Raw genomic sequence first — 111,054 nt, 5'->3', positions numbered from 1 at the left:
CTCGTCGGCGGCTTCAACACCGAGTACAGCTCGATCAAGTTCGCGATGTTCATGCTGGCCGAGTACGTCAACATGGTCACCGTCTCCGCCGTCTCGGTCACCCTCTTCCTGGGCGGCTGGCGGGCTCCCTACCCGATCTCCACGTTCTGGGAGGGCGCGAACCACGGCTGGTGGCCGATGCTCTGGTTCGTCATCAAGGTCCAACTGCTGTTGTTCTTCTTCATCTGGCTGCGCGGCACGCTTCCCCGTGTCCGCTACGACCAGCTGATGAAGCTCGGCTGGAAGGTCCTCATCCCCGTCTCGGTGGTCTGGCTGATGCTGGTCGCGACCGTGCGGGCGCTGCGGAACGAGAACTACGACTTCCAGCAGATCGTGCTCTACGTCGGCGGCGCGGTCATCGCCGTCCTGCTGCTCTCCTTCGTCTTCGACATCTTCCGAGGCAAGAAGGAGAAGGAGGCGGAGGCCCAGGCGGCGAAGGAAGCGCCCGCGGCCTTCGACCCGATGGCGGGCGGGTTCCCCGTACCGCCGCTGCCGGGACAGGAGTTGCCGCCGGTGCCGCGCAGGCGTCCGCGCCGGGAGCGCGAGCTGATTGTCAGTGGTGGACCCGATACTCAGGGTGACGGACCTCGTGACGGAAAGGAGGCTGACGGTGTCTGAGGGATCCGAGAACAAGTTCCAGAATCCGGTTGCCGGCTTCGGCGTGACCTTCAAGGCCATGTTCAAGAAGCGGCTGACCGAGCAGTACCCGGAGGAGCAGAAGGTCACGGCGCCGCGCTTCCACGGCCGGCACCAGCTCAACCGGCACCCGGACGGCCTCGAGAAGTGCATCGGGTGCGAGCTGTGCGCCTGGGCCTGTCCGGCGGACGCGATCTATGTGGAGGGCGCGGACAACACCGAGGAGGAGCGCTACTCCCCGGGCGAGAGGTACGGCCGCGTCTACCAGATCAACTACGCCCGCTGCATTCTCTGCGGGCTGTGCATCGAGGCCTGCCCGACCCGGGCGCTGACGATGACGAACGACTTCGAGCTGGCCGACAGCTCCCGCGAGGCGCTGATCTACACCAAGGAGCAGCTCCTCGCCGGACTCGAGGAGGGCATGGTCGACTCGCCCCACTCGATCTTCCCCGGCACGGACGAGCAGGACTACTACCGGGGTCTGGTCACCGAGGCCGCTCCCGGCACGGTCCAGCAGGTCGCCCTCTCCAAGCAGGAGAAGCCGCAGGAAGGCGCCTCCACCTTCGGTGACGGGGAACCGGCTTCGGGGAAGGTGGCCGGATCATGAACGCCCTCGCCGCCACCACCACCTCGACGGGTGAGGCCGTCCAGTTCTGGGTGCTCGGCACCGTCGCCGTGATCGGCGCCCTGTGCACGATCCTGATGCGGCGGGCCGTGCACAGTGCACTCTGCCTCGCCGGGACCATGATCGTCCTGGCGGTCTTCTACCTCGCCAACGGCGCCTACTTCCTCGGTGTCGTGCAGATCGTCGTCTACACGGGCGCGATCATGATGCTGTTCCTCTTCGTCGTCATGCTGGTAGGCGTCACCGCCGCCGATTCGCTCAAGGAGACGCTGAAGGGCCAGCGCTGGCTCGCCGCGGCCTGCGGACTCGGCTTCGGCATCCTGCTGATCGCCGGCATCGGCAACGCCTCGCTGAAGAACTTCAACGGACTCGGCGCGGCCAACAGCGTCCACGGCGGCAACGTCGAGGGACTCGCCGCCCTGATCTTCACCAAGTACGTCTTCGCCTTCGAGATCACCGGCGCGCTGCTGATCACCGCGACCGTCGGCGCGATGGTGCTCACCCACCGGGAGCGCACCGAGCGGGCCAAGACGCAGCGGGAGCTGTCGGAAGAGCGGGTCCGCGAGGGCAAGCACCTGCCCCCGCTGCCGGCTCCGGGTGTCTACGCCCGGCACAACGCCGTGGACATCGCCGGTCTGCTCCCGGACGGCACGCCGTCCGAGCTCACGGTCATGCAGACGCTGCGGCAGCGCGGCCAGATCCGCGACGTGTCGGACGAGGCGCTGGCGGACCTCAAGGCGCTGGAGCGGCGCTCGGAGGACCGGCTCGGCCGTGACCACGACGAGCACGAAGAGGAGGTCGCGAAGTGAATCCCGTCAATTACCTGTATCTCGCAGCGCTGTTGTTCACCATCGGCGCGGCCGGGGTGCTGATCCGGCGGAACGCGATCGTCGTCTTCATGTGCGTCGAGCTGATGCTCAACGCCTGCAACCTCGCGTTCGTCGCCTTCTCCCGTATGCACGGCAACCTCGACGGCCAGATCATCGCGTTCTTCACGATGGTCGTCGCCGCCGCGGAGGTCGTGGTCGGGCTCGCGATCATCGTGTCGCTGTTCCGTTCCCGTCACTCGGCCTCGGTCGACGACGCCAGCCTGATGAAGCTGTAAGGGGCCGCCGGCATGGAGAACCTGATTGGGCTGCTCATCGCGGCGCCACTGCTCGGAGCGGCGGTCCTGCTGTGCGGCGGGCGGCGGCTCGACCGCACGGGCCACTGGATCGGCACCGTGCTCGCCGGTGCGTCGTTCGTGCTGGGCGTGGTGCTGTTCACGAACATGCTGGGCAAGGGCGCCGATGAACGCACCCTGAACAGCACGCTGTTCACCTGGATCCCGGTCGAAAGCTTCCAGGCGGACGTCGCCTTCCAGCTCGACCAGCTGTCGATGACCTTCGTCCTGCTGATCAGCGGCGTCGGCACACTGATCCACATCTACTCCATCGGGTACATGGAGCACGACGAGCGGCGCCGCCGCTTCTTCGGCTATCTGAACCTGTTCCTCGCGGCCATGCTGCTGCTGGTCCTCGCCGACAACTACCTGCTGCTGTACGTCGGATGGGAGGGCGTCGGCCTCGCCTCGTACCTCCTCATCGGCTTCTGGCAGCACAAGCCCAGTGCGGCGACCGCGGCGAAGAAGGCCTTCCTCGTCAACCGCGTCGGCGACATGGGCCTGTCGATCGCGATCATGCTGATGTTCACCACCTTCGGGACCTTCGCCTTCGGGCCGGTCCTGGAGGCGACGGGTGAGACGAGCGAGGGCAAGCTGACGGCCATCGGCCTGATGCTGCTGCTGGCTGCCTGCGGCAAGTCCGCCCAGGTGCCGCTGCAGTCCTGGCTCGGGGACGCGATGGAGGGCCCGACCCCGGTCTCGGCCCTCATCCACGCGGCGACCATGGTGACCGCGGGTGTGTATCTGATCGTCCGCTCCGGCGCGATCTTCAACGCCGCACCCGACGCCCAGCTGGCCGTCGTGATCGTCGGCGCGGTCACGCTCCTGTTCGGTGCGATCGTCGGTTGCGCCAAGGACGACATCAAGAAGGCCCTCGCCGGCTCGACGATGTCGCAGATCGGCTACATGATCCTCGCGGCCGGTCTCGGCCCGATCGGATACGCCTTCGCGATCATGCACCTGGTGACGCACGGCTTCTTCAAGGCCGGTCTGTTCCTCGGCGCCGGTTCGGTCATGCACGGCATGAACGACGAGGTCGACATGCGCAAGTACGGCGGCCTGCGGAAGTACATGCCGGTCACCTTCGTCACCTTCGGGCTCGGCTATCTCGCGATCATCGGGATGCCGCCGTTCTCCGGGTTCTTCTCCAAGGACAAGATCATCGAGGCCGCCTTCGCGTACGACGACGGCATCCGCGGCTGGATCTTCGGCGGAATCGCCCTGCTGGGCGCCGGTATCACCGCGTTCTACATGACGCGCGTGATGATCATGACCTTCTTCGGTGAGAAGCGCTGGCAGCCCACAGAGTCCGACAGCGACTCCGCCGCGGGGTCGGGCCACGAGCCGCATCCGCACGAGTCGCCCAGGTCGATGACCATCCCGATGATCGTGCTCGCCTTCGGGTCGGTCTTCGCCGGCGGGTTCTTCAGCATCGGCGACCGCTTCGTGAACTGGCTGGCTCCGGTCACCGAGTTCGAGCATCCGCACCCGGTGATCAGCGTGCCGGCGATCACGGCCTGCACCATCGCCATGCTGCTGATCGGCGTGGCCATCGCCTGGGCCATGTACGGACGCAAGCCGGTGCCGGTGGTTGCTCCGCGGGCCTCGCTGCTCACCCGGGCCGCCCGCCGCGACCTGTACCAGGACGACATCAACCATGTGGTCCTGGTCCGCGGCGGCGAACACCTCACCCGCTCCCTGGTCTACGTCGACCACACTCTGGTCGACGGCGTGGTGAACGGCACGGCCGCCTCGGTCGGCGGGCTCTCGGGCCGGCTGCGCAAACTGCAGAACGGCTACGCCCGCTCGTACGCCGTCTCGATGTTCGGAGGTACGGCGGTGCTGATCGCCGCGACCCTGCTGATGAGGGCGGTGTAACTGCTATGTCTTTCCCGCTCCTTACGGTGACGGCGGCACTTCCGGCAGTCGGTGCGATCGCCACCGCCGCGGTGCCCGCCGCGCGGCGGACCGCAGCGAAATGGCTGGCGCTGCTGTTCTCGCTCGCCACACTCGTACTCGCCGCGATCGTGCTCGTACGGTTCGAGCCCGGCGGTGACCGCTACCAGCTCACCGAGTCGCACGCCTGGATCAAGGACTTCGGCGTCCGGTACGAACTGGGCGTCGACGGCATCGGGGTGGCGCTGATCGCGCTGACCGCGCTGCTCATCCCGTTCGTCATCGGCGCCGGATGGAACGACGCCGAGCCCCAGGAGACCGGCAGCAAGCGCTGGCGGCCCACCCAGGGATTCTTCGCGCTGATCCTCATGGTCGAGGCGATGGTGATCCTCTCCTTCGAGGCCACCGACGTCTTCCTCTTCTACATCCTGTTCGAAGCCATGCTCATCCCGATGTACTTCCTCATCGGCGGCTTCGGCGACCGGGCCCACGCGGGCGGGGACGAGGCGGCGGCGACCCAGCGGTCGTACGCGGCCGTGAAGTTCCTCCTCTACAACCTGGTCGGCGGACTGATCATGCTGGCCGCGGTCATCGGTCTCTACGTCGTCGCGGGGAGCTTCTCGCTCTCCGAGATCGCGGAGGCCCGGGCCAGCGGTCAGCTGGAGATGGCGACCAACACCGAGCGGTGGCTGTTCCTCGGCTTCTTCTTCGCCTTCGCGATCAAGGCGCCGCTGTGGCCGCTGCACACCTGGCTGCCCAACGCGATGGGGGAGGCGACCGCTCCGGTCGCCGTGCTGATCACCGCGGTCGTCGACAAGGTCGGCACCTTCGCGATGCTCCGCTTCTGCCTCCAGCTCTTCCCCGAGGCCTCCAAGTGGGCCACGCCGGTGATCCTGGTGCTGGCGCTGATCAGCATCGTCTACGGCGCCCTGCTCGCGGTCGGCCAGCGCGACATCAAGCGACTGGTCGCCTACGCCTCGATCTCGCACTTCGGCTTCATCGTCCTGGGCATCTTCGCGATGACCTCCCAGGGCCAGTCGGGCGCGACGCTCTACATGGTCAACCACGGGATCTCGACCGCCGCGCTGATGCTGGTGGCCGGCTTCCTGATCACCCGCCGCGGCTCGCGGCTCATCGCGGACTACGGCGGAGTGCAGAAGGTCGCGCCGGTGCTCGCCGGCACCTTCCTGATCGGCGGCCTCGCGACCCTCTCGCTGCCCGGACTGGCTCCGTTCGTCAGTGAGTTCCTGGTCCTGGTCGGCACCTTCGCGCGCTATCCCGTGGCCGGCATCATCGCCACCTTCGGCATCGTGCTCGCCGCGCTCTACACCCTCGTCCTCTACCAGCGGACGATGACCGGGCCGGTGAAGGCCGAGGTGCGGAGCATGCCCGACCTCAAGGCCCGTGAGCTGGCGGTGGTGGCGCCGCTGATCGCGCTGCTGATCTTCCTCGGCGTCTTCCCGAAGCCGCTGACGGACATCGTGAACCCGGCGGTCGAGCACACGATGTCCGACGTCCAGGAGAAGGACCCCCAGCCCGAGGTGGAGGCGGCCAAGTGAGCGCTACAGCTGTCCACAGCCTGTGGACGACGGCGGCCGCGGCCGCACCGACGCCGCCGATCGACAAGATCCCGGCCCCTCACATCGAATACGCCCAGCTGGCACCGGTACTGATCGTCGTCGGCGCCGCCGTCCTCGGTGTGCTGGTGGAGGCGTTTGTACCGCGCAAGGCCCGGTACCACACCCAGCTGTTCCTGACCGTCGTCGCTCTCGCCGCCGCGTTCGCCGCGATCGTCGGGCTCGCCGCCGGGGGATACGGCACCACCAAGGCGCACATCGCCGCGATGGGCGCGATCGCCGTCGACGGTCCCGCGCTGTTCCTCCAGGGCACCATCCTGCTGGCGTCGATGGTCGCGGTGTTCACCTTCGCCGAGCGCCGGCTCGACCCGGAGGCGCACGGCAACCGCGTCGACTCGTTCGCAGCGCAGGCCGCATCGGTGCCCGGCAGCGACAGCGAAAAGGCCGCGGTCAAGGCCGGGTTCACCACCACCGAGGTCTTCCCGATCGCGCTGTTCGCGATCACCGGCATGCTGGTCTTCCCGGCCGCCAACGACCTGCTGACCCTCTTCATCGCACTCGAGGTCTTCTCCCTCCCGCTGTATCTGCTGTGTGCGCTCGCCCGGCGCAAGCGGCTGATGTCGCAGGAGGCCGCGGTGAAGTACTTCCTGCTGGGCGCCTTCTCCTCCGCGTTCCTGCTCTTCGGCATCGCCCTGCTCTACGGGTACGCGGGCTCCGTCTCGTACGCCCGGATCGCGGAGGTCGTCGACGGCAGCGTCCGCACCATCGACCCGGCGCTCGCCGACACCATGGGCAACGACGCGCTGCTGCTCATCGGCGTCGCGATGATCCTGACGGGCCTGCTGTTCAAGGTCGGCGCCGTCCCGTTCCACATGTGGACGCCGGACGTCTACCAGGGAGCGCCGACGCCCATCACCGGGTTCATGGCGGCGGCGACCAAGGTGGCCGCGTTCGGTGCGCTGCTGCGGCTGCTGTACGTGGTGCTGCCGGGGCTGCGCTGGGACTGGCGGCCGGTCATGTGGGCCATCGCCATCGTCACCATGCTGGGCGGCGCGATCGTGGCCATCACCCAGACCGACATCAAGCGGCTGCTGGCGTACTCCTCGATCGCGCACGCCGGCTTCATCCTGGCCGGTGTCATCGCGACGACGCCCGACGGCATCTCGTCGGTCCTGTTCTACCTGGCGGCCTATTCCTTCGTGACGATCGGCGCGTTCGCGGTGGTCACGCTGGTGCGGGACGCCGGCGGCGAGGCGACACACCTGTCCAAATGGGCGGGTCTGGGCCGTCGTTCACCACTCGTCGCGGCCGTGTTCGCCGTCTTCCTGCTGGCCTTCGCCGGCATTCCGCTGACGTCCGGCTTCTCGGGCAAGTTCGCGGTCTTCAAGGCGGCGGCGGAGGGCGGCGCGGGTGCGCTGGTCGTGGTCGGTGTGATCTCGTCCGCGATCGCCGCGTTCTTCTACATCCGGGTCATCGTGCTGATGTTCTTCAGCGAGCCGAAGGCGGACGGCCCGACGGTGGCCGTGCCGTCGGTGCTGACGACGACGGCGATCGCCGTCGGTGTCGCGGTGACGGTGGTGCTGGGTGTGGCGCCGCAGTACTTCCTCGACCTGGCGAACCAGGCCGGGGTGTTCGTGCGGTAGCCGTGCGCCACATGGTCCACGAAGGGCCCGACTCCCTCGGGGGAGCCGGGCCCTTCGTCCGTGCCGTGCGGGGCACCTGTCGGCCGCGATTCGGGGCCGGGGGCCTCAGGCGCGCGCCGCGTAGGCCCGGACGTCCGCGTCCGGGTCGTGCACCGCCGTCGCCAGCGCCGCGCGGGCCTCCTCGGCGGCCGGATGACGGAGCAGGGCGAGAACCGCCGCCTTGCGGACATCCGCGGAGGCGTCGCCCAGTGCCTTGGCCAGCGCCGGAACCGCCGTACCGGAGGCCGCTGCGCCGAGCGCGGCAGCGGCTCCGGCGCGGACCTGCCAGGCAGGGTCGTCCAGCGCCCCTACGGCCGCCTCCGCCACCTCCGCGGGGCAGCCCGTCGTGCCGAGCGACTGGAAGGCGGCCGCGCGCACAAGGACATCGGCGTCGCCCAGGAGCCGGGTGAGCGGGCCGAGGACGTCGGCCGGGGGCGCCGTCACCGCCGCAAGGCCCTTCGCCACGGTGACGCGGACCTCACGGGCCGGGTCGGCGGCGGCCGTCGTCAGCTCCCGGACGGCGTCCACGGAGACGAGCGCACGGACCGTCTCCACCCGGACGCCGAGGTCGGGATCGTCCAGGCCCGGGGCGAACAGGGCCGTGCTCCCCAGCCGCAGGGCGCGCAGCAGGTCGAGCGCCGCGGCCCGTACCACCGGGTCGGCCGAGGAGACGGCCGCGACCAGCGGGGTGCGCAGCGCCGGCTCCGGCGGCAGCGTCTCGACCAGTTCACGCAGCGACTCCGCGGCCACCGCCCGCACGCCCGGGTCGGCGTCCGCGAGCGCGGAGGCGAGCGCCGTGCCCGTGCCGTCGGGGGCGGTCTCCGTGAGTGTGGCCACCGCCGCCCGCCGTACCGCCGGATCCGGGTCCGCCAAGTAGGGGGCCAGAGCCGCCAGTTCGGGCTGATCGTCGGCGAGCGCCACGAGCTCCAGGATGCGCGGCGAGTCGGTCGCCGCGCGCTCCGGGGTGCTGGTGCTGGTGGGGGCGGCGATGCGCGAGCCGGTCGGGGCGGCCTCACGCGGTCCCGCCGTCGCCACCTGCTCCGGCGAGACCTCCCCGATATGGCGGGAGGCACCGCCGACCGGAGTGAACTCCTCGACCGGTACCAGATACGGCTCCACCGGCCGCGCCGTGAACTCCATCGCTCCCGACGGCGACTTGCGCAGATCCAGATGGTGCAGCCAGCCGCTGTCGTCGCGCTGCGGATGGTCCGTGCGCTCGTGGTAGAGACCCCAGCGGGACTCCGTACGGGCGAGCGAGGAGCGGGCCGCCATCTCCGCGCAGTCCCGGATGAAGCTCACCTCGGCGCAGCGCATCAGCTCGTGCGGCGTCGTGGCGCCCATCTCCGCGATCTCGCCGCGCATCCTCTCGAAGTGGTCCACGGCGAGTGACAGTCGGGCGCCGGACTTGGGCGGCGCGACATAGTCGTTCACGAACCGGCGGAGCTTGTACTCGACCTGCGGCTGCGGCGGGCCGTCGGGATTCCGCAGCGGTCCGTAGGCCAGTTCGTGGGCCTCCGCCAGCTGGTCCGCCGGGAGTTCACCGGTGTACGCCCGGTACTGGGCCGCGTCCTCACCGGCCAGATCACCGAAGACGAACGCCCCGATCATGTAGTTGTGCGGCACGCACGCCAGATCGCCGGCCGCGTACAGCCGGGGCACGGTGGTGCGCGCATGGTCGTCGACCCGCACCCCCGACGCCGAGTGGCCGCCGCACAGGCCGATCTCGGAGATGTGCATCTCGATGTCGTGGGTGCGGTAGTCGTGGCCACGGTTCGCGTGGAAGGTGCCCCGGGTCGGGCGTTCGGTGGTGTGGAGGATGGACTCCAGCGCGGCGACCGACTCCTCGGGCAGATGGCTGAGCTTGAGATAGACCGGCCCGCGGTCGGAGGCGAGTTCGGCGGCGAACTCCGCCATCATCCGGCCCGACCAGTAGTCGGAGTCCACGAACCGCTCGCCGTGCCGGTTCACCTGGTAGCCGCCGAAGGGATTGGCGACATAGGCGCAGGCCGGGCCGTTGTAGTCCTTGATCAGCGGGTTGATCTGGAAGCACTCGATGCCGGTGAGCTCGGCGCCCGCGTGGTAGGCCATGGCATAGCCGTCACCGGCATTGGTCGGGTTCTCGTACGTGCCGTACAGATAGCCGCTCGCGGGCAGACCGAGGCGGCCGGCGGCGCCGGTCGCGAGAATGACCGCACCCGCGCGGACCGTGACGAACTGCCCGGTGCGGGTGTTGAAGCCGGCCGCGCCCACCGCCCGGCCCTCCGCGGTCAGCACCCGGACCGGCATCACCCGGTTCTCGATGCGGATGCGCTCGCGCATCTCACGGCGGCGCAGCCTGCGGTACAGGACCTTCTTGACGTCCTTGCCCTCGGGCATCGGCAGGACGTACGAGCCGGAGCGGTGGACCTGGCGCACCGCGTACTCGCCGTGCTCGTCCTTCTCGAACTTCACGCCGTACGACTCCAGCCGCTGCACCATGGCGAAGCCGCGGGTGGCCGTCTGGCGGACGGTGGACTGGTCGACGATGCCGTCGTTGGCGCGGGTGATCTCGGCGACGTAGTCGTCGGGTTCGGCACGGCCGGGGATGACGGCGTTGTTGACGCCGTCCATGCCCATGGCGAGGGCCCCGGAGTGGCGGACGTGCGCCTTCTCCAGCAGGAGCACGTTGCTGCCGTGCTCGGCCGCGGTGAGGGCGGCCATCGTGCCGGCCGTGCCGCCGCCGATGACGAGGACGTCGCAGGAGAGCTCCTCGGCGTCGGTGAGAGCGGGGATCTGCACGGTCGTGCCTTTCACTGGGATCCGGTGCTGCCGAGGGACGCGAGGACCTCGCGGCGCAGTGCCACGGTCGCCGGGTCGCTGTGCGCTTCGCGCTCGCGGGGACGCGGTACGTCCAGGACGCGGCCGGTGCCGAGGAGCGCGAGCCGGTCACCGAGGAACACGGCCTCGTCCACGTCGTGGGTGACGAAGACGACGGTCGCGCCGGTGTGCCGCAGCACGTCGACCAGCAACTGCTGCATCCCGGCCCGGGTCTGGGCGTCCAGCGCGCCGAACGGCTCGTCCATCAGCACCGCCCGGGGCTCGCCGGCGAGCGCGCGGGCGAGCTGCACCCGCTGGCGCTGCCCGCCCGAGATCCGGTGCGGGAAGGTGGGTCCGTACCCGGCGAGGCCGACGCGCTCCAGCCACGCGTCGGCGGTCCTGCGGCGTGCGGCGCGGGCGACGCCCTGGATGGCGAGGGGCAGTTCGACGTTGGCGCGCACCGTACGCCAGGGCAGCAGCGCGTCGTCCTGGAAGACCAGCGCACGCTCGGCGCGAGGGGTGGTGATGGGCACGCCGTCCTGCGCCACCTCGCCGCCGAGCGGCGGGAGCAGCCCGGCCAGGGTGCGCAGCAGCGTCGACTTGCCACAGCCGGACGGCCCGACGACGGTGAGGATCTCACCGGGCGCCACATCGAGGTCGACGCCGTCGAGCACGGCGGTGCCGTCCCGGCCGAGCGCGACGGAGCGGAGCGTGAGCCGGGCTCCTGGATGTGCGACAGGGGCCGGGGCGAGGGCGGTTTCGGGGGGTGTGGTCACGGTGCGACGCCTCCTCGGAGGGAGTCCGGCCGCGCCGCCCGTCGCAGCGCGGGAGTGCGGGTCCGGGGGCGGGCGACGGTGTCGCCGGCGGGCCGGGGCAGCCAGCGCGTCAGACGGCGGCCCAGCACCTCCACGGCGGTCGAGGTGAGCCAGCCCAGCAGGCCGATGGTCGCCATGCCGACGAAGACCCCCGGGTAGTCCACGACCGTGTAGTCCTGCCAGGTCCGGTAACCCACCCCGTACTCGCCGGAGATCATCTCCGCCGAGATCACACAGATCCACGAGACGCCGATGCCGACCGACAGCCCGCCGAGGATCCCCGGCAGTGCGCCCGGCAGCACGACCGAGCCCAGCACACGGGCGCGGCCGCCGCCCATCGTGAGGACGGCTTCCTCCCAGACCGGGGTCAGGGCGCGTACGGCGTGCCGGGTCGAGACCATCACCGGGAAGAAGGCCGCGGTGAAGGTGATGAAGACGATCCCCTGCTCGTTGCTCGGGAAGAGCAGGATCGCCACGGGCACGAGCGCGATCGCCGGTATGGGGCGCAGGACTTCGAGGACCGGGCCGAGCAGATCCGCGGCGATCCGTGAGCGGGCGACGGCCGTGCCGACCGCCACGCCCGCGACCGCCGCCAGCACGAAACCGGTGACGATGCGGGTGAGGCTGTCGGTCAGGTCCTGCCAGTACGTCCCGTTGCCGATCCGGTCCCCGAAGGCGCGCGCGACATCCGTGACGGTGGGGAACTGCTCGAACCGCAGCCACAGATTGACGTCGTACGCCGTGAGCAGCTGCCACAGACCGAGCGCGCCGGCCAGGGACAGGGCCCGCACGAGGTGCCGCGAGGTCATGACGCCTGCTTCAGGGCGTCGGCGTACGGCAGCGTCCGCGCCCCGGGGTGGCCGGCGATGTACACCGACGCCGCCGACGGGGTGACGAAGGGCAGCAGCCGGGGGCCGTCCGCCACCCAGACCGCCTTGTCCGCGAACCAGAGAGTGCCGGTCGTCGCGTCGGGGACGTACGCGGCCCGGACCGCGCCGGTGTCCGCGGCGATGTGGCGCAGCAGTTGGTCGGGGGTGGCGAAGGACCGCGTGGTGCCGCTCCTGAGCCACACCTCGCTGCGTGCGGGCGCGGCTGTCGTGGCGAGTGCCTGCGCGTACCGGGTGCCCAGTGCCCGCTTGACGTACCGGTCGTCGACGAAGGCGTCCACGTCCACATCACCGACCAGCCTGGCCGACTTCAGTACCGGAACGTCCTTCTTCAGGGCCGCGACCAGGGCGGGCTTGATGGTCGGGTCGAACGTCGCGATGCCGTTCGCACCGTTGTAGAGGTAGACGACCTCGGGCGGCAGACCGGTGGCCTTCGCGACCGATTCGGCCGCCGCGACGGGCTGCTCGCGCAGATACTCGGTGGCCTTGTCCTGCGCGCGCAGGAAGTCCTCCAGCACGGAGGGCCGCTTCTTCGCGAACTCCTCGCGCGCGGTGACCCCGTGGAAGGTCGGCAGATTCAGTTCGGCGCCGTCGTAGAGGGCCTTCGCCCGGCCCTGGAAGGCGAGCAGCCCCGGCCAGGCCACGAACTGCGAGAGTGCGTCCGCGCTGCCTGCCTGAAGAGCCGACGCGCCCACCGCGGGCTGCTGGTTGAGCTTGTGGATGTCCTTCTCCGCGTCGATGTCCGCCCGCTGGAGCGCCCGGACGAGCGTGCCGTCGGCCGCGGACCCCACCGAGGTGGACACCTTCTTGCCGCGCAGGTCCGCGAGCGACGACAGCCGTGAACCGGGCTCCGTGACGATGGTGTTGAGGCCGCCGCGCAGGTTGTAGCCGGTGACGGAGACGAGCCGGGTCGGCCGGTTGAGCTGTTTGCCGCGGGCCGCGTTGATCAGCAGCGGGAAGTCGCCCATCGAGCCGATGTCGATCTTCCCCGCGGTCATCTGGGCGGTGATCGGCGCGCCGGTGGCGTAGTCCTGCCACTTCACCCTGTAGGTGATGCCGTCCCGGGCGCCGCGCGCCTTCAGCTCCTGCTCGAAGTAGCCCAGCGAGCGCAGCAGGGTGCCGGCGGTGACGGTGTTGATGGTCTTGGACTGGTAGCCGACGGTCACGGTGACCGTTCCGGAGTCGCCGGCGTTCGCGTCGCCGCCGCACCCGGTGGCGAGCGGGACGACGAGGGCGGCGGCGAGGGCGGCGGGAAGTGCGGTGCGTGGGAGAAGTGCTGTGCGTGTCATGGGAGTTCGGACCTCTCGACCGTGCCGGCTCACCGGAGCAGATAGGGCATGTTGACCGTGACCGCGTCGGTGGGGCAGCGGGCCGCGCACGGGCCGCAGTACCAGCACTCGTCCACGTGCATGAAGGCCTTGCCGCTGTCCGGGTTGATGGCGAGGGAGTCGAGCGGGCACATGTCGACGCAGAGCGTGCAGCCGTCGATGCACTTGGACTCGTCGATGGTCACGGGCACGTCGGCGCGCTGGGGTGCCAGAGGCATGGCTGTCTCCAGGAAACGGGGTACGGAGGGTGGGAGTGCGGGTCAGAGGGCGCGGTGGAGCAGCCCGCTCATGGCGATGCGGTCGCCGCGGAAGCGGATGAACTCCAGGTCCACGGGCCGGCCGTCGGCGAGATGGGTGAGCCGCTCCAGCATCAGCACGGCGGAGCCGCGCGGCGCTTCGAGCACGGCGGCGGAGTGCGCGTCGGCGTTGACGGCCTCCAGGGTGATCTCGGCGGTGCCGAGCGGCTGTCCGGCCAGGGATTCGAGGAGCCGGAACACATCGGTGTGCTCCAGGTCGCAGCCGAGCAGCCCGGTCCCGAGGTCCATCGGGACGTAGGTGAGGTCGAGCGAGAGGGGCAGGCCGTTCAGCCGGCGCAGCCGCTCGATGCAGAGGACGTCGCTGTGTTCACCGAGTCCGAGCCGCCGCGCCACGGGTGCGGGCGCGGTGACGGGGCCGACCGTACGGACTTCGTTGGTGACGTCGCCGTGTTCGTGCAGGGTCTCGGCGAGACCCTGCAACCGGTCCAGGCCGTGCGAGTACTTCTCGGACACCACGACGGTGCCGACGCCCGGCTGCCGTTCGATCAGTCCTTCCGTACGCAGCAGGTCGAGTGCCTGCCGGACGGTGTTGCGCGATACGCGGTACTCCTCGCCGATCGCCCCCTCCAGCGGCAGGGCGCCGCCGGGGAAGCCGCCTGTGCGCACCTGGTGGCGCAACAGGTCGGCGAGCTGCCGTGCCCGGTCCGCGCGCAGCAGCCGCCGTCGTGCGGCGGCGACCGGCACGGCGTGGTCACGGATGCGTTCGGCTGGCATGCGGTGGACGATACCGACGGAGTGTCGACGGTGGTGTTGCCAGAGTGTTGCGCCATGCCCGTGACCGGGAGCACCGCGTTGAACTGCTGCTTTGTCCGGCCTCGGAGAAGATCTGCCACCGGGCGGCGCGCGGCGGGGCGGGGATGTGCCACCCCCGCCCCGCCGCTTCAGCCGGTGCCCCGCGCCCTCTCCGGCCGGGTCGTGCCGCCGGTGTCGGCCGGTGGCCCGTGCCCCGTTCGGGTCGTGCCCGCCGGTGTCGGCCGGTGCCCCGCTCAGGTCGTGCCCCGCCCGGTCAGGCCGAGGGGACGATCCGGCCGGACACCTCGCCGAGACCCACGCGTACGCCGTCCGGGCCCGGAGCCCAGGCGGTCATCGTCACCACGTCGCCGTCCTCCAGGAAGGTCCGCTTGCCCTCGGGGAGTTCGAGCGCGTCCCGGCCGTTCCAGGTCAGCTCCAGCAGCGAACCGCGCTGGCCGACCTCCGGGCCGCTGACCGTGCCGGAGCCGTAGAGGTCACCGGTGCGCAGGGAGGCGCCGTTGACCGTCATGTGCGCCAACTGCTGCGCGGCCGTCCAGTACATCGTGGCGAACGGCGGCTCCGCGATCACATGTCCGTTGACCGCCACGCTGATACGCAGGTCGAAGCCGCCCTTCTCGTCCTCGGCGGAGTCGTCGAGGTAGGGCAGCAGCTCGCGGTCGCGGGCCGGCGGATCGGTCCGCGCGGCGTCCAGGGCCTCCAGCGGTGTCACCCAGGCGGAGACGGAGGTGGCGAAGGACTTGCCGAGGAACGGGCCGAGCGGCACGTACTCCCAGGCCTGGATGTCCCTGGCAGACCAGTCGTTGAGCAGCGACAGACCGAAGACGTGGTCGCCGAAGTCGCCGAGGGCCACCGGCGTACCCATCGGGGAGGGGGTGCCGACGACGAAGCCGACCTCCGCCTCGATGTCGAGCTTCACGGACGGCCCGAAGACGGGAGCGGCGTCGGCCGGTGCCTTGCGCTGGCCCGAGGGGCGTACGACATCGGTACCGGAGACCACGACGGTGCCCGAGCGGCCGTGGTAGCCGATCGGGAGGTGCTTCCAGTTGGGGGTGAGCGCGTCCCCGTCCGGCCGGAAGATCCGGCCGACGTTGGTCGCGTGGTGCTCGCTCGCGTAGAAGTCGACGTAGTCGGCGACCTCGTAGGGCAGGTGCAGCGTGACCGCGTCCAGCGGGTGCAGCAGCGGCTCCATGTCCGCACGGTGCCCCGGCACGGTCACCCAGGCGGTGATCGCGCGCCGTACGTCGCGCCAGGCGGTACGGCCCGCCGCGAGCAGGGGGTTGAGGGTCGGCCTGGCCAGCAGGGCCGCGTAGGGCGAGCCGAGGGTGTGGGCCGCCGCACCGGCATCGAGCACATGGTCCCCGATGCGTACGCCGACCCGGCGGTGACCGGGGTCGTCCGCCGTGCTGAAGACGCCGTACGGGAGGTTGTGCGGGCCGAAGGGATCGCCCTCGGCCAGATCGAGCGGGCTCTGCTCGGACATCGGTGCCTGCCTCGCTTTCCACGGGTGTGGGTGACACGTTACGTGGACGCGTACCCGCCCCGGCAGGCCGTTCGGCCGACCTCACGCGGAAGACGTCTCTCCCAGGTCCGGTGGAAGACGATCTCCGCCCCGTCGCGGCACACCACCTCGTCCTCGACGAGGAAGCCGGCCGCGTCGCAGCTGATGTCGCAACGGCTCTCGACCGTCACGTCCCAGGCCCGGTCGGGCCGGTGGAGCCGGGCCGTCCACTCGGCGCGGACACAGGCGGAGTGCGGGTCGTGCTCCAGGATCGTGCACGTCTCCCGCGCCTCCTCGGTGAGTTCGAGGCCGTCCGGGTGGATGCGCCGGCCGCCCGGCCGGGGGTCGGTCTCCACGCGCCACTCGCCCCGGGCGACGTCCCGCACCACCAGGCGCTCCGGGCGTTCCTCGTCGAGTGTGGCGGGGGAGCTGACGCCGAGCGGCTCGTACGGGTCGGGCTCCCCGAAGGTGATCCGGTCACCCGTCGTGGGGAGCGCTTCGCGCACCGGGAGTTCGAGGAAGGAGCCCTCGGGGTCGAGGGTGAAGCCCGCCGAGTCGCCCGCGGGCCAGATCCACGGCCAGTACGCGGAGGAGACGGCGAGCCGGACGCGGTGCCCGGGCGGGAAGGAGTGGCCGGCCGTGCCGAGTTCGAACGTCACGTCCTCGGCCCGGCCCGGCGACCACGCGTCCTGTCGGCCGGCGCGGTGGGCGGTGAGGTCGACGCCGCCCCGGGCGACGAGTGTGGACGAGACGTCGGGCGCGATGTCGCACAGCCGGGCGACCGCCTGGCCGTGCGGGCCGTCCGGGCGCAGCCGCAGAACGACCCGGGCCCGGCCCAGGATCTCGACCGGCTCGTCCGTGACGGGGAAGTCGAAGCAGGCGGAGTGCGCGTCCTCCGCGCGCTGGTCGGGCGGTGGATCGGCGTCGTTCCCGGTGGGGACGGGCCGGCCCGCGTCCAGCCCGGTGTGCTGGGGCGAGTCGACGACGAGGGGTGCGCCGCCGAGCGCGTACGCGACGGTGCGGACGTGCGGTGACGGCAGGCTCGGTTCGGCGACCCAGTGACCCGAGGGGTGGGGGAGGTGCGGCGTGCTGATCCAGGCGCGGAGCAGCGGGTCTTCGGCGGGTGCCTCGCCGCCCGCGTCCTTCAGATGGCGGTCCCACCAGGCGAGGGTCTCGCCGAGGAAGCCGATCGCGGGCCCCGGGTGGTCGGCGTGGTCCGGATAGCGGTGCGGCCAGGGGCCGATCAGTGCGCGGACGCGATCGGGCGGCAGCCGCGTCGCCAGCCGCAGGACGGCGTCGCGGTAGGGGTCGTACAGCCCGCCCACGGCCAGGACGGCCGCGGTGATGCCCGCCGTGATGTCCTGGGCCTCGCCGGCGTCCTGCCGCGGCCGGTCCGTCTCGCCGGGCCGGGGCGCGAGCCAGGCGTGGGCGGGCGGCTCGACGGCCTCCAGGCGCCTGCGCCACATGCCGCGCCACTCCTCGCCGGCGAAGAGCGGATCGGGCGGGCGGCAGAGGGCGGACATCAGTGCCGCGGACCGGCTGAGCAGGCCCTCGGCGAGCACCGAACCGCCCGGGTGGTACGCACCGTTGTCGTCCGGATCGTCGGTGGCGCACACCGCCACGACGGCCTTCAGCGGTTCCGGGGCGAGGGCCGCCACACGCAGGGCCAGGGTGCCGCCGGGGCCGATCCCGAACATGCCGGCCCGGCCCGTGCACCACGGCTGCGCGGCCAGCCACCCGACCACCTCGGCGCCGTCCGCCACCGCGCCGGGATCGCCCTCGGGGCCGGGCAGACCCTCGCTGTTGCCGTGTCCGCGCACCTCCACACGGACGGACGCGTAGCCGTGGGCGGCGTACCAAGGGTGACGCTGCGCGTCACGCGCGGCGGTCGTATCGGTCAGCCTTTCCGGCGAATACTCGAGCAGGACCGGGACAGGCGCATCGGTGTACGGCCGCCACATCCGTGCGTACAGCCGAGTTCCGTCGGTCAGCGGAATCCGGACGTCCTCGTGGCTGGTTTCATACGGGGCATGCTGGTGCTGGTCCATGGCGGAGACCTCGGTGCACGGGGTGCGCCGGTCACGTCGGAACCGGTCGCAGAACCCGGCGAAAGGGCTCACCCCTGGGCGTACGTGCTGATCACGAACATACCGGCGGCAGCGGGAAGCCGCCCATGGTGATCGAAAGGCGACCGGATACGCTGACTTGAGTGAATCGAGCGACACATCGACAATCCGTGTGATCGTCAGCAGACAGGAGACCCCCTCGTGAGCGTCGTCGGGCCGTTCGGGCTGAGCGTGCGGGACCAGGCTCTTGAGGCCGATGTCCAGACCGGACTGTCGGCCGTGGAGGCGGGTCTGCTCGATGCCACCAAGAGCGAGGTGCCCTTCATCACGGAGGCCGCGCAGCATCTCGTCCGGGCCGGAGGCAAGCGGTTCCGGCCACTTCTGGTGATGCTGGCCGCCCAGTTCGGCGACCCCCACGCGCCCGGTGTGGTGCCCTCCGCCGTGGTCGTGGAGCTCACGCATCTCGCGACGCTCTACCACGACGACGTGATGGACGAGGCGGACGTACGGCGCGGTGTGGACAGCGCGAACGCCCGCTGGGGCAACTCGGTCGCCGTCCTGACCGGCGACTTCCTCTTCGCCCGGGCCAGCCACATACTGGCCGACCTGGGTCCGGAGGCCGTACGCATCCAGGCCGAGGCCTTCGAGCGACTGGTCACCGGCCAGATCCTGGAGACGGCGGGCCCGCGCGACGGCCGTGACCCCGTGGAGCACTACCTCGACGTCATCGGCGGCAAGACGGGCTCCCTGATCGCCGTCTCGGGCCGCTTCGGCGCGATGATGTCGGGTGCCGACGAGGGTGTCGTGGACATCCTGACCCAGTACGGCGAGCGGCTCGGCGTGGCGTTCCAGCTGGCCGACGACGTCCTCGACATCGCCAGCGACTCGCACGAGTCCGGCAAGACGCCGGGCACGGACCTGCGGGAGGGCATCCCGACGCTTCCCGTGCTGCATCTGCGCGCGCGGGCCGAGGCCCAGGGGCTCCCCGAGGACCTGGAGCTGGTCGCGCTGCTGGAGAGCGACCTCTCGGACGACGAGCTGCACGCCGACGCGCTGCGCCGGCTGCGTGTGCACCCCGCGCTGGAGCAGGCGCGGCGCGACACCGTGCGCTACGCGGAGGAGGCGCGGGCGATGCTCGCGCCGTTGCCCGAATGCGATGCGAAGGCGGCGCTCGTGGAGCTCTGCGACCTGGTCGTGCACCGAGCGGGCTGACGCACCCCGCCAGATCCCTCCCCACCTGCACAGACGCCCGAGCGGGCGGCGCTTCGACGCGCCCGCGGGCGATACCCGTACCTCGACGGGGAACCGGTAGACACCCGCGTGCACCGGCGGACGGGTGCCTGCGCCGCCTCCTCGCGGGTGTGACCGGCATCACAGAATTGGATTGGGTCCAATCCGAGATCCGCTCCGTACGCCAGTGCAGAAGCTGACGCACAGGGCGTTGGCATCGGTACGGGGAGACTTACTGATGAAGCGCACCAAGACCGTCCTTGTCGGTACCACCGCCGTCGCTGCCGTCGCTGCCGCCGCGGGCGTTGCCCTCGCCGTCCTGCCGGCCTTCGCGGCCGACGGCGACGGCTCCGCCCACCGCTCCGCCGGGCAGGGCGGCAGCGGTTCGGACCTGGCCGTCCAGAGCGGCTCGGGCGGCTCGGGCAGGAGCGCCTCGCTCTTCGTGGCGAGCCTCAACGGCGCCAACGAGGTTCCGGTGCAGGGAGGGCCCGCCGTCGGTGACCGCGACGGCGCGGCGCTCCAGTTCGTCGAGGTCCGGAGGGACAAAGTGTCGGTCGCGGTGAAGTTCCGCGGCACCGACAAGCCGACCGCCCTCCACATCCACCAGGGTGCGAAGGGCACGAACGGAGGCATCAAGATCGACTTCACCGGGCTGATCGGCACGGGCCGGACCAAGCCCGCCGGCTGGACGGGAGCCGTCACCGGCAGCGTCAAGGTCAAGGACAAGGCCGTGCTCGACGCGTTCAGGACGGACCCGAACGGCTTCTACGCCAATCTGCACACCGCGGCGTTCCCGGGCGGCGCCGTCCGGGGCCAGTTCCACAAGGTGACCGGGTCCTTCCCGTTCGACCGCGCCCTCGGCAACGTCCAGGCGTCCGTCGTCAAGGGCCGGCAGATCTACGAGTGCAAGAAGTCCGCCGACGGCACGCTCTCCTTCCAGCAGCGCGATGTCCGGGCCGTGCTGGGCGGGAACATCGCTCACTCCTTCATCGCTCCCAACTCCGGTACTCCGCAGTGGATCGCTCCCGACCGCAGCGCCGTCACCGGTGCACTGATCAGCAGGACGCCGAACGGCGAGGCGAACATCCCCGAGCTGGACCTCAAGGCGAGTCGGTCCGGCAAGAAGCGGGGGCTGTTCGCCCACACCCAGGAGATCTTCCGGCTGAACACCGTGGGCGGCGTCGCCCCGGCCGGCAGCTGCGACCAGGGTGCGATCGTCGGCGTCCCGTACGGCGCGGACTACGTCTTCGTCCAGAAGTAACAGGACCCGGACCGGCACAGCGGACAAGAACTTCCGCACAGCTCTTGCGTCAAGGGCTCGGCGCTTCCCCTACTGGATGGGGGAGGCGTCGCGCCTCTGCGTCATCCCAGAGCAGTACGACAAGTTGCTCCCGGGGTCTGACGCCTGAGTGCGGCCGATTTGGTCAGATTGGTAGTACCAGGCCTGACCAACCACGGAGGTAGGGCACACCATGGCACCGAACGACAGCGCACAGACCACCGAAGAGGCCAAGGACCTCGCAGTGGGCCGCCGCAAGGCCGCTCGCTACATCGTCCCGGTCGCGGTGGCCGGGGTGGCGGCGGCGACCATCGGGCTCGTCCCGGCGCTCGCTGCATCCGGTGACCCCGATCTGCCGAAGATCAGCGCGCAGGAGCTCATCGAGAAGATCGCCGCATCGGACACCCAGCAGCTGTCCGGCACCGTCAAGGTCAACACGGACCTGGGCCTCCCGGACATCGGCGGTCTCGCCGACTCCTTCGCGCCCAAGGGCGGCGACCGCGGGGACGAGCAGGGCTCGTCCGCCGCCCCAGACGGCAAGCTGATGGAGCTCGCCACCGGTTCGCACACGCTGAGGGTCGCGGCCGACGGTCCGGACCGGCAGAAGGTGTCGATCCTGGAGGACGCGGCCGAGTACAGCCTGATCCACAACGGCGACGAGGTCTGGGCCTACGACAGCGCGACCAACGAGGCGTACCACTCCAAGGACGCGGCGAAGGGCGCCGCCGAGGAGCACGGCAAGGACCAGGCGAAGCCCGAGGATCTGCCGTCCACGCCCAAGGAGTTCGCGGACGAGGCCCTCGAGGCGGCCGGCGACACCACGTCCATCACCGTCGACGGCACCGCCCAGGTGGCCGGCCGCGACGCGTACCAGCTGCTGATCAAGCCCAAGCAGAGCGGTTCCACCATCGGCTCGATCAAGGTGGCGGTGGACGCGAAGACGGGCACCCCGCTGAAGTTCACGCTCACGCCGAGCGGCGGGGGCAAGGCCGCCGTCGACGTCGGCTTCACCAAGGTCGACTTCTCCAAGCCGGCCGCGTCCACCTTCGACTTCAGCCCGCCCAAGGGCGCGAAGGTGACCGAGGCCGACGAGCTGGGCAAGGACCAGGGAGCCCCGAAGCCCGAGAAGGACCTCAAGGGCTTCGAGGAGTTCCAGGGCCTGAACGTCATCGGTGAGGGCTGGACCTCCATCGCGAAGATCGAGGGACCCGCCGGCGAGGGCTCCGCGGCCCCGAAGGAGGGTGACGTCCCGCCGGAGGCGCAGGGCTTCCTGGACGCCCTGGGCGACCCGGTGAAGGGCAAGTTCGGCTCGGGCACGGTCTTCAAGACCCGGCTCGTCAACGCCCTGATGACGGACGACGGCACCGTGTACGTCGGAGCGGTCACCAAGGACGCACTCGTGAAGGCGGCCGACGCAGGCAAGTGACCCGGGCGAGGGCATGACGCCCGATCGTGGTTGTCGCCCGCCCCGCCGTACGCTCCGTACGGTGGGGCGGAAGCCTGAGCGAGTGAACGGGGGCCGGTATGGCAGCGGTGATCGAGACGCACGGACTCACCAAGCGCTACCGCGGCGGCCAGCTCGCCGTCGACCGGCTCGACCTCGCCGTGCCCGCCGGCAGCGTCTTCGGCTTCCTCGGCCCCAACGGGTCGGGCAAGACCACCACCATCCGGATGCTGATGGGCCTCATCGAGCCCACCGCCGGCAGCGCGACCGTCCTCGGCGGCACCATGCCGCGTGCCGTACGGACGGTCCTGCCCCATGTGGGCGCGCTGATCGAGGGACCGGCGCTGTACGGGTTCCTGAGCGGCCGGGACAACCTGGTGCGGTACGACTCCGCCGACCCGAACGCCGATCCCCGCACCCGCGCGGCCCGCGTCGCCTCCGCACTGGACCGGGTGGGGCTGACCTCGGCCGCGGGAAAGAAGGCCAAGGCGTACTCCCTCGGTATGAAGCAGCGGCTCGGGCTCGCCGCCGCGCTGCTCCAGCCGCGCAAGCTCCTGGTGCTCGACGAGCCCACCAACGGCCTCGACCCGCAGGGCATGCGGGAGATCCGCGCCCTGGTCCGGGCGCTGGCCGCCGACGGCACCACGGTCTTCCTCTCCTCGCACCTCCTCGACGAGATCGAACAGGTCTGCACCCACGCGGCCGTCATGGCGCAGGGACGGCTGCTCATCCAGGGCCCGGTGGCCGACCTCGCCGCCGGGGCCAGAGGCCGCCTGGTCGTCCTCACGCCCGACACGGGCGACGCCGCCCGCCTTCTCAAGGAGCAGGGAGTCGCCGGGGTGAACGTCGAGGACGAGCGGGTGACGGGCGAGCCGCCGGGGCCCGGTGTGGACCTGGCCGAGCTCAACGCCGCCCTGGTCGGGGGCGGGGTGCGGGTACGGGGGTTCGGCGTCGAGCGCGCCTCCCTGGAGGACGCGTTCGTCGCACTGACCGGAGAGGGATTCGATGTCGCAGGCTGAGGTGATCGGGACGGGCGGGACCGGCGGTGCCGATGGCTCCGACCGCCCGGGAGCGGCTGCCGGACCGGACGCCGGACCGCGTGCGCTGTGGACCCTCGGGCTCTTCCGCTCCGAGCTGTTCACCACGCTGCGCCGCTGGCGGACGCTCGCCCTGCTGGCCGTGCTGGCCGCCGTACCGGTACTGATCGGCATCGCGGTGAAGATCGAGACCGGCGACGGGGGCTCCTCCGGCGGAGGCGGCGGAGAGGGACCCGCCTTCATCGCCCAGATCACCAACAACGGCCTGTTCCTGGTCTTCGCCGCGCTCGCCGCGACCCTGCCCGTGTTCCTCCCGATGGCGGTCGGGGTCGTCGCGGGCGACGCCATCGCGGGTGAGGCCAATGCCGGCACCCTGCGCTATCTGCTGGTCGCACCGGCGGGCCGGACCCGGCTGCTCCTCGCCAAGTACGCGACCGTCCTCACGTTCTGTCTGGTGGCCACCCTGGTGGTCGCCGCGTCCGCGCTCGCCGTCGGCGCGGTGCTCTTCCCGCTCGGTGATGTCACGACGATCTCCGGCACCACCATCTCGTTCGGGGACGGCCTGCTGCGGGCCGCCCTGATCGCGGTCGTCGTCGCGGCCTCGCTGGCCGGACTCGCGGCCCTCGGCCTGTTCGTCTCGACGCTCACGGGCAGCGGCATCGCGGCCATGGCGACCACGGTCGGCCTGCTGATCACCGTGCAGATCCTGGACACGATCCCTCAGCTGGACGCGATCCACCCGTATCTCTTCCCGCACTACTGGCTGTCGTTCTCGGACCTGCTGCGGGAGCCGCTCTACTGGGACGAGGTGCAGAAGAACCTGGGCCTTCAGGCGCTGTACGCCGTGGTGTTCGGGTCCGCTGCCTGGGCGCGCTTCACGACGAAGGACATCACGGCGTAGGCACCGCGGCCACGATTTCCGAAGCTGGGTGCATGACTCACGTCACCGCGGCGAAGAACCGCTTGGCGTCCCCGACGGCCGCTTCGTCGTTCAGGACGTCACCGGGCCGGGAGCCGTTGCCGAGGAGTACACCGCCCCGCTCCATCTTCAGATAGGCGGCGATGGTGTCGAGCGTGCCCACCAGCGGGTCGGCCGCCGCGCGGTCGGCGTCGGCGAGCGCGGTCACGCCCCACAGCGTGCGTCCCGCCATCCGGGCCCTGAAGTCCACGCCCGGCACCCGCATCCAGCCCGACCAGTGGTCGAGGTAGCGCTTGGTGGAGGTCGAGACGGTGTACCAGTACAGCGGTGAGGCGATGACCAGGTCGGTCGCCTCCAGAGTGGCGTCCAGCAGGGTGGCGCCGTGCCCGGTGGGCGCGGGATAGGCGCCGTCGTCCTCGTGCCGTGCGTCCTCGAAGTCCGGCAGTGGGAGGTCGGCCAGATGGAGCCAGCGCTGCTCGGCGCTCGCGGGAAGCTGCTCGGCCGCGAGCCGGGCCAGCGCCTCGGTGTTGCCGTCGGTGCGGCTGCTGCCCAGCAGGAACAGGAACTTCCGGGTCATCGCGTTCTCCCCCTCGTACCGCTCGTACCGCGGACAGCCGTCCGCGAACGTGACTGCATGCGTGCGCAGTATATGCACACGCATGCAGTCGGTGGGGGGTGGCGGTCTTCGGGACAGCCGGGTCAGCCGGTCAGAAGGTCAGCTTCCAGCTGTTGATGTAGCCCGTGTCCTGCGCGGCGACGTCCTGCACCCGCAGTTTCCAGGCGCCGTTGGCCGGCTCGCTCGACGCGTTCACGGTGTAGGTGGCGACGACGTTGTCCGCCGAATCGTTGCTGCTGGAGTTCTTCAGCCGGTACGCACTGCCGTCGGGGGCCACCAGGTCCACGACCAAGTCGCCGCGCCAGGTGTGCCGGATGTCGACGCCCACCGAGAGGGCGGCCGGGGCGTTGCCGGTGCGGCCGGTGACGTTGACCGTGGAGGTGACGGCCGCGCCGTTGTCCGGGATCGCCACGTCGGCGGTGTTCTCGTATGCCTCACCGGGCGGGACGGTGGTCCCCGTCGAGAGCGTCCAGACGGCATGGGCGAGTGCGTCGCTGTTGCGGTCCAGGGCGGTGTCGTTGATGTTCGCCGTGGTGTCGCACGAGGAGTGGTAGCAGCGGTCGAAGGCCTGGCCGGCCGTGCCGCCCCACTTCTGGACCTGCGCCGCGGTCTTCGTGCGCCCGGCTCCGGTGAACAGACCGCCGACCGGTATGCCCACGTTCTTGAACGAGGCGTGGTCCGAGCGGCCGTCACCCTCGGTCTCGATCTCGGTCGCGACGCCGAGGCCGGCGAAGTAGTCCTTGAGGACCTTCTCGATCGCCGGGTCGTCGTCGTAGACGAAGTAGCCCGGGTTGGGCGAGCCGATCATGTCGAAGTTGAGATAACCGGAGATCTTCGAACGCTCGGCGGCGGGAAGGTTGTTGACGTAGTACTTCGACCCGACCAGGCCCAGCTCCTCGGCGCCCCACCAGGCGAACCGCAGATGCTTCGTGGGCTGCAACTGGGCGCGGGAGACGGCGAGCGCGGTCTCCAGGACGCCTGCGGAGCCCGAGCCGTTGTCGTTGATGCCGGCACCGGAGGAGACGGAGTCGAGGTGCGCACCCGCCATCACGATCTGGTTGGCGTCGCCGCCGGGCCAGTCGGCGATGAGGTTGTACCCGGTGGCGCCGCTGGAGGTGAACTGCTGGATGGACGTGGTGAATCCGGCCGCGTCCAGCTTCGCCTTCACGAAGTCGAGGGACGCCTTGTAGCCGGCCCGGCCGTGGGCGCGGTTGCCGCCGTTGGCGGTGGCGATCGACTGGAGCTGGGTGAGGTGCGCCTTGACGTTGGCGAGCGGTATGTCGGGGGCGGCCAGTGCGGACGTCGGGGCTGCCGGCGCGGCCGGTGCCGCCGTGGCCGCGGGAGCGGCGGAGGCGAGCAGACCGGCCAGGGCTATCGCGGCGGCCGCGGCCGTGCGTCTGGGAAAGGCGGAGAACTTCATGTGGGGGCTCCGGATTCCGTACGGGGACATGACGGAACGTGCGAGACGCCCCGGAACGGCTCGTTCCAGGGCGTTGGAGCAGTGGCGCTGAACAGTAAGGAGAGCGATGCGGGCGCGTGGGCATGCGGTGGTGATGCTGCGGTACGGGTGGCGCGGTGTGCGTGCTGAGAGTTCAGCGAGACTTTGACCTACCGTCAAGGGCGGAAATCGGTCAGCCGCGTTCGTATATAGGACTTCGGTTCCGTCACGGAACGGCCAACGCCGCGGCGCCTTTCGGGCACAACTGCCGCACGGCGGGCGTCAACGGTGTGACAGGGGTTCAGGCTGTGGCCATCGCCGAGCAAGGGTGCGCCGTATGAACCTGGATCCGTTCCTGCTGCTGGACGCCGCGATCAGGTATCTGCTGCCCGTGGGGGTCGCCACGCTGTTCGCGACCGTGGCCGCGATGGCCCTCCTCGTCGGCATGTTCGCCCTGCTGACACGGCGCGCGCGCCGGCGGTACACGGCGGCGGAGGAGGAGGGCCACGGGCTCGACTTCTTCACCTGGCGGGATGGGGACTAGAGCCTGCCCGGCGCTCCCCGAACGCGGTCCTACTCCACGCAGAACTCGTTCCCCTCGGGGTCCGCCATGGTCGTCCACACGCCGATCGGCTGGTCCTGCCGGTAGAGGACGGTCGCACCGAGCCCCTCCAGCCGCGCGACCTCCGCCTCGCGCTTCTCCGGACCCATGTGCAGGTCGAGATGGAGCCGGTTCTTGACCGTCTTCCCCTCGGGCACGCGCTGGAACAGCAGTCGACGGCCGAGACCGATGTCGGTGTCCTTCTCGAACTCGTCGTCCGGATGCCGGACGGCGGTGTAATCGAGCCAGGCGTCCCGGCCGTGGGCCTGGGTGGTCGAGCCGTCCGGCAGCTGTCCGGCTTGCCGCAGGCTCTCGATCAGCGCGCTGTGGTCCTCTCGTCGGTACTCCAGCGCCGCGGCCCAGAAGTCGGCCTGCGTGTGCGGGTCGGAGCAGTCCACCACAAGTTTCCAGTGCACGGTCATGTAACCACTTATAATGGTTACATGAGCGAGGCGGCAAGAGGACTGACCCTGAGTACGCCGGATGGGCGTCCCTATCGCTTCGACCCCGGCGCGCTCTGCCTCGAGCTGCTGCCGACCGGAGGGCCGGGAAGCTATGCGCGGTGGGAGGTGCTGCACGAGCCCGCCGACCTGGTGCGCTGGGCGCAGCAGAGCCGGCTGCCCGACGGGCTGGAGCCGGTCGTGACCCCTGACGAGGTCATGGCAGCGCGGGCACTCCGCGACGCCCTGTGGCGGCTGACCGCCGGCCGGATGCGCGGCGGACCGCTGTCCCCGGCGGACCTCGCCGTGGTCAACGACGCGGCGGCGAAGGCCCCGCCGGTCCCGCGGTTCACCGAGCACGGGGGCCACGGCTGGGTCCCCGGGGCCACGGGCACTCAGTTGCTGTCCGCAGTCGCGCGCGATGTGGTGGACCTGTTCACCGGGCCCTACGCGCATCGCATCCGCGAATGCGGCGCGCACGACTGCTCCCTGCTCTTCGTCGACACGTCCCGGCCGGGCCGCCGTCGCTGGTGCGCGATGGAGAACTGCGGCAATCGCAGCAAGGTCAGGGCGCACCGCGCCCGCCACACCGAATCGGAGGGAGACGAGCGATGACGAGCGAACCGAGCCGTCACGACACGACGGGGCTCACCCAGGACGCGGGCTGGGAGATCGGCGTCTCGAAGACGCTTCCCCTGCCCGTCGCCGCGGTGTGGGACTTCATCGTGAGCCCGGAGGGCGTCGCCCTCTGGCTCGGGAAGGGCGTTGACCTGCCCACCGAGAAGGGCGAGGAGTACGCGACGGACGAGGGCGTCACGGGTGAGCTGCGCAGCTACCGCCCGGGCGACCGCGTCCGGCTGACGTACGGCACGACCACACTCCAGGTCGCGGTCTCCGCGTCGGGCTCCGGAAAGGCCGTCCTCCGCTTCCACCAGGAGCATCTTGCCGACGCGGTGGAACGGGAACGGCAGCGGGCCCACTGGAAGGCCGTGACGGCCGAGGTGGTGCAGGCCCTGGGGGTGTCCTGAGGCTCGGGGTGCGCATCAACGGGTCGCGTCCTCGACCCGCCGTCGGGGGCGTGCCGAGGAGTCGAGCCCGGAGGGCCCCCGGACCCGACGCCGGACAAGGGCCCGCCGCCCCACGTACCCGGCAGCCGCACGCAGGAGCGTCCGGGGGCTCGGGCCTTCGACCGCTTGGGAGGGGGCGTGCAGGGTCGTCCCCGCAGGGGATCGGCGGCAGGACCCGGGTGCGCAATGCAACGCGGCTGTTGGCCGCCGACCCCGAGGAGTCGAGCCCGGAGGGCCCCCGGACCCGACGCCCGACAAGGGCCCGCCGCCCCACGTACCCGGCAGCCGCACGCAGGAGCGTCCGGGGGCTCGGGCCTTCGACCGCTTGGGAGGGGGCGTGCAGGGTCGTCCCCGCAGGGGATCGGCGGCAAGACCCGGGTGATCCATGCAACGGAGCTGTTGGCCGCCGACCCCGAGGAGTCGAGCCCGGAGGGCCCCCGGACCCGACGCCCGACAAGAACCCGCCGCCCCACGACCCGGCAGCCGCACGCAGGAGCGTCCGGGGGCTCGGGCCTTCGACCGCTTGGGAGGGGGCGTGCAGGGTCGTCCCCGCAGGGGATCGGCGGCAAGACCCGGGTGCGCAATGGAACGCAGCTGTTGGCCGCCGACCCCGAGGAGTCGAGCCCGGAGGGCCGCCGGACCCGCCGCCGGACAAGAACCCGAGGCTCAAGCACCCAGGCCCGGGACCTGACGCCCGACAAGAACCCGAGGCTCAAGCACCTCAGGACGTCGGCTTCACCGGAGCCGGAGCCGGAGCCGGAGCCGGAGCGGCAGCCGCGCCCGCCGCCGAACCCACCCCCGACACCCTCAGCGCCGCCTCCCTCGACAACCTCGCCGCCTCCGCCCTCGTCCTCCTCGCCGTCCTCAACGCATCCCACGTCAAGCAGCTCAGCGCCAGCCACACCAGCCCGAAGCCCGCCCACCGCTCCGCCGGCATCGCCTCGTGGAAATACAGGATCCCCAGCAGGAACTGGAACACCGGCGCCAGGTACTGCAGCAGCCCCAGCGTCGACAGCGGAACCCGGATCGCCGCCGCGCCGAAGCACACCAGCGGCGCCGCCGTCACCACACCTGTCGCGGCCAGAAGGGCCGCGTGCCCCACCCCGTGCGAACCGAACGTCGCCGCCCCGTCCGCCCCGAGCCACAGCAGGAACCCGAGCGCCGGCAGGAACTGGATCGCGGTCTCGGCCGCGAGCGACTCCAGCCCCCCGATGTTGACCTTCTTCTTCGCCAACCCGTACGTCGCGAACGAGAACGCCAGCGTCAGCGAGATCCATGGCGGCTGTCCGTACCCGATCGCCAGCACCAGCACCGCCGCGAATCCGGTGCCGACCGCCACCCACTGCGCGGGCCGCAGCCGTTCCTTCAGCAGCAGGACGCCCATGGCGATGGTGACCAGCGGATTGATGAAGTAGCCGAGAGACGCCTCGACGACGTGGCCGGAGTTCACGGCCCAGATGTAGACGCCCCAGTTGACGGTGATGACCGCCGCGGCGACGGTGATCAGCCCGAGCTTCCGGGGGCTGCGGATCAGCTCCCGTACCCATCCCCAGCGCCTCACCACCAGCAGGGCGACGGCCACGACGGCCAGCGACCACACCATGCGGTGGGCGAGGATCTCCGCCGCGCCCGAGGGCTTCAGCAGGGGCCAGAAGAGGGGGACCAGACCCCACATCCCGTAGGCCCCGATCCCGTACAGCAGTCCTGCCCGCTGTTCACCGTCCGACGTCACTGCCCCTCCCGCCCCTGCGCGCTTCACCTCGTCGAAAGGTACGCGCCGGAGGCCGAGCCTGTCATGCCCGTATCGCCATACGGTCATGACGAATCGGGAGGCGTCCACGACCGCCCGGAACGACGCGGCAGCCACCCGGAACGACGGCGATCACCCGGTAACGACTCGGCGGCCACCCGGAACAGCGCGGCAGCCACCCGGAACGACGGCGATCACCCGTCATCGGTCGACGACTCGCCGGCCCCCGGAACGACGCGGCACCCGCCCAGCACCAGACGGCGCCCCCCGGCCCCCCCATCGCCTCAGGCCGCGGCCAGCGCCGTCCTGACCGAGTCCGCCAGCGGTGTCGTCGGCCGTCCGGCGAGACGCGCCAGGTCCCCGCTCCTCGTGGCGAGCAGCCCTCGGCCCACCGCCGCGTCGACGTCGACGAGGATCTCGGCGAACGGCGCGGGCACCCCGGCCCCGGTCAGGATCTCCAGATGCGCGGCGGCCGGTACGTCGTTGTGGACGATTGTGCGCCCGGTCTGCGCGGACAGTTCCGCCGCGTACTCCGCGAAGGACCACGCGACGTCCCCGCTCAGCTCGTACGCCTGCCCGAGGTGCCCCTCGCCGGTCAGCACCGCGGCCGCCGCGGCGGCGTAGTCGGCGCGGGCCGCCGAGGCGACCCGGCCCGTGCCGGCGCTCGCGACGACGGCGCCGTGGGCGAGGACGGGCGCGAGCTGCTCGGTGTAGTTCTCGGTGTACCAGCCGTTGCGCAGGAAGGTGTACGGCAGACCCGAGTCGAGGATCAGCTGCTCGGTGATCTTGTGCTCGGCGGCGAGCAGGAAGTCGGCGGCGGGTCCGCCGAGGACCCCGGTGTAGGCGAGTTGCGCGACGCCCGCGGTCTTCGCGGCCTCGATCACGGCGGTGTGCTGCGGTACGCGCCTGCCCACCTCGCTGCCGGAGATCAGCAGGACCCGGTCGCCCGCCCGGAAGGCTTCGGTGAGCGTCGCGGGCTCGTCGTAGTCGGCGATCCGCAGTTCCACGCCCCGGGCGGCGAGATCCGCGGCCTTCTCCTTGTCGCGGGCGACGGCGACCACCCGCGCTGCCGGGACCTTCGCCAGCAGCTCGTCGATGACGAGTCGGCCGAGGGATCCGGTGGCTCCGGTGACGACGATGCTCATGGTTGTTTCCGTTCGTAGGGTGCGTCAGGCTGCTCGCTCACCCTAGGAGGGGTACTAACCGAGGGAAAGTACCCACTTTGGAGTAAGGTACTGGCATGAACGTTAGCTGGACGCCCGATGTGAACGACAAGATGTGCCCCTCCCGCATCGTGCTGGAGCACGTCACCAGCCGCTGGGGCGTCCTCGTCCTGGCCGCGCTGCTGGAGCGTTCGTACCGCTTCAGCGAGCTGCGCCGGACCGTGGGCGGTGTCAGCGAGAAGATGCTTGCGCAGACGCTGCAGACCCTGGAACGCGACGGGTTCGTCCACCGCGACGCCAAGCCCGTCATTCCGCCGCGCGTGGACTACACGCTCACCCCGCTGGGCAGGGAGGCCGCCGAACAGGTGTGGTCGCTGGCGCGCTGGACGGAACGCCGGCTCGAAGAGGTAGAGCGGTCGCGCGCCGAGTACGACGAGGCGAAGGCCTCGCTCCAGGCGGAGCCTGCCTAACGGGCACGGGCACGGGCACAGGCACGGGCATGGGCGCCCCAGCCGTGGTGGGCACAGCCGGACAGCGGCCCCAGCACGACCCCATACGGCAGCTCCGGCGAACGGCAAGAGGGGCCAGGGCCCGGCGGCCCCGACCCCTCCGTATGCGCGAGCCGTGCGTCAGCCCCCGACCGTCCAGGTGTCGTTGCCCGCGAGCAGCGCGCCCAGATCCCCCTTGCCGTCCCGCTCGATCGCGGTGTCGAGCTGGTCCGACATCAGCGTGTCGTAGACCGGCCGTTCGACGCTGCGCAGCACACCGATGGGCGTGTGGTGCAGGGTGTCCGGGTCGGCCAGCCGGGACAGCGCGAACGCCGTGGTCGGGCTGGTGGCGTGCGCGTCGTGGACGAGGATCTGCGACTCGTTCGCGGGTGTCACCTCGACCACCGCGAGGTCCCCGGTCGCGGGATCCCGGACGACGCCCTTGGAGTTGTCGGTGCCGAAGAGGATCGGCTGCCCGTGTTCGAGGCGGATGACCGCCTCCTCCGCCTGCTGCTTGTCCTTCAGGGCCTCGAAGGCGCCGTCGTTGAAGATGTTGCAGTTCTGGTAGATCTCGACCAGCGCCGTGCCCTGGTGGTCGGCGGCCTGGCGCAGCACCTCGGTCAGGTGCTTGCGGTCGGAGTCGACGGTGCGGGCCACGAAGGAGGCCTCGGCGCCGATCGCCAGGGACACCGGGTTGAAGGGCGCGTCGAGCGAGCCCATCGGCGTCGACTTGGTGATCTTGCCGACCTCGGAGGTGGGGCTGTACTGGCCCTTGGTGAGGCCGTAGATCCGGTTGTTGAAGAGCAGGATCTTCAGGTTCACATTGCGGCGCAGGGCGTGGATCAGGTGGTTTCCGCCGATGGAGAGCGCGTCTCCGTCACCGGTGACGACCCACACGCTCAGGTCCCGCCGCGAGGACGCGAGCCCGGTGGCGATGGCGGGCGCGCGGCCGTGGATGGAGTGCATCCCGTAGGTGTTCATGTAGTACGGGAAGCGGGACGAGCAGCCGATCCCGGAGACGAAGACGATGTTCTCCTTCGCCAGGCCCAGTTCGGGCATGAAGCCCTGCACGGCGGCGAGGATCGCGTAGTCACCGCAGCCGGGGCACCAGCGCACTTCCTGATCGGACTTGAAGTCCTTCATGGACTGCTGGGCTTCGGCCTTGGGAACCAGGGAGAGAAGACCGGACACCGTCTCAGTCATTGATGGCCTCCTTGAGAGCCGTGGCCAGCTGCTCGGCCTTGAACGGCATGCCGTTGACCTGGTTGTAGCTGTGCGCGTCGACCAGATACCTCGCCCGGATCAGGGTGGCGAGTTGGCCGAGGTTCATCTCCGGTACCACTACCTTCTGGTAACGCCCCAGCACGTCCCCGAGATTCCGCGGGAACGGGTTGAGATGGCGCAGATGGGCCTGGGCGATGGGGATGCCCGCGGCCCGCAGCCGCCGTACGGCGGCGGTGATCGGTCCGTACGTCGAACCCCAGCCCAGCACCAGAGTGGTCGCGTCGTCCGGATCATCGACCTCGATGTCGGGCACCTCGATGCCGTCGATCTTGGCCTGCCGGGTGCGGACCATCAGATCGTGGTTGGCCGGGTCGTAGGAGATGTTGCCGGTGCCGTCCTGCTTCTCGATGCCGCCGATCCGGTGCTCGAGTCCGGGCGTCCCCGGAACCGCCCAGGGACGCGCGAGGGTCTGCGGATCACGCTTGTACGGCCAGAACACCTCCGTACCGTCCGCCAGCTCATGGTTCGGGCCGGTCGCGAACTGCACCCGCAGGTCGGGGAGTTCGTCGATGTCGGGGATCCGCCAGGGCTCCGAGCCGTTGGCGAGGTAGCCGTCGCTCAGCAGGAAGACGGGGGTGCGGTAGGCCAGGGCGATCCGTGCCGCGTCCAGGGCCGCGTCGAAGCAGTCCGCGGGGGTGCGGGGCGCGACGATCGGTACCGGCGCCTCGCCGTTGCGGCCGAACATGGCCTGGAGCAGGTCCGCCTGCTCGGTCTTGGTCGGCAGACCGGTCGAGGGGCCGCCGCGCTGGATGTCCACCACGAGCAGTGGCAGTTCCAGCGAGACCGCGAGACCGATCGTCTCCGACTTGAGCGCCACACCGGGGCCGGAGGTGGTGGTGACGGCGAGCGCGCCGCCGAAGGCCGCCCCCAGCGCCGCGCCGATGCCCGCGATCTCGTCCTCGGCCTGGAAGGTCCGTACACCGAAGTTCTTGTGCTTCGACAGCTCGTGCAGGATGTCGGAGGCGGGAGTGATGGGGTACGAGCCCAGATAGAGCGGCAGGTCCGCCTGCTTGCCGGCGGCGATGAGCCCGTAGGACAGGGCGAGGTTCCCGGAGATGTTGCGGTAGGTGCCGGCCGGGAAGGCGGTGCTCGCCGGGGCGACCTCGTAGGAGACGGCGAAGTCCTCGGTCGTCTCGCCGAAATTCCACCCGGCACGGAAGGCCGCGATGTTCGCCTCGGCGATCTGCGGCTTCTTGGCGAACTTGCTCCGCAGGAACTTCTCGGTGCCCTCGGTCGGACGGTTGTACATCCAGGACAGCAGGCCCAGCGCGAACATGTTCTTCGAGCGCTCGGCCTCCTTGCGGGGGAGACCGAAGTCCTTGAGCGCCTCGATGGTCAGGGTCGTCAGCGGCACGGGATGGACGTGGAAGCCGTCCAGGGAGCCGTCCTCCAGCGGGGAGGTGGCGTAGCCGACCTTGGCCATGGCGCGCTTGGCGAATTCGTCCGTGTTGACGATGATGTCGCCGCCGCGCGGCACGTCGGCGATGTTGGCCTTCAGCGCGGCCGGATTCATCGCGACCAGCACGTTCGGGGCGTCGCCGGGGGTGAGGATGTCGTGGTCGGCGAAATGGAGCTGGAAGCTGGAGACGCCGGGGAGGGTGCCGGCGGGCGCCCGGATCTCGGCGGGGAAGTTCGGCAGCGTGGAGAGGTCGTTCCCGAAGGTCGCGGTCTCCGAGGTGAACCGGTCACCCGTGAGCTGCATGCCGTCACCCGAGTCACCCGCGAAGCGGATGATGACCCGGTCCAGTCGGCGGACTTCCTTCGGCTCCGTGGGCTTCCGCTGCCCGCCGACGAGTGTCGTATCGCCCTCGTCGGCCTCATCGGCGTTCTCGGCTGGGCTACTGACCTGGCTGGTCACTGAACTGGACCTCCCTCGAGGCGGCTGCTCGGGCCCGGCCGGCCCACCGGCCGTCCCACGTGCCACCCTACGACCGTGAGGGTGGCCTTCCCTGGACCGCTCACATTTCGGACGTCCGTGTGAGACGCCGTGGTGCCCTCGTGTGCCTTCATGCGTTCGCCCCCCGAATGCTGGTGGTAAGACGCTCCCCGCTCATTGTTCGGTTCTGGGGCTGGAGCCCCGCTCAATATCTGACAGACTGTCAGACGATTATGAGTTCAAGTAGGTCAGCACCGCCAGAACACGCCGGTGATCCCCGTCGCTCGGGGACAGCCCCAGCTTCAGGAAGATGTTGCTGACGTGCTTCTCGACCGCTCCGTCACTCACCACCAGCTGCTTGGCCACCGCCGAATTCGTCCGGCCCTCGGCCATCAGACCGAGAACCTCCCGCTCACGGGGGGTGAGACCGGCCAGCACGTCCTGCTTGCGGCTGCGGCCCAGGAGCTGGGCCACGACCTCGGGATCCAGTGCCGTACCGCCACGGGCCACCCGCACCACGGCGTCCACGAACTCGCGCACTTCGGCTACCCGGTCCTTCAGCAGATAGCCCACCCCGCGGCTGCTCCCCGCCAGAAGTTCGGTGGCGTACTGCTCCTCCACGTATTGGGAGAGCACCAGCACTCCGATCCCGGGGTAGTCCTTGCGCAGCCGCACGGCCGCCCGGACGCCCTCGTCCGTGTGGGTCGGCGGCATCCGTACGTCGGCGACCACCACGTCCGGCAGCTGCTCCTGCGCGGCCAGCTCCCCGATCGTCTTGATCAACGCCTCCGCGTCGCCCACGCCGGCCACGACGTCGTGCCCGCGGTCGGTCAGCAGCCGGGTCAGGCCCTCCCGAAGCAGCACTGAATCCTCGGCGATGACGACCCGCACTCTGTCCTCCACAGCCCTGAAGCCCCCCTGTCGATCCGCTACCACCCCTGTGTTCACCAGCATCGCAGTATTGGCTCCGCACTGCGGCCAGGCTCTGGGAATAGACGGCAAACGGGGGCGGGGCGTTGAGCGGGTGGGGGTACGGGTCACGGAGGTCTCGGAGGTCTCGCGGAGGGTGAGGGGTGTGGGCCCCGGTGCGCCGGGGGTCGTACGGCGGGAGGGCGGGCTGTACGGGGGGCGTTGTCGGCGGTACGGGGCGTGTTGCCGGCGGTGCGGGGGCGGGGTGCGGCCCGCCCCCGGGTGTCAGCCGCGCCAGGGCAGCTCCGCCGTCACCGTGGTCGGGCCTCCGTGCGGCGAGTCCAGGGCCAGGATTCCGTCCACGGCGTCCAGCCGTTCGGCGAGTCCCGCGAGGCCGCTGCCCGCGCTGAGGTCCGCGCCGCCGGTGCCGTCGTCCGTGACCTGTAGCATCAGCCGGTCCTCGGACCGCCAGACGTCCACGGTCGCCCGACGGGCCCGGGCGTGCTTGCTGACGTTCTGCAGCAGCTCGGACACGGTGAAGTAGGCGATCCCCTCTATCGCCGGGGCCGGCCGGGACGCCAGGTCCACGTCGACGGCCACCGGGACGGTGCAGCGGGAGGCCACGGCCGACAGTGCCGCGTCGAGACCGCGGTCGGTCAGCACCGCCGGGTGGATGCCGCGCGCCAGATCCCGCAGCTCCTGGAGCGCCGTCTTCACCTCACCGTGCGCCTCGTCCACCATGCGGGCCGCGGCCTCCGGGTCCTCGTTCAGCTTCTCCTTGGCGAGACCCAGGTCCATGGCGAGGGCGACCAGCCGGGCCTGGGCACCGTCGTGCAGATCGCGCTCGATGCGCCGCAGGTCGGCGGCGGCGGTGTCGACGACGACGCCGCGGTCCGACTCCAGCTCGACGACCCGCGTGGCCAGGCTGGACGGCCCGAGCAGCCCGCCGATCATCAGCCGGTCGACGTACGCGAGGCCGCGGATCAGCCACGCGGTCGCCATGACGACGACCAGGCCCGCGGCGGCGGTCACGCCGATCTCGAACGAGGTGTCGAGGTAGAACTGCGTCCCGGTGCTGTCGCCGTAGAGCGAGATGCCCGGCTGGTCGAGGTACGTGGGGAAGGTCCACTGCCACAGCGGGTACAGCAGCAGGGACCATCCCGTGACCCAGAAGGTGAACGCGACGGTGAACGCGGTGATCGCCCACGGGAAGTGCACCACCGCGTAGAGCAGGTGCCGCCAGGACGTACCGCTCTTGAGGACGGCGCCGACCCACGACATCAGCCCGTTGGTGCGGGGGCGGACCGGCTCGGGGTTGTCCACGTCGAGGCGGAGCAGCGAACGGGCCCGGGTCCGCTCCAGCGCGCCGAAGGCACGGCAGCCGGCCAGGCCGGCGGCGAGGACCGGGATGCCGAGGAAGGTGACCAGCAGGCCGGCGCCGAGCGAGATCGTCACGATGGCGAAGGTGAAGAAGATGATGCTGATCGGCAGGCTCAGCATCAGGTACCCGAACTCACGCCAGGTGCGGCCCTCGAGCGGCGCACGCAGGGCCGCGGGAAGGCTGTGGTCCCGCGTGTCGTACCGGTCGTGCTGCTCCGGTCGGTAATCCGTGGCCATCGGCGTCGTCCGTTCTGGGCTGCGGGCTGTCATGAGAACAAGCCTGCTGCGACGGGAGGGCGCGCACCATGAGGGGGGTTGCCCTCTTGGGCGGGGGGTTTTCCCCACCATGGGGGTTGTGGGGGGTGGGGCTTGGGGTGGCGGGTTCTTGTTCAGCGTGGGGTGCTTGGGCGGGGCGTGCGCTTGGGCCTCGGGTTCTTGTTCGGCGTCGGGGCCCTGAGCCGGGGCCAGGCGCTTGGGCCTCGGGTTCTTGTTCGGCGTCGGGGCCCTGAGCCGGGGCCAGGCGCTTGGGGCGCGGGTTCCTGTCCGGCGGCGGGCGCTTGGGCGGGGTGTTTGGGCCTCGGGTTCTTGCGGCCGGGCGGGTGCTTGGGCGGGGCCTGGGTGCTTGGGCCTCGGGCCCTTGTCCGGCGTCGGGCCCTTGGGCCGGGCGGGTGCTTGGGCCTCGGGTTCTTGTGCGGCGTCGGGTCCGGGGGCCCTCCGGGCTCGACTCCTCGGGGTCGGCGGCATACAGCTGCGTTGTATTGATCACCCGGGTGTTGCCGCCGATCCCCTGCGGGGACGACCCTGCACGCCCCCTGCCGGGGGTCGAGGACGCGGCCGGTGGCGGTTGCGGGCACACGCGAACCCGAGCCTGTTCGGGGTGCCCGATGGGATGCGGCGCGAAGCTGCCGCTACGAGGGGGTGTGGGGCGCCGCCCCACAGGAACCTCTCTACCCGCGCCTGACCGGGGCGACCAGCCAGCGCGGCGCGAAGCTGCCGCAGCGGGGGTGAGGGGCGCAGCCCCACAGGAACCTGTCCACCACCCGCCACGGGACAGGTGCCCGGGCGGAGCCGGCAACCGGTAGGAACGGACTCGGCGCCGCGCAGCTGCCGCAGGCAAGGGGCCTGGGGGCGCAGCCACCAAGACCTCCACCCGCACCGGACACGTGAGGTCACCCGGCCGCGCGGGGAGCCGCAAACCGTCAGGGGGCGTGGGGCGCCGGCCCCACAGAAACTTTCCCCCGCACCGGTAGGCGCAGGCACCCCCTCAGTGCGGCGTGCGCGAGCGCCACGGAACTTCCACCGTGACCGTCGTCGGGCCCCCCACCGGCGACTCCAGGACGAACAGTCCGTCCACCGCCCCCAGCCGCTCCGCGAGCCCCGCCATCCCCGTACCGCCGTCCAGTCGCGCGCCGCCCTTGCCGTCGTCCGTGACCTGGATCAGCAGGCGGTCCCGCGTGCGCCAGACGTCCACCGTCACGCTCTTCGCCTGCGCGTGCTTGCTGACGTTCTGCAGCAGCTCGGACACGGTGAAGTACGCGATGCCCTCGATCGCCTCGGCCGGCCGCTCCAGGAGGTCCACCGTCACCTTCACCGGTGCCGTGCAGCGGGAGGCGACCGAGGAGAGCGCGGCGTCGAGGCCGCGGTCGGTCAGGACCGCGGGGTGGATGCCGCGGGCCAGGTCGCGCAGCTCCTGGAGGGCGAGCTTCACCTCGCCGTGTGCCTCGTCGACCATCGCCGCGGCCGCCGTCCTGTCCAGTTCGTCGCCGCTGAGCTTCTCCTTGGCGAGGCCGAGGCCCATGGCGAGGGCGACCAGCCGGGCCTGGGCGCCGTCGTGGAGGTCGCGCTCGATGCGGCGGAGGTCGGCGGCGGCGGTGTCCACGACGACCCCGCGGTCGGACTCCAACTCGGCGATCCGCTGCTCCAGTTCGTCGGACGGCGACAGCAGCCCCCGCGCCATCGCGCGGTCGGCGTTGGCGAGTCCGCGTGCGATGAAGGGCAGTACGGGCCACAGCACGAACAGGCTGACCATCATGGTGGAGAAGGTGAGAACCCCCCACGGCAGCCGGATGAAGCAGTACAGCACCGTGCGCCAGGCGACCGGGTCCTTCAGGGTCGCCCACAGGCGGGGGAACATTCCGCCACCGCGATGCATGCCTGACAACGTGCTCGGCTCGTCGATCCGTACACCGAGCAGCGCCCGCGTCCGCGCGCGCTCCGCCCTGCCGAGCCCGCGCGCCCCCATGAGACCGAGGGCGAGCAGCGGCAGGCCGATGACGGTCACCGACAACAGCACACCGTTGAAGATCAGCAACGTCACGTAGACGAATCCGACCAGCGACACCGGCAGATTGCAGAGGAGATGCGCGATCTCCTTCCAGGTGTGACTGCCGAACGCGAAATGTGCGGGTGGCGGCCGGTCATGGTCGGATGCGGTGCTGCTCACGGTCATACGGGCCAGCCTGCCGGGCCGCGCCGCCGCGCGCCATGGGGTGGATGGGTGGGATGAAGTAGGGATAACCCCACCCGATGCGCGACGCGACTTCTTACGGTCCCTTTAGCAGGCCTAGACTCCCGTGCATACAGATCGTCGATCAGATCGCCAACGACGTCAGGGAGCGAGGGGCGGACGTGCCGGAACCGACCGTGGCCGTGCTCGCGGCGGACTACTTCGAGAGCTATTCGGTCGTCGGACTGCTCGCGGTGATCGGCGTGCTGTTCGTCGCCGTGGCCTTCGGAGCGGGCCGGCTGCTGAGGCCCGTGGTGCCCACCCCGGAGAAACTGCTGACGTACGAGTGCGGCGTCGACCCCGTCGGCGAGGGCTGGGCGCACACCCAGGTCCGCTACTACGTGTACGCCTTCCTGTACGTGATCTTCGCCGTCGACTCGATCTTCCTCTTCCCCTGGGCCACGGTGTTCGCGGCGGCGGGATACGGCGCGACGACGCTCGTGGAGATGTTCATCTTCCTCGGCTTCCTGGCTGTGGGACTGCTCTACGCATGGAAGAAGGACGTCCTGACATGGACGTGACCCCGAACCTCACCTCGAATCCGGCCGCGCACTCGGACACGGAGCTGCTGCCGGAGCCCCGCCGACTGGGCGTTCTCTCCCGGCTGGCGCCCGAACCGATGAAGGTCGTCCTCAACTGGGGCCGCCGCTACAGCCTGTGGGTCTTCAACTTCGGACTCGCCTGCTGCGCGATCGAGTTCATCGCCGCGTCGATGGCCCGGCACGACTTCATCCGCCTCGGAGTGATCCCGTTCGCGCCCGGCCCGCGGCAGGCGGACCTGATGGTCGTCTCCGGCACGGTCACCGACAAGATGGCGCCCGCGGTCAAGCGGCTCTACGAGCAGATGCCGGAGCCGAAGTACGTGATCTCCTTCGGCGCCTGCTCCAACTGCGGCGGCCCGTACTGGGATTCCTACTCCGTGACCAAGGGCGTCGACCAGATCATTCCCGTCGACGTCTACGTCCCGGGCTGCCCGCCGCGGCCCGAGGCGCTGCTCCAGGGGATCCTCAAGCTCCAGGAGAAGATCGCACGGGAGTCGCTCGGCGAGCGCTACGGCACCGCCCGCCCCTCCGTGGGCGAGCTGCGCAGCCCGCTGGTGACCCCGCCGGCCGCGCCGGGAGGCGACCGGTGACCGCATACGACCGTCTCCCCGACGCCGTTACGGACATCTTCGGCGAGGAGGCCACGGCCGAGCTGGCTTACGAGCTGCTCACGGTCGACGTGCCCGCAGAGTCGTGGATCCCGTCCCTGGAGATCGCCCGTACGCAGCTGGCCTGCACCTACTTCGACTGGCTGAGCGCGGTCGACGAGCCGGGCACCGGCTTCCGGGTCTGCGCGCACGTGGTCTCCCTGGAAGGCGGCCGGGTCCGCCGGCTGCTGCTGCGGACGACGGTCTCGCACGAGGCGCCCGTACTCGCCTCCGCCGTGACCGTGTACGCGGGAGCGGCCTGGCACGAGCGCGAGACCCACGAGATGTTCGGCGTCGGTTTCACCGGCCACCCGCATCTCGTACCGCTGCTGCTGCCGGAGGAGTTCGAGGGCCATCCGCTGCGCAAGGACTTCGTCCTCGCCGCCCGGGTCGCGAAGGCCTGGCCGGGTGCGAAGGAGCCGGGGGAGTCGGAACACGGCGGCCCCAAGCGCCGCCAGATGCTCCCGCCGGGCGTGCCCGACCCCAACGAGTGGGGCCCGCTCAAGGGCCAACTCCCGCCCGCCCCGAGCCGCCCGGCCCGTACGCCCCGAGCGGCAGGCGCTGCCGGAGCCGCGGCGGCCGGAGCAACGGACCGCCCGGCCCGCCGCACCCGTACAGCGGGGGAGGGTTCGGCGAGCCAGGCGGCCGCGGAGGGCGCTCCCGCACGTCGTTCCCGCAGTGTGAGCGAGGGTTCGGCGAGCCAGGCGGGCGGCGAGGGTGCTCCCGTACGGCGTTCGCGCAGTGTGAGCGAGGGCTCGGCGAGCCAGGCGGCCGCGGGAGCGGCCACGCCCCCGGAGACGCCTCGGGACCCGGCGGCCGAGACACCCGCGCCGGAAGCAGCCGCGGCCGAGACCCCGGCGGCCGAGACATCCGCCCCCGAAGCAACTGCGGCGGAGACCCCGGCCCCCACCACCGCACCGGCGGAAGAAGCCGCTTCGGGAGAGGCCAAGCCCCGGCGCGCCGGCAGCTCCGACGCCCCGTGGCACCACGCCCGCCCGGCATTCGAAGAGCCGGACGCGGGCGCGGAAGCCGCCACAGGCTCGGGCGCGGACCCCGAACCAGCCACAGCGCCCGAGCCGAGTCCCGGCCCCGAGCCGGCCACTGCGCCCGAGCCGACAGCGCCGGAGCCGAGTCCGGGCCCCGAGCCGGCCCCGGACCGCGACACCGGCACGGGCTCGGGCACGGGCTCGGACCCCAGCTCCCGCACGGAAGCGCCGGACGACAGCACCGGCGACGACACCGCCGCCGAGCCCGATGCCGCGCCCGACGCCCAGTCCGACGGCCACGACGACACCCGTACTCCCCGCCCCCCGGACAGGCCCGAGGGCGGGCCCCATGAGACCGCCGGAGGCGACCCCGCGTGAACGACGCTCTCGACGTCGCCTTCCGGCTGCTCGTCGTCTTCGCCGTCTTCCTCGTCCTTCCCCTCGTCATCGGGCAGACCGAGCACAAGGTGATGGCCCATATGCAGGGCCGCCTCGGTCCCATGTACGCGGGCGGGTTCCACGGCTGGGCCCAGCTCGTCGCGGACGGCGTCAAGTTCGCGCAGAAGGAGGACGTGGTCCCGGCCAACGCCGACCGCCGCATCTTCCAGCTCGCTCCCGCCGTCGCCCTCCTCCCGTACCTCCTCGTACTGGTCGCCATCCCGATCGGCCCGAGCGAGGGCGCGGTCGGTGAGGTCGTCGACGCGGGCATCTTCTTCGTGCTCGCCGTGATGGGCGTCGGCGTGCTCGGCTCGCTGATGGCGGGCTGGGCGTCCGCCAACAAGTTCTCCCTTCTCGGTGGTCTGCGGACCGCGGCGCAGCTGCTGGCGTACGAACTGCCCATGCTGCTCACCGCCGCCTCCGTCGCCATGGCGGCCGGCACGGTCTCGCTGCCCGGCATCCTCAACGCCTTCGAGTGGTGGTGGCTGCCCTGGCAGATCGTGGGCGCCCTCGTCTTCTTCATCGCCGGACTGGCCGAACTCCAGCGCCCGCCCTTCGACATGCCGGTCGCCGACTCCGAGATCATCTTCGGCGCCTACACCGAGTACACCGGGCTCAGGTTCGCGCTGTTCCTGCTCGCCGAGTACGCGGGCATCGTCGTGCTCTGCGGCCTGACCACCGTCCTGTTCCTCGGGGGCTGGCACGGCCCGATGGGCGCCGACGGACTCGGCTGGGTGTGGACCCTGCTCAAGACCGGTGTGCTCGCGTTCGTCGTCATCTGGCTGCGCGTCACCTATCCCCGGATGCGCGAGGACCAGTTGCAGAAGCTCGCCTGGACGACGCTCGTCCCGCTCGCTCTCGCCCAGATCGCTCTCACCGGCATCGTGAAGGTGGTGATCCAGTAATGCCGCCGATTCCCGGATCCGGCCTCGCCAAGGGCCTGGCCGTCACGCTGCGGACGATGACCAAGAAGACGGTCACCCACCAGTACCCCGACGCGCAGCCCGAACTCCCGCCGCGCTCCCGCGGTGTGATCGGCCTGTTCGAGGAGAACTGCACGGTCTGCATGCTCTGCGCCCGTGAGTGCCCCGACTGGTGCATCTACATCGACTCCCACAAGGAGACGGTCCCGGCCGCCGCCCCCGGTGGCCGGGAGCGCAGCCGCAATGTCCTCGACCGCTTCGCGATCGACTTCTCGCTCTGCATGTACTGCGGTATCTGCATCGAGGTCTGTCCTTTCGACGCGCTGTTCTGGTCACCGGAGTTCGAGTACGCGGAGACCGACATCCGCGAACTCACCCACGAGCGGGACAAGCTCCGCGAGTGGATGTGGACGGTGCCCGCACCGCCCGCCCTCGACCCGGGTGCGGAGGAGCCGAAGGAGATCGCGGCGGCCCGCAAGGCTGCCGAGAAGCTCGCCGCGGCGCAGGAGCAGGCGCAGGAGCAGGCGCAGGAGCAGGCGCAGGAGCAGGCTCAGGCAGGGGAGCAGGCGCAGGCGGCCGACCCTGCCCCCGGCGCCCCGTCCCCGGAGCGTCCCGCATCGCCGCCCCCGGGTGAAGGAGACACGGCATGATGCTCGCCGCCGCACCCCAGGGCTTCCTCTCGCCGACAGGCGTCGAGATCGCCTTCCTGCTCGTCGGCCTCGCCACCCTCGGCGCGGCCGTCATCACGGTCACCACCAAGCAACTGGTGCACGCCGCGCTCTGGCTGGTCGTGGCGCTCGGCGGCCTGGCTGTCGAATACCTGCTGCTGACGGCCGAGTTCATCGCCTGGGTGCAGGTCCTCATCTACGTCGGTTCCGTCGTCGTCCTCCTTCTCTTCGGGCTGATGCTCACCAAGGCCCCCATCGGCCGCTCCCCGGACGCCGATTCGGGCAACCGCTACGTCGCCCTGGCCGTCGCCGGCGTCGCCGCGGCCGCCCTGGTCTGGGTGGTCGTGGACGCCTTCCGCGCCACCTGGATCAACCTGGACGGACCCGCGCAGGGCTCCACCAAGGTGTCCGGCGAGTACCTCTTCCGGCACTGGGTGCTGCCCTTCGAGGCGCTCTCCGTCCTGCTGCTCGCCGCGCTCGTCGGCGCCATCGTCCTGTCCCGCAAGGGCTCCAAGGACCCCCAGGGGGAGAGCTGATGCACCTCGCCTATCCCGCCGTGCTCGCCGTCCTCCTCTTCTGCGTCGGCCTGTACGGCGTGCTCGCCCGGCGCAACGCGATCCTGGTGCTGATGTCCGTCGAGCTGATGCTCAACGCGGTCAACCTCAATCTCGTCGCCTTCGATGTCTGGCTGCGCGACACCGTGCACGCCGGACAGGCGCTCACTCTTTTCACCATCGCCATCGCTGCCGCGGAGATCGGCATCGGCCTGGCGATCGTCCTGATGGTCTACCGCAACCGCGGATCCTCGGACGTCGACAGGCTCCGCGACACCGCCGAAGGCCACGACGGCAGTTCCGACGAACCTGACGCCACCGCTTCGGCGCAGAAGGCTGAGGCCACCGCGTGACGACCACGACCCTCGCCGTCCTCGTCCCTCTTCTCCCCTTTCTCGGCGCGGCGGCCGGACTGCTGCTCGGCCGCACTGCCCCCGGCTTCGTGCGGCCCCTGGCGGTCCTGCCCACCCTGACCGCTTTCGCGCTCGCTGTGGTGGTCGCCGTGCGCCAGGGCGGGGGCAAGGCGATCGACGCCTCGACCCAGCTCACGCCCACGGGTTCGGTCCCCATCGACCTCGCGCTGTACCTCGACGGCTTCGCGGTCCTGGTCGCCGTCCTCGTCGGCTTCGTCGCGACCTGCGTGCAGATCTACTCGACGGGTTATCTGCGCGACGACCCGCGCTACCCCTCGTACGCGGCTCTCGTCTCCCTCTTCACCTCCGCGATGCTGCTCGTCGTCTACTCCGGCGACCTGATGGTGCTCCTGGTCGGCTGGGAGATCATGGGCATCTGCTCGTACTTCCTCGTGGGCCACTACTGGGAGACGCCCGAGGCGCGCGCCGCCTCCCTCAAAGCCTTCCTGGTCACCAAGCTCGGCGATGTCCCCTTCCTGATCGGCCTGTTCGCGCTCGCCGCCGACGCCGGCACGTTCCGGATCACCGGGATCCTCGGCTCCGTCGCGGCCGGTGGCCTCGACCACCCGACACTGGTGGCGCTGCTGCTCCTCGCGGGTGTGGCGGGCAAGTCGGCGCAGTTCCCGCTGCACACCTGGCTGCCCGACGCGATGGCGGGCCCCACTCCCGTCTCCGCGCTGATCCACGCGGCAACCATGGTCGCCGCCGGTATCTACTTCGTCGCCCGTCTCCTTCCTGTCTTCGCGTCTTCCGCCGCTGCCCTCACCGTCCTGGCCGTCATGGCCGCCGTCACGATGGTCGGCTCGGGCCTCGCCGCCCTCGCCCAGGACGACATCAAGCGTGTCCTCGCCTACTCGACCATCGGCCAACTCGGCTACATGTCGGGTGCCCTGGCCGTCGGAGACCGTGGCGCGGCCGTCTTCCACCTCATGGCGCACGGTGCGTTCAAGGCGCTGCTCTTCCTCGCCGCCGGCGTGGTCATCCATGCCGCCGGCACCAACTCCCTGGCCGCCATGTCCCGGATGACGGGCCTCCCCAAGCGCATCCCCGACGCCTACTGGACGATGACCGTCGCCCTGCTGGCACTTGCCGCGATCCCTCCCTTCGCCGGCTTCTTCTCCAAGGAAGCCGTCCTCGTGGCCGCCGAGCACACCGCGCTCGGAGACTCCGGCGTCGCCCCGGTCGGCGCGGGCTGGATCGTCCTCGTCGCCGGCCTGGTGACGGCCCTGCTGACCGCCGCCTACGCGATGCGCCTGTGGCTGCTCGCCTTCCATGGACGCGGAGCCGAAGCCCCCGACCACGGCCGCGAACCCCTCTCCATGAATGCCGTGCTCTGGGTGCTGGCCGTCCCCTCCCTCGGATTCGGTCTCACGGTCGGCTACGTCGACGACTGGTTCGACGGACACAGCCTCACCCCGACCGTGACAACCGCCGTCCTCGGCACGGGAGTCGCTCTGGTCGGCGGACTGATCACCTACGCCGCCTGGCGCGCGCTGCAGTACCGCCGGGGCCCCGCCCGCCCGCCGATGGGTGCCGTCGCCGCCCACCCCGACGCGGCTCCCTCGGTCTCCGAGGCCGAGGCCGTCGCGACCCACACCCCCGCCTACGGCGACATCGCATCCGCCCCCGACCCGTCCGACCCGGGCCGTCTGCTGCTCGGCCCGCTGCACGGCGCCGCGGCCTCCGGCTTCCATCTGGACGCCGTCTACCGCGCGCTGTTCGTCCGGCCCGTCCAGGCCGCCGCCGTACTGGTGCGCTTCCTCGACCGCGAGGTCGTCGACACCTACGTCCGCGGGGCGGGCACCGGCAGCAACTGGCTGGGATGGCTCGTCCGGCGCGCCCAGACCGGCAATGTGCAGACCTATCTCGGCGCCCTGCTCGCCGGCTCGGCCGTCCTCGCCATCGCCGCCGTCGTCCTGTCCACCGTCAACGCGGGATCGTGAGCCGTGATCGATATCAGCGAGTCCGTGATGCAGTTCCTTCTCGCGTTCATCGTCGTCGCCCCGCTCGCCGGAGCGGCCGCGGCGCTGCTGCCCGCCCCGCCCGGCCTCCGCGGCACCGGGCCCGACCAGGCGGTCCTGCGCCACGGCATGACCGTCACCGGAGCCGTCCTCGTCGCCACCGTCGTGCTGGCGCTCGGCTTCGACCACGACCACCCGTCGAAGATGCAGGCCACGACGGACATCAGCTGGATCCCGGCACTCGATGTGCGGATCCACCTCGGCATCGACGGCATTTCCCTCCCCCTTGTCGTGCTGACCGCGCTGCTGACCTTCCTCTGCGCTCTCTACAGCTACTTCAAGATGCCTTCGGGCCCGTCCCCGAAAGCCTTCGTCGCGCTGCTGCTCGTCCTCGAATCCGGGACGCTCGCGACCTTCGCCGTACTCGATCTGCTGCTGTTCTTCCTGGCGTTCGAGATGGTCCTCATCCCGATGTACTTCCTCATCGCCCGCTGGGGCGGGGAGGCGCGGCAGGCCGCCGCCTGGAAATTCATCCTCTACACGCTGCTCGGCTCCGTCGTCATGCTGCTCGGCCTGCTGCTGATCGGGCTGAAGACCGGCACATTCGACATGGTGGCACTCGCCACTGACAACGGCCGTGGACTCACCTCGTCCGTGCAGGTCATCGCCGTTTTGGCGATCGGTCTCGGCCTCGCCGTGAAGACCCCGATGTGGCCGCTGCACAGCTGGCTGCCCGATGCCCACACCGCCGCCCCGACCGTCGGCTCCGTCCTGCTCGCCGGTGTCCTGCTCAAGATGGGGACGTACGGCTTCGTCCGTATCGTGCTGCCGATCGCTCCCGACGGCATGCTCACTTTCGCGCCGTACCTCGCGGCCTTCGCCGTCGCGGGCATCATCTACGGATCGCTCGCCTGCCTCGCCCTGGCCAAGGAGGGTGCCGGCGGCGACCTCAAGCGCCTGATCGCCTACTCCTCCGTCGGCCACATGGGCTTCGTCCTCCTCGGCATCGCGACGATGACCCCCACCGGCGTCAACGGCGCGCTGTTCGCGAACATCGCTCACGGCCTCATCACCGGACTGCTCTTCTTCCTGGTCGGCGCCCTCAAGGACCGCTACGGAACCGCCGACCTCGACACCCTCGCCGGCGCCACCGGAGCTGCCCTCTACGGCCGTGCTCCCCGCCTCGGCGCCCTCCTCGCCTTCGCCGCGGTCGCCTCCCTCGGCCTGCCCGGGCTCGCCGGGTTCTGGGGCGAGATGCTCGCGCTGTTCGGCGCCTTCGACCCCGCCGACGGCCTCAGCCGGCCCGCGTTCCTCACCTTCATGGCGATCGCCGCGTTCGGCACGCTGCTCACCGCCGCCTACCTCCTGGTTGTCGTCCGCCGTGTCTGCATGGGCGCGCTGCGGACCGAGGAGCAGGAGATCCGGCCCCTCGCCGACGTCCAGACGTACGAGTTCGCCGCCTGGACACCGCTCGTCGCCCTCACCGTCCTCGCGGGACTGTGGCCCGCGGTCCTCCTCGGCCTCACCGACCCGGCCGTGCAGAAGCTCCTCGCAGGAGGCAAGTCGTGACCGTGGCAGCCGACAGCGGCACCAGCCTCGTCCAGTCCGTCGACTGGCTCGCGATCGCACCGCCGACCATCGTGGCGGTCGTCGGTCTGATCGTCCTGGTGGCCGACCTGTTCACGCCGGAGAAGCGGAAGCATCTGCTCGGCTTCGTCGCGATCGCCGGTCTGGCCGCCGCACTCGTCACGCTCGTACCACTGCGCAAGGGCGACCGGGAAACCTTCTGCCTGACCACCGACACCGCGGCGTGCAGCTACACCGCGGACCACTTCACCCTGGTCATCCAGTTCCTGGTGCTCGGCGGCGCGCTGCTCACCGCCCTGCTGTCGCTCCACGAGACGCGCACCAGGCTCCCCGCGGGCGAGTTCTGGTTCCTGCTGCTGTCGTCCGCCGCCGGAGCCGCCCTGCTGCCCGCCTCCCGGGACCTCGCCACCCTCGTCGTCGCCCTCGAAGTCGCGTCGCTGCCGGCCTTCGCCCTCGTCGGCCTCCGCCGCGGCGACCGGCTCTCCAGTGAGGCGGCGCTCAAGTTCTTCCTCTCCTCGGTCACGGCGACCGCTGTCATGCTCCTGGGCGTCAGCTTCGTGTACGCCACGACGGGCACCCTTCACCTCACGCGTATCGCCACCGAGCTCGACGACGTCCCCGGACAGCTCGACACGCTGGCGCAGGCAGGGGTCGCGCTGACCCTTGTCGGCTTCGCGTTCAAGACGGCCGCCGTCCCGTTCCACTTCTGGGTCCCCGACACCTATGTGGGTGCGCCGCTGCCCATCGCCGCCTACCTCTCCGTCATCGGAAAGGCCGTCGGCTTCTCCGGCCTCATCCTGGTCACCGTCATCGCCTTCCCGGGCTATGCGGACGTCTGGGGCCCGGCGATCGCCGTCCTCGCGGCCCTCACCATGACGGCGGGCAATGTGGCCGCCCTGCGGCAGTCGCCCACGCGCGCGTGGAGCGCGGTACGTCTGCTGGCCTGGTCGTCGGTGGCCCAGGCCGGCTACCTCCTGGTGCCGATCGCTGCCGCCGCCTATTCCAGCGACGACCAGATCGGTGCGACGGTCGCGTACGCCCTGATGTACGCCGTCGTGAACCTCGGTGCCTTCGCCGTGGCCGCGCTGGTAGCCCGCAGCCGGCCCCTCAACCGCGTCGCCGACTACCGCGGTCTCTACGCCGGCCACCCGCTGGCCGCCCTCGCCATGGCCTTCTTCCTGCTCTGCCTGGCGGGCCTGCCGCCCGGCATCATCGGCCTGTTCGCCAAGGTGACCGTCTTCTCCTCGGCGGTCGACGCGGGCCTGGGGTGGCTGGCTGTCGTCATGGCCGTCAACGTCGTGATCGCCCTGTACTACTACCTGAAGTGGACCGCGGTCCTCTTCCGGGCCCCCGAGGGTGCCGTGGAAGGCGCCGCGGCAGATGGCGACGAGGCCGAACCCGTCCACAAGGGAGCCCCGGCGCCGGTCACCGTCGTCATCGTGCTGGCCGTCGTCGCCGGCATCGCTCTCTCCGGATACCCCCAGCTGATCCTGCGCTTCGCCGCGGGCACCCTGTTCTGAGGGTCACCCGAACGGCTCACTCCGAGGCCGGTAGCACAAGGGAACTAGCGTCCTTCGCCTGGCGTTGACCAGTACAGAAGGGTCCACTGGACAGTGGAGCACCACCACGCAAAGGGTCCCCTGCCGCACCGCTTGGAGGGCGTACCGTGCACCGCCGGCACAATGGGCTGAAGACCGCCGTACTCCTCGGGGGACTGTCCGCACTCATCCTCGTCATCGGCAGCTTCTTCGGCCGTACGGGCCTGCTCGTCGCTCTCCTCGTGGCGATCGGCACCAATGCGTACGCCTACTGGAACAGCGACAAGCTCGCCCTGCGGGCCATGCGGGCCCGACCGGTCAGTGAATTCGAGGCCCCGCAGCTCTACCGGATCGTCCGCGAGCTCTCCACCGCCGCCCGCCAGCCCATGCCCCGGCTCTACATCTCGCCCACACAGGCTCCCAACGCGTTCGCCACCGGCCGCAATCCGCGCAACGCCGCGGTGTGCTGCACCGAGGGCATTCTGCAGATCCTCGACGAGCGGGAGCTGCGCGGCGTCCTCGGCCACGAGCTCAGTCATGTCTACAACCGCGACATCCTGATCTCCTCCGTCGCCGGAGCGCTCGCTTCCGTGGTGATGTTCCTGGTGAACTTCGCCTGGCTGATCCCCGTCGGCCGCTCGGACGACGACGACGGCCCCGGCATCCTGGGCTTCCTGCTGATCCTGATCCTCGGGCCGCTGGCCGCCTCCATCATCCAGCTCGCCGTCAGCCGTTCCCGGGAGTACGAGGCGGACGCCTCGGGCGCCCAGATCACCGGCGATCCGCTGGCCCTGGCGAGCGCCCTGCGCAAACTCGACGCCGGTACGAAACAGCTCCCCCTGCCTCCCGAGCCGCGCCTCGAGACCGCCAGTCACATGATGATCGCGAACCCCTTCCGGCCGGGTAGGGGTCTGTCCAAGATGTTCTCCACGCACCCACCGATGGCGGAGCGCATCGCCCGACTCGAACAGATGGCAGGTCATCGCCCGTGAAGACAATCCTGAACGTCATTTGGCTCATCCTGTGCGGCTTCTGGATGTTCCTCGGATACATGGTTGCGGGCCTGGTGCTCTGCATCACCATCATCGGCATCCCGTTCGGTCTGGCCGCGTTCCGGATCGGCATCTACGCGCTCTGGCCCTTCGGTTACACCGTGATCGACCGCCGGGACGCGGGCGCCCCGTCCTTCGTCGGCAACATCCTGTGGCTGATCCTCGCCGGCTGGTGGCTGGCCCTCGGCCACATCTTCACGGGCATCGCCCTGTGCATCACGATCATCGGCATCCCACTGGGCATCGCGAACTTCAAGCTGATCCCGGTCTCCCTGGTGCCGTTCGGCAAGGAAATCGTCCCGTCGGACGAGGCGTTCGGGGTCCGCTGACGCGCAGGCGGAACACCGCCGCGAGCGCGGACTCGCATGGGCGGTGCGCCGTGCCGGGGCCTCAGCCGCGGCGTCTCATTCCGTAGACGGCAGCCCCCGCCCCCACGACGGCCGCGCCGGACAGCACCGATGAAAGGGGCAGCGCGAAGGCGAGTAGCACACAGCCGGCGAAGCCCAGAATGGCCACCACTCGCCATCGGGAACCGAGCGTCCAAGCCGAAGCGTTGGCAATTGCGTAGTACATGAGCACGGCGAACGACGAGAACCCGATGGCACCCCGCACATCGGCCGTCGCCGCCACCACCGTGACGACGGCCCCCACCGCCAACTCCGCCCGGTGGGGCACCTGGAAGCGCGGGTGCACGGCCGCCAGAGCGGTCGGCAGGTGGCCGTCCCGTGCCATGGCCAGCGTCGTTCGTGAGACGCCGAGAATCAGCGAGAGCAACGACCCGAGCGCCGCCACCGCGGCACCCACCCGCACCACCGGTACGAGCCACTGCGCGTCCGCGGCCCGCGCCGCCTCCGCGAGCGGAGCGGTGGCCCGCCCCAACTCACCCGCCCCCAGAACGGAAAGGACCGAGACCGCCACACACGTATAGACGACCAGAGCGATACCGAGCGCCAGCGGGACCGCGCGCGGGATCGTCCGCGCCGGGTCACGCACCTCCTCGCCGAGCGTGGCGATCCGGGCGTACCCCGCGAACGCGAAGAACAGCAGCCCGGCCGCCTGGAGCACACCGCCGGCCGAGACATCCGCCTCCACACCGAGGCGCCCGAAGTCGGCCGAGCCCGACGTGAGAGAGGAGACAACGACCGCCGACAGGACGGCCAGCACGACCGCGACGATCACCCGTGTCAGCAACGCCGATTTCTGAACACCGGTGTAGTTCACGGCCGTCAGGGCGACCACCGCGGCGACCGCCACCGCATGCGCCTGATCCGGCCAGGCGTACGTCCCCACCGTCAGCGCCATGGCCGCACACGAGGCCGTCTTGCCGACGATGAACGCCCAGCCCGCCAGACAGCCCCAGAACTCGCCGAGCCGCTCCCGTCCGTACACATAGGTCCCGCCCGACGCCGGGTAGCGAGCGGCCAGCCGCGCGGACGACATGGCGTTGCAGTACGCGACGGCCGCAGCGATCGCCAGTCCCACCAAGAGCCCGGAGCCGGCGGCCCGTGCCGCCGGGCCCAGCGCGGCGAAGATGCCCGCCCCGACCATCGACCCCAGACCGATCACCACGGCATCGGACAAGCCGAGCGACCGTCTCAGCTGCTGTGTCATGTGCCGCACCTTACGGATCTCTGCAACCGCGGCCCGACGACGAGACGTCTTCGAGAACATCACCGTACGAAAGGCAGGTCACGGCATGAGCATCATCGGCTGGATCATCCTCGGACTGCTCGCCGGGGCCATAGCCAAGATCCTGCTGCCGGGCCGCGACCCGGGCGGCCTGATCGGCACCACGCTCATAGGTGTCGCGGGAGCGTTCATCGGCGGCTGGATATCGGCCCGCTTCCTGGACCGGTCGATCAGCAACGAGTTCTACGACGGGCCGACCTGGGCCGCCGCGATCGGCGGATCGCTCGTGCTGCTGATCGTCTACCGGCTGCTGTTCGGCCACTCGCGCTCGCGCTGACCGCCGGCGGGCCGTTCCACGCAACCGAGGCCGCGTTCGCGCTTGACCTGCCGCGGGGCGTGCCACGCAACCGAGACCGTGTGTTCGCGCCGACCCGCCCCCGGCCGTGCCATGGAACCGAGGCCTCAGCCGGGCAGGCCCGTCTCCCGCAGGGTGATGTTCAGCCGCCCGCTGCTGATGCCCGTCGCGGGGTCGGCCGTGCCCGGGTACACCTTCGGCACCCCGTGGTACGCGAAACGAGCCGGCCCTCCGAAGACGAACAGGTCGCCGGAGACCAGCTCCACATCGCGGTAAGGGCGGCCCCGCGTCTCGGTGTTGCCGAAGCGGAACACGCAGCTGTCGCCGATGCTCAGCGACACCACCGGCGCACCGGACCGCTCCTCCTTGTCCTGGTGCATCCCCATCCGCGCCGAGCCGTCGTAGAAGTTGATGAGCGCGGTGTCAGGGGTGTACTCCACGCCCTGCGTCACGTCGCCGCCCTCTGCGCCACCCTGGCCGTACGCACCGCTCTCGCCGTACGCCGCCTGCACAGCGGTACGGCCCAGCTCGACCAGCCAGTCCGGGAACGGGGCGACCCGGGCGCCGTTCACATCGTCCGCCGTGCGGGTGTAGCGGTACGGCTGCCAATGCCAGCCGAGACACACCGTCTGCACCGACATGACGCCCCCGCCCGGCAGCGCGGTGTGCCGGAGCGGGACGGGGCCGCGCGCCCAGGACCGGCACGCCTCCACCAATTCCCGCTGGCCTTCCAGCGGCAGCCACCCCGGCACATGCACCGCGCCGGGGGCGACCACCGCCGGGTCCCTGGGGAACAGGACCGCGCCGCTCACGACGCCGGCGCGCCCTCGAGACCGAGGAGCCGCTCCTTGTGCTTCACTCCGGCGGCATAGCCGCGCAGCGCTCCGTCCGAGCCGATCACCCGGTGGCACGGCCGGACGACCAGCAGCGGATTGCGCCCGATCGCGGTACCCACCGCCCGCACGCCGACCCGCGACGTACCGACACGGGAGGCGATCTCCGCGTACGTCGCCGTTGCCCCGTACGGAATCTCCTCCAGCGCTGCCCACACCCGCCGCTGGAACTCCGTGCCGCCGTCCACGTACTCGATGTCGAAGTGGGTGAGGCTGCCGCCGAAGTACGCGGTCAGCTGCCGTCCGATCTCCTCGAAGGCGACGGGATCGTGCCGCCAGCCGTCCAGGACGACGGCGCCGCCCTTCTGACCCGGCAGGGAGAGGGAGGCGAGCGCGGTGCCGCCGTTCGCCGTGGCCGATTCCTCGCCGACCAGCAGCAGTTCGCCCAGCGGGCTGTGGATGGTCGTGTAGACCGTCGTGGCGGTCATGGCCCTGTCCTTTCCTCGCGGCATGTTCTGCGTCCTACGCCTACGAGTCTGCGCCGCCCGGACGGCCGAAGCTGGCGGGATTCGGACGTCACGCCCAGGTGCCCACCGGCTCCCGACGCCCGCCGTGGCCGCGCCCGCGGGTCCCGAACCGCCCGCCGTTCGCACGGCCCCGCCGGCCGGTCCCGAACCGCCCGCTGCCGGCGTCCCGGCCCCGCACGCACGCCCGCCCGGACGAGGCGGGGGAGGAGCGGACCGGCCGCTCCGCCCCCGGTCCGTCCGGCGAGCACCCGCGGTCAGCGGTAGTTCACGAACTGAAGGGCGAAGTCGAAGTCCTGCCCCTTCAGCAGCGCCTGCACGGCCTGCAGGTCGTCCCGGCTCTTGGAGCTGACCCGCAGCTCCTCACCCTGGACCTGAGCCTTGACGCCCTTGGGACCCTCGTCACGGATGATCTTCGCGACCTTCTTGGCGTTCTCCTGCGAGATGCCCTCCTCGATGGAGGCGAAGATCTTGTACTCCTTGCCGGACAGCTGCGGCTCGCCCGCGTCCAGCGCCTTCAGCGAGATCCCGCGCTTGACCAGCTTGGACTGGAAGACGTCGAGGATGGCCGTGACCCGCTCCTCGGAGTTCGCCTGCATGAGGATCTTCTCGCCGGACCAGGCGATCGAGGCCCCGACGTTCTTGAAGTCGTAGCGCTGAGAGATCTCCTTCGCGGCCTGGTTGAGGGCGTTGTCGACCTCCTGCCGCTCGACCTTCGAGACGATGTCGAAACTGGAGTCGGCCATGTCCTGTGGCTCCTTGTATCGGGTGCGTGGAGGAGCGGCCGGAATCCCCGAACCGCACGGGCAAGCCTAGCCACCCGCACCCGCCCCGAGCGCTGATCAATCCGGTGGCGGAGCACCCCCGGGCATCAGGTATCGTTTACGTCGTTGCCACGGAGCACCGCCGAACAAGCGGCCCTCCTGAGGCGACATCCCATGGCGGTGTGCCCGAGTGGCCAATGGGAGCGGACTGTAAATCCGTCGGCTTAGCCTACCCAGGTTCGAATCCTGGCGCCGCCACGCGAAGTGATGGCCCCTGAACTGCGGAAACGCAGTTCAGGGGCCATCGTCGTTCACCCCCGGCGCGACCGTCCCGGGAAACGCACCGGCCCCGGACCTGCTCACGGCCCAAGTCCTGCTCACCGCCCATATCCGGGACGGGCCGTCGACGGGCCTCTCGGGCCCGAACTGCACCGGCGCCGTGCCCTCTTCGCCCGGCGGGGCCGAAGGCCACGGACCCCCGCCCGGCTCTCCTTCCTCCTAGGATCGGGCCATGAGTCGGACCGACCGTGGCAGCCGTGTGATCGCGGCCCCGAAGACGACCGTCTACGGCGCCCTCCTCGACCGGGAGTCCCTCGAAGCCTGGCTGCCGCCCGACGGTATGCGCGGGCGGATCGAGCAGTGGGATCCGCGGCCCGGCGGCGGGTTCCGGATGGTTCTCACCTACCTCGATCCCGCCGACAGCCCCGGCAAGACCTCGGACGCGACGGATGTCGTCGACGTGGGGTTCGCCGAGCTGGTGCCGTCGGAGCGGGTGGTGCAGACGGCGGTGTTCGAGGCCGACGACCCGGCGTACGCGGGCACCATGACGATGACCTGGGATCTTGACGCCGCCGGCGACGGGACCGAGGTGACCGTCACCGCCACGGACGTGCCGCCCGGCATCGATCAAGCGGATCACGAGGCCGGCATCGCCTCCTCGCTGGCCAACCTCGCGTCGTACGTCGAAGCCCGCGGCTGAAGGCCCCCGAGGACGGGTGGCAGCGCGCGCGGTGCGCGGCCACCGCCGTCCGCAGAGGCCGGGCACAGCCCTACCGAACGGCCCGCCGCTCCCATTCCGCGCGGGTCAGTTCGTACTCGACATCGCCGTGCTCCGAGCCCTCGATCACATCCGGCCAGTCGTCGGTGAAGCTGCGGACGTACGACAGACCGGCCTTCTCCATCACCCGGCGGGACCGCGCGTTGACGGTCATGGTGTTCGCGGTCACCCGCTCCACCCCGAGGTCCGTGAATCCCTTCCGGATCAGGGCGCGCGATCCCTCCGCGGCGTAGCCGTTGCCCCAGGCCGACGTGTTCAGGCGGTAGCCGAGTTCGACGACGGCGGGGCTGTCGTCCGACAGCGGGCGGAAGGCGAACCAGCCCAGGAAGGTCCCCGTGGCCTTCTCCTGCGCCGCCCAGTAGCCGCGGGTGCCGAAGCACGGGTAGTCGTGGAGCAGCCGGGGCAGCGTCTGTTCCCGGATCGCCTCGCGGCTCGTCGGGCGGCCGCCGTTGATGAAGCGCATCACGGCGGGATCGTTGTCCAGGTCCAGCAGGGGTTCCTCGTCCGCCTCGGTGAACGCACGCAGGACGAGCCGTTCGGTCTCCAGGAAGATGCGCATGGCCGCATCCTCACGAGCAGCCGGCCCGCCCGCCACCGCATTTCGTACCGGTGGCGGCGCGGGCCGGACAAGCCACCTCAGTCGGCCAGCCGGAAGGCCAGCTCCATCTCCCACTTGTTCATGTCCGGCTCGACGCGCGGGTCCGTCAGATACGACTCCAGCCGGCAGCCCCACAGCTCGGAGCCGCCGACCTCCCGCATGTCCCAGACGAGGCCTTCCTGCGCGGCCCACTCCCGCAGCGCCGTGATGACGTCGAACAGCTGGTCCGGATGGCCGACATGGGTGACGGTCGCGTAGCGGCCTCCCGGCAGCATCCCGACCCTGATGTCCCCCTCGGGCTCCGGCAGGGAGTCGACGGGCAGACCGGCCTCGACCTCCGACTCCCCTTCCATGTCGATGCTGTTGAAGCGGAAGAAGGGGGCACCGGCGAACTCGACGCCCTGGCCGGTCAGCCAGGCGATCAGCTCGCCCAGCCGGTCGGCGATCGCGGCGAAGGAGTCCATCCGCACGGAACCGCGGATGAACACGTACGGCTGCTCCTCGAGCTCGACAACCGCGGGCTGAATCTCAGGCATGTCTTTCCTCATGACATCAACGACTGTCCACTGGACGCGGATTCATCGGCTTCCGCGAACGGGACGCGGGCCGAAGGGCTGCTGAACCAGATCTGACCGGCAGGGCTGCCGGACGCTCAGCCGCCCGCGACCGCCTTCACTGCCTCGATCACCGGAACCGCGCCGCTGATCAGCTCCAGCGTCTGCCCGGCCGTGCCCGGGGTCTCCAGCAACTCCGCGAGGACCGCCGCCACATCGTCGCGCGGAATCGGTCCGCGGCCCGTCGACGGTGCCAGCTGGACCAGGCCCGTTCCGGCGTCGTTCGTCAGCGAACCCGGCCGCAGGATCGTCCAGTCCAGGCCGGTGCGGGAGCTGACGTACGCGTCCGCCTCGCCCTTCGCCCGCAGGTAGTGGTCGAAGACGTCGTCACCCGCGTGCTGAGGGTCCGCGCCCATCGACGACACCACGACGAACCGCCGTGCGCCCGCGCGTTCCGCCGCGTCCGCGAGCAGCACGGCCGCGTCCCGGTCCACCGTGTACTTGCGGTCCACACTGCTGCCCGGGCCGGCGCCCGCCGCGAAGACCGCGCCGTCCGCGCCCTGCAGCACCTCGGCCACCTCGTCGACCGAGGCCGACTCCAGGTCCAGCAGGACCGGTTCGGCTCCCGCGTCCCGCAGGTCGTCGGCGTATTCGGGTTTGCGGATGAGGCCCACCGGCTCATGCCCGCGCGCCGAGAGCAGCCGCTCCAGGCGCAGTGCGATCTGACCGTGTCCTCCTGCGATGACAATGCGCATGAGTACGACGGTACGTCCGATGCGCCCCTCGCGCGCACGGACAGGCAGGGGCCGGGCGCGGTCGGCTCACACGGACGGCCGCCGTGCGCACGCGGTCGGCCCGTACGCAACAGGCACCGGCAGGGCGCGGCGAACGCGCCCGCACCCCGCACGCGGCCACCCCGCAACCAACCGCACCCCGCACGCGGCCACCTCGCAACCAACCGCACCCCGCACGCGGCCACCCCGCAACCAAGAGGGGCGCACGCCCTCCCCGTTCACGGGCAGGTGTCCGACCGGCCCTGCCGGGGCAGTTCGAGCGCGACCGCCGCCGCCGAGTCGCAGTACTCCCGCACCGCGCTCGTCCGCGCGACCACCCGCCCCCGGTGGATGACGATCCGGCTGTAGGCGAGTGACAGCACGCCGGAGAGCCGTTCGCCGCGTACCGCGAGCAGTTCGGCGGGGAAGCCGGCCTCCACCCGTACCTCCGGCAGGCCCATCGCCCTGCGTGCGTCGGCCGACACCGTCCCGTACGCCTCCTGCGGGCGCATTCCGCTCTGAGAGGCCAGCAGATACGCGGGTTCCAGCGGATCGCCGCGGCCCACCGGGTTCGACACGTCCCGCAGTGTCCCGCCGCCGGCGGCCACCCGGACGCCGGCGGCGCGGAGCAGCCGGACCGGGGCGTTGCCGCGCTGTTCCACGGCGGCGCAGCCGCCCTGCGGCAGACAGACGACGGTCACGCCCGCGGCCGCGAGCTGGTCGGCGGCCCGGGACGCGATGTCGCGCGGCAGTCGGGCGAGGCCCGCGCACGGCCCGATCACCACGCCGGGCCGCAGCCCGCCCGCCATCGCCGCTAGCCGGGCCAGCCGGGCGGGGTCGTCGGCGTGGGTGTGCAGATCGACCGGGCAGCCGTGTTCGGCCGCGACCTCCAGGACGGCTTCCGCGTACCCGCTCGGGTCGGGGTCGGCGTCCGGGCAGCCGCCCACCACACCCGCGCCCATCTTCACCGCGTCCCGCAGCATCGCCAGCCCGTCCGCGCCCGCCGTGCCGGTGAGCAGCCGGGGGACGGCGACGGCCGTCAGATCGGCGAGCCCGCGCAGCGAACGCCGCGCCTGGAGCACCGCCTCCAGAGGGCCGAGCCCCTGCACGTCTCCGATGCGTACATGCGACCGCAGCGCCGTCGCCCCGTGCCCGAGCTGGAGCAACGCGGCTTCGGTGGCGCGCCGCTGGACTTCCTCGGTCTCGTACGAGACGGGGCCGGGGGAGTCCGCGGTGAGGGCGGTGTCGCCGTGGCCGTGCGCCTCGGCCGGTGCGGGCAGCAGGAGATAGCCGCTGAGATCGACGCGGGAGGAGTGCGGAGTGAGGCTGCCCGCCGTGCCGACCGCCTCGATGAGCCCGCCGCTGAGCCGTACGTCGACGATGCGGCCGTCGGTCAGCCGGGCGCCGCACAGCAGCAGCGCGGTGGTGTCAGCGGTGGCGCCGTCGGAGGGCTGCGGATGACTGTCGGGCATCGCGCTCCTGTGTGGGGCGGTGGGGCTCGGGCCGCGGGAGGAGAGGCATGATCACGCAGCGTGTGCTCGAGCCTAGGGGCGCACCGACCGCGCTTCGAGGAGGAGCGCAATAGTCGTACTGGAGTGGCCTCGTGTGGCGTACGGGACGGGCGGGGCGAGGTCCGCGTCTCACACCCGCTCAGGGCGGTCCGCGCGGCGGGTCGGAGGCCGGACAGGGGGCCACGAAACGGATTTGGGCGAACGGCGAGAGACCGTGTAATGTCTTCATCGCTCGCCCCAATAGCTCAGTCGGTAGAGCGTCTCCATGGTAAGGAGAAGGTCTACGGTTCGATTCCGTATTGGGGCTCTGATGTCGGTGATCCTCGCCTCCGGGCGAGGGGATCCGGTATCGCAGCGGTGTAGCTCAGTCGGTAGAGCAAGCGGCTCATAATCGCTGTGTCACCGGTTCAAGTCCGGTCACCGCTACACACAGTAGCCGATTGCGGGGTCGGTCCTTCGATCGGCTACTCTTTTATGCGTTCATCCGTCCAATAGTCCGTCCAAGGAGCACTCACGTGGCTGCCACCGACGTCCGCCCGAAGATCACGCTGGCCTGCGTGGAGTGCAAGGAGCGGAACTACATCACCAAGAAGAACCGGCGTAACAACCCGGACCGTCTTGAGATGAAGAAGCACTGCCCGCGCTGCAACTCGCACACGGCGCACCGCGAAACGCGCTGAATCAGGCTCGTATACGAGGCCGTCCCCACTCGGGGGCGGCCTCGTGTCGTTTGTATGGTCAATCTGTCAGGAGGGAGCCAGTCCATGGCGCTCGACCAGTCCTTCGTGGGGCGGTCCTATCCGCCCACCTCGCCCTATGAGGTCGGCCGGGAAAAGATCCGCGAGTTCGCCGAGGCGGTGGGTGACGCCAATGCCGCGTACACCGACCCGGAGGCCGCGAAGGCGCTCGGGCACGCCGATGTGATCGCTCCGCCGACGTTCGCCTTCGCGATCACCTTCCGGGCCGCGGAGGACGTCGTGGCGGATCCGCAGCTGGGCCTGGACTACTCGCGTGTGGTGCACCGCGACCAGCGGTTCGCGTACACCCGGCCGGTGCGCGCGGGCGACCGGCTGACCGTCGTGTCGACGATCGAGAGCATCAAGTCCCTTGCGGGCAACGACGTCGTGGAGGTCCGCGGCGAGGTGCACGACGAGACCGGCGAGCACGTGGTGACCGCGTGGACGAAGCTGGTGGCGCGCGCCGCCGAGGAGGCGTGATGACGGCGAAGATCTCTTACGCGGACGTCGAGGTCGGCACCGAACTGCCGGCCCAGAGCTTCCCGGTGACCCGGGCGACGCTGGTGCAGTACGCGGGCGCCTCGGGGGACTTCAACCCGATCCACTGGAACGAGAAGTTCGCGACCGAGGTCGGACTGCCCGATGTGATCGCGCACGGCATGTTCACCATGGCCGAGGCGGTCCGCGTGGTGACGGACTGGGTCGGCGACCCCGGCGCCGTCGTCGAGTACGGAGTCCGCTTCACCAGGCCGGTCATCGTGCCGAACGACGAGAAGGGCGCGCTGATCGAGGTCAGCGGCAAGGTCTCGGCGCTGCTGGACGACAAGCGGGTGCGGGTGGACCTGGTCGCCATGAGCGAGGGCGAGAAGGTGCTGAGCATGTCCCGCGCCGTCGTTCAGCTGGTCTGATCTCCGGTACTCAGAAGAGGACATACGAGGGGCGCCCGCGGCCGCGGGCGCCCTCGCCATGTCACGCTCCGCGTTTTCGTACGTGATGTCCCTCACGCCTTGCCAAGATAGTGATTGGTCACTAACTTTGTTCGCATGGTCAGGATGAGCGCAGAAGAGCGACGCGAGAGCGTCATCCGTGCGGCGATCTCGGAGTTCGCGCTGGGTGGCTACCACGGCACCTCCACCGAGGCGATCGCCAAGCGGGTCGGCGTCTCGCAGCCGTATCTCTTCCGTCTCTTCAAGAACAAGAGGGAGCTGTTCCTCGCCGCGGCGCAGCGTTGCCTCGAAGAGACACCCAGGGCGCTGGCCGCTGCTCTGGAGGTGCGGTCGGACATCACGCCCAAGGAGGCGATGGCCGAGGCGTACATGGGGCTGATCGACGACCGGGAGCAGCTGCTGATGCAGATGCAGACCTATGTCGCGGTGGCCTCGGCCGAAGCGGCGGGCGATCACGAATTCGGGGACGCGATCCGGGCCGCCTGGGCCGAGATCTGGGACCAGGCGCGGGTCGCGCTGGGGGGAGCGCGCGACACGGCCGACTTCGCGGGCTGCGGAATGCTGATCAACGTGCTGGTGGCGTTGGGCTTTCCCCGGGATCACCGGGTGTGGTCCGGGCTCAACATGGCCGAGCTGGACGCCGTTCGCCGGTGACGGATGCCTCGCCCTGTGCCGGGGTGACGTCTGTCCCTAAAAGTTAGTAATCAATAACTAATCTACTGGGGGAGTTATGGACCAGCAGTCCGTCCGGGGCGGTTCCGCCGTCTGGGCGCTTGTCATCACCAGCGTCGCCGGCTTCATGGCGGCACTCGACAATCTCGTCGTCACCACCGCTCTGCCCTCCATCCGCGAGGACCTCGGCGGGGCGCTGGAGGACCTCGAGTGGACGGTGAGCGCGTACACCCTCACCTTCGCCGTCCTGCTGATGTTCGGCGCGGCGCTCGGCGACCGGTTCGGCCGCCGCCGGTTGTTCATGGCCGGCCTCGCGATCTTCACCGGCGCCTCGGCCGCGGCAGCGCTCGCGCCCGGCATCGACTCCCTCATCGCCGCCCGGGCCGTGCAGGGCGTGGGCGCGGCCGTCATGATGCCGCTCACCCTCACGCTGCTCACGGCCGCCGTCCCGGCCGCGCGACGCGGAGCCGCGCTCGGCATATTCGGCGCGGTGACCGGTCTCGCCGTCGCCAGCGGGCCGCTCATCGGCGGCAGTCTAACCGAACACATCTCCTGGCAGTGGATCTTCTGGCTGAACGTGCCGATCGGGATCGCCCTGCTGCCGCTCGCCCGGCTGCGCCTCGCCGAGTCGTACGCGCCGAACGCCCGGCTCGACGTCCCCGGCACCCTTCTCGTCAGCGGCGGCCTCTTCGGCATCGTCTACGCGCTCGTCAACGGACAGGCGGACGGCTGGAGCAGCTTCCCGATCCTGACCGGACTCATCGTGGGCACGCTGCTGATCCTGGCGTTCATACGCCACGGCATCGTCGCCAAGAACCCCATGCTCCCCATGCGTCTCTTCCGCGACCGTGCCTTCTTCGGGATCAACATCGCCTCCCTGCTGATGTTCCTCGGCATGTTCGGCTCGATATTCCTGCTCAGCCAGTTCCTCCAGGGCGTACTCGGCTACTCGCCCACCGAGGCCGGACTGCGGATGCTCCCCTGGACCGGAATGCCGCTGATCGTCGCGCCCGTCGCCGGATACCTCTCCGACCGGATCGGCGGCCGGCCCGTCGTCGCCACGGGTCTGGCCCTCCAGGCGGTCGGCCTCGGTCTGTTCGCCATGGTCCTGGAGCCGGGGGTGTCGTACACGGCCCAGCTTCCCGGCCTGATCCTCAGCGGCATCGGCATGGCGATGTACTTCGCCCCCGCCGCGAGCGTGGTCATGTCCAGCGTCCGGCCGGCCGAACAGGGCATCGCCTCCGGCGCCAACAACGCCCTGCGCGAGGTCGGCGGGGCGCTCGGTGTCGCGGTGCTGGGTGCGGTCTTCGCCGCCCAGGGCGGGTACGAGACCCCCGACGCGTTCAGCGACGGCACCGTCCCGGCGCTGTGGATCGGTGCCGCGGCCGTCGCGCTCGCGGCGGTGATCGCGCTGATGATCCCGGGCCGCGGGCGCTCGGGCGGCCCCGTGGGGGAGACGGCGCAGGACGAACTCAAGGAGCGGGAGCCGGCCGTGGCCTGACCCGCGGCGCCGGGGCGCACGTACCCGGCCCGGCCGTGGTGTGACCCGCGGCCGCCCCGGGCACGTGCACCTGCCCCCGGTCGCACCCCCGGTCCGTGGCCCCGCCGAGCGGCGCGGCCACGGACCGTACCCTTGTCCCCGTGCAGGAACTCCACGACGCTCCCCTCGCCCCCCTGACCACCTTCCGGCTCGGCGGCCCCGCGACCCGGCTCGTCACGGCCACGACCGACGACGAGGTGATCGCCGCCGTCCGTGCGGCGGACACGGCGGGCACCCCGCTGCTGATCATCGGCGGCGGCAGCAACCTCGTCATCGGTGACAAGGGCTTCGACGGCACGGCGCTGCGGATCGCGACCGAAGGCTTCCGGCTGGAGGGCAACCACCTGGAGCTCGCCGCCGGTGAGGTCTGGACCGAGGCGGTCGCCCGCACCGTCGAGGCGGGACTCGCGGGCATCGAGTGCCTGGCCGGTATCCCCGGCTCGGCCGGCGCGACCCCGATCCAGAACGTCGGCGCGTACGGCCAGGAGGTCTCCTCCACCATCACCGAGGTGGTCGCCTACGACCGCAGCAGCGGTGAGACGGTCACCCTCTCCAACGCCGAGTGCGCCTTCTCCTACCGTCACAGCCGTTTCAAGGAGCACCCCGAGCGCTACGTCGTGCTGCGTGTCCGCTTCGAACTGGAGGAGGCGGGAGGCCTGAGCGCCCCTCTCAAGTACGCGGAGACCGCCCGCGTACTCGGTGCGGAGCCCGGTGACCGCAAGGAGCTCGCGGAGGTCCGCCGGGCCGTCCTGGACCTGCGCGCGGGCAAGGGCATGGTCCTGGACCCCGAGGACCACGACACCTGGTCGGCCGGGTCCTTCTTCACCAACCCGATCCTGGAGGCCGGCCAGTACGCGGCCTTCCTCGACCGCGTCCGCGAGCGCCTCGGCGACGGCACCGCCCCGCCCGCCTACCCGGCGGGTGACGGCCGCACGAAGACGTCAGCCGCCTGGCTGATCGACAAGGCCGGCTTCACCAAGGGCTACGGCACGGGTCCCGCGCGCATCTCCACGAAGCACACCCTCGCGCTCACCAATCGCGGCGAGGCCACCACCGAGGACCTGCTGGCGCTCGCCCGCGAGGTCGTGGCCGGGGTGCGCGAGGCCTTCGGGGTGACGCTGGTCAACGAGCCGGTGACGGTCGGCGTCAGCCTCTGAAGCCGGTGACGGCGGGCCCCGGCCTCTGACGCCGGTGACGGCGAGCCTCAACGTCCCAGCGCCGGAGGCCGCCCGCCTCCTCCGCCGCACGACCGACCGAGTACCGCGGCGGCGGGAGCCCGGCTTCAGGCCCCCGGGGCGGCCAGCCAGTCGTCGACCCCGGTCAGCAACTTCTGCTTGGTCTCGGCCGGGGCGGCGGAGCCGCGCACCGACTGGCGGGCCAGTTCCGCCAGCTCCTCGTCGGTGAAGCCGTGGTGCCTGCGGGCCAGCTCGTACTGGGCGGCCAGGCGGGAGCCGAAGAGCAGCGGGTCGTCCGCGCCCAGCGCCATCGGTACGCCCGCGTCGTACAGCGTCCGCAGCGGCACGTCCGAGGGCTTCTCGTACACCCCCAGCGCCACGTTGGAGGACGGGCACACCTCGCAGGTGATCCCGCGCTCCGCGAGCTTGCGCAGCAGCCGGGGGTCCTCCGCCGCCCGGACCCCGTGGCCCACGCGCGAGGCGTCCAGGTCGTCCAGGCAGTCGCGCACGGACGCCGGGCCCGACAGCTCGCCGCCGTGCGGCGCCGCCAGCAGTCCGCCCTCCCGCGCGATCGCGAAGGCGCGGTCGAAGTCCCGTGCCATGCCCCGGCGTTCGTCGTTGGAGAGCCCGAAACCCACCACGCCGCGGTCGGCGTACCGGACGGCCAGCCGGGCGAGCGTCCGCGCGTCCAGCGGGTGCTTCATACGGTTCGCGGCCACCAGCACGCGCATCCCGAGCCCGGTCTCCCGTGCCGCGCTGTCCACCGCGTCCAGGATGATCTCCAGCGCGGGGATCAGCCCGCCCAGCATCGGCGCGTACGAGGTGGGGTCGACCTGGATCTCCAGCCAGCCGGAGCCGTCCCGGACGTCCTCCTCGGCGGCCTCGCGCACCAGTCTCTGGATGTCCTCGGGGGAGCGCAGGCAGGACCGCGCCATGTCGTAGAGCCGCTGGAAGCGGAACCACCCGCGCTCGTCGGTGGCACGCAGCTTGGGCGGCTCGCCGCCGGTCAGTGCGTCCGGCAGGTGCACGCCGTACTTGTCGGCCAGTTCGAGCAGGGTGCCGGGCCGCATCGATCCGGTGAAGTGCAGGTGCAGATGCGCCTTGGGCAGCAGGCTCACATCTCGTACGGGAGGGGGGTTCGGGGAGTGTCCCTCGGAAAAGTCCAGCATTCCAGGATCTTGCCGCACCTCGCTGTGTCCGGGCAGCCCCTTTCCCTGATCGTGGCCTTGCCCGAACGAAGAAGCGGGCCCGGGCGGCAGCCCGGACCCGCTCGTCACGCCGGCGAAGGTCAGTCGCGCGCTTCCGCGAGGAGCTTCTGGAGGCGGGAGACGCCCTCCACCAGGTCCTCGTCGCCCAGCGCGTAGGAGAGGCGCAGATAGCCCGGCGTACCGAAGGCCTCGCCCGGGACGACCGCCACCTCGGCCTCGTCCAGGATCAGCGCCGCCAGCTCCACGGACGACTTCGGACGCTGTCCGCGGAGCTCCTTGCCCAGCAGCCCCTTGACCGACGGGTACACGTAGAACGCGCCCTCCGGCTCCGGGCAGACCACGCCGTCGATCTCGTTGAGCATCCGCACGATCGTCTGCCGCCGGCGGTCGAAGGCGGTGCGCATCTCGGCCACCGCGTCCAGGCTGCCGGACACCGCGGCCAGCGCCGCGATCTGGGCGACGTTCGACACGTTGGACGTCGCGTGCGACTGGAGGTTGGTCGCGGCCTTGACCACGTCCTTCGGGCCGATGATCCACCCCACACGCCAGCCGGTCATGGCATAGGTCTTGGCCACACCGTTGACGACGATGCACTTGTCGCGCAGCTCGGGAACGAGCGCCGGCAGCGAGGAGAAGGTGGCGTCGCCGTACACCAGGTGCTCGTAGATCTCGTCCGTCATCACCCACAGGCCGTGCTCGACGGCCCAGCGGCCGATGGCCTCCGAGTCCTCGCGGCTGTAGACGGCGCCGGTCGGGTTGGACGGGGAGACGAACAGGACGACCTTCGTACGCTCGGTGCGCGCGGCCTCCAGCTGCTCGACGGAGACCCGGTAACCGGTCGTCTCGTCGGCCACCACCTCGACCGGGACGCCGCCCGCGAGCCGGATCGACTCGGGGTAGGTCGTCCAGTACGGAGCGGGCACGATGACCTCGTCACCCGGGTCCAGGATCGCCGCGAACGCCTCGTAGATCGCCTGCTTGCCGCCGTTGGTCACCAGGATCTGCGCGGGGTCCACGGCGTAACCGGAATCCCGCAGCGTCTTGTCGGCGATGGCCTTCTTCAGCTCGGGCAGACCGCCGGCGGGCGTGTAGCGGTGGTACTTCGGGTTGCGGCAGGCCTCGATCGCAGCCTCGACGATGTAGTCGGGCGTGGGGAAGTCGGGCTCACCCGCGCCGAAGCCGATCACCGGACGCCCGGCGGCCTTGAGGGCCTTGGCCTTGGCGTCGACGGCGAGGGTGGCGGACTCGGAGATCGCACCGATGCGGGCGGAGACCCGGCGCTCGGTCGGAGGGGTTGCAGCGCTCATACGGCCATCGTCCCAGACGGCAAACGCGCCCGGCACACGTGTTTCGCGTAGCGGACAGGAACCGCTCCGGAGCTATCTGTTCGACGCGGGGCCCCTGACCACGTACACTCACTCGTCGTTGGCCCTCACCGACCACGTCTGCGGATGCGGTAGGTTGGGGAAACCACAAAGGGTCGTAGCTCAATTGGTAGAGCACTGGTCTCCAAAACCAGCGGTTGGGGGTTCAAGTCCCTCCGGCCCTGCTACACACACCTTCGCCAGGTTGTGTGCGCATGTACGTTATTCAATGAACCGCCGTGCGGCTCCACCGGGCGCGGCACGGCCACGACCCGGAATCAGGTGAAAGAACGTGACGGACGCCGTGGGCTCCATCGACACGCCTGATGCCGAGGACGAGGCGCCCTCGAAGAAGTCCCGCAAGGGCGGAAAGCGCGGGAAGAAGGGCCCTCTGGGCCGCCTCGCGCTGTTCTACCGGCAGATCGTCGCCGAGCTTCGCAAGGTCGTCTGGCCGACTCGGAACCAGCTGACGACGTACACCACAGTGGTGATTGTCTTCGTAGTCGTCATGATTGGTCTGGTGACCGTGATTGACTATGGGTTCCAGGAAGCCGTCAAGTACGTCTTCGGCTGATGCCCGCGAAGGGCGCCGGTAGCGGCGCCCCTTTCGCATGTTCCACCCCGTCTGTAGTCAGGAAGAAGCAGCCACCGTGTCTGACCCGAACGTGAACGACGCCGTTGAGCCGAGCGACAGCCTCGAGTCCCCTGAGGACGAGCTCGACATCGTCGAGGCGGCCGACGAGGACCAGGCGGAACTTGCTGACGCCGCCGCGGGCGAGCCTGCCGAGGAAGAAGCGGTCCAGGCCGACGACGACGCTGCCGCCGAGGCAGAGGTCGACGAAGCCGACGCTGACGCCGAGTCCGAGTCCGACGAGGACGAAGCCGCCGACGAGGACGAGTCCGACGAGGAGCCCCTCGTCGAGGAAGCCCCGGCCGACCCGGTCGCCGCGCTCCGCGACGAGCTGCGCGGTCTGCCCGGCGAGTGGTACGTCATCCACACCTACGCGGGCTACGAGAAGCGCGTGAAGGCGAACCTGGAGCAGCGTGCCGTCTCGCTGAACGTCGAGGACTTCATCTACCAGGCCGAAGTGCCCGAGGAAGAGATCGTCCAGATCAAGAACGGCGAGCGCAAGAACGTCCGGCAGAACAAGCTGCCCGGCTATGTGCTCGTCCGCATGGACCTGACGAACGAGTCCTGGGGCGTCGTCCGCAACACCCCCGGTGTCACCGGCTTCGTGGGCAACGCCTACGACCCGTACCCGCTGACGCTGGACGAGATCGTCAAGATGCTCGCCCCCGAGGCCGAGGAGAAGGCCGCCCGCGAGGCCGCAGAGGCCGAGGGCAAGCCGGCTCCGGCCCGCAAGGTCGAGGTCCAGGTGCTGGACTTCGAGGTCGGCGACTCGGTCACCGTCACCGACGGTCCGTTCGCGACGCTCCAGGCGACGATCAACGAGATCAACCCGGACTCGAAGAAGGTCAAGGGTCTCGTCGAGATCTTCGGCCGCGAGACCCCGGTCGAGCTGAGCTTCGACCAGATCCAGAAGAACTGATTCTGGAACACACGCCTCCGAACAGGTCAGAACGGCTCTCGCAGCCGCTCTGACCTGCTCGGTTTTTGGCCGCACAGTCATACCCGTTATCGTTGTGCGGTATGCCTCCATCCGGATGATCGGCTGGAGCGCTGGAAACTCTCACTAGGACCCGGAGAGAGCAATGCCTCCCAAGAAGAAGAAGGTCACGGGGCTTATCAAGCTCCAGATCCAGGCCGGCGCGGCCAACCCGGCTCCGCCGGTCGGCCCCGCACTGGGTCAGCACGGCGTCAACATCATGGAGTTCTGCAAGGCCTACAACGCCGCGACCGAGTCGCAGCGTGGCATGGTCGTGCCGGTGGAGATCACGGTCTACGAGGACCGTTCCTTCACCTTCATCACCAAGACTCCGCCGGCCGCCAAGCTGATCCTCAAGGCCGCGGGTGTGGACAAGGGCTCTGGCGAGCCGCACAAGACGAAGGTCGCCAAGCTGACGCGCGACCAGGTCCGTGACATCGCCACGACGAAGATGCCCGACCTGAACGCCAACGACCTTGACGCCGCCGAGAAGATCATCGCCGGCACCGCCCGTTCCATGGGCATCACGGTCGAGGGCTGACAGCCCCCGTACGACCTCAGTGGTAGGGCCAAGCGCTGGTCCGAACCACGACTCCACGCCTGAACACACAACAGGAGCAGAAGTGAAGCGCAGCAAGAACCTCCGCGCTGCGGATGCCAAGATCGACCGGGAGCGCAACTACGCCCCGCTCGAGGCCGTCCGTCTCGCCAAGGACACCGCCGCCACCAAGTTCGACGGAACCGTCGAGGTCGCCTTCCGCCTGGGCGTCGACCCGCGCAAGGCCGACCAGATGGTCCGTGGCACCGTCAACCTTCCGCACGGCACCGGCAAGACCGCCCGGGTCCTGGTCTTCGCGACCGGTGACCGTGCTGCGGCCGCGGAAGCCGCGGGCGCCGACATCGTCGGCTCCGACGAACTGATCGACGAGGTTGCGAAGGGCCGTCTGGACTTCGACGCCGTCGTCGCCACCCCGGACCTCATGGGCAAGGTCGGCCGCCTCGGCCGCGTGCTCGGTCCGCGTGGTCTGATGCCGAACCCGAAGACCGGCACCGTCACCCCCGATGTCACCAAGGCTGTGAACGACATCAAGGGCGGCAAGATCGAGTTCCGCGTCGACAAGCACTCGAACCTGCACTTCATCATCGGCAAGGTCTCCTTCGACGAGACGAAGCTGGTCGAGAACTACGCCGCGGCTCTGGAGGAGATCCTCCGTCTGAAGCCGTCCGCCGCGAAGGGCCGCTACATCAAGAAGGCGACCCTGACCACGACGATGGGCCCCGGCATCCCGCTGGACTCCAACCGCACCCGCAACCTCCTCGTCGAGGAGGACCCGGCCTCCGTCTGATCCTGACGGCAGCCGCGGGTCTCGCGCACCGAAGCCGGCCCCCGCACCTCCCAGGAGGTGCGGGGGCCGGCTTTATTCGCTGGGGCGCTGTCAGTCCCTGACGGTAGGGTCACGGGGATTTGTGAGATCCATGCGTACACCTGTGGGGGGAACGTGCATCCGATGTACCGGAAGGCGGCCGGGCTCGCGCTCGCCGGAGCACTGCTGGGCGGCGCTGCGGCCTGCTCGGGGGACGGTTCGGCCCAGCCGGACCGCAAGAGCGTCTCGAAGCCGGTACGGGTCACCTTGGCCGCGGCGATCGAGCGTGCCGCGGCGAAGAACGAGAAGCTGACCTCCCTCTCGTACCGCATGACGGGGCGGATCCCCGGGCAGGGCTCGCTCGAGGCCCGGGCCGCGATCGGCTTCAAGCCGGCCGTCATGCGGATGAACATGACGCAGAAGGACGCCGCCCAGAGCGGCGAGGTGGAGATGCGGCTCGTCGGGGGCGCCGTCTACATCAACGGCGGCAAGGACGCGGCCGACGAGCTGGACGGCAAGAGCTGGATCAAGTTCGACCTGTCCGCGATGGGCAAGAGCGCGGGCGGCCAGGATCCGTTCGCCGGCGTCGGCCGGGCCGACCGTAACCCTGCCGAGGACTCCGAGTCCCTGACCGCTGCCAAGGACCTCCGGAAGGTCGGCCCGCAGACCGTCGACGGCGTGGCCACGACGCACTACACCGGCACCGTGCAGCTGGCGACGATGCGCCAGGGCCTCGTGAAGGAGGACGCGGCGACCAGGAAGCGCCGGGAGAAGAGCCTCGAAGAGTACGAGAAGATGGGGGTCTCGTCGCTCTCGATGGACATGTGGATCGACGGGAACGACCAGACCAAGCAGTTCCGCATCCGGGCCAAGGGCACCAAGGGACCGCTGGACCTGACGATGACGTTCCTCGACTACAACAAGCCCGTCGTGGTGACGGCGCCTCCCGCGTCGGAAACCGCTGACCTGGCCGAGATGTTCAAGGGCGCCGGTCAGGAGCCGTAGGACCGATTTGCTTGACCTGGACCGCTTCACGTACTCTTCCCCAGAAGCCAAAGACCGCTGGTCGTTGCTGCGCCTTCGCAAGAGGGTGTGGCGGCCGAAGGATTCGCTGAACTGCGAACGACCCGCGCAGGTGACTGTGGAAGTACTCCCGGACGGTTCCGTCCGGTCGAGTTCACGCCCCGTGCACCTGTGCCGGGGCGTTTCGTTTTGTGCAGAGCCCCTTCTCCACGTGCCTGATTCAGGCGGTCCGGCGACGTGCGGTTGATCGAAAGGTCAGCCGAGGATCATCACCCCGGAAGGAGGCCGAGGCACATGGCGACGTCCGACAAGGTCGCAGCCGTTGCAGAAATCACGGAGAAGCTCCGCGGTTCCAATGCAGCTGTTGTGACGTCCTACACCGGACTGACCGTGGCGCAGCTCAAGGAGCTTCGCCGTTCTCTCGGCGAGAACGCTCAGTACCGAGTGGTGAAGAACACGCTGACCCAGATCGCGGCCAAGGAGGCCGGGATCGAGCTGGACGAGCACCTCAAGGGCTCGACGGCTGTTGCCTTCGTCACCGGTGACCCGGTGGTGGCGGCGAAGGGACTGCGTGACTTCGCCAAGGACAACCCCGCTCTCGTCATCAAGGGCGGTGTCCTTGAGGGTAAGGCGCTGTCCGCCGACGAGATCAAGAAGCTTGCGGACCTCGAGTCCCGCGAGGTTCTGCTCGCCAAGCTGGCGGGCGCCATGAAGGGCAAGCAGTCGCAGGCTGCCGCGCTCTTCCAGGCGCTCCCGTCGAAGTTCGTCCGCACCGCGGAAGCGCTTCGCGCCAAGAAGGCCGAGCAGGGCGGTGCCGAGTAATCGGCTCGCGCATTGACCGGGGCTATGTGACGCCCTGGTCGTAGCGGGCCTGTACGCCCGCCTTCATGTACATCCGGCACCAGCCGATTTAGTGGAAGGACCGCCATCATGGCGAAGCTCAGCCAGGACGACCTGCTCGCGCAGTTCGAAGAGATGACCCTCATCGAGCTCTCCGAGTTCGTGAAGGCCTTCGAGGAGAAGTTCGACGTCACCGCCGCCGCTCCGGTCGCCGTTGCCGCTGGTGGCGCCGCTGCCGCCCCGGCCGAGGCCGAGGCCGAGCAGGACGAGTTCGACGTCATCCTCACGGGCGCCGGCGACAAGAAGATCCAGGTCATCAAGGTCGTGCGTGAGCTGACCTCCCTGGGTCTGAAGGAGGCCAAGGACCTCGTCGACGGCACCCCGAAGCCTGTCCTCGAGAAGGTCGCCAAGGAGGCCGCTGAGAAGGCCGCCGAGTCCCTCAAGGCCGCCGGCGCCTCCGTCGAGGTCAAGTGACCTTCTGAGCCTCCCACCGTCGGTTCCGCTCAGGTTCCGCGGGAGGCACAGCGAAGGGCGATCACCCATCCGGGTGGTCGCCCTTCGGCGTTGTGGACAGGGCGCATTGCGCTTCCGTTTGCGACGAGTATCGTGATCTTCGCCGTGCGTCCCGCACCCTGGTCAGTGACGATCTCGTCAGCCGGTTGGGTTGGGGGGCCTTGACGAACCGCACGGAGCGCGCAATTCTCAGGACGCGTCGTCACAACGATCCGGATCCGAGGCATGGATCGACGACCGAACGGGCAGTAAGGATGTGCGCCTCCCGGCGCGAGGGCTTACGCGGAGTTGAGAACAACGAGGGTCTCGAAAACCCGCACTGGACATCAGTGTGCCAAGTGGCTACACTGACCCTTTGCGCTGCCTGTTAGCTGCCTCCTGCCCGTCACCAGGGGCATCCCCACGCATGAGCACAGTGGACTGAACATCCCCCAGCTGGGATTTCTTCCTCTGTGTCCGGCATGGGACCGGTACGCGCGTAGTGAGTCCGAGCCCTCGGAAGGACCCCCTCTTGGCCGCCTCGCGCAACGCCTCGACCGCGAATACGAACAACGGCGCCAGCACCGCCCCGCTGCGCATCTCTTTTGCAAAGATCAAGGAGCCCCTCGAGGTTCCGAACCTCCTCGCGCTGCAGACCGAGAGCTTTGACTGGCTTCTCGGCAATGCCGCCTGGAAGTCTCGAGTCGAGGCGGCCCTGGACAGCGGACAGGACGTCCCCACGAAGTCCGGTCTGGAGGAGATCTTCGAGGAGATCTCCCCGATCGAGGACTTCTCCGGGTCGATGTCCCTGACCTTCCGCGACCACCGCTTCGAGCCTCCGAAGAACTCCATCGACGAGTGCAAGGAGCGCGACTTCACGTACGCGGCCCCGCTCTTCGTCACCGCCGAGTTCACCAACAACGAGACCGGCGAGATCAAGTCCCAGACGGTCTTCATGGGCGACTTCCCGCTCATGACCAACAAGGGCACGTTCGTCATCAACGGCACCGAGCGTGTCGTGGTGTCGCAGCTGGTCCGCTCGCCGGGTGTCTACTTCGACTCCAACATCGACAAGACGTCCGACAAGGACATCTTCACGGCCAAGATCATCCCCTCCCGGGGTGCCTGGCTCGAGATGGAGATCGACAAGCGCGACATGGTCGGTGTCCGCATCGACCGCAAGCGCAAGCAGTCCGTCACCGTCCTCCTGAAGGCTCTCGGCTGGACCACCGAGCAGATCCTCGAGGAGTTCGGCGAGTACGAGTCCATGCGCGCCACCCTGGAGAAGGACCACACCCAGGGCCAGGACGACGCGCTGCTCGACATCTACCGCAAGCTCCGCCCGGGCGAGCCGCCCACGCGTGAGGCTGCTCAGACGCTGCTCGAGAACCTCTACTTCAACCCGAAGCGCTACGACCTCGCCAAGGTCGGCCGCTACAAGGTGAACAAGAAGCTCGGCGCGGACGAGCCGCTGGACGCCGGCGTGCTCACCACCGACGACGTCATCGCGACCATCAAGTACCTGGTCAAGCTGCACGCCGGTGAGACCGACACGGTCGGCGAGAGCGGCACCCAGATCGTCGTCGAGACCGACGACATCGACCACTTCGGCAACCGTCGTCTGCGCAACGTCGGCGAGCTCATCCAGAACCAGGTCCGCACGGGTCTGGCTCGTATGGAGCGCGTCGTGCGTGAGCGCATGACGACCCAGGACGTCGAGGCGATCACGCCGCAGACCCTGATCAACATCCGGCCGGTCGTCGCCTCCATCAAGGAGTTCTTCGGCACCAGCCAGCTGTCGCAGTTCATGGACCAGAACAACCCGCTGTCGGGTCTCACCCACAAGCGCCGTCTGTCGGCGCTCGGTCCGGGTGGTCTCTCCCGTGAGCGGGCCGGCTTCGAGGTCCGAGACGTTCACCCGTCGCACTACGGCCGCATGTGCCCGATCGAGACCCCTGAAGGCCCGAACATCGGTCTGATCGGCTCGCTCGCGTCCTACGGCCGCGTCAACGCGTTCGGTTTCGTCGAGACGCCGTACCGCCGTGTCGTCGACGACCAGGTGACCGACGACGTCGACTACCTGACCGCCGACGAGGAGGACCGCTTCGTCATCGCGCAGGCCAACGCCGCGCTGACCGACGACATGCGGTTCGCCGAGAACCGCGTGCTGGTCCGCCGTCGTGGCGGAGAGGTCGACTACGTCCCGGGCTCCGACGTGGACTACATGGACGTCTCGCCGCGCCAGATGGTGTCGGTCGCGACCGCCATGATCCCGTTCCTCGAGCACGACGACGCCAACCGTGCCCTCATGGGCGCGAACATGATGCGTCAGGCCGTTCCGCTGATCACGGCCGAGGCGCCGCTGGTCGGCACCGGCATGGAGTACCGCTGTGCGGTCGACGCCGGTGACGTCATCAAGGCCGAGAAGGACGGTGTGGTCCAGGAGGTCTCCGCGGACTACGTCACGGTCGCCAACGACGACGGCACGTACACCACGTACCGCGTCGCCAAGTTCTCCCGCTCCAACCAGGGCACCTCGGTCAACCAGAAGGTCGTCGTCAACGAGGGCGACCGCGTCGTCGAGAACCAGGTTCTCGCCGACGGTCCGGCCACCGAGCAGGGCGAGATGGCGCTGGGCAAGAACCTGCTCGTCGCCTTCATGCCGTGGGAGGGTCACAACTACGAGGACGCGATCATCCTGTCGCAGCGCCTCGTGCAGGACGACGTCCTCTCCTCGATCCACATCGAGGAGCACGAGGTCGACGCCCGTGACACCAAGCTCGGTCCGGAGGAGATCACCCGGGACATCCCGAACGTCTCCGAGGAGGTCCTCGCGGACCTCGACGAGCGCGGCATCATCCGTATCGGTGCCGAGGTCGTCGCCGGCGACATCCTCGTCGGCAAGGTCACGCCCAAGGGTGAGACCGAGCTGACCCCGGAGGAGCGCCTGCTCCGCGCGATCTTCGGTGAGAAGGCGCGCGAAGTGCGTGACACCTCGCTGAAGGTGCCCCACGGCGAGATCGGCAAGGTCATCGGCGTCCGCGTCTTCGACCGCGAAGAGGGCGACGAGCTGCCGCCGGGCGTGAACCAGCTGGTCCGCGTCTACGTCGCGCAGAAGCGCAAGATCACCGACGGTGACAAGCTCGCCGGCCGTCACGGCAACAAGGGCGTCATCTCGAAGATCCTGCCGATCGAGGACATGCCGTTCCTGGAGGACGGCACCCCGGTCGACATCATCCTCAACCCGCTGGGTGTCCCGTCCCGAATGAACCCGGGACAGGTTCTCGAGATCCACCTCGGCTGGCTCGCCAGCCAGGGCTGGAAGGTCGAGGGCAGCGAGGAGTGGATGGAGCGGCTGAAGGTCATCGGCGCCGACGAGGTCGCTGCCGGTACCAACGTCGCCACCCCGGTCTTCGACGGTGCGCGTGAGGACGAGATCTCGGGTCTCTTCGAGTCCACGATCCCGAACCGCGACGGCAACCGGATGGTCCAGCCGTCCGGCAAGGCCAACCTGTTCGACGGCCGCTCCGGTGAGCCGTTCCCGGACCCGGTTTCGGTCGGGTACATGTACATCCTCAAGCTCCACCACCTGGTCGACGACAAGCTCCACGCACGTTCGACCGGTCCGTACTCGATGATCACGCAGCAGCCGCTGGGTGGTAAGGCACAGTTCGGTGGCCAGCGCTTCGGTGAGATGGAGGTGTGGGCGCTCGAGGCTTATGGAGCCGCCTACGCCCTCCAGGAGCTGCTGACCATCAAGTCCGACGACGTGACCGGCCGCGTGAAGGTCTACGAGGCCATCGTCAAGGGCGAGAACATCCCCGAGCCGGGCATTCCCGAGTCCTTCAAGGTGCTCATCAAGGAAATGCAGTCGCTCTGCCTCAACGTGGAGGTGCTGTCCTCGGACGGCATGTCCATCGAGATGCGCGACACCGACGAGGACGTCTTCCGCGCGGCGGAGGAGCTCGGTATCGACCTGTCCCGGCGCGAGCCGAGCAGCGTCGAAGAGGTCTGACGGGCCTGACGGGGGGCTCGCTCAAGAGCCCCCCGTCATCCCCGGGACCGTTCAGACCATGATTGAGACTCGACCCCGAAAGAGGGATTGACGCACAGTGCTCGACGTCAACTTCTTCGACGAGCTGCGGATCGGCCTTGCCACCGCGGACGACATCCGAACCTGGTCGCACGGCGAGGTCAAGAAGCCGGAGACCATCAACTACCGCACGCTCAAGCCCGAAAAGGACGGACTCTTCTGCGAGAAGATCTTCGGTCCGACCCGGGACTGGGAGTGCTACTGCGGCAAGTACAAGCGTGTCCGCTTCAAGGGCATCATCTGTGAGCGCTGTGGCGTCGAGGTCACGCGTGCCAAGGTGCGCCGTGAGCGGATGGGCCACATCGAACTGGCCGCACCCGTCACCCACATCTGGTACTTCAAGGGTGTTCCGTCGCGCCTGGGCTACCTGCTGGACCTGGCGCCGAAGGACCTCGAGAAGGTCATCTACTTCGCCGCGTACATGATCACGTTCGTGGACGAGGAGCGCCGTACGCGCGACCTGCCCTCGCTGGAGGCCCACGTCTCCGTCGAGCGCCAGCAGGTCGAGAACCGCCGCGACTCCGACCTCGAGGCCCGTGCCAAGAAGCTCGAGACCGACCTGGCCGAGCTCGAGGCAGAGGGCGCGAAGGCCGACGTGCGCCGCAAGGTGCGCGAGGGCGCCGAGCGTGAGATGAAGCAGCTGCGCGACCGTGCGCAGCGCGAGATCGACCGCCTCGACGAGGTGTGGAGCCGCTTCAAGAACCTCAAGGTCCAGGACCTGGAGGGTGACGAGCTGCTCTACCGCGAGCTGCGTGACCGCTTCGGCACGTACTTCGACGGCTCGATGGGTGCCGCGGCGCTGCAGAAGCGCCTGGAGTCCTTCGACCTCGACGAGGAGGCCGAGCGCCTCCGCGAGATCATCCGTACCGGCAAGGGCCAGAAGAAGACCCGTGCGCTCAAGCGCCTCAAGGTCGTCTCCGCGTTCCTGCAGACCAGCAACAGCCCCAAGGGCATGGTGCTGGACTGCGTGCCGGTCATCCCGCCGGACCTGCGTCCGATGGTGCAGCTGGACGGTGGCCGTTTCGCGACCTCCGACCTGAACGACCTGTACCGCCGTGTGATCAACCGCAACAACCGCCTCAAGCGTCTCCTTGACCTCGGTGCCCCCGAGATCATCGTGAACAACGAGAAGCGGATGCTGCAGGAGGCCGTCGACGCGCTGTTCGACAACGGCCGCCGTGGTCGCCCGGTCACCGGTCCCGGTAACCGCCCGCTGAAGTCCCTCAGCGACATGCTGAAGGGCAAGCAGGGTCGTTTCCGTCAGAACCTGCTCGGCAAGCGAGTCGACTACTCGGCGCGTTCCGTCATCGTCGTCGGCCCGCAGCTGAAGCTGCACCAGTGCGGTCTGCCCAAGGCCATGGCGCTGGAGCTCTTCAAGCCGTTCGTGATGAAGCGCCTGGTGGACCTGAACCACGCGCAGAACATCAAGTCGGCCAAGCGCATGGTCGAGCGTGGCCGCACCGTCGTGTACGACGTCCTCGAAGAGGTCATCGCCGAACACCCGGTGCTGCTGAACCGTGCGCCGACCCTGCACCGCCTCGGCATCCAGGCCTTCGAGCCGCAGCTGGTCGAGGGCAAGGCCATCCAGATCCACCCGCTCGTCTGCACCGCGTTCAACGCGGACTTCGACGGTGACCAGATGGCCGTGCACCTGCCGCTCTCCGCGGAGGCGCAGGCCGAGGCCCGCATCCTGATGCTGTCCTCCAACAACATCCTCAAGCCGGCCGACGGCCGTCCGGTCACCATGCCCACCCAGGACATGGTGCTCGGCCTCTTCTTCCTCACCACGGACGAGGAGGAGCGCGAGGTCAAGGGCGAGGGCCGGTCCTTCGGCTCCACCGCCGAGGCGATCATGGCGTTCGACGCCAAGGAGCTCTCGCTCCAGGCGAAGGTCGACATCCGCTTCCCGGTGGGCACCATCCCGCCGCGCGGCTGGACCCCCCCGGCCGTCGAGGAGGGCGAGGACGGCGTCGGCGAGCGTGTGTACCAGCAGGGCGACAGCTTCCGGCTGCGCACGACGCTGGGCCGCGCGCTCTTCAACGAGCTGCTGCCCGAGGACTACCCGTTCGTCGACTACTCGGTGGGCAAGAAGCAGCTCTCCGAGATCGTGAACGACCTCGCCGAGCGCTACCCCAAGGTCATCGTGGCGGCGACGCTCGACAACCTGAAGTCCGCGGGCTTCTTCTGGGCGACCCGTTCCGGTGTCACCGTGGCCATCTCCGACGTCGTGGTCCCCGAGGCCAAGAAGGCGATCGTCCGGGGCTACGAGGAGCAGGACGAGAAGGTCCAGAAGCAGTACGAGCGCGGTCTGATCACCAAGCAGGAGCGCACGCAGGAGCTCATCACCATCTGGACCAAGGCGACCAACGAGGTTGCCGAGGCGATGAACGCGAACTTCCCGAAGACCAACCCCATCTTCATGATGGTGAACTCGGGTGCTCGCGGAAACATGATGCAGATGCGTCAGATCGCCGGTATGCGTGGTCTGGTGTCCAACGCCAAGAACGAGACGATTCCGCGTCCCATCAAGGCGTCGTTCCGTGAGGGCCTGTCCGTGTTGGAGTACTTCATCTCCACGCACGGTGCCCGTAAGGGTCTGGCGGACACCGCCCTGCGTACCGCCGACTCGGGTTACCTGACCCGTCGTCTGGTGGACGTCTCGCAGGACGTGATCATTCGCGAGGAGGACTGCGGCACCGACCGTGGCCTCAAGCTGAAGATCGCCGAGCGGGGTGCCGACGGCTCCCTGCGCAAGACCGAGGACGTCGAGACCTCCGTGTACGCGCGGATGCTCGCCGAGGACGTCGTCGTCGACGGCAAGGTCATCGCGCCGGCCAACGTCGACCTGGGTGACGTGCTCATCGACGCCCTGGTGGGCGCCGGTGTCGAGGAGGTCAAGACCCGCTCGGTCCTGACCTGTGAGTCCGCGGTCGGCACCTGTGCCTTCTGCTACGGACGCTCGCTGGCCACCGGCAAGCTGGTCGACATCGGTGAGGCGGTCGGCATCATCGCCGCCCAGTCCATCGGTGAGCCCGGTACCCAGCTGACGATGCGTACCTTCCACACCGGTGGTGTGGCCGGTGACGACATCACCCAGGGTCTGCCCCGTGTCGTCGAGCTCTTCGAGGCTCGTACGCCCAAGGGTGTCGCCCCGATCTCGGAGGCGGCCGGCCGCGTCCGTATCGAGGAGACCGAGAAGACCAAGAAGCTCGTCGTCACCCCGGACGACGGCAGCGACGAGACGCCGTTCCCGATCTCGAAGCGTGCCCGTCTCCTGGTGGGCGAGGGCGACCACGTCGAGGTGGGCCAGAAGCTCACCGTGGGTGCCACCAACCCGCACGACGTGCTGCGGATCCTCGGTCAGCGCGCGGTCCAGGTCCACCTGGTCGGCGAGGTCCAGAAGGTCTACAACTCGCAGGGTGTGTCGATCCACGACAAGCACATCGAGATCATCATCCGGCAGATGCTCCGCCGAGTGACGATCATCGAGTCCGGCGACGCCGAGCTGCTTCCGGGCGAGCTCGTCGAGCGGTCGAAGTTCGAGACCGAGAACCGTCGTGTGGTCACCGAGGGCGGTCACCCCGCCTCCGGCCGTCCGCAGCTGATGGGTATCACCAAGGCCTCGCTCGCGACCGAGTCGTGGCTGTCGGCGGCGTCCTTCCAGGAGACGACCAGGGTTCTGACCGACGCGGCGATCAACGCCAAGTCGGACTCCCTGATCGGCCTCAAGGAGAACGTCATCATCGGTAAGCTCATCCCGGCCGGTACGGGCCTGTCCCGCTACCGCAACATCCGGGTGGAGCCCACCGAGGAGGCCAAGGCCGCGATGTACTCGGCCGTCGGCTACGACGACATCGACTACTCGCCGTTCGGCACCGGCTCCGGCCAGGCCGTTCCGCTGGAGGACTACGACTACGGTCCGTACAACCAGTAAGCAGTAGTACGTCCCTCAGGACGTCCACAGGGCGGCCATCCCTCGCGGGATGGCCGCCCTGTGTCATATGTTGCAGGCTCGTGTGTCCTGCGCGTGGGCAGTTGTTTTGACCGGAGCCGATGCGGTAGGTACGCTCTGACCTTGTGCCTGGGGTGTGCCTGGGCTCGTGTGCGTGTCTTCAGCCGCACGGCGAGCCTGAGAACGAGGCCACCGTAATCTGCGCTCTTTTCGCCTGGCGGCGAAGGTCTGCAGTATTCGACACACCCGACCGCGTGGGTCGGAGATGTTCCAGGTTAGTTTCACTACACGGCACACAGAAACCGGAGAAGTAGTGCCTACGATCCAGCAGCTGGTCCGTAAGGGCCGGCAGGACAAGGTCGAGAAGAACAAGACGCCCGCACTCGAGGGTTCCCCTCAGCGCCGCGGCGTCTGCACGCGTGTGTTCACGACCACCCCGAAGAAGCCGAACTCGGCCCTGCGGAAGGTCGCGCGTGTGCGTCTGACCTCCGGCATCGAGGTCACGGCCTACATTCCGGGTGAGGGACACAACCTGCAGGAGCACTCCATCGTGCTCGTGCGTGGTGGCCGTGTGAAGGACCTGCCGGGTGTTCGTTACAAGATCATCCGCGGTTCCCTGGACACCCAGGGTGTCAAGAACCGCAAGCAGGCCCGCAGCCGCTACGGCGCCAAGAAGGAGAAGTAAGAATGCCTCGTAAGGGCCCCGCCCCGAAGCGCCCGGTCATCATCGACCCGGTCTACGGTTCTCCTCTTGTCACGTCGCTGATCAACAAGATCCTGCTCAACGGCAAGCGTTCCACTGCCGAGCGGATCGTCTACGGCGCCATGGAAGGCCTCCGCGAGAAGACCGGCGCTGACCCGGTCATCACGCTGAAGCGCGCCCTCGAGAACGTCAAGCCGTCTCTCGAGGTCAAGTCCCGCCGTGTCGGTGGCGCCACCTACCAGGTGCCGATCGAGGTCAAGCCCGGTCGCGCCGCCACCCTCGCGCTGCGCTGGGTCGTCGGTTACTCCCGCGCCCGTCGCGAGAAGACCATGACCGAGCGCCTCATGAACGAACTGCTCGACGCCTCCAACGGCCTCGGCGCTTCGGTCAAGAAGCGTGAGGACACGCACAAGATGGCCGAGTCCAACAAGGCCTTCGCGCACTACCGCTGGTAGTCGCTACCCACATCGAGACCGAGAGAAGATTGAGCCTTATGGCCACCACTTCGCTTGACCTGGCCAAGGTCCGCAACATCGGGATCATGGCCCACATCGACGCGGGCAAGACGACGACCACCGAGCGCATCCTGTTTTACACCGGTGTGAGCTACAAGATCGGTGAGGTCCACGACGGCGCTGCCACGATGGACTGGATGGAGCAGGAGCAGGAGCGCGGCATCACGATCACGTCCGCCGCGACGACCTGTCACTGGCCGCTCGAGGACGTCGATCACACCATCAACATCATCGACACCCCGGGCCACGTGGACTTCACGGTCGAGGTGGAGCGTTCGCTCCGCGTCCTCGACGGTGCCGTCACCGTGTTCGACGGTGTCGCCGGTGTTGAGCCGCAGTCCGAGACCGTCTGGCGTCAGGCGGACCGCTACGGCGTGCCGCGTATCTGCTTCGTCAACAAGCTCGACCGCACCGGCGCGGAGTTCCACCGCTGCGTCGACATGATCGTGGACCGCCTCGGCGCGACCCCGATCGTGATGCAGCTGCCGATCGGTGCCGAGGCAGACTTCAAGGGCGTCATCGACCTCGTTCGTATGAAGGCTCTTGTCTGGTCCGCAGAGGCCACCAAGGGCGAGATGTACGACGTCGTCGACATCCCGGCCACGCACACCGAGGCGGCCGACGAGTGGCGCGGCAAGCTGCTCGAAGCCGTGTCGGAGAACGACGACGAGATGATGGAGCTCTACCTCGAGGGCCAGGAGCCCACCGAGGAGCAGCTCTACCAGGCGATCCGTCGTATCACCATCGCGTCCGGCAAGGGCGGCGGCACCACCGTCACCCCCGTCTTCTGCGGTACCGCGTTCAAGAACAAGGGCGTTCAGCCCCTGCTCGACGCGGTGGTGCGCTACCTCCCCTCGCCCCTCGACGTCGAAGGCATTGACGGCCACGACGTCAAGGACGCGGAGCAGGTCATCACGCGCCGTCCGTCCGACGACGAGCCGCTGGCCGCCCTGGCCTTCAAGATCGCGAGCGACCCGCACCTGGGCAAGCTCACCTTCATCCGGGTCTACTCGGGTCGCCTGGAGTCCGGCACCGCGGTGCTGAACCCCACCAAGGGCAAGAAGGAGCGCATCGGCAAGATCTACCGCATGCACGCGAACAAGCGTGAGGAGATCGAGTCGGTGGGTGCCGGCGACATCGTCGCCGTCATGGGCCTGAAGCAGACCACCACCGGTGAGACGCTGTGCGACGACAAGAACCCGGTGATCCTGGAGTCCATGGACTTCCCGGCGCCGGTCATTCAGGTCGCGATCGAGCCCAAGTCCAAGGGTGACCAGGAGAAGCTGGGTGTCGCCATCCAGCGTCTCGCGGAGGAGGACCCCTCCTTCCAGGTGCACTCGGACGAGGAGACCGGCCAGACCATCATCGGTGGTATGGGTGAGCTTCACCTCGAGGTGCTCGTCGACCGCATGCGGCGCGAGTTCCGCGTCGAGGCGAACGTCGGCAAGCCGCAGGTCGCGTACCGCGAGACGATCCGCAAGGCCGTCGAGCGTATCGACTACACGCACAAGAAGCAGACCGGTGGTACCGGTCAGTTCGCGAAGGTGCAGATCGCGCTGGAGCCCATCGAGGGCGGCGACGCGACCTACGAGTTCGTGAACAAGGTCACGGGTGGCCGCATCCCCCGTGAGTACATTCCGTCGGTCGACGCCGGTGCGCAGGAAGCCATGCAGTTCGGCATCCTGGCCGGCTACGAGATGGTGGGCGTCCGCGTCACCCTTCTCGACGGTGGCTACCACGAGGTCGACTCCTCCGAGCTGGCGTTCAAGATCGCCGGTTCGCAGGCGTTCAAGGAGGGTGCCCGCAAGGCGTCCCCCGTGCTGCTCGAGCCGATGATGGCCGTCGAGGTCACCACGCCCGAGGACTACATGGGTGATGTCATCGGCGACCTCAACTCCCGCCGTGGCCAGATCCAGGCCATGGAGGAGCGCAGCGGCGCTCGCGTCGTGAAGGGCCTCGTGCCCCTCTCGGAGATGTTCGGCTACGTCGGAGACCTCCGCAGCAAGACCTCGGGTCGCGCAAGCTACTCGATGCAGTTCGACTCCTACGCCGAGGTTCCGCGGAACGTCGCCGAGGAGATCATCGCGAAGGCCAAGGGCGAGTAACTCTTCCGAGTTCACGCTTTAGGCTTGTCACCGGAGCCTGCTGGGGCATTCCGGCCGTTACGCAAGTAATCGGCGGGAATGCCCCGGGCCCCGGCATTCCAGCAAAGATCACCTGGCGCCGATGAAGCAAGGCGTACAGAACCACTCCACAGGAGGACCCAGTGGCGAAGGCGAAGTTCGAGCGGACTAAGCCGCACGTCAACATCGGCACCATCGGTCACATCGACCACGGTAAGACGACCCTTACGGCCGCCATTACCAAGGTGCTGCATGACGCGTACCCGGACCTGAACGAGGCCTCGGCCTTCGACCAGATCGACAAGGCTCCTGAGGAGCGCCAGCGCGGTATCACCATCTCCATCGCGCACGTCGAGTACCAGACGGAGTCGCGTCACTACGCGCACGTCGACTGCCCGGGTCACGCGGACTACATCAAGAACATGATCACGGGTGCCGCGCAGATGGACGGCGCGATCCTCGTGGTTGCCGCCACCGACGGCCCGATGCCGCAGACCAAGGAGCACGTGCTCCTGGCCCGCCAGGTCGGCGTTCCGTACATCGTCGTCGCCCTGAACAAGGCCGACATGGTGGACGACGAGGAGATCATGGAGCTCGTCGAGCTCGAGGTCCGTGAGCTCCTCTCCGAGTACGAGTTCCCGGGCGACGACCTTCCGGTCGTCCGTGTCTCGGCGCTCAAGGCGCTCGAGGGCGACAAGGAGTGGGGCCAGTCGGTCCTGAACCTGATGGCCGCCGTCGACGAGTCGATCCCGCAGCCCGAGCGCGACGTCGACAAGCCGTTCCTGATGCCGATCGAGGACGTCTTCACGATCACCGGTCGTGGCACCGTCGTCACCGGTCGTATCGAGCGTGGTGTCCTCAAGGTCAACGAGACCGTCGACATCGTCGGTATCAAGACCGAGAAGACCACCACCACGGTCACCGGCATCGAGATGTTCCGCAAGCTGCTCGACGAGGGCCAGGCCGGTGAGAACGTCGGTCTGCTCCTCCGTGGCATCAAGCGCGAGGACGTCGAGCGCGGCCAGGTCATCATCAAGCCGGGTTCGGTCACGCCGCACACGAGCTTCGAGGCCCAGGCCTACATCCTGTCGAAGGACGAGGGTGGCCGTCACACCCCCTTCTTCAACAACTACCGCCCGCAGTTCTACTTCCGTACCACGGACGTGACCGGCGTCGTGACCCTCCCCGAGGGCACCGAGATGGTCATGCCGGGCGACAACACCGTCATGACGGTCGAGCTGATCCAGCCCGTCGCCATGGAGGAGGGCCTGAAGTTCGCCATCCGTGAGGGTGGCCGGACCGTGGGCGCCGGCCAGGTCACCAAGATCAACAAGTAAATCTTGTCGGTCTGACCTGGTAGCTCCTTTTCGAGCACCAAGCAGGAGGCCCCGCACCTTTCGGTGCGGGGCCTCTTCGCGTTGTCGGCGGGTGCCGCCGGTCAGCCGGCCGTGCCGGCCTGCGGGTACCAGAGCCAGGGGTGTGCGTCCGCGCCCAGGCCGACGGCCGTGGTGCCGGAGCGGGTCACCGTCAGCGTCGGACCCGGGAGCGGCTGGGTTCCCTGAGTGCGCGTCAGCACGCCCCGGGGGGTGTGGAGTTGGACCCGGCCGCGCAGGTCGGTGCCCAGCAGCACCGGGCCGCCGGGCGCGGCGGCCGCGCTCACGGGGCCGTGGCCGTCGAACCGCAGGGTCTTGGCGCGCGCAGGGGCCCCGCCGGCGCGGACCGCCGTCACCGGCGCCGCGGTCGGCCTGCGGTAGTAGAGCTCGATGCCGCCGCCGGAGGCCGGCAGCGCGGCGATCGCGTCGCCCGGCGTGGGCAGGTCGGCGCCGTCGTCCGCACGGAAGTCCACCTCCTCGCCGAGGACGTCCTGCGCCCAGTGGTGCACACGCTCGCGGCCCGCCGCGAACACATGAACGCGGCCCGAGCTGTCGACGACCGCGGAGAGCCCGTCCTGGACCTCCTCGCCGCCCAGGTCCCGCCAGCGGTCCCAGCGCCCGTCGGTGCTCCGAACCCGTGTGCTGAGGCCCTTGTCCGCGTTGCGTACGAAGAGATGCACCCGGCCGTCCGGGGCGGTGACCGCGACCGGGACGCCGATGCGGCGACCGCGGTCCTCGTCCCGCTCGGGGTTGCCGAGACCGTCCCAGGCGAGGAACTCCCCGCCGGGGGCGCGCTGTTCGAGCAGGACCACCTCGCGGCGGTTCGGCCCACCGTGGCCGCCGAGGGAGGCGAACCGCAGCCCGAAGACGAGCTGCCGGCCGTCGGGGAGCGCCGCCGAGCCGAGCGCGGGGGCGAGCGGTCCTCCTCCCAGATCGTCCGGTGCGCCCCACTGGCCGCTGCCGGGCCGGGTCTCGCGCCAGCGCACCGCCCGCAGCCCGAGCACTCCGTAGGCCGCGAGGCGCCCGTCGGGGTCCGCGGCGACCACGGGACGCGCGCCGGGGTAGCGGTGGTGGGTGGAGCGGACCCAGCCCTTCTTGTTGGTCAGCGGCCGCATGCCGCCCACGTTGTAGTCGCCGCAGCCGGACGCGTTGCCGCACTGCCAGGCGGGGTCGCCGCCGTACGGGACGAGATGCGCGGCCTTCCGCTGGACGACCGGGGCGGGGAGGTTCTTGGGCCAGTGCCGGTTGTAGTAGCCGCGGAAGGCGGTGGCCACGAACCCGGGTACCTGTCCGCCGTCCGCCGTCGCGTCGGCCACCCAGCGCGCCATCGCGGCCCAGCTGAAGCAGGCGACGGCGGTGTGGTCCGCGTGGTCGGAGTAGCCGCGCTGCTCGCTGTCCTTCTTCCGGGTGGCCTCGTCGCTGTGCTGGATGTCCGGGTCGGGATCGAGCGTCTGGACGACGGTCGGCCGGTACTGCTCCATCAGCCCGACGAGGACGTCGACGAGGCTGTCGTAGTCGTACGCGACGGCCTTGCGCAGCGGGGAGTCCTCGGCCACGACGGTCTGGAGCCCGAGCGCCCGGTCGTGCCACAGGCTGGGGAGCGCCATCCAGCGGCGGGTGGTGTGCATCGGCAGATTGAGGAAGATCAGCTCGACCCGGCGGTTGCCGTTGGTGAGGGTGTTGATCTCGGCGAGCCGGTCACCGCGCAGGGAGGCGATGCCCTTGGTCCAGTCGGTGAACCTGTCGAGTCCGAGGAGTGTGGCGTAGGCCTGCCGCAGGCCCTGGTGGCGGGCGGAGGAGTAGGCCGGCCGGTCGGCGGGGACGTCCGTAGCGCCGGGTATGTGGTTGCGGCCGTCGTGCTCGCCGGCGGAGACGTACACGCAGACGAGGGGCACTCCGGCGTCGAGCATCCGCTGGGTGTCCGGGTTCATGAAGTACAGGTCGTCGTCGGGGTGGGCGAGTATCTGCATCAGCTGGGCGCGGCGGGTGCCGGCTATCGCCAGGCCGGGCGCCGGGTCTGCGGTGCGGGTGGACCGCCGGGAGGCGGGGACGGAGCACGAGGAGAGGACGCCGGCGCCGAGGAGTGCGGTGGCGGCGGCGACCACGCTGCGGCGGCGGGGCCGGGTGCGGCCTGCGCCCTGTGCGCGATCGCCTGTCGCGGCGGGCCGGGTGCGCTCGGTGCCCTGCGAGGGCCCGGGGCCCGCGGGCTCGTCCGCCACGGAGGCCGCCATGGAGGCCGCCGCGGAGGGCCGGGGGCTCGTGGGCTCCTCTGCCGACGCGGGGAGCCGGGCGTCGGCGGCCGGCGCGGGACCGGCCTTTCGCGCACCCGGTAGGTCCCGGCGCTCGCCGGCTGCCGTTCGCGCGCCCGGTATGCGCGCAGGGCGCGTCGGGGCATGGGCAGGTCTGTCGTTCACGTGTCGTGCTCCGTCCGCTTCCCCCGCAGCGGACGGGTCATGGCCCCCGGCTGCGTCCAGTGTTCTCCCCCACAGCGCGGAAGGGCTGGTCAGGGCCGCTTTCCGCGATGGACTAGACGGCTGTTCGATGCCTGGGGTTGCCCTGGAGGGCGACTTTTGTTCGGACGAGCGGCTGGCGGGCAGGCCCGGGAACCGGGTGATCAGCGCAGGGTCGGGACCTCGCCGTTGCCGGCACGGGTGAGGGTCGTGCCCGGCAGTCCGCGCAGCCATCTGTCGGCGATCTCCGCGAGCCGGGCGCGGTCCGGTGGGGTGGAGCCCAGGCCGATGGCGTAGCGGACGGGGTCGGTGGTGAACGGGCGCGGCCAGGCGTGGAGATCCGTCGCACCGGCGTCCTCCAGGGCGGCCAGCAGCGCACGCATCCGTCCGCGGACGCGGCCCTCGTCGGGGCCCGGTGCCACCGTGACGACGGCCCAGGCCTCGTGGCGCCGGTGCAGCGGCGGCGGGGCGAGGAGCCCGGGCCAGGGGCCGGGTGCGGACTCCACCGTCTCCCAGGCGCGGAAGAGCTCCCGCGTGAGCAGGTCGCGGCCTCCGGCGCTCACCTGCTCGGTACAGGGGCGGACCGGTGCGCTCGGGGTCATGACCGTCATGGGCAGTTCCGTGCCGGGTCCGCCGATCGGCTCGCTCCAGTTCCACGCGGCCCAGGTGGCGAAGAAGTGCCGGAGCAGCCCGGCGGGCGGAAGCGCTCCCGCCTCGTGCACGGTGTATGCGGCCAGCACGGCCCAGCCGATGCCCGGCAGCCCGCCGAAGGGCGCGGAGTCCAGTCCGCGGGCGCGCGCCCAGGCCTTGACCTCACGGGCGAGCCGGGCGAACGCCTCCGGGTGATCACCGGTGGTCGCCGCAACGGCTTCCGCGTCGCTCACCGCGCTGAGCGCCACCGCTGCCGCGTCGCTCAGTTCGGCCCGCCGTTGCACCGCTTCGTCCGCGGGCAGTGAGCCCGTGCCCACGACGGCGAGATCGACGTCCAGGCCGCCGGCCCGCAGCCGCAGCCCGGGGACACGTGCGCCGATCACCTCGCGCAGCCCGGTGGCATCCGGCAGTGCCGCCGCCACCCTGGCCCGTACCTCGGCCGGATCGGGGGAGCCGGGCAGCGCGGCCACCAGGTCCAGATCGGCGCCGGGCAGGGCGCAGCCCATGCGCCGTGAGCCGACCAGGTGGACGACGCCGTCGGCGAGGGCGTCCGAGAGCCGTCGCAGGGTCCGCTGTGCGCATGCGTCGTCGTCCGGGGGACCGGGCAGGGCCGGGTCCCCGGCCTCGTCGGTCCAGCGCAGCTCGCCCGTCCCCAGCGCGACGGTCGCCCGCACCCGCATCGGCTCGTCGCCCCGCCGCGAGAGCAGGGCCAGCTCCCCGACCCTCGCCGGCATCGCGTCGAGGCGTGCCGCGCACTCGGCCGCGAGGGCGTGCGGATCGCGTGTCCGGCCCAGGCTCAGATGCGGGGTGTACCCCTCGCGACGGCCCCGGCAGCGCGGAAAGTACGTCTCCAGCGTGCTCCGCAGCCGTGCCCACGGCTCCTCGTCCGCGGCCGCCGGGTCCAGCCACACGGTCGCGTCCTCCCGGTGCCCGAAGCTGTGCACCCCGTCGAGGCGGGCGTCGAAGGGAGCGGTCGCGGCGGCCGCGGCGGACAGCGGGGGAGCGGCCCGTTCGAAGGCGTCCTCCGGCACGAAGCCGAAGAGCAGGTTCACGTGCGGCGGCCAGCGGTGGATCTGAGGGTCGTGCTCCGCACGGATCGCCTGCACGGGCGGCCAGAGGTCCCGTGGCGGGATCCAGGCCACCGCCGTCCGGGGTGTCGGCCGGTCGTCGAGCGCGCCGGGGGGCCCGCCGACGGGCGGACCCAGATCCACGGCGACACCGTAGTGGTCGGAGACGAACAGTCCGCCGGTGGCCGGGGTGTCCCCGTGGAGCACGGCGGAGACCGCTCGCAGGTCCTGCGTCCGCAGCAGCACCCGGTCCAGCCGGGACACGCGCCCCGAGAGCGACGAGACGGCGGCCAGCGGATTGGCGCCCGGGTCGAAGGTGGGTGTCCGGTCCTCAGGGCCGTGCACATCGCTCCAGGCGTCCCGCATGCCGAGCGTCGTCTGCGGCCCGCTCCCGCCCTCGTTGAAGTCGCCGGCCAGGACCACGTCGCCCTCCACGCCCGCCAGCCCTTCGGCGAGCCGGGCGAGCTCGGTCCGCCTGCGGCCGGCGCCGTCGGCGGAGTGGTCGCTGCTGAGGTGGGTCGCGGCGACCACGACCGGGCCGGTGGCGGTCTCGACGACGAGGGCAGTGACCGCCTTGTGCGGCCCGAGACCGTGGTGCCCCGCCTCCCGTACGGGCAGCCGGCTGAGCAGCAGAAGCCCGTGGTCGGCGATGTCCCTGCCCAGGGGATCGGTCCCGAGAGTCCAGCCGTCACGCGCCCACGGCTCTGCCATCAGCAGGGCAGCGAGCTTCGGTTCGACCTCCTGGAGGGCGATGACATCCGCGTCGGCCTCGCGCAGGGCCGCCAGGAGAAGCGGCCGGCGCGCGGCGGTGTCGATGCGGTCGCTGTCGTAGCGGTCCCAGAGGGTGTTCCACGTCAGGACCCGCAGACCGGCGGCCGTCGGCATGCCCCCGGGTGCTGTCGCCGGCACCCACGCGTCGCGCTCCCACACGTACGGCGTCCGCGCCGTGAAGAAGGGCGCCCGCAGCCGCCGGGGACTGCGCACGCGTCCGGCATCGGTCGCGTCGATCCGGTCCGCTCCCGTGGCCCTGTCCCACACCACCTCGCCGTCCGCCTCGAAGAACAGCACCCGGTGCCACGGAATGTCGCCGCCGGGCACGAAGGCGGCCAGCGGCATCCGCTTGGGGGCCGCCCCGCGCTGGTTGATCCCGACCACGAAGCGCGCCGGATCGAACCGTGCGTCCCAGCGGACCCGGTGGTAGATCTCCTCGCTGGTGCGCATCTATGCCTCCTCCTCCACGGTCCCGCTCGCGCCGATGTACCAGGTGCGGTGGGCCTGGCCGGGGTACGGAGGGGAGAACCGGCGCACCTGCGAGGCGAGGACCTCGGGCGGCACGGGGTGCGTCCGCCGCGCGTTGCGCCGGACCAGCTCCTCCTCGTCGACGAGTGCCACGGCGTGCGTGGTCAGGGCGTCGCGCCGGCGCGCGACGGAGTGCACCAGCGAGCGCTGGTGCGCGTTGAGCGACGTGGCGTCCCACACCACGGTCCCGCCGGCCGCGAGAGCCGCGTCCAGCCGGTCGAGTCCGTCGCGCAGCACGTCACCGTTGGCCTTCTGGTCGGCGCGCGACCCGCGTGCCTCGCGCAGATCGTCCAGCGAGATGTACGCGTCGATTCCGGGAAGCCCGCGGGCGAAGGTGCTCTTCCCGCTGCCCGACGGGCCGACCGTCTGGATCAGCCGGGGGAAGTCTCCGGAACGCCATCGCCATGTCGCGGCCACGGCCTCGTCGGCGGTCGTGATCTTCCCGAGGGCGTAGGCCTCCCGTGCCTCGGCCACGCACCGGGCCGCCGCGTCCGGGTCCAGGTCCGCGAACGTCTCCCGCAGACCGTCCAGGCCGCCGATGCCCTCCGCGTGCAGCGCGGACCAGTCCACCTGCTCGCGTGCCCCGGCGTCCTCGGCAGTCGCGCGGGCGACGGCGTGCAGGACGCCCAGGTCGGCGGCGTACGACATCCGCACCAGCCCGGTGCGCCGCTCCTCGTCCGGGTAGGGCCGCTGCAGCCGGGCCCGGAGCCCGACGAGGTCGGCGACCTTGCGGGCCTGCGCCATGCCCTGGGAGACGGCGAGGAGCGCTCCCACCCGGGGCCGCGGGCTCCGGTGCAGCAGGGCGGCCAGAACGCCGGCGAGCCGGTCGTCGCCGGTGCGCCCGAGCACGTCGAGTGCCGCGGACACCTCGGCCACGACCGCCTCGTCCCGGGCGTCTCCCGCACGCAGGCCGAGGGCGGCCGACAGGGCGGCGGCCCCCGGTGTGCCCCCGGACCGGACGTCCCACAGCGCCGCCGCCGGTCCGCGCCCGTTCTCCACCACGGCGGCGTACATCCAGTGCGTGTCCGTCCGCACATGCCCGCGCCGCACCCACTTGGCCATGCGCCGACCGAAGTCCTCGGGGCCGAAGCCGTCGGCGGTCCGCACGACGTAGCCCTCCTGGCGGGCGAGGTCGAGGTTCAGGGCGCGCAGGGCCCGCTCGCCGCGGCCGTCGAGGATCCCGCGCCACAGCACCGGGGGCACCGGGATCCCCAGCCCGCGCAGGAAGGCCACGGTCCGGTCCCAGTCCAGGCAGTGGCCGTCGGCGTCCCACACGGAGAAGCCGTAGAACCAGCTGTCGAGGTTCTCGTACGCGAGTGAGTGACGGGCGTACATGTTCTCGCCGCACACCCGCCAGCCCGCGGGGAGTGCGTGGCCGATGCGGCCCTGGAGCGCCTTGACCCAGGCACGTGAGGGGTGGTGGCCGGAGTCCGGCGACCGGGCGTGCAGTCCGTCGGCGTACAGAGTGGTGTTCTCGCCGTCGAGCTTCTCGGTGACGACGACCTCGCGGCCGGCCAGTCCGGACAGGTCGGCGGTCCGCACATCGTCGGGGGAGACGCCCGGCGACCACGGCAGATGCGGTGTCCGCGGATAGTGCGTCCGCATGGTGATCGACCCCCCGGTGACGATGATGTGCCCGGCAACTGTAGGAGCCGGGGGAGGCGTTGCTCGAACGAATTGGCGCCGGTGGAGGTGTCCACGGCCGGACGGGCGGCGGGGTGTCCACGGCGTGGCCGGGGGCTCCCGTGGTCCCGTGGTCCGCGCGCCGGGGTTTGACAGCAAAAGCCGCGGGGGTAACCTCTTCGGCTCGATTGGCCAGGGCGCGGGGCCGTATGGCAGACTATCCGGGTTGCTCGGTTGAGTGCCGATGCTGCGCGCCTCCCGCCGGGAGGACCGGAAGCGAGTCCCACAGTACTCGTCGCTCCAACTGCCCACCGGGCAGCGCTGGAGCGGACGTACGGGAATCTTCCGGGAAGTGTCAGCGGGGTACCAGCCAGGCACTCGGTGGGTGTTCTTCCCCCGATGCGCGGCTCAGGCCCGCACCCCCTTGGTTGGGAAATCCTTCGGGAGATCTTCGTAGAGGGAGTGCGACACGCCCGACCGCGGGGGTCGGAGAAGAATGCAGTACCCGCCGAGTTCCGGAGCGTTACGAGAGACAGGACTACTGAGTAGCCATGGCGGGACAGAAGATCCGCATCCGGCTCAAGGCCTACGACCACGAGGTCATCGACTCTTCGGCGAAGAAGATCGTCGAGACGGTGACGCGTACTGGTGCGTCGGTCGCAGGCCCGGTGCCGCTGCCCACTGAGAAGAACGTGTACTGCGTCATCAAGTCGCCGCACAAGTACAAGGACTCGCGCGAGCACTTCGAGATGCGCACGCACAAGCGCCTGATCGACATTCTCGACCCGACGCCCAAGACCGTTGACTCGTTGATGCGCCTGGACCTTCCGGCCGGCGTCGACATCGAGATCAAGCTCTGAGAGGCGCGGAAGAGATGGCAAAGCAGATCAAGGGCGTCCTGGGCGAGAAGCTCGGCATGACCCAGGTCTGGGACGAGAACAACCGTGTCGTCCCGGTGACCGTCGTCAAGGCCGGGCCGTGTGTTGTCACCCAGGTCCGTACGAATGACTCCGACGGCTACGAGTCGGTCCAGATCGCCTTCGGCGAGATCGACCCTCGCAAGGTGAACAAGCCCCTCAAGGGCCACTTCGCCAAGGCCGACGTGACCCCCCGCCGCCACCTGGTGGAGCTCCGTACCTCCGATGCTGCCGAGTACACGCTCGGCCAGGAGATCACTGCCGAGGTGTTCGAGTCCGGCGTCAAGGTTGACGTCACGGGCAAGAGCAAGGGCAAGGGCTTCGCCGGTGTCATGAAGCGTCACAACTTCAAGGGCCTCGGCGCCGGTCACGGCACCCAGCGCAAGCACCGCTCTCCCGGCTCCATCGGTGGCTGTGCCACCCCGGGCCGTGTGTTCAAGGGCCTCCGTATGGCGGGCCGCATGGGCAACGAGCGGGTCACCACCCAGAACCTGACCGTTCACGCCGTTGACGCGGAGAAGGGCCTGCTGCTCATCAAGGGCGCGGTTCCTGGTCCCAACGGCGGCCTGGTCCTGGTCCGCACTGCGGCCAAGGGGGCCTGAGGACTATGAGCACCATTGACATTCTGTCGCCCGCGGGCGACAAGTCCGGGACCGTTGAGCTCCCGGCCGAGATCTTCGACGCCAAGGTCAGCATCCCGCTGATCCACCAGGTCGTCGTCGCGCAGCTGGCCGCCGCCCGTCAGGGCACGCACAAGGTCAAGACGCGTGGCGAGGTCCGTGGTGGTGGCAAGAAGCCCTACCGCCAGAAGGGCACCGGCCGCGCCCGTCAGGGTTCGACCCGTGCACCGCAGTTCGCCGGCGGTGGCGTTGTCCACGGCCCCGTGCCGCGTGACTACTCGCAGCGGACCCCGAAGAAGATGAAGGCCGCCGCCCTGCGCGGTGCCCTCTCCGACCGGGCCCGTCACTCCCGTATCCACGTCGTCTCCGGCGTGGTCGAGGGTGCGGCTTCCACCAAGGCCGCCAAGACGCTGTTCGGCAAGATCTCGGAGCGCAAGAACCTGCTCCTGGTCGTCGACCGCGCCGACGAGGCCGCGTGGCTGTCCGCCCGCAACCTGCCCCAGGTGCACATCCTGGAGCCGGGCCAGCTGAACACGTACGACGTGCTCGTCTCCGACGACGTGGTCTTCACCCAGGCCGCTTTCGAGTCCTTCGTGTCCGGCGCGCCTACTGGCCGGAACGCTGAGACCGAAGGGAGCGACGCCTGATGACTGAGGCCGTCGTCACCAGCAAGACGTACTCGGACCCGCGCGACATTCTTGTCAAGCCGGTTGTGTCCGAGAAGAGCTACGCGCTTCTGGACGAGAACAAGTACACGTTCATCGTCGACCCGCGCGCGAACAAGACCCAGATCAAGCAGGCCGTCGAGGCGGTCTTCTCGGTCAAGGTCACCGGGGTCAACACGATCAACCGCCAGGGCAAGCGCAAGCGCACCCGCACCGGTTTCGGCAAGCGCTCCGACACGAAGCGCGCCATCGTGACCCTCGCCGAGGGCGACCGTATCGACATCTTCGGCGGCCCGACCTCCTGACGGAGGTCGAGTCGTCCGGAATCGGACGAGGACTGAGAAATGGGTATCCGCAAGTACAAGCCGACGACCCCGGGCCGTCGTGGCTCCAGCGTCGCCGACTTTGTCGAGATCACGCGGTCCACGCCGGAGAAGTCGCTGGTCCGCCCCCTGCACAGCAAGGGCGGCCGTAACAACACCGGTCGTGTGACCGTCCGTCACCAGGGCGGTGGCCACAAGCGCGCCTACCGCGTGATCGACTTCCGTCGTCACGACAAGGACGGCGTGCCGGCCAAGGTCGCTCACATCGAGTACGACCCGAACCGCACCGCGCGCATCGCGCTTCTGCACTACGCAGACGGCGAGAAGCGCTACATCATCGCGCCGCGTGGCCTGTCGCAGGGCGACCGTGTCGAGAACGGCCCGGCCGCCGACATCAAGCCCGGCAACAACCTGGCGCTGCGCAACATCCCGGTCGGTACGACCATCCACGCCATCGAGCTGCGGCCCGGCGGCGGCGCGAAGTTCGCCCGCTCCGCGGGTGCCTCCGTGCAGCTGCTGGCGAAGGAGGGCCAGATGGCCCACCTGCGTATGCCGTCCGGCGAGATTCGCCTGGTCGACGTCCGCTGCCGCGCCACCATCGGCGAGGTCGGCAACGCCGAGCAGTCGAACATCAACTGGGGCAAGGCCGGCCGCCTGCGCTGGAAGGGCGTCCGCCCGACCGTCCGCGGTGTCGCGATGAACCCGGTTGACCACCCGCACGGTGGTGGTGAGGGCAAGACCTCCGGTGGTCGCCACCCGGTCAGCCCGTGGGGTCAGAAGGAGGGTCGTACTCGTTCTCCCAAGAAGGCGAGCAACAAGTACATCGTCCGCCGCCGCAAGACGAACAAGAAGCGCTAGGAGCGGGTTTAGATGCCGCGCAGTCTCAAGAAGGGGCCCTTCGTCGACGACCACCTGATCAAGAAGGTGGATGTCCAGAACGAAGCCGGCACCAAGAACGTCATCAAGACCTGGTCCCGTCGCTCGATGATCGTCCCGGCCATGCTGGGTCACACCATCGCGGTGCACAACGGCAAGATCCACGTCCCGGTGTTCGTCACCGAGTCGATGGTCGGCCACAAGCTCGGCGAGTTCTCGCCGACTCGCACCTTCCGCGGCCACGTCAAGGACGACCGGAAGTCGAAGCGCCGCTAAGGCGGGGTGACTGACTATGACTTACACCGAAGGGACAACCATGGAAGCCAGGGCCCAGGCGCGGTACATCCGCGTCACGCCCATGAAGGCCCGCCGAGTGGTGGACCTCATCCGTGGCATGGATGCCACGGAGGCTCAGGCGGTCCTGCGTTTCGCCCCGCAGGCCGCGAGCGTGCCGGTTGGCAAGGTGCTGGACAGCGCCATTGCCAACGCTGCACACAACTACGACCACACCGACGCCTCTTCGCTGGTCATCAGCGAGGCGTACGTGGACGAGGGCCCGACCCTGAAGCGGTTCCGTCCGCGTGCTCAGGGCCGTGCCTACCGGATCCGTAAGCGGACCAGCCACATCACCGTGGTCGTCAGCAGCAAGGAAGGAACCCGGTAATGGGCCAGAAGGTTAACCCGCATGGGTTCCGGCTCGGCATCACCACGGACTTCAAGTCCCGCTGGTACGCCGACAAGCTGTACAAGGACTACGTCAAGGAAGACGTCGCCATTCGTCGCATGATGACGAAGGGCATGGAGCGGGCCGGCATCTCGAAGGTTGAGATCGAGCGCACCCGCGACCGCGTCCGCGTTGACATCCACACCGCTCGTCCGGGCATCGTCATCGGCCGCCGCGGCGCCGAGGCGGACCGCATCCGCGGCGAGCTGGAGAAGCTGACCGGCAAGCAGGTCCAGCTGAACATCCTCGAGGTCAAGAACCCCGAGGTGGACGCTCAGCTGGTGGCCCAGGCCGTCGCCGAGCAGCTCTCCTCCCGCGTCTCCTTCCGTCGTGCGATGCGCAAGTCGATGCAGAGCTCGATGAAGGCCGGCGCCAAGGGCATCAAGATCCAGTGCGGTGGCCGTCTCGGTGGCGCCGAGATGTCCCGCTCGGAGTTCTACCGCGAGGGCCGTGTGCCCCTGCACACGCTCCGCGCGAACGTCGACTACGGCTTCTTCGAGGCCAAGACGACCTTCGGCCGTATCGGTGTGAAGGTCTGGATCTACAAGGGTGACGTCAAGAACATCGCCGAGGTCCGCGCCGAGAACGCCGCTGCGCGCGCCGGTAACCGTCCGGCTCGTGGCGGCGCCGACCGCCCGGCCGGCGGCCGCGGTGGCCGTGGTGGCGAGCGTGGTGGCGGTCGCGGCCGCAAGCCGCAGCAGCAGTCCGCGCCGGCTGCGGAGGCCCCCAAGGCCGACGCTCCCGCCGCCGCTGCCGCTCCGGCTGAGAGCACTGGAACGGAGGCCTGACCGAAATGCTGATCCCCCGTAGGGTCAAGCACCGCAAGCAGCACCACCCCAAGCGCCGCGGTATGGCCAAGGGTGGTACGACGGTTGCGTTCGGCGAGTACGGCATCCAGGCCATGACTCCGGCGTACGTGACCAACCGCCAGATCGAGGCGGCTCGTATCGCGATGACCCGCCACATCAAGCGTGGCGGCAAGGTCTGGATCAACATCTACCCGGACCGCCCGCTGACCAAGAAGCCTGCCGAGACCCGCATGGGTTCCGGTAAGGGTTCCCCGGAGTGGTGGGTCGCGAACGTTCATCCCGGTCGGGTGATGTTCGAGCTGTCCTACCCGAACGAGAAGATTGCGCGTGAGGCGCTTACCCGCGCTGCTCACAAGCTTCCGATGAAGTGCCGGATCGTTCGGCGCGAGGCAGGTGAGTCGTGATGTCTACCGGTACCAAGGCGTCCGAGCTGCGCGAACTGGGCAACGAGGAGCTTGTTGCCAAGCTCCGCGAGGCCAAGGAAGAGCTGTTCAACCTCCGCTTCCAGGCGGCGACCGGTCAGCTCGAGAACCATGGCCGGCTCAAGGCCGTCCGCAAGGACATCGCGCGGATCTACACCCTCATGCGTGAGCGCGAGCTGGGCATCGAGACGGTGGAGAGCGCCTGATGAGCGAGAGCAACGTGACTGAGAAGACCGAAACGCGCGGATTCCGCAAGACCCGTGAGGGTCTCGTCGTCAGCGACAAGATGGACAAGACCGTCGTCGTCGCCGTCGAGGACCGCGTCAAGCACGCGCTGTACGGCAAGGTCATCCGCCGTACGAACAAGCTCAAGGCGCACGACGAGCAGAACGCTGCCGGCGTCGGCGACCGCGTCCTCATCATGGAGACGCGTCCGCTGTCGGCGACCAAGCGCTGGCGCATCGTCGAGATCCTCGAGAAGGCCAAGTAGTTCCCGCGAGGGGACCGCTGAGAAACAGAATCCCTGAGGGGTTTCCCTCAGGACAGTTCCGCCAGGCTCGGCAGGGGCACCCAGGTGCCCCTGCCGGGAACCGGCAGACGATCAGGAGATAGACGTGATCCAGCAGGAGTCGCGGCTGCGTGTCGCCGACAACACTGGTGCCAAGGAGATCCTTTGCATCCGTGTTCTCGGTGGTTCCGGCCGCCGCTACGCGGGCATCGGTGACGTCATCGTCGCCACCGTCAAGGACGCGATCCCCGGTGGCAACGTGAAGAAGGGTGACGTCGTCAAGGCGGTCATCGTTCGCACCGTGAAGGAGCGCCGCCGCCAGGACGGCTCGTACATCCGCTTCGACGAGAACGCCGCTGTCATTCTCAAGAACGACGGCGACCCTCGCGGCACCCGTATCTTCGGCCCGGTGGGCCGTGAGCTGCGCGAGAAGAAGTTCATGAAGATCATCTCGCTCGCGCCGGAGGTGCTGTAAGCATGAAGATCAAGAAGGGCGACCTGGTTCAGGTCATCACCGGCAAGGACAAGGGCAAGCAGGGCAAGGTCATCGCGGCCTTCCCCCGCGAGGACCGCGTCCTGGTCGAGGGTGTCAACCGGGTCAAGAAGCACACCAAGGCCGGTCAGACCGCTCGCGGTTCGCAGACCGGTGGCATCGTCACGACCGAGGCCCCTGTTCACGTGAGCAACGTTCAGCTCGTCGTGGAGAAGGACGGCAACAAGGTCGTCACGCGCGTCGGTTACCGCTTCGACGACGAGGGCAACAAGATCCGCGTTGCCAAGCGGACGGGTGAGGACATCTGATGGCTACCACCACCACTCCGCGTCTCAAGACGAAGTACCGCGAGGAGATCACCGGCAAGCTGCGTGAGGAGTTCTCCTACGAGAACGTCATGCAGGTTCCCGGCCTCGTCAAGATCGTGGTCAACATGGGTGTGGGCGACGCCGCCCGCGACTCCAAGCTGATCGACGGTGCCATCAAGGACCTCACCACGATCACCGGCCAGAAGCCGGCCGTCACCAAGGCCCGTAAGTCCATCGCGCAGTTCAAGCTGCGTGAGGGCCAGCCGATCGGTGCCCACGTCACGCTTCGTGGCGACCGCATGTGGGAGTTCCTGGACCGCACCCTGTCGCTCGCGCTTCCGCGCATCCGCGACTTCCGTGGTCTGTCTCCCAAGCAGTTCGACGGCCGTGGCAACTACACCTTCGGTCTCACGGAGCAGGTCATGTTCCACGAGATCGACCAGGACAAGATCGACCGCGTCCGGGGTATGGACATCACCGTGGTCACCACGGCGACCAACGACGATGAGGGCCGCGCCCTCCTTCGTCACCTCGGCTTCCCGTTCAAGGAGGCGTGAGCCGTGGCGAAGAAGGCTCTCATTGCCAAGGCCGCCCGCAAGCCCAAGTTCGGCGTGCGTGGCTACACGCGCTGCCAGCGTTGCGGTCGTCCCCACTCCGTCTACCGCAAGTTCGGCCTGTGCCGCGTGTGCCTTCGTGAGATGGCTCACCGTGGCGAGCTGCCGGGCGTGACCAAGAGCTCCTGGTAATTCCCTTCTTGGGAATTCCCGGAGACTCTCGGTAAGCATCTGGTCGGCGGGAGCCCTCCCTCACATGCCGTAGGCTTGTGGGGTTGGGCGTCCGCCGCCCGTACGACTTACTACGCCGTAGGTCCCCGCACCGCACCCGTCCCGCCACTGAGTGGGGAGAGGGATGGCGCATACAGGAAACCCCGGCGAGAGAGGCCGAAGGCCAATTCATGACCATGACTGATCCGATCGCAGACATGCTCACGCGTCTGCGTAACGCAAACTCGGCGTACCACGACTCCGTCGTGATGCCGCACAGCAAGATCAAGTCGCACATCGCGGAGATCCTCCAGCAGGAGGGCTTCATCACCGGCTGGAAGGTCGAGGACGCCGAGGTCGGCAAGAACCTCGTCCTCGAGCTGAAGTTCGGCCCGAACCGCGAGCGCTCGATCGCCGGCATCAAGCGGATTTCGAAGCCGGGTCTGCGCGTGTACGCGAAGTCCACCAATCTGCCGAAGGTTCTCGGCGGCCTGGGCGTGGCGATCATCTCCACGTCCCACGGTCTCCTGACCGGCCAGCAGGCTCAGAAGAAGGGCGTGGGTGGGGAAGTCCTCGCCTACGTCTGGTAGTCGGGAACGGAGGAAAAGCTCATGTCGCGTATCGGCAAGCTCCCCATCCAGGTTCCCGCCGGTGTGGACGTCACCATCGATGGCCGCACGGTCGCGGTGAAGGGCCCCAAGGGGTCCCTCGCGCACACCGTCGCCGCGCCGATCGAGATTGTTAAGGGCGAGGACGGCGTTCTCAACGTCACCCGCCCCAACGACGAGCGTCAGAACAAGGCCCTCCACGGCCTGTCCCGCACGCTGGTGGCGAACATGATCACCGGTGTGACCCAGGGATACACGAAGGCGCTCGAGATCAGCGGTGTCGGTTACCGCGTCGCCGCGAAGGGCTCCAACCTGGAGTTCCAGCTCGGCTACAGCCACTCGATCCTGGTGGAGGCGCCCGAGGGCATCTCCTTCAAGGTCGAGTCGCCGACCAAGTTCTCGGTCGAGGGCATCGACAAGCAGAAGGTCGGCGAGGTCGCCGCTAACATCCGCAAGCTGCGCAAGCCCGACCCGTACAAGGCCAAGGGCGTCAAGTACGCGGGCGAGGTCATCCGCCGCAAGGTCGGAAAGGCGGGTAAGTAAGCCATGGCATACGGTGTAAAGATCGCCAAGGGTGACGCGTACAAGCGCGCCGCCATCAAGCGTCGTCACATCCGCGTCCGTAAGCACGTCTCCGGCACGCCGGAGCGTCCGCGCCTCGTCGTGACGCGCTCCAACCGCAACATCGTGGCGCAGGTCATCGACGACATCGCGGGCCACACGCTCGCGTCGGCGTCGACCCTGGACACCTCGATCCGCGGTGGCGAGGGCGACAAGAGCGCCCAGGCCAAGCAGGTCGGCGCGCTCGTTGCCGAGCGTGCGAAGGCTGCCGGTGTCGAGGCTGTCGTGTTCGACCGTGGTGGCAACAGGTACGCCGGGCGCATTGCCGCTCTGGCTGACGCCGCCCGCGAAGCCGGGCTGAAGTTCTGAGCCCCGGTTCCGGGACTAACGGACGTAACAGAGAGAGGTAATTCCAATGGCTGGACCCCAGCGCCGCGGAAGCGGTGCCGGTGGCGGCGAGCGGCGGGACCGGAAGGGTCGCGACGGTGGCGCAGCTGCCGCCGAGAAGACCGCGTACGTTGAGCGCGTTGTCGCGATCAACCGCGTCGCCAAGGTTGTCAAGGGTGGTCGTCGCTTCAGCTTCACCGCGCTCGTCGTGGTCGGAGACGGTGACGGCACCGTAGGTGTCGGTTACGGCAAGGCCAAGGAGGTGCCGGCCGCCATCGCCAAGGGTGTTGAGGAGGCCAAGAAGCACTTCTTCAAGGTCCCCCGTATCCAGGGCACCATCCCGCACCCCATCACGGGCGAGCGTGCCGCGGGCGTCGTGCTGCTGAAGCCGGCTTCCCCCGGTACCGGTGTTATCGCCGGTGGCCCGGTGCGCGCCGTGCTCGAGTGCGCCGGCGTTCACGACATCCTGTCGAAGTCGCTTGGCTCGTCCAACGCGATCAACATCGTGCACGCGACCGTGGCGGCCCTCAAGGGCCTGCAGCGTCCCGAGGAGATCGCGGCTCGCCGTGGTCTGCCCCTCGAGGACGTCGCCCCCGCGGCTCTGCTTCGTGCACGTGCGGGAGCGGGTGCGTAATGGCCCGCCTCAAGATCACGCAGACGAAGTCCTACATCGGCAGCAAGCAGAACCACCGCGACACCCTGCGTTCGCTCGGGCTCAAGCGCCTGCACGACGTGGTTGTCAAGGAGGACCGCCCCGAGTTCCGCGGAATGGTGCACACCGTCCGCCACCTCGTGACGGTTGAGGAGGTCGACTGACATGGCGGAGAACAACCCGCTGAAGGTCCACAACCTCCGGCCCGCCCCGGGCGCCAAGACCGCCAAGACCCGTGTGGGTCGTGGTGAGGCGTCCAAGGGTAAGACCGCTGGTCGTGGAACCAAGGGCACCAAGGCCCGTTACCAGGTTCCGGAGCGCTTCGAGGGTGGGCAGATGCCCCTCCACATGCGTCTCCCGAAGCTCAAGGGCTTCAAGAACCCGTTCCGTACCGAGTACCAGGTCGTCAACCTGGACAAGCTCTCTTCGCTCTACCCCGAGGGTGGCGAAGTCACGGTGGCCGATCTGGTCGCCAAGGGTGCGGTTCGCAAGAACAGCCTCGTCAAGGTCCTTGGCCAGGGCGAGCTTTCCGTGGCGCTGCAGGTGACGGTCGACGCCGTCTCCGGCTCCGCCAAGGAGAAGATTGCCGCTGCCGGCGGCACCGTCACCGAGCTCGTCTGAGACGAGTTCAGTGGCTGAAAGCTGAAACACCGACCGGGGATGCCTCTCAAATGGGGCATCCCCGGTTGGTCGTTCCTAGGGGGGCACATCCGCCGGTAAGGTGGCGTGCACTGTTGCTGTAACAAGGGGGTTACTGCCCCCGGACCGTGCGGTCTGTCCGACTAAGATCGTGCGGATTGCCTGTTTCGTATTCGTCGATCCTCAAGACCGTCACCTCTGACGCAGTAGCGCGGGGGTCGCAGGAGGCACCGTGCTCACCGCGTTCGCCCGGGCGTTCAAGACGCCCGACCTGCGCAAGAAGCTGCTCTTCACACTCGCCATCATCGTTTTGTACCGGCTCGGATCGCACATCCCGGTTCCGGGTGTCGACTACGGCAATGTGCAGATTTGTGTGGACGCCGCGCAGAAGAACAACAACAGCCTGTTCGGGCTGGTGAACATGTTCAGCGGCGGAGCGCTGCTGCAGATCACCATCTTCGCGCTCGGCATCATGCCGTACATCACGGCGAGCATCATCCTGCAGCTGCTGACCGTCGTGATCCCACGGCTCGAGGCCCTCAAGAAGGAGGGCCAGTCCGGCACGGCGAAGATCACGCAGTACACCCGCTACCTCACTGTCGCCCTCGCCGTGCTGCAGGGCACCGGTCTTGTGGCGACGGCTCGCAGCGGTGCGTTGTTCAGCGGCTGTCAGGTGGCCAACCAGATCGTTCCCGACCGATCGATCTTCACCACCATCGTCATGGTGGTGACCATGACCGCCGGTACCGCCGCCGTCATGTGGCTCGGTGAGCTGATCACCGACCGTGGCATCGGCAACGGTATGTCGATCCTGATGTTCATCTCGATCGCCGCCGGCTTCCCCGGCGCTCTCTGGGCGATCAAGCAGAGCGGCAAGCTCGCCAAGGGCTGGATCGAGTTCGGCACCGTCATCCTGATCGGCTTCGTGATGGTGGCCCTGGTCGTCTTCGTCGAACAGGCGCAGCGCCGCATCCCGGTGCAGTACGCGAAGCGCATGATCGGGCGGCGGTCCTACGGCGGTACGTCCACGTACATCCCGCTCAAGGTGAACCAGGCCGGTGTGATTCCGGTCATCTTCGCCTCGTCGCTGCTGTACATCCCGGCGCTGATCGCGCAGTTCTCGAGCTCGCAGTCCGGCTGGAAGACCTGGATCGAGGCGCATTTCGTCAAGGGTGATCACCCTTACTACATCGCCACGTACTTCCTCCTGATTGTCTTCTTCGCCTTCTTCTATGTGGCTATCTCCTTCAACCCCGAAGAAGTTGCCGACAACATGAAGAAGTATGGTGGCTTCATCCCGGGTATCCGGGCAGGTCGACCTACTGCCGAGTATCTGAGCTACGTGCTCAACAGGATCACTTGGCCGGGCTCGCTGTACCTGGGTCTGATTGCTCTTGTGCCGACGATGGCGTTGGCGGGCTTCGGCGGCGCGAACCAGAACTTCCCGTTCGGCGGGACGAGCATCCTCATCATCGTGGGTGTGGGTCTGGAGACCGTGAAGCAGATCGAGAGCCAGCTCCAGCAGCGTAATTACGAAGGGTTCCTCCGCTGATGCGAATCGTCCTCGTCGGGCCGCCTGGTGCCGGCAAGGGAACGCAGGCTGCGTTCCTTGCCCAGAACCTGTCGATCCCGCACATCTCCACGGGCGACCTCTTCCGCGCCAACATCAGCCAGGGCACCGAGCTGGGCCGCAAGGCCAAGTCCTTCATGGACGCCGGTGAGCTGGTGCCGGACGAGGTCACCATCGCGATGGCGAAGGACCGCATGGCGCAGGAGGACGCCCGCAACGGCTTCCTGCTGGACGGCTTCCCGCGGAACGTCTCGCAGGCCGAGGCGCTCGACGAGATGCTGAAGTCCGAGGGCATGACGCTGGACGCGGTGCTGGACCTGGAGGTCCCCGAGGACGAGGTCGTGCGACGCATCGCCGGCCGCCGTATCTGCCGCAACGACTCGAGCCACGTCTTCCACGTGTCGTACTCGGCGCCGCAGCAGGAAGGTGTCTGCGACACCTGCGGCGGCGACCTGTACCAGCGTGACGACGATTCCGAGGAGACCGTGCGCAAGCGGCTCGAGGTGTACCACACGCAGACCGAGCCGATCATCGACTACTACCGGAATCAGGGCCTCGTGGTCACGATCTCGGCGCTCGGCAAGGTCACCGACGTGACCAAGCGGGCGATGGAAGCGCTGGAGAAGCTCCAGAACGACTGAGCAGTACCCGCAGTACCTGTGGCCGCGGTGTCCGACGGACGCCGCGGCCGTACTGTTGAGCCAGAGTGACGACGACGTGCAGAGGTGGAAGGCAAAGGCCATGGTGCAGATCAAGACCCCGGAGCAGATCGCGAAGATGCGCGAGGCGGGGCTGGTCGTCGCCGCGATCCACGCCGCGACGCGTGAGGCCGCCGTGCCCGGTGCGTCGACGAAGGATCTGGACGAGGTCGCCCGCAAGGTGATCGCCGACCACGGCGCCAAGTCGAACTTCCTGGGGTACGGCGGGTTCCCCGCCACCATCTGCACCTCGGTCAACGAGGTGGTCGTCCACGGCATCCCCGACGAGAAGACCGTCCTCAAGGACGGCGACATCATCTCGGTCGACGCCGGCGCGATCATCGACGGCTGGCACGGCGACGCCGCGTACACCGTCTTCGTGGGCAGCGGGCACGCGCCGGAGCTGGTGGAGCTCTCGCGGGTCACCGAGGGGTCCATGTGGGCCGGTATCGCCGCGATGAAGAACGGCAACCGCCTGGTGGACGTCTCCCGTGCCATCGAGACGTACATCCGCCGGCAGCCCAAGCCCGGCGGTGGCCGGTACGGGATCATCGAGGACTACGGCGGCCACGGCATCGGCACCGAGATGCACATGGACCCGCATCTGCTGAACTACGTCGCGCGCAAGCGCGGCAAGGGCCCGAAACTGGTCCCCGGTTTCTGTCTGGCGATCGAGCCGATGGTCTCGCTGGGCACCCCGCGGACCGAGGTGCTCGCGGACGACTGGACCGTCATCACGACGGACGGCACCTGGTCCTCGCACTGGGAGCACTCCGTGGCGCTCACGGAGGAGGGCCCGCTGGTCCTCACCGCGCCCGACGGCGGCCGGGCGAAACTGGCCGAGTTCGGGATCACCACGGCGCCGGATCCTCTGGCGTCGTCCTGACGCCGTGGCCGGAGTAACGATCTACGTCAATGGGCAAACTTCCCGGATTCGTCTTTTCGGATGGCCTGACGTAGACTGATGCGTCGGCTCTGGTGTACCCGTGTGTCTGCATGCGGCCACTGGAGTCGATCAAGGTAGCCGATTCGAAGGGCGAAGCGTGGCCAAGAAGCAAGGTGCCATCGAGATTGAGGGCACCGTGATCGAGTCCCTCCCGAACGCCATGTTCAAGGTGGAGCTCCAGAACGGTCACAAGGTCCTCGCGCACATCTCCGGCAAGATGCGGATGCACTACATCCGTATCCTCCCGGACGACCGGGTCGTGGTGGAGCTCTCTCCGTACGACCTGACGCGTGGGCGGATCGTCTACCGCTACAAGTAGATCTTGTCGTTGCCCCGTCCGCGGGGTGAAGGCACTGACCCGGAGAACCTCACATCCCATGAAGGTCAAGCCGAGCGTCAAGAAGATCTGCGACAAGTGCAAGGTGATCCGCCGTCACGGCCGGGTCATGGTCATCTGCGACAACCTGCGCCACAAGCAGCGCCAGGGCTGACGCACGCCGACCGACCTGCACTCCGCAGTTCTTCGCGCGACGCAAGCAATCTCGTACATACGCAGAACCCGCCCAGCCCCGCACGGGGTCGGCGGCACCTCCGGCGGGGGCCGGGGACCCGGACGTACCACTGCTTCACTCGAAGCGGTCGGCGGTCGGGAGCGGTTCTGCGGAAGACCCCCGATCACACAGGAGCCATTGAATGGCACGCGTTTCCGGTGTTGACATCCCGCGCGAAAAGCGTGTGGAGATCGCACTCACCTACGTCTTCGGTATCGGGCGCACCCGGTCGAAGGAGATTCTCTCCGCGACCGACGTGAACCCGAACACCCGCGTTCGTGACCTGGCCGAAGAGGACCTGGTCAAGATCCGCGAGTACGTGGACGCCAACCTCCGCACCGAGGGTGACCTCCGCCGCGAGATCCAGGCCGACATCCGCCGCAAGGTCGAGATCGGCTGCTACCAGGGTCTGCGCCACCGTCGTGGCCTGCCGGTCCACGGTCAGCGCACCAGCACGAACGCCCGTACCCGCAAGGGCCCGCGTCGCGCCATCGCCGGTAAGAAGAAGCCGGGCAAGAAGTAGTCCTCAGCGGACGCTCATCAGCGGTCTTCGCTGTAGGACCGACCACCTCCCTGTAGGAGAAATAGATGCCCCCCAAGGGACGTCAGGGCGCTGCCAAGAAGGTGCGCCGCAAGGAAAAGAAGAACGTCGCTCACGGCCACGCGCACATCAAGAGCACGTTCAACAACACGATCGTCTCGATCACGGACCCCTCGGGCAACGTGATCTCCTGGGCCTCCGCCGGCCACGTCGGCTTCAAGGGCTCGCGCAAGTCCACCCCCTTCGCCGCGCAGATGGCCGCCGAGTCGGCCGCCCGCCGCGCGCAGGAGCACGGCATGCGCAAGGTCGACGTCTTCGTCAAGGGTCCCGGCTCCGGCCGTGAGACCGCGATCCGTTCCCTCCAGGCCACGGGCCTCGAGGTCGGTTCCATCCAGGACGTCACCCCCACGCCGCACAACGGCTGCCGTCCCCCCAAGCGCCGTCGCGTCTGACCTTCAGCGACCGCTTGACCTGAGTGCCGGGCGGTACGCCTCGAAAGAGACGTACCGCCCGTACCCTTGCAGTACGCAGTACCCGTCGGACGTCAAATAGCGGGCGTCCACGACAAAAAGGATCACAGACATGCTGATCGCTCAGCGTCCCTCGCTGACCGAAGAGGTCGTCGACGAATACCGCTCCCGGTTCGTGATCGAGCCGCTGGAGCCGGGCTTCGGCTACACCCTCGGCAACTCCCTCCGCCGTACGCTCCTCTCCTCGATCCCGGGTGCGGCGGTCACGTCCATCCGTATCGACGGTGTCCTGCACGAGTTCACCACCGTGCCGGGCGTCAAGGAGGACGTCACCGACCTCATCCTCAACATCAAGCAGCTCGTCGTCTCCTCGGAGCACGACGAGCCGGTCGTGATGTACCTGCGCAAGCAGGGCCCGGGTCTGGTCACCGCCGCCGACATCGCGCCCCCGGCCGGTGTCGAGGTGCACAACCCCGACCTGGTCCTCGCCACGCTGAACGGCAAGGGCAAGCTGGAGATGGAGCTGACCGTCGAGCGCGGTCGCGGTTACGTCTCCGCCGTGCAGAACAAGCAGGTGGGCCAGGAGATCGGCCGTATCCCGGTCGACTCCATCTACTCCCCGGTGCTCAAGGTCACGTACAAGGTCGAGGCGACCCGTGTCGAGCAGCGCACCGACTTCGACAAGCTGATCGTCGACGTCGAGACCAAGCAGGCGATGCGTCCCCGTGACGCCATGGCCTCCGCCGGTAAGACCCTGGTCGAGCTGTTCGGTCTGGCGCGCGAGCTCAACATCGACGCCGAGGGCATCGACATGGGCCCGTCCCCGACGGACGCCGCGCTCGCCGCCGATCTGGCCCTGCCGATCGAGGAGCTCGAGCTCACGGTCCGTTCGTACAACTGCCTCAAGCGCGAGGGCATCCACTCCGTGGGTGAGCTCGTGGCGCGTTCCGAGGCGGACCTGCTCGACATCCGCAACTTCGGTGCGAAGTCGATCGACGAGGTCAAGGCGAAGCTGGCCGGCATGGGCCTGGCCCTCAAGGACAGCCCGCCCGGATTCGACCCGACCGCCGCCGCCGACGCCTTCGGCGCCGACGACGACGCGGACGCGGGCTTCGTGGAGACCGAGCAGTACTGAGCCTGACGGCTCATCCACGCCTTCCCCGTGGCGTCCGCCACGGGGGAACTGACACCGGTACCTGATACGGCCGGTGCAGCACACAAGGAGAAACACCATGCCGAAGCCCGCCAAGGGCGCCCGTCTGGGCGGCAGCGCCGCGCACGAGCGTCTGCTCCTCGCGAACCTCGCGAAGCAGCTGTTCGAGCACGGCCGCATCACCACGACCGAGGCCAAGGCCCGTCGCCTTCGTCCGGTCGCGGAGCGTCTGATCACCAAGGCGAAGAAGGGCGACATCCACAACCGTCGCCTGGTCCTGCAGACGATCACGGACAAGGGCATCGTGCACACGCTCTTCACCGAGATCGCTCCGCGGTACTCCGAGCGCCCGGGTGGCTACACCCGGATCACCAAGATCGGTGGCCGTCGCGGCGACAACGCCCCGATGGCCGTGATCGAGCTGGTCGAGGGCGAGATCGCCAAGAAGGCGACCGTCGACGAGGCCGAGGCCGCGACCAAGCGTGCGGTCAAGGAGGACGCCCTCAAGAAGGACGCGTCCACCGAGGCCGAGGCCGTCGAGGACGCCAAGCCGGCGGACGAGGCGTCCAAGGACGCCTGAGGCCCTGCCGTGCTGTGAGCGGGTCCGCCCTTCGGGGCGGGCCCGCTCTCGCGTTCCGCCTTGCGAGAGGATCTGTTTGTGAGTGACGAGGCACTGCCGGGACACGTACGGCTGAGACTGGACCTGAGCTACGACGGCAAGGACTTCTCCGGCTGGGCCAAGCAGGCCGGCGGCCGGCGCACGGTCCAGGGGGAGATCGAGGAAGCGCTGCGCACGGTGACGCGCTCCTCCCGGACGTACGAGCTGACCGTCGCCGGGCGCACCGACGCCGGTGTGCACGCCCGTGGACAGGTGGCGCACGTCGATCTGCCCGAGGACGTGTGGGCCGAGCACCGGGAGAAGCTGCTGAAGCGGCTCGCAGGGCGGCTCTCGCGCGATGTGCGGGTCTGGCGGGCCCAGGAGGCCCCGGAGGGGTTCAACGCCCGGTTCTCGGCCGTCTGGCGGCGTTACGCGTACCGGGTGACCGACCACCCCGGCGGGGTCGACCCGCTGCTGCGCGGTCATGTGCTCTGGCACGACTGGCCGTTGGACGTCGACGCGATGAACGCCGCGGCCGAACGGCTGGTGGGGGAGCACGACTTCGCGGCCTACTGCAAGAAGCGTGAGGGTGCCACGACCATCCGCACGCTCCAGCGGCTCGACTGGGAGCGGGACGCCTCCGGCGTCATCACGGCGACCGTCAGGGCCGACGCCTTCTGCCACAACATGGTGCGCTCGCTGGTGGGCGCGATGCTGTTCGTGGGGGACGGGCACCGGCCGGTGGAGTGGCCGGCGAAGGTGCTGGCCGCGGGCGTACGGGACTCGGCCGTCCATGTCGTACGCCCGCACGGCCTCACGCTGGAGGAAGTGGGCTACCCCGCCGACGAGTTGCTCGCCGCGCGCAACCTGGAGGCCCGCAACCGGCGGACGCTGCCCGGGTCAGCCGGCGGGGGCGGTGGCTGCTGCTGAGGCCTGCGCCTCACCCCGGCGCACGATCTGGCGGAAGGTGAACTCCGCCAGGTCGTCGCCGGTCTGGAACGCCTTGGTGTCGCCCTTCGTGACCGACTTGGCCTTGGTGTAGCCGGTCGCGGTGAAGTAGGCGTAGCGGCCGTAGGAGTTGGCCGTGAAACGGCACACCGGGCCGCCCTTGCAGAAGGTCGGCACACCGGCGCCGGGCAGCGGTGCGACATTGCCGCTCGCCTGGGCGACGGCCTTCTTCGCCTCGGCCTCCAGCCCGAAGACCGCGACACCGACGGTGACCGCGATGCCGTCCTTGCTGTAGGTGGCGCGGAAGACCTGGTCGCAGCCGTTCTTCTCGAGGACCCCGCCCAGAGAGCCCTGGGTGGCCGACGAGCAGGTGCCGGTGCGGGCGGTCGCGCCCTTGGCGTAGACCCGGTTGCCCATGGTCAGCTTCTTGCCCGGGAAGAGGGTCTGGACGCTCAGCGGTGCCGTGTCCTTCTTCTCGCTGGAGATGAAGTCCTTCGGGTTCGGCGGCGGCAGCGGCGCGACCGAGGAGAACGACGGCTCGGGCCGCGTGGAGTCACTGGGCAGCGCCGGAGCCCCGGGCAGCTGACCGGTCGAGTCGCCGGACGCCGTGTCGTTGCCGTCGCCCGAGGAGACGATCGCCGTCGCCACGATGCCCGCGATCGCGGCCGTCGCCAGCGCTCCGCCGCCGATCAGCAGCCATCGCCTGCGGCGGGCGCGGGTCGCGGAGGCGTCGGCGAGCGCGGCCCAGTCCGGAGTGTCTCCCGTACGGGACGAACGCGCGCCGAAGGGATCGAACGGATCCGACGCTCCCTGACGGGAGTTGTACGGATCCTGGTTCTGTGCACCGGACCCCCACTGAGGTCCCCCCTGCCCAAAGCTCATGCCGCGCATCCTAAACCTGTTGGGAGCACAGGGCCGCCGCCCTCAGAATCGGAGCATGGGACATCTAGAGGCCGCACATCTCGAGTACTACCTGCCGGACGGGCGGGTACTGCTCGCGGACGCGTCGTTCAGGGTCGGCGAAGGCGCGGTGGTCGCGCTGGTCGGAGCCAATGGCGCGGGCAAGACGACGCT

Annotated in this window: 113 protein-coding genes and 4 tRNA genes (2 of these 117 running past the window's edge); 85 read left to right on the top strand and 32 right to left on the bottom strand. The window is 69.5% G+C overall.

Annotation, left to right across the window (positions count from 1 at the left end; genetic code table 11):
* The 7 genes in view from nuoH to nuoN are tightly spaced (at most 12 nt apart) and all read left to right on the top strand, a layout consistent with a single transcriptional unit that may run on beyond the window.
* Positions 1 to 657, top strand: partial view of an NADH-quinone oxidoreductase subunit NuoH gene (nuoH, locus tag RPQ07_RS15655; protein ID WP_313948905.1) — the final stretch only. The gene continues 684 nt to the left of window position 1, outside the view; the window shows 657 of its 1,341 coding nt (coding positions 685–1,341); its start codon lies off the left edge, out of view; it ends in the stop codon at positions 655 to 657.
* A complete protein-coding gene (nuoI, locus tag RPQ07_RS15650; RefSeq protein WP_313944758.1) occupies positions 650 to 1,282 on the top strand; it encodes an NADH-quinone oxidoreductase subunit NuoI in 633 nt (210 codons plus the stop codon). Before nuoH ends, nuoI begins: the two co-directional genes overlap by 8 nt.
* Positions 1,279 to 2,109 carry an NADH-quinone oxidoreductase subunit J gene (locus RPQ07_RS15645; protein ID WP_313944757.1) on the top strand — a complete coding sequence of 277 codons (831 nt, stop codon included), beginning with the start codon at positions 1,279 to 1,281 and terminating at the stop codon, positions 2,107 to 2,109. The genes nuoI and RPQ07_RS15645 overlap by 4 nt, the downstream gene beginning before the upstream one ends.
* Positions 2,106 to 2,405 (top strand): NADH-quinone oxidoreductase subunit NuoK, encoded by a 300-nt coding sequence (gene nuoK / locus RPQ07_RS15640; protein WP_069927518.1) that lies wholly within the window; start codon positions 2,106 to 2,108, stop codon positions 2,403 to 2,405. Before RPQ07_RS15645 ends, nuoK (RPQ07_RS15640) begins: the two co-directional genes overlap by 4 nt.
* 12 nt (positions 2,406 to 2,417) lie before the next feature.
* Entirely contained in the window at positions 2,418 to 4,340 is a 1,923-nt protein-coding gene (nuoL, locus tag RPQ07_RS15635) for an NADH-quinone oxidoreductase subunit L (protein ID WP_313944756.1), read from the top strand.
* Between the two features lie 5 nt (positions 4,341 to 4,345).
* Positions 4,346 to 5,917, top strand: coding sequence for an NADH-quinone oxidoreductase subunit M (locus RPQ07_RS15630; protein WP_313944755.1), 1,572 nt, complete (start codon positions 4,346 to 4,348; stop codon positions 5,915 to 5,917).
* Positions 5,914 to 7,578, top strand: coding sequence for an NADH-quinone oxidoreductase subunit NuoN (nuoN, locus tag RPQ07_RS15625; protein WP_313944754.1), 1,665 nt, complete (start codon positions 5,914 to 5,916; stop codon positions 7,576 to 7,578). The genes RPQ07_RS15630 and nuoN overlap by 4 nt, the downstream gene beginning before the upstream one ends.
* Before the next feature lie 105 nt (positions 7,579 to 7,683).
* Here the strand turns inward: nuoN and RPQ07_RS15620 are convergent, their stop codons facing one another.
* The 8 genes from RPQ07_RS15620 to RPQ07_RS15585 all read right to left on the bottom strand — a co-directional run bounded on the left by RPQ07_RS15620 (position 7,684) and on the right by RPQ07_RS15585 (position 18,059).
* Entirely contained in the window at positions 7,684 to 10,395 is a 2,712-nt protein-coding gene (locus tag RPQ07_RS15620; protein ID WP_313944753.1) for a fumarate reductase/succinate dehydrogenase flavoprotein subunit, read from the bottom strand.
* An 11-nt stretch (positions 10,396 to 10,406) separates the two neighbouring features.
* Positions 10,407 to 11,189: an ABC transporter ATP-binding protein gene (locus RPQ07_RS15615; protein WP_313944752.1), complete on the bottom strand. Its 783-nt coding sequence runs from the start codon at positions 11,187 to 11,189 to the stop codon at positions 10,407 to 10,409.
* A complete protein-coding gene (locus tag RPQ07_RS15610; protein ID WP_313944751.1) occupies positions 11,186 to 12,037 on the bottom strand; it encodes an ABC transporter permease in 852 nt (283 codons plus the stop codon). The genes RPQ07_RS15615 and RPQ07_RS15610 overlap by 4 nt, the downstream gene beginning before the upstream one ends.
* Positions 12,034 to 13,404 (bottom strand): ABC transporter substrate-binding protein, encoded by a 1,371-nt coding sequence (locus RPQ07_RS15605; protein ID WP_313944750.1) that lies wholly within the window; start codon positions 13,402 to 13,404, stop codon positions 12,034 to 12,036. Before RPQ07_RS15605 ends, RPQ07_RS15610 begins: the two co-directional genes overlap by 4 nt.
* 29 nt (positions 13,405 to 13,433) lie before the next feature.
* Positions 13,434 to 13,661, bottom strand: coding sequence for a ferredoxin family protein (locus tag RPQ07_RS15600; protein WP_266533934.1), 228 nt, complete (start codon positions 13,659 to 13,661; stop codon positions 13,434 to 13,436).
* 42 nt (positions 13,662 to 13,703) lie between these two features.
* The gene (locus tag RPQ07_RS15595; protein ID WP_313944749.1) at positions 13,704 to 14,474 is read right to left on the bottom strand and encodes a GntR family transcriptional regulator; all 771 of its coding nucleotides are present in this window, start codon (positions 14,472 to 14,474) and stop codon (positions 13,704 to 13,706) included.
* 292 nt (positions 14,475 to 14,766) lie between these two features.
* Positions 14,767 to 15,993, bottom strand: coding sequence for a fumarylacetoacetase (fahA, locus tag RPQ07_RS15590; protein ID WP_313944748.1), 1,227 nt, complete (start codon positions 15,991 to 15,993; stop codon positions 14,767 to 14,769).
* Between the two features lie 38 nt (positions 15,994 to 16,031).
* Positions 16,032 to 18,059: a CocE/NonD family hydrolase gene (locus tag RPQ07_RS15585; RefSeq protein ID WP_313944747.1), complete on the bottom strand. Its 2,028-nt coding sequence runs from the start codon at positions 18,057 to 18,059 to the stop codon at positions 16,032 to 16,034.
* 219 nt (positions 18,060 to 18,278) lie between these two features.
* Between RPQ07_RS15585 and RPQ07_RS15580 the strand changes: the two genes are divergently transcribed.
* From RPQ07_RS15580 to RPQ07_RS15560, 5 genes are all read left to right on the top strand, one after another.
* Positions 18,279 to 19,289, top strand: a complete 1,011-nt coding sequence (locus tag RPQ07_RS15580) for a polyprenyl synthetase family protein (protein ID WP_313944746.1) — start codon at positions 18,279 to 18,281, stop codon at positions 19,287 to 19,289.
* A 256-nt stretch (positions 19,290 to 19,545) separates the two neighbouring features.
* The gene (locus RPQ07_RS15575) at positions 19,546 to 20,568 is read left to right on the top strand and encodes a CHRD domain-containing protein (RefSeq protein WP_313944745.1); all 1,023 of its coding nucleotides are present in this window, start codon (positions 19,546 to 19,548) and stop codon (positions 20,566 to 20,568) included.
* 211 nt (positions 20,569 to 20,779) lie between these two features.
* On the top strand, positions 20,780 to 22,012 hold the full coding sequence (locus tag RPQ07_RS15570) for a DUF2092 domain-containing protein (RefSeq protein WP_313944744.1): 1,233 nt from the start codon (positions 20,780 to 20,782) through the stop codon (positions 22,010 to 22,012).
* 98 nt (positions 22,013 to 22,110) lie between these two features.
* Entirely contained in the window at positions 22,111 to 23,049 is a 939-nt protein-coding gene (locus RPQ07_RS15565) for an ABC transporter ATP-binding protein (protein ID WP_313944743.1), read from the top strand.
* A complete protein-coding gene (locus RPQ07_RS15560) occupies positions 23,036 to 23,968 on the top strand; it encodes an ABC transporter permease (RefSeq protein ID WP_313944742.1) in 933 nt (310 codons plus the stop codon). Before RPQ07_RS15565 ends, RPQ07_RS15560 begins: the two co-directional genes overlap by 14 nt.
* Before the next feature lie 37 nt (positions 23,969 to 24,005).
* On the opposite strand, the gene RPQ07_RS15555 is transcribed toward RPQ07_RS15560, so the two are convergent.
* Together RPQ07_RS15555 and RPQ07_RS15550 are read right to left on the bottom strand one after the other, a co-directional pair.
* A complete protein-coding gene (locus tag RPQ07_RS15555; RefSeq protein ID WP_313948904.1) occupies positions 24,006 to 24,563 on the bottom strand; it encodes a flavodoxin family protein in 558 nt (185 codons plus the stop codon).
* A 130-nt stretch (positions 24,564 to 24,693) separates the two neighbouring features.
* Positions 24,694 to 26,022 (bottom strand): M28 family metallopeptidase, encoded by a 1,329-nt coding sequence (locus RPQ07_RS15550; RefSeq protein WP_313944741.1) that lies wholly within the window; start codon positions 26,020 to 26,022, stop codon positions 24,694 to 24,696.
* A 355-nt stretch (positions 26,023 to 26,377) separates the two neighbouring features.
* Between RPQ07_RS15550 and RPQ07_RS15545 the strand changes: the two genes are divergently transcribed.
* Complete coding sequence (locus RPQ07_RS15545; protein WP_313944740.1) at positions 26,378 to 26,584, top strand: hypothetical protein; 207 nt, start codon at positions 26,378 to 26,380, stop codon at positions 26,582 to 26,584.
* Between the two features lie 29 nt (positions 26,585 to 26,613).
* On the opposite strand, the gene RPQ07_RS15540 is transcribed toward RPQ07_RS15545, so the two are convergent.
* Positions 26,614 to 27,063: a VOC family protein gene (locus RPQ07_RS15540; RefSeq protein ID WP_313944739.1), complete on the bottom strand. Its 450-nt coding sequence runs from the start codon at positions 27,061 to 27,063 to the stop codon at positions 26,614 to 26,616.
* A 21-nt stretch (positions 27,064 to 27,084) separates the two neighbouring features.
* Here RPQ07_RS15540 and RPQ07_RS15535 point away from each other — a divergent pair, with 21 nt between their 5' ends.
* Together RPQ07_RS15535 and RPQ07_RS15530 are read left to right on the top strand one after the other, a co-directional pair.
* Positions 27,085 to 27,696 (top strand): CGNR zinc finger domain-containing protein, encoded by a 612-nt coding sequence (locus tag RPQ07_RS15535; RefSeq protein WP_313944738.1) that lies wholly within the window; start codon positions 27,085 to 27,087, stop codon positions 27,694 to 27,696.
* On the top strand, positions 27,693 to 28,109 hold the full coding sequence (locus RPQ07_RS15530) for an SRPBCC domain-containing protein (RefSeq protein WP_313944737.1): 417 nt from the start codon (positions 27,693 to 27,695) through the stop codon (positions 28,107 to 28,109). The genes RPQ07_RS15535 and RPQ07_RS15530 overlap by 4 nt, the downstream gene beginning before the upstream one ends.
* A 760-nt stretch (positions 28,110 to 28,869) precedes the next feature.
* Here RPQ07_RS15530 and rarD read toward each other — a convergent pair.
* Entirely contained in the window at positions 28,870 to 29,880 is a 1,011-nt protein-coding gene (rarD, locus tag RPQ07_RS15525) for an EamA family transporter RarD (RefSeq protein ID WP_313944736.1), read from the bottom strand.
* Between the two features lie 302 nt (positions 29,881 to 30,182).
* Complete coding sequence (locus RPQ07_RS15520; protein ID WP_313944735.1) at positions 30,183 to 31,043, bottom strand: SDR family oxidoreductase; 861 nt, start codon at positions 31,041 to 31,043, stop codon at positions 30,183 to 30,185.
* A 95-nt stretch (positions 31,044 to 31,138) separates the two neighbouring features.
* Here RPQ07_RS15520 and RPQ07_RS15515 point away from each other — a divergent pair, with 95 nt between their 5' ends.
* Positions 31,139 to 31,531, top strand: coding sequence for a helix-turn-helix domain-containing protein (locus RPQ07_RS15515; RefSeq protein WP_313944734.1), 393 nt, complete (start codon positions 31,139 to 31,141; stop codon positions 31,529 to 31,531).
* A gap of 159 nt (positions 31,532 to 31,690) precedes the next feature.
* On the opposite strand, the gene RPQ07_RS15510 is transcribed toward RPQ07_RS15515, so the two are convergent.
* The 5 genes from RPQ07_RS15510 to RPQ07_RS15490 all read right to left on the bottom strand — a co-directional run bounded on the left by RPQ07_RS15510 (position 31,691) and on the right by RPQ07_RS15490 (position 39,447).
* Positions 31,691 to 32,752, bottom strand: coding sequence for a 2-oxoacid:ferredoxin oxidoreductase subunit beta (locus tag RPQ07_RS15510; protein ID WP_313944733.1), 1,062 nt, complete (start codon positions 32,750 to 32,752; stop codon positions 31,691 to 31,693).
* On the bottom strand, positions 32,745 to 34,691 hold the full coding sequence (locus tag RPQ07_RS15505; protein ID WP_313944732.1) for a 2-oxoacid:acceptor oxidoreductase subunit alpha: 1,947 nt from the start codon (positions 34,689 to 34,691) through the stop codon (positions 32,745 to 32,747). Before RPQ07_RS15505 ends, RPQ07_RS15510 begins: the two co-directional genes overlap by 8 nt.
* A gap of 249 nt (positions 34,692 to 34,940) precedes the next feature.
* Positions 34,941 to 35,600, bottom strand: a complete 660-nt coding sequence (locus RPQ07_RS15500; RefSeq protein WP_313948903.1) for a response regulator transcription factor — start codon at positions 35,598 to 35,600, stop codon at positions 34,941 to 34,943.
* A 303-nt stretch (positions 35,601 to 35,903) separates the two neighbouring features.
* Positions 35,904 to 37,235: a sensor histidine kinase gene (locus RPQ07_RS15495; protein WP_313948902.1), complete on the bottom strand. Its 1,332-nt coding sequence runs from the start codon at positions 37,233 to 37,235 to the stop codon at positions 35,904 to 35,906.
* A 1,027-nt stretch (positions 37,236 to 38,262) separates the two neighbouring features.
* Complete coding sequence (locus tag RPQ07_RS15490; RefSeq protein ID WP_313944731.1) at positions 38,263 to 39,447, bottom strand: sensor histidine kinase; 1,185 nt, start codon at positions 39,445 to 39,447, stop codon at positions 38,263 to 38,265.
* Between the two features lie 179 nt (positions 39,448 to 39,626).
* Between RPQ07_RS15490 and RPQ07_RS15485 the strand changes: the two genes are divergently transcribed.
* The 12 genes from RPQ07_RS15485 to RPQ07_RS15430 all read left to right on the top strand — a co-directional run bounded on the left by RPQ07_RS15485 (position 39,627) and on the right by RPQ07_RS15430 (position 51,142).
* Positions 39,627 to 40,025: an NADH-quinone oxidoreductase subunit A gene (locus RPQ07_RS15485; RefSeq protein WP_313944730.1), complete on the top strand. Its 399-nt coding sequence runs from the start codon at positions 39,627 to 39,629 to the stop codon at positions 40,023 to 40,025.
* Complete coding sequence (locus RPQ07_RS15480) at positions 40,016 to 40,636, top strand: NADH-quinone oxidoreductase subunit B family protein (protein ID WP_313944729.1); 621 nt, start codon at positions 40,016 to 40,018, stop codon at positions 40,634 to 40,636. The genes RPQ07_RS15485 and RPQ07_RS15480 overlap by 10 nt, the downstream gene beginning before the upstream one ends.
* Complete coding sequence (locus RPQ07_RS15475) at positions 40,633 to 42,057, top strand: NADH-quinone oxidoreductase subunit C (protein WP_313944728.1); 1,425 nt, start codon at positions 40,633 to 40,635, stop codon at positions 42,055 to 42,057. Before RPQ07_RS15480 ends, RPQ07_RS15475 begins: the two co-directional genes overlap by 4 nt.
* Positions 42,054 to 43,022 carry a complex I subunit 1 family protein gene (locus RPQ07_RS15470; protein ID WP_313944727.1) on the top strand — a complete coding sequence of 323 codons (969 nt, stop codon included), beginning with the start codon at positions 42,054 to 42,056 and terminating at the stop codon, positions 43,020 to 43,022. Before RPQ07_RS15475 ends, RPQ07_RS15470 begins: the two co-directional genes overlap by 4 nt.
* Positions 43,022 to 43,690 (top strand): NADH-quinone oxidoreductase subunit I, encoded by a 669-nt coding sequence (locus RPQ07_RS15465; RefSeq protein ID WP_313944726.1) that lies wholly within the window; start codon positions 43,022 to 43,024, stop codon positions 43,688 to 43,690. The genes RPQ07_RS15470 and RPQ07_RS15465 overlap by 1 nt, the downstream gene beginning before the upstream one ends.
* Positions 43,687 to 44,244, top strand: a complete 558-nt coding sequence (locus tag RPQ07_RS15460) for an NADH-quinone oxidoreductase subunit J (protein WP_313944725.1) — start codon at positions 43,687 to 43,689, stop codon at positions 44,242 to 44,244. The genes RPQ07_RS15465 and RPQ07_RS15460 overlap by 4 nt, the downstream gene beginning before the upstream one ends.
* Positions 44,244 to 44,615: an NADH-quinone oxidoreductase subunit NuoK gene (gene nuoK, locus RPQ07_RS15455; protein ID WP_313944724.1), complete on the top strand. Its 372-nt coding sequence runs from the start codon at positions 44,244 to 44,246 to the stop codon at positions 44,613 to 44,615. Before RPQ07_RS15460 ends, nuoK (RPQ07_RS15455) begins: the two co-directional genes overlap by 1 nt.
* Entirely contained in the window at positions 44,612 to 46,618 is a 2,007-nt protein-coding gene (locus RPQ07_RS15450) for an NADH-quinone oxidoreductase subunit L (RefSeq protein ID WP_313944723.1), read from the top strand. The genes nuoK (RPQ07_RS15455) and RPQ07_RS15450 overlap by 4 nt, the downstream gene beginning before the upstream one ends.
* A 27-nt stretch (positions 46,619 to 46,645) precedes the next feature.
* The gene (locus tag RPQ07_RS15445; protein WP_313948901.1) at positions 46,646 to 48,205 is read left to right on the top strand and encodes an NADH-quinone oxidoreductase subunit M; all 1,560 of its coding nucleotides are present in this window, start codon (positions 46,646 to 46,648) and stop codon (positions 48,203 to 48,205) included.
* Positions 48,202 to 49,743, top strand: a complete 1,542-nt coding sequence (locus RPQ07_RS15440) for an NADH-quinone oxidoreductase subunit N (RefSeq protein ID WP_313944722.1) — start codon at positions 48,202 to 48,204, stop codon at positions 49,741 to 49,743. The genes RPQ07_RS15445 and RPQ07_RS15440 overlap by 4 nt, the downstream gene beginning before the upstream one ends.
* Positions 49,744 to 49,889: 146 nt before the next feature.
* Complete coding sequence (gene htpX / locus RPQ07_RS15435) at positions 49,890 to 50,753, top strand: zinc metalloprotease HtpX (protein ID WP_313944721.1); 864 nt, start codon at positions 49,890 to 49,892, stop codon at positions 50,751 to 50,753.
* Positions 50,750 to 51,142, top strand: coding sequence for a YccF domain-containing protein (locus RPQ07_RS15430; RefSeq protein WP_313944720.1), 393 nt, complete (start codon positions 50,750 to 50,752; stop codon positions 51,140 to 51,142). Before htpX ends, RPQ07_RS15430 begins: the two co-directional genes overlap by 4 nt.
* Before the next feature lie 61 nt (positions 51,143 to 51,203).
* Here the strand turns inward: RPQ07_RS15430 and RPQ07_RS15425 are convergent, their stop codons facing one another.
* Positions 51,204 to 52,424, bottom strand: a complete 1,221-nt coding sequence (locus RPQ07_RS15425) for an APC family permease (protein WP_313944719.1) — start codon at positions 52,422 to 52,424, stop codon at positions 51,204 to 51,206.
* A gap of 85 nt (positions 52,425 to 52,509) precedes the next feature.
* Here RPQ07_RS15425 and RPQ07_RS15420 point away from each other — a divergent pair, with 85 nt between their 5' ends.
* Positions 52,510 to 52,779 (top strand): GlsB/YeaQ/YmgE family stress response membrane protein, encoded by a 270-nt coding sequence (locus RPQ07_RS15420; protein WP_313944718.1) that lies wholly within the window; start codon positions 52,510 to 52,512, stop codon positions 52,777 to 52,779.
* A 125-nt stretch (positions 52,780 to 52,904) separates the two neighbouring features.
* Here the strand turns inward: RPQ07_RS15420 and RPQ07_RS15415 are convergent, their stop codons facing one another.
* The 3 genes from RPQ07_RS15415 to RPQ07_RS15405 form a co-directional block, all read right to left on the bottom strand.
* Entirely contained in the window at positions 52,905 to 53,609 is a 705-nt protein-coding gene (locus RPQ07_RS15415; protein WP_313944717.1) for an alpha-ketoglutarate-dependent dioxygenase AlkB, read from the bottom strand.
* On the bottom strand, positions 53,606 to 54,118 hold the full coding sequence (locus tag RPQ07_RS15410; RefSeq protein WP_313944716.1) for a methylated-DNA--[protein]-cysteine S-methyltransferase: 513 nt from the start codon (positions 54,116 to 54,118) through the stop codon (positions 53,606 to 53,608). Before RPQ07_RS15410 ends, RPQ07_RS15415 begins: the two co-directional genes overlap by 4 nt.
* 293 nt (positions 54,119 to 54,411) lie before the next feature.
* Positions 54,412 to 54,900 carry a YajQ family cyclic di-GMP-binding protein gene (locus tag RPQ07_RS15405; protein WP_313944715.1) on the bottom strand — a complete coding sequence of 163 codons (489 nt, stop codon included), beginning with the start codon at positions 54,898 to 54,900 and terminating at the stop codon, positions 54,412 to 54,414.
* A 194-nt stretch (positions 54,901 to 55,094) separates the two neighbouring features.
* On the opposite strand from RPQ07_RS15405, the gene RPQ07_RS15400 reads away from it, so the two are divergent.
* Positions 55,095 to 55,176: transfer RNA gene (locus RPQ07_RS15400), tRNA-Tyr, on the top strand.
* Between the two features lie 253 nt (positions 55,177 to 55,429).
* Positions 55,430 to 55,897, top strand: coding sequence for an SRPBCC family protein (locus RPQ07_RS15395; protein WP_313944714.1), 468 nt, complete (start codon positions 55,430 to 55,432; stop codon positions 55,895 to 55,897).
* Between the two features lie 70 nt (positions 55,898 to 55,967).
* Here the strand turns inward: RPQ07_RS15395 and RPQ07_RS15390 are convergent, their stop codons facing one another.
* From RPQ07_RS15390 to RPQ07_RS15375, 4 genes are all read right to left on the bottom strand, one after another.
* On the bottom strand, positions 55,968 to 56,534 hold the full coding sequence (locus RPQ07_RS15390; RefSeq protein ID WP_313944713.1) for a GNAT family N-acetyltransferase: 567 nt from the start codon (positions 56,532 to 56,534) through the stop codon (positions 55,968 to 55,970).
* Positions 56,535 to 56,611: 77 nt separating this feature from the next.
* Entirely contained in the window at positions 56,612 to 57,109 is a 498-nt protein-coding gene (locus RPQ07_RS15385; RefSeq protein ID WP_313944712.1) for a GyrI-like domain-containing protein, read from the bottom strand.
* A gap of 116 nt (positions 57,110 to 57,225) precedes the next feature.
* Positions 57,226 to 57,882 carry an SDR family oxidoreductase gene (locus tag RPQ07_RS15380; protein WP_313944711.1) on the bottom strand — a complete coding sequence of 219 codons (657 nt, stop codon included), beginning with the start codon at positions 57,880 to 57,882 and terminating at the stop codon, positions 57,226 to 57,228.
* 257 nt (positions 57,883 to 58,139) lie between these two features.
* A complete protein-coding gene (locus RPQ07_RS15375; RefSeq protein WP_313944710.1) occupies positions 58,140 to 59,372 on the bottom strand; it encodes an amidohydrolase family protein in 1,233 nt (410 codons plus the stop codon).
* Between the two features lie 273 nt (positions 59,373 to 59,645).
* On the opposite strand from RPQ07_RS15375, the gene RPQ07_RS15370 reads away from it, so the two are divergent.
* The 8 genes from RPQ07_RS15370 to RPQ07_RS15335 all read left to right on the top strand — a co-directional run bounded on the left by RPQ07_RS15370 (position 59,646) and on the right by RPQ07_RS15335 (position 64,464).
* Positions 59,646 to 59,718: transfer RNA gene (locus RPQ07_RS15370), tRNA-Thr, on the top strand.
* A 46-nt stretch (positions 59,719 to 59,764) separates the two neighbouring features.
* A tRNA-Met gene (locus tag RPQ07_RS15365) sits at positions 59,765 to 59,837 on the top strand.
* An 89-nt stretch (positions 59,838 to 59,926) separates the two neighbouring features.
* Positions 59,927 to 60,091, top strand: a complete 165-nt coding sequence (gene rpmG, locus RPQ07_RS15360; RefSeq protein WP_003956487.1) for a 50S ribosomal protein L33 — start codon at positions 59,927 to 59,929, stop codon at positions 60,089 to 60,091.
* A gap of 84 nt (positions 60,092 to 60,175) precedes the next feature.
* Entirely contained in the window at positions 60,176 to 60,628 is a 453-nt protein-coding gene (locus RPQ07_RS15355) for a MaoC family dehydratase N-terminal domain-containing protein (protein ID WP_313944709.1), read from the top strand.
* Entirely contained in the window at positions 60,628 to 61,056 is a 429-nt protein-coding gene (locus tag RPQ07_RS15350) for a MaoC family dehydratase (RefSeq protein WP_313944708.1), read from the top strand. Before RPQ07_RS15355 ends, RPQ07_RS15350 begins: the two co-directional genes overlap by 1 nt.
* Positions 61,057 to 61,191: 135 nt before the next feature.
* Positions 61,192 to 61,749 (top strand): helix-turn-helix domain-containing protein, encoded by a 558-nt coding sequence (locus RPQ07_RS15345; protein ID WP_313944707.1) that lies wholly within the window; start codon positions 61,192 to 61,194, stop codon positions 61,747 to 61,749.
* A 76-nt stretch (positions 61,750 to 61,825) separates the two neighbouring features.
* Positions 61,826 to 63,268 (top strand): MFS transporter, encoded by a 1,443-nt coding sequence (locus RPQ07_RS15340; RefSeq protein WP_313944706.1) that lies wholly within the window; start codon positions 61,826 to 61,828, stop codon positions 63,266 to 63,268.
* Between the two features lie 140 nt (positions 63,269 to 63,408).
* Positions 63,409 to 64,464, top strand: coding sequence for a UDP-N-acetylmuramate dehydrogenase (locus RPQ07_RS15335; protein ID WP_413777739.1), 1,056 nt, complete (start codon positions 63,409 to 63,411; stop codon positions 64,462 to 64,464).
* A gap of 125 nt (positions 64,465 to 64,589) precedes the next feature.
* Here the strand turns inward: RPQ07_RS15335 and RPQ07_RS15330 are convergent, their stop codons facing one another.
* Both RPQ07_RS15330 and RPQ07_RS15325 read right to left on the bottom strand, forming a co-directional pair.
* Positions 64,590 to 65,651, bottom strand: coding sequence for an adenosine deaminase (locus tag RPQ07_RS15330; protein WP_313944704.1), 1,062 nt, complete (start codon positions 65,649 to 65,651; stop codon positions 64,590 to 64,592).
* Positions 65,652 to 65,770: 119 nt separating this feature from the next.
* The gene (locus tag RPQ07_RS15325; RefSeq protein ID WP_313944703.1) at positions 65,771 to 66,997 is read right to left on the bottom strand and encodes a pyridoxal phosphate-dependent aminotransferase; all 1,227 of its coding nucleotides are present in this window, start codon (positions 66,995 to 66,997) and stop codon (positions 65,771 to 65,773) included.
* 169 nt (positions 66,998 to 67,166) lie between these two features.
* Here RPQ07_RS15325 and RPQ07_RS15320 point away from each other — a divergent pair.
* From RPQ07_RS15320 to tuf, 14 genes are all read left to right on the top strand, one after another.
* Positions 67,167 to 67,239: transfer RNA gene (locus RPQ07_RS15320), tRNA-Trp, on the top strand.
* A 107-nt stretch (positions 67,240 to 67,346) separates the two neighbouring features.
* Positions 67,347 to 67,628 carry a preprotein translocase subunit SecE gene (secE, locus tag RPQ07_RS15315; protein WP_313944702.1) on the top strand — a complete coding sequence of 94 codons (282 nt, stop codon included), beginning with the start codon at positions 67,347 to 67,349 and terminating at the stop codon, positions 67,626 to 67,628.
* A 76-nt stretch (positions 67,629 to 67,704) separates the two neighbouring features.
* A complete protein-coding gene (gene nusG / locus RPQ07_RS15310; RefSeq protein WP_313944701.1) occupies positions 67,705 to 68,604 on the top strand; it encodes a transcription termination/antitermination protein NusG in 900 nt (299 codons plus the stop codon).
* A 163-nt stretch (positions 68,605 to 68,767) separates the two neighbouring features.
* On the top strand, positions 68,768 to 69,202 hold the full coding sequence (rplK, locus tag RPQ07_RS15305; RefSeq protein ID WP_123188882.1) for a 50S ribosomal protein L11: 435 nt from the start codon (positions 68,768 to 68,770) through the stop codon (positions 69,200 to 69,202).
* A gap of 82 nt (positions 69,203 to 69,284) precedes the next feature.
* A complete protein-coding gene (rplA, locus tag RPQ07_RS15300) occupies positions 69,285 to 70,007 on the top strand; it encodes a 50S ribosomal protein L1 (RefSeq protein ID WP_313944700.1) in 723 nt (240 codons plus the stop codon).
* Between the two features lie 162 nt (positions 70,008 to 70,169).
* Entirely contained in the window at positions 70,170 to 71,030 is an 861-nt protein-coding gene (locus tag RPQ07_RS15295; RefSeq protein WP_313944699.1) for a DUF1396 domain-containing protein, read from the top strand.
* Positions 71,031 to 71,342: 312 nt separating this feature from the next.
* On the top strand, positions 71,343 to 71,870 hold the full coding sequence (gene rplJ, locus RPQ07_RS15290) for a 50S ribosomal protein L10 (RefSeq protein WP_313944698.1): 528 nt from the start codon (positions 71,343 to 71,345) through the stop codon (positions 71,868 to 71,870).
* A 108-nt stretch (positions 71,871 to 71,978) separates the two neighbouring features.
* Positions 71,979 to 72,362, top strand: a complete 384-nt coding sequence (gene rplL, locus RPQ07_RS15285; RefSeq protein ID WP_313944697.1) for a 50S ribosomal protein L7/L12 — start codon at positions 71,979 to 71,981, stop codon at positions 72,360 to 72,362.
* 550 nt (positions 72,363 to 72,912) lie between these two features.
* Positions 72,913 to 76,395: a DNA-directed RNA polymerase subunit beta gene (rpoB, locus tag RPQ07_RS15280; protein WP_313944696.1), complete on the top strand. Its 3,483-nt coding sequence runs from the start codon at positions 72,913 to 72,915 to the stop codon at positions 76,393 to 76,395.
* A 97-nt stretch (positions 76,396 to 76,492) separates the two neighbouring features.
* A complete protein-coding gene (locus tag RPQ07_RS15275) occupies positions 76,493 to 80,407 on the top strand; it encodes a DNA-directed RNA polymerase subunit beta' (protein ID WP_313944695.1) in 3,915 nt (1,304 codons plus the stop codon).
* Between the two features lie 331 nt (positions 80,408 to 80,738).
* Positions 80,739 to 81,110, top strand: coding sequence for a 30S ribosomal protein S12 (gene rpsL, locus RPQ07_RS15270; RefSeq protein ID WP_003948652.1), 372 nt, complete (start codon positions 80,739 to 80,741; stop codon positions 81,108 to 81,110).
* A gap of 2 nt (positions 81,111 to 81,112) precedes the next feature.
* Positions 81,113 to 81,583, top strand: a complete 471-nt coding sequence (gene rpsG / locus RPQ07_RS15265) for a 30S ribosomal protein S7 (RefSeq protein ID WP_147987673.1) — start codon at positions 81,113 to 81,115, stop codon at positions 81,581 to 81,583.
* A gap of 38 nt (positions 81,584 to 81,621) precedes the next feature.
* A complete protein-coding gene (gene fusA, locus RPQ07_RS15260; RefSeq protein ID WP_313944694.1) occupies positions 81,622 to 83,748 on the top strand; it encodes an elongation factor G in 2,127 nt (708 codons plus the stop codon).
* 161 nt (positions 83,749 to 83,909) lie between these two features.
* Complete coding sequence (gene tuf / locus RPQ07_RS15255; protein WP_313944693.1) at positions 83,910 to 85,103, top strand: elongation factor Tu; 1,194 nt, start codon at positions 83,910 to 83,912, stop codon at positions 85,101 to 85,103.
* A gap of 101 nt (positions 85,104 to 85,204) precedes the next feature.
* Here tuf and RPQ07_RS15250 read toward each other — a convergent pair whose 3' ends face one another.
* The 3 genes from RPQ07_RS15250 to RPQ07_RS15240 all read right to left on the bottom strand — a co-directional run bounded on the left by RPQ07_RS15250 (position 85,205) and on the right by RPQ07_RS15240 (position 92,211).
* The gene (locus RPQ07_RS15250; protein ID WP_313944692.1) at positions 85,205 to 87,370 is read right to left on the bottom strand and encodes a PIG-L family deacetylase; all 2,166 of its coding nucleotides are present in this window, start codon (positions 87,368 to 87,370) and stop codon (positions 85,205 to 85,207) included.
* A 383-nt stretch (positions 87,371 to 87,753) separates the two neighbouring features.
* Positions 87,754 to 90,528 (bottom strand): poly(A) polymerase, encoded by a 2,775-nt coding sequence (locus tag RPQ07_RS15245; RefSeq protein ID WP_313944691.1) that lies wholly within the window; start codon positions 90,526 to 90,528, stop codon positions 87,754 to 87,756.
* The gene (locus tag RPQ07_RS15240) at positions 90,529 to 92,211 is read right to left on the bottom strand and encodes an RNA ligase family protein (protein WP_313944690.1); all 1,683 of its coding nucleotides are present in this window, start codon (positions 92,209 to 92,211) and stop codon (positions 90,529 to 90,531) included. It lies immediately after the preceding gene.
* Positions 92,212 to 92,780: 569 nt separating this feature from the next.
* Here RPQ07_RS15240 and rpsJ point away from each other — a divergent pair.
* From rpsJ to truA, 31 genes are all read left to right on the top strand, one after another.
* Entirely contained in the window at positions 92,781 to 93,089 is a 309-nt protein-coding gene (rpsJ, locus tag RPQ07_RS15235; protein WP_003948644.1) for a 30S ribosomal protein S10, read from the top strand.
* 14 nt (positions 93,090 to 93,103) lie between these two features.
* Positions 93,104 to 93,748 (top strand): 50S ribosomal protein L3, encoded by a 645-nt coding sequence (gene rplC / locus RPQ07_RS15230; protein WP_313944689.1) that lies wholly within the window; start codon positions 93,104 to 93,106, stop codon positions 93,746 to 93,748.
* A 5-nt stretch (positions 93,749 to 93,753) separates the two neighbouring features.
* A complete protein-coding gene (rplD, locus tag RPQ07_RS15225) occupies positions 93,754 to 94,413 on the top strand; it encodes a 50S ribosomal protein L4 (RefSeq protein WP_313944688.1) in 660 nt (219 codons plus the stop codon).
* Positions 94,413 to 94,736, top strand: coding sequence for a 50S ribosomal protein L23 (gene rplW, locus RPQ07_RS15220; RefSeq protein ID WP_313944687.1), 324 nt, complete (start codon positions 94,413 to 94,415; stop codon positions 94,734 to 94,736). The genes rplD and rplW overlap by 1 nt, the downstream gene beginning before the upstream one ends.
* Before the next feature lie 39 nt (positions 94,737 to 94,775).
* Positions 94,776 to 95,612 carry a 50S ribosomal protein L2 gene (gene rplB, locus RPQ07_RS15215; RefSeq protein WP_142214206.1) on the top strand — a complete coding sequence of 279 codons (837 nt, stop codon included), beginning with the start codon at positions 94,776 to 94,778 and terminating at the stop codon, positions 95,610 to 95,612.
* Positions 95,613 to 95,624: 12 nt separating this feature from the next.
* Positions 95,625 to 95,906, top strand: coding sequence for a 30S ribosomal protein S19 (gene rpsS / locus RPQ07_RS15210; RefSeq protein WP_030351437.1), 282 nt, complete (start codon positions 95,625 to 95,627; stop codon positions 95,904 to 95,906).
* Positions 95,907 to 95,946: 40 nt separating this feature from the next.
* Positions 95,947 to 96,294 (top strand): 50S ribosomal protein L22, encoded by a 348-nt coding sequence (rplV, locus tag RPQ07_RS15205; RefSeq protein WP_004571827.1) that lies wholly within the window; start codon positions 95,947 to 95,949, stop codon positions 96,292 to 96,294.
* Positions 96,294 to 97,142, top strand: a complete 849-nt coding sequence (gene rpsC, locus RPQ07_RS15200; protein WP_313944686.1) for a 30S ribosomal protein S3 — start codon at positions 96,294 to 96,296, stop codon at positions 97,140 to 97,142. Before rplV ends, rpsC begins: the two co-directional genes overlap by 1 nt.
* 5 nt (positions 97,143 to 97,147) lie before the next feature.
* On the top strand, positions 97,148 to 97,567 hold the full coding sequence (rplP, locus tag RPQ07_RS15195; protein ID WP_313944685.1) for a 50S ribosomal protein L16: 420 nt from the start codon (positions 97,148 to 97,150) through the stop codon (positions 97,565 to 97,567).
* The gene (gene rpmC, locus RPQ07_RS15190) at positions 97,567 to 97,791 is read left to right on the top strand and encodes a 50S ribosomal protein L29 (protein ID WP_142214203.1); all 225 of its coding nucleotides are present in this window, start codon (positions 97,567 to 97,569) and stop codon (positions 97,789 to 97,791) included. Before rplP ends, rpmC begins: the two co-directional genes overlap by 1 nt.
* Entirely contained in the window at positions 97,791 to 98,075 is a 285-nt protein-coding gene (gene rpsQ / locus RPQ07_RS15185) for a 30S ribosomal protein S17 (protein WP_313944684.1), read from the top strand. Before rpmC ends, rpsQ begins: the two co-directional genes overlap by 1 nt.
* 124 nt (positions 98,076 to 98,199) lie before the next feature.
* Positions 98,200 to 98,568 (top strand): 50S ribosomal protein L14, encoded by a 369-nt coding sequence (gene rplN / locus RPQ07_RS15180; RefSeq protein WP_003956455.1) that lies wholly within the window; start codon positions 98,200 to 98,202, stop codon positions 98,566 to 98,568.
* A 2-nt stretch (positions 98,569 to 98,570) separates the two neighbouring features.
* Complete coding sequence (rplX, locus tag RPQ07_RS15175) at positions 98,571 to 98,894, top strand: 50S ribosomal protein L24 (protein WP_142214201.1); 324 nt, start codon at positions 98,571 to 98,573, stop codon at positions 98,892 to 98,894.
* Positions 98,894 to 99,451 carry a 50S ribosomal protein L5 gene (gene rplE, locus RPQ07_RS15170; protein ID WP_313944683.1) on the top strand — a complete coding sequence of 186 codons (558 nt, stop codon included), beginning with the start codon at positions 98,894 to 98,896 and terminating at the stop codon, positions 99,449 to 99,451. Before rplX ends, rplE begins: the two co-directional genes overlap by 1 nt.
* A 3-nt stretch (positions 99,452 to 99,454) precedes the next feature.
* On the top strand, positions 99,455 to 99,640 hold the full coding sequence (locus RPQ07_RS15165) for a type Z 30S ribosomal protein S14 (protein ID WP_003948630.1): 186 nt from the start codon (positions 99,455 to 99,457) through the stop codon (positions 99,638 to 99,640).
* Positions 99,641 to 99,849: 209 nt separating this feature from the next.
* The gene (rpsH, locus tag RPQ07_RS15160; RefSeq protein ID WP_005313538.1) at positions 99,850 to 100,248 is read left to right on the top strand and encodes a 30S ribosomal protein S8; all 399 of its coding nucleotides are present in this window, start codon (positions 99,850 to 99,852) and stop codon (positions 100,246 to 100,248) included.
* Between the two features lie 21 nt (positions 100,249 to 100,269).
* Positions 100,270 to 100,809, top strand: a complete 540-nt coding sequence (rplF, locus tag RPQ07_RS15155) for a 50S ribosomal protein L6 (RefSeq protein ID WP_313944682.1) — start codon at positions 100,270 to 100,272, stop codon at positions 100,807 to 100,809.
* A 3-nt stretch (positions 100,810 to 100,812) separates the two neighbouring features.
* Positions 100,813 to 101,196 carry a 50S ribosomal protein L18 gene (rplR, locus tag RPQ07_RS15150; protein WP_313944681.1) on the top strand — a complete coding sequence of 128 codons (384 nt, stop codon included), beginning with the start codon at positions 100,813 to 100,815 and terminating at the stop codon, positions 101,194 to 101,196.
* Positions 101,197 to 101,242: 46 nt separating this feature from the next.
* A complete protein-coding gene (rpsE, locus tag RPQ07_RS15145; protein WP_313944680.1) occupies positions 101,243 to 101,848 on the top strand; it encodes a 30S ribosomal protein S5 in 606 nt (201 codons plus the stop codon).
* A complete protein-coding gene (rpmD, locus tag RPQ07_RS15140) occupies positions 101,848 to 102,030 on the top strand; it encodes a 50S ribosomal protein L30 (protein ID WP_018550611.1) in 183 nt (60 codons plus the stop codon). The genes rpsE and rpmD overlap by 1 nt, the downstream gene beginning before the upstream one ends.
* A 1-nt stretch (position 102,031) precedes the next feature.
* On the top strand, positions 102,032 to 102,487 hold the full coding sequence (gene rplO, locus RPQ07_RS15135; protein ID WP_313944679.1) for a 50S ribosomal protein L15: 456 nt from the start codon (positions 102,032 to 102,034) through the stop codon (positions 102,485 to 102,487).
* Between the two features lie 250 nt (positions 102,488 to 102,737).
* The gene (secY, locus tag RPQ07_RS15130; RefSeq protein WP_313944678.1) at positions 102,738 to 104,057 is read left to right on the top strand and encodes a preprotein translocase subunit SecY; all 1,320 of its coding nucleotides are present in this window, start codon (positions 102,738 to 102,740) and stop codon (positions 104,055 to 104,057) included.
* Positions 104,057 to 104,716: an adenylate kinase gene (locus RPQ07_RS15125; protein WP_313944677.1), complete on the top strand. Its 660-nt coding sequence runs from the start codon at positions 104,057 to 104,059 to the stop codon at positions 104,714 to 104,716. The genes secY and RPQ07_RS15125 overlap by 1 nt, the downstream gene beginning before the upstream one ends.
* A gap of 100 nt (positions 104,717 to 104,816) precedes the next feature.
* Positions 104,817 to 105,659 (top strand): type I methionyl aminopeptidase, encoded by an 843-nt coding sequence (gene map, locus RPQ07_RS15120; protein ID WP_313944676.1) that lies wholly within the window; start codon positions 104,817 to 104,819, stop codon positions 105,657 to 105,659.
* A gap of 157 nt (positions 105,660 to 105,816) precedes the next feature.
* The gene (infA, locus tag RPQ07_RS15115) at positions 105,817 to 106,038 is read left to right on the top strand and encodes a translation initiation factor IF-1 (RefSeq protein WP_003956442.1); all 222 of its coding nucleotides are present in this window, start codon (positions 105,817 to 105,819) and stop codon (positions 106,036 to 106,038) included.
* Positions 106,039 to 106,096: 58 nt separating this feature from the next.
* Complete coding sequence (gene rpmJ / locus RPQ07_RS15110) at positions 106,097 to 106,210, top strand: 50S ribosomal protein L36 (RefSeq protein WP_003956441.1); 114 nt, start codon at positions 106,097 to 106,099, stop codon at positions 106,208 to 106,210.
* Between the two features lie 202 nt (positions 106,211 to 106,412).
* Positions 106,413 to 106,793, top strand: coding sequence for a 30S ribosomal protein S13 (gene rpsM, locus RPQ07_RS15105; protein WP_313944675.1), 381 nt, complete (start codon positions 106,413 to 106,415; stop codon positions 106,791 to 106,793).
* A 65-nt stretch (positions 106,794 to 106,858) separates the two neighbouring features.
* Positions 106,859 to 107,263, top strand: a complete 405-nt coding sequence (rpsK, locus tag RPQ07_RS15100; RefSeq protein WP_003956432.1) for a 30S ribosomal protein S11 — start codon at positions 106,859 to 106,861, stop codon at positions 107,261 to 107,263.
* Between the two features lie 130 nt (positions 107,264 to 107,393).
* A complete protein-coding gene (locus RPQ07_RS15095; protein WP_003956430.1) occupies positions 107,394 to 108,416 on the top strand; it encodes a DNA-directed RNA polymerase subunit alpha in 1,023 nt (340 codons plus the stop codon).
* A 97-nt stretch (positions 108,417 to 108,513) separates the two neighbouring features.
* Positions 108,514 to 109,014: a 50S ribosomal protein L17 gene (gene rplQ / locus RPQ07_RS15090; protein ID WP_313944674.1), complete on the top strand. Its 501-nt coding sequence runs from the start codon at positions 108,514 to 108,516 to the stop codon at positions 109,012 to 109,014.
* A 78-nt stretch (positions 109,015 to 109,092) separates the two neighbouring features.
* A complete protein-coding gene (truA, locus tag RPQ07_RS15085; protein ID WP_313944673.1) occupies positions 109,093 to 109,962 on the top strand; it encodes a tRNA pseudouridine(38-40) synthase TruA in 870 nt (289 codons plus the stop codon).
* Here truA and RPQ07_RS15080 read toward each other — a convergent pair.
* Positions 109,933 to 110,862 (bottom strand): hypothetical protein, encoded by a 930-nt coding sequence (locus RPQ07_RS15080; protein WP_313944672.1) that lies wholly within the window; start codon positions 110,860 to 110,862, stop codon positions 109,933 to 109,935. The genes truA and RPQ07_RS15080 overlap by 30 nt on opposite strands.
* Positions 110,863 to 110,917: 55 nt before the next feature.
* On the opposite strand from RPQ07_RS15080, the gene RPQ07_RS15075 reads away from it, so the two are divergent.
* Positions 110,918 to 111,054: the beginning of an ATP-binding cassette domain-containing protein gene (locus tag RPQ07_RS15075; RefSeq protein ID WP_313944671.1), read on the top strand. Its footprint extends 1,486 nt past the window's final position; 137 of the gene's 1,623 nt are visible here — the first part of the coding sequence; its start codon is at positions 110,918 to 110,920; the stop codon falls past the right edge of the window.

Source organism: Streptomyces sp. AM8-1-1 (assembly GCF_032229325.1).
Taxonomy (GTDB): Bacteria; Actinomycetota; Actinomycetes; order Streptomycetales; family Streptomycetaceae; genus Streptomyces; species Streptomyces achmelvichensis.
This window is presented reverse-complemented; position numbering and strand designations above follow the sequence as displayed.

What these genes read in the sequence shown, in the direction of transcription:
- RPQ07_RS15645 (WP_313944757.1), top strand. Translation starts at nt 1,279, where the DNA reads ATGAACGCCCTCGCCGCCACCACCACCTCGACGGGTGAGGCCGTCCAG.
- nuoL (WP_313944756.1), top strand. Translation starts at nt 2,418, where the DNA reads ATGGAGAACCTGATTGGGCTGCTCATCGCGGCGCCACTGCTCGGAGCG.
- RPQ07_RS15630 (WP_313944755.1), top strand. Translation starts at nt 4,346, where the DNA reads ATGTCTTTCCCGCTCCTTACGGTGACGGCGGCACTTCCGGCAGTCGGT.
- RPQ07_RS15610 (WP_313944751.1), bottom strand. Translation starts at nt 12,037, where the DNA reads ATGACCTCGCGGCACCTCGTGCGGGCCCTGTCCCTGGCCGGCGCGCTC.
- RPQ07_RS15605 (WP_313944750.1), bottom strand. Translation starts at nt 13,404, where the DNA reads ATGACACGCACAGCACTTCTCCCACGCACCGCACTTCCCGCCGCCCTC.
- RPQ07_RS15600 (WP_266533934.1), bottom strand. Translation starts at nt 13,661, where the DNA reads ATGCCTCTGGCACCCCAGCGCGCCGACGTGCCCGTGACCATCGACGAG.
- RPQ07_RS15595 (WP_313944749.1), bottom strand. Translation starts at nt 14,474, where the DNA reads ATGCCAGCCGAACGCATCCGTGACCACGCCGTGCCGGTCGCCGCCGCA.
- fahA (WP_313944748.1), bottom strand. Translation starts at nt 15,993, where the DNA reads ATGTCCGAGCAGAGCCCGCTCGATCTGGCCGAGGGCGATCCCTTCGGC.
- RPQ07_RS15585 (WP_313944747.1), bottom strand. Translation starts at nt 18,059, where the DNA reads ATGGACCAGCACCAGCATGCCCCGTATGAAACCAGCCACGAGGACGTC.
- RPQ07_RS15575 (WP_313944745.1), top strand. Translation starts at nt 19,546, where the DNA reads ATGAAGCGCACCAAGACCGTCCTTGTCGGTACCACCGCCGTCGCTGCC.
- RPQ07_RS15570 (WP_313944744.1), top strand. Translation starts at nt 20,780, where the DNA reads ATGGCACCGAACGACAGCGCACAGACCACCGAAGAGGCCAAGGACCTC.
- RPQ07_RS15565 (WP_313944743.1), top strand. Translation starts at nt 22,111, where the DNA reads ATGGCAGCGGTGATCGAGACGCACGGACTCACCAAGCGCTACCGCGGC.
- RPQ07_RS15560 (WP_313944742.1), top strand. Translation starts at nt 23,036, where the DNA reads ATGTCGCAGGCTGAGGTGATCGGGACGGGCGGGACCGGCGGTGCCGAT.
- RPQ07_RS15555 (WP_313948904.1), bottom strand. Translation starts at nt 24,563, where the DNA reads ATGACCCGGAAGTTCCTGTTCCTGCTGGGCAGCAGCCGCACCGACGGC.
- RPQ07_RS15550 (WP_313944741.1), bottom strand. Translation starts at nt 26,022, where the DNA reads ATGAAGTTCTCCGCCTTTCCCAGACGCACGGCCGCGGCCGCCGCGATA.
- RPQ07_RS15545 (WP_313944740.1), top strand. Translation starts at nt 26,378, where the DNA reads ATGAACCTGGATCCGTTCCTGCTGCTGGACGCCGCGATCAGGTATCTG.
- RPQ07_RS15540 (WP_313944739.1), bottom strand. Translation starts at nt 27,063, where the DNA reads ATGACCGTGCACTGGAAACTTGTGGTGGACTGCTCCGACCCGCACACG.
- RPQ07_RS15535 (WP_313944738.1), top strand. Translation starts at nt 27,085, where the DNA reads ATGAGCGAGGCGGCAAGAGGACTGACCCTGAGTACGCCGGATGGGCGT.
- RPQ07_RS15530 (WP_313944737.1), top strand. Translation starts at nt 27,693, where the DNA reads ATGACGAGCGAACCGAGCCGTCACGACACGACGGGGCTCACCCAGGAC.
- RPQ07_RS15520 (WP_313944735.1), bottom strand. Translation starts at nt 31,043, where the DNA reads ATGAGCATCGTCGTCACCGGAGCCACCGGATCCCTCGGCCGACTCGTC.
- RPQ07_RS15515 (WP_313944734.1), top strand. Translation starts at nt 31,139, where the DNA reads ATGAACGTTAGCTGGACGCCCGATGTGAACGACAAGATGTGCCCCTCC.
- RPQ07_RS15510 (WP_313944733.1), bottom strand. Translation starts at nt 32,752, where the DNA reads ATGACTGAGACGGTGTCCGGTCTTCTCTCCCTGGTTCCCAAGGCCGAA.
- RPQ07_RS15495 (WP_313948902.1), bottom strand. Translation starts at nt 37,235, where the DNA reads ATGGCCACGGATTACCGACCGGAGCAGCACGACCGGTACGACACGCGG.
- RPQ07_RS15490 (WP_313944731.1), bottom strand. Translation starts at nt 39,447, where the DNA reads ATGACCGTGAGCAGCACCGCATCCGACCATGACCGGCCGCCACCCGCA.
- RPQ07_RS15480 (WP_313944729.1), top strand. Translation starts at nt 40,016, where the DNA reads ATGGACGTGACCCCGAACCTCACCTCGAATCCGGCCGCGCACTCGGAC.
- RPQ07_RS15465 (WP_313944726.1), top strand. Translation starts at nt 43,022, where the DNA reads ATGCCGCCGATTCCCGGATCCGGCCTCGCCAAGGGCCTGGCCGTCACG.
- RPQ07_RS15460 (WP_313944725.1), top strand. Translation starts at nt 43,687, where the DNA reads ATGATGCTCGCCGCCGCACCCCAGGGCTTCCTCTCGCCGACAGGCGTC.
- nuoK (WP_313944724.1), top strand. Translation starts at nt 44,244, where the DNA reads ATGCACCTCGCCTATCCCGCCGTGCTCGCCGTCCTCCTCTTCTGCGTC.
- RPQ07_RS15445 (WP_313948901.1), top strand. Translation starts at nt 46,646, where the DNA reads ATGCAGTTCCTTCTCGCGTTCATCGTCGTCGCCCCGCTCGCCGGAGCG.
- RPQ07_RS15425 (WP_313944719.1), bottom strand. Translation starts at nt 52,424, where the DNA reads ATGACACAGCAGCTGAGACGGTCGCTCGGCTTGTCCGATGCCGTGGTG.
- RPQ07_RS15420 (WP_313944718.1), top strand. Translation starts at nt 52,510, where the DNA reads ATGAGCATCATCGGCTGGATCATCCTCGGACTGCTCGCCGGGGCCATA.
- RPQ07_RS15410 (WP_313944716.1), bottom strand. Translation starts at nt 54,118, where the DNA reads ATGACCGCCACGACGGTCTACACGACCATCCACAGCCCGCTGGGCGAA.
- RPQ07_RS15405 (WP_313944715.1), bottom strand. Translation starts at nt 54,900, where the DNA reads ATGGCCGACTCCAGTTTCGACATCGTCTCGAAGGTCGAGCGGCAGGAG.
- RPQ07_RS15395 (WP_313944714.1), top strand. Translation starts at nt 55,430, where the DNA reads ATGAGTCGGACCGACCGTGGCAGCCGTGTGATCGCGGCCCCGAAGACG.
- RPQ07_RS15390 (WP_313944713.1), bottom strand. Translation starts at nt 56,534, where the DNA reads ATGCGCATCTTCCTGGAGACCGAACGGCTCGTCCTGCGTGCGTTCACC.
- RPQ07_RS15385 (WP_313944712.1), bottom strand. Translation starts at nt 57,109, where the DNA reads ATGCCTGAGATTCAGCCCGCGGTTGTCGAGCTCGAGGAGCAGCCGTAC.
- RPQ07_RS15380 (WP_313944711.1), bottom strand. Translation starts at nt 57,882, where the DNA reads ATGCGCATTGTCATCGCAGGAGGACACGGTCAGATCGCACTGCGCCTG.
- RPQ07_RS15375 (WP_313944710.1), bottom strand. Translation starts at nt 59,372, where the DNA reads ATGCCCGACAGTCATCCGCAGCCCTCCGACGGCGCCACCGCTGACACC.
- RPQ07_RS15355 (WP_313944709.1), top strand. Translation starts at nt 60,176, where the DNA reads ATGGCGCTCGACCAGTCCTTCGTGGGGCGGTCCTATCCGCCCACCTCG.
- RPQ07_RS15350 (WP_313944708.1), top strand. Translation starts at nt 60,628, where the DNA reads ATGACGGCGAAGATCTCTTACGCGGACGTCGAGGTCGGCACCGAACTG.
- RPQ07_RS15345 (WP_313944707.1), top strand. Translation starts at nt 61,192, where the DNA reads ATGGTCAGGATGAGCGCAGAAGAGCGACGCGAGAGCGTCATCCGTGCG.
- RPQ07_RS15340 (WP_313944706.1), top strand. Translation starts at nt 61,826, where the DNA reads ATGGACCAGCAGTCCGTCCGGGGCGGTTCCGCCGTCTGGGCGCTTGTC.
- RPQ07_RS15330 (WP_313944704.1), bottom strand. Translation starts at nt 65,651, where the DNA reads ATGCTGGACTTTTCCGAGGGACACTCCCCGAACCCCCCTCCCGTACGA.
- RPQ07_RS15325 (WP_313944703.1), bottom strand. Translation starts at nt 66,997, where the DNA reads ATGAGCGCTGCAACCCCTCCGACCGAGCGCCGGGTCTCCGCCCGCATC.
- rplK (WP_123188882.1), top strand. Translation starts at nt 68,768, where the DNA reads ATGCCTCCCAAGAAGAAGAAGGTCACGGGGCTTATCAAGCTCCAGATC.
- RPQ07_RS15295 (WP_313944699.1), top strand. Translation starts at nt 70,170, where the DNA reads ATGTACCGGAAGGCGGCCGGGCTCGCGCTCGCCGGAGCACTGCTGGGC.
- rplJ (WP_313944698.1), top strand. Translation starts at nt 71,343, where the DNA reads ATGGCGACGTCCGACAAGGTCGCAGCCGTTGCAGAAATCACGGAGAAG.
- rplL (WP_313944697.1), top strand. Translation starts at nt 71,979, where the DNA reads ATGGCGAAGCTCAGCCAGGACGACCTGCTCGCGCAGTTCGAAGAGATG.
- rpsG (WP_147987673.1), top strand. Translation starts at nt 81,113, where the DNA reads ATGCCTCGTAAGGGCCCCGCCCCGAAGCGCCCGGTCATCATCGACCCG.
- fusA (WP_313944694.1), top strand. Translation starts at nt 81,622, where the DNA reads ATGGCCACCACTTCGCTTGACCTGGCCAAGGTCCGCAACATCGGGATC.
- RPQ07_RS15250 (WP_313944692.1), bottom strand. Translation starts at nt 87,370, where the DNA reads ATGGCGGCCTCCGTGGCGGACGAGCCCGCGGGCCCCGGGCCCTCGCAG.
- RPQ07_RS15245 (WP_313944691.1), bottom strand. Translation starts at nt 90,528, where the DNA reads ATGCGCACCAGCGAGGAGATCTACCACCGGGTCCGCTGGGACGCACGG.
- RPQ07_RS15240 (WP_313944690.1), bottom strand. Translation starts at nt 92,211, where the DNA reads ATGCGGACGCACTATCCGCGGACACCGCATCTGCCGTGGTCGCCGGGC.
- rpsJ (WP_003948644.1), top strand. Translation starts at nt 92,781, where the DNA reads ATGGCGGGACAGAAGATCCGCATCCGGCTCAAGGCCTACGACCACGAG.
- rplC (WP_313944689.1), top strand. Translation starts at nt 93,104, where the DNA reads ATGGCAAAGCAGATCAAGGGCGTCCTGGGCGAGAAGCTCGGCATGACC.
- rplD (WP_313944688.1), top strand. Translation starts at nt 93,754, where the DNA reads ATGAGCACCATTGACATTCTGTCGCCCGCGGGCGACAAGTCCGGGACC.
- rplW (WP_313944687.1), top strand. Translation starts at nt 94,413, where the DNA reads ATGACTGAGGCCGTCGTCACCAGCAAGACGTACTCGGACCCGCGCGAC.
- rplB (WP_142214206.1), top strand. Translation starts at nt 94,776, where the DNA reads ATGGGTATCCGCAAGTACAAGCCGACGACCCCGGGCCGTCGTGGCTCC.
- rpsS (WP_030351437.1), top strand. Translation starts at nt 95,625, where the DNA reads ATGCCGCGCAGTCTCAAGAAGGGGCCCTTCGTCGACGACCACCTGATC.
- rplV (WP_004571827.1), top strand. Translation starts at nt 95,947, where the DNA reads ATGGAAGCCAGGGCCCAGGCGCGGTACATCCGCGTCACGCCCATGAAG.
- rpsC (WP_313944686.1), top strand. Translation starts at nt 96,294, where the DNA reads ATGGGCCAGAAGGTTAACCCGCATGGGTTCCGGCTCGGCATCACCACG.
- rplP (WP_313944685.1), top strand. Translation starts at nt 97,148, where the DNA reads ATGCTGATCCCCCGTAGGGTCAAGCACCGCAAGCAGCACCACCCCAAG.
- rpmC (WP_142214203.1), top strand. Translation starts at nt 97,567, where the DNA reads ATGTCTACCGGTACCAAGGCGTCCGAGCTGCGCGAACTGGGCAACGAG.
- rpsQ (WP_313944684.1), top strand. Translation starts at nt 97,791, where the DNA reads ATGAGCGAGAGCAACGTGACTGAGAAGACCGAAACGCGCGGATTCCGC.
- rplX (WP_142214201.1), top strand. Translation starts at nt 98,571, where the DNA reads ATGAAGATCAAGAAGGGCGACCTGGTTCAGGTCATCACCGGCAAGGAC.
- rplE (WP_313944683.1), top strand. Translation starts at nt 98,894, where the DNA reads ATGGCTACCACCACCACTCCGCGTCTCAAGACGAAGTACCGCGAGGAG.
- rpsH (WP_005313538.1), top strand. Translation starts at nt 99,850, where the DNA reads ATGACCATGACTGATCCGATCGCAGACATGCTCACGCGTCTGCGTAAC.
- rplF (WP_313944682.1), top strand. Translation starts at nt 100,270, where the DNA reads ATGTCGCGTATCGGCAAGCTCCCCATCCAGGTTCCCGCCGGTGTGGAC.
- rplR (WP_313944681.1), top strand. Translation starts at nt 100,813, where the DNA reads ATGGCATACGGTGTAAAGATCGCCAAGGGTGACGCGTACAAGCGCGCC.
- rpsE (WP_313944680.1), top strand. Translation starts at nt 101,243, where the DNA reads ATGGCTGGACCCCAGCGCCGCGGAAGCGGTGCCGGTGGCGGCGAGCGG.
- rpmD (WP_018550611.1), top strand. Translation starts at nt 101,848, where the DNA reads ATGGCCCGCCTCAAGATCACGCAGACGAAGTCCTACATCGGCAGCAAG.
- rplO (WP_313944679.1), top strand. Translation starts at nt 102,032, where the DNA reads ATGGCGGAGAACAACCCGCTGAAGGTCCACAACCTCCGGCCCGCCCCG.
- RPQ07_RS15125 (WP_313944677.1), top strand. Translation starts at nt 104,057, where the DNA reads ATGCGAATCGTCCTCGTCGGGCCGCCTGGTGCCGGCAAGGGAACGCAG.
- map (WP_313944676.1), top strand. Translation starts at nt 104,817, where the DNA reads ATGGTGCAGATCAAGACCCCGGAGCAGATCGCGAAGATGCGCGAGGCG.
- rpmJ (WP_003956441.1), top strand. Translation starts at nt 106,097, where the DNA reads ATGAAGGTCAAGCCGAGCGTCAAGAAGATCTGCGACAAGTGCAAGGTG.
- rpsM (WP_313944675.1), top strand. Translation starts at nt 106,413, where the DNA reads ATGGCACGCGTTTCCGGTGTTGACATCCCGCGCGAAAAGCGTGTGGAG.
- rpsK (WP_003956432.1), top strand. Translation starts at nt 106,859, where the DNA reads ATGCCCCCCAAGGGACGTCAGGGCGCTGCCAAGAAGGTGCGCCGCAAG.
- RPQ07_RS15095 (WP_003956430.1), top strand. Translation starts at nt 107,394, where the DNA reads ATGCTGATCGCTCAGCGTCCCTCGCTGACCGAAGAGGTCGTCGACGAA.
- rplQ (WP_313944674.1), top strand. Translation starts at nt 108,514, where the DNA reads ATGCCGAAGCCCGCCAAGGGCGCCCGTCTGGGCGGCAGCGCCGCGCAC.
- RPQ07_RS15080 (WP_313944672.1), bottom strand. Translation starts at nt 110,862, where the DNA reads ATGAGCTTTGGGCAGGGGGGACCTCAGTGGGGGTCCGGTGCACAGAAC.